At 48.7% G+C, this 115343-nt stretch carries 118 protein-coding genes, 1 other RNA gene, 1 pseudogene and 1 other annotated feature (2 of these 121 cut by a window edge); of the genes and pseudogenes, 20 read left to right on the forward strand and 100 right to left on the reverse strand.

From position 1 onward, the window contains the following. From NST20_RS09060 to NST20_RS09140, 17 genes are all read right to left on the reverse strand, one after another. Positions 1-33: the start of a hypothetical protein gene (locus NST20_RS09060; protein ID WP_035180437.1), read on the reverse strand. It extends 504 nt beyond the left edge of the window; only the first 33 of its 537 coding nucleotides appear in the window; its start codon is at positions 31-33; its stop codon lies off the left edge, out of view. 148 nt (positions 34-181) lie between these two features. Then, on the reverse strand, positions 182-1315 hold the full coding sequence (gene rpoD, locus NST20_RS09065) for an RNA polymerase sigma factor RpoD (RefSeq protein ID WP_019720565.1): 1134 nt from the start codon (positions 1313-1315) through the stop codon (positions 182-184). A gap of 77 nt (positions 1316-1392) precedes the next feature. Then, complete coding sequence (dnaG, locus tag NST20_RS09070; protein ID WP_237348211.1) at positions 1393-3198, reverse strand: DNA primase; 1806 nt, start codon at positions 3196-3198, stop codon at positions 1393-1395. Between the two features lie 462 nt (positions 3199-3660). Next, a complete protein-coding gene (locus tag NST20_RS09075; RefSeq protein WP_195850663.1) occupies positions 3661-4461 on the reverse strand; it encodes a pyruvate, water dikinase regulatory protein in 801 nt (266 codons plus the stop codon). Between the two features lie 17 nt (positions 4462-4478). Then, on the reverse strand, positions 4479-5120 hold the full coding sequence (locus NST20_RS09080; RefSeq protein ID WP_013859681.1) for a helix-turn-helix transcriptional regulator: 642 nt from the start codon (positions 5118-5120) through the stop codon (positions 4479-4481). A 241-nt stretch (positions 5121-5361) separates the two neighbouring features. Further along, positions 5362-6129 (reverse strand): DNA repair protein RecO, encoded by a 768-nt coding sequence (gene recO / locus NST20_RS09085; protein ID WP_207368159.1) that lies wholly within the window; start codon positions 6127-6129, stop codon positions 5362-5364. 39 nt (positions 6130-6168) lie between these two features. Then, complete coding sequence (locus tag NST20_RS09090; RefSeq protein ID WP_118498218.1) at positions 6169-6312, reverse strand: YqzL family protein; 144 nt, start codon at positions 6310-6312, stop codon at positions 6169-6171. Between the two features lie 118 nt (positions 6313-6430). After that, positions 6431-7339: a GTPase Era gene (era, locus tag NST20_RS09095; RefSeq protein ID WP_195850664.1), complete on the reverse strand. Its 909-nt coding sequence runs from the start codon at positions 7337-7339 to the stop codon at positions 6431-6433. Positions 7340-7699: 360 nt separating this feature from the next. Further along, positions 7700-8095: a diacylglycerol kinase family protein gene (locus tag NST20_RS09100; RefSeq protein ID WP_013859685.1), complete on the reverse strand. Its 396-nt coding sequence runs from the start codon at positions 8093-8095 to the stop codon at positions 7700-7702. Next, positions 8079-8549 carry an rRNA maturation RNase YbeY gene (ybeY, locus tag NST20_RS09105; protein WP_315958473.1) on the reverse strand — a complete coding sequence of 157 codons (471 nt, stop codon included), beginning with the start codon at positions 8547-8549 and terminating at the stop codon, positions 8079-8081. Before ybeY ends, NST20_RS09100 begins: the two co-directional genes overlap by 17 nt. A 37-nt stretch (positions 8550-8586) precedes the next feature. Then, a complete protein-coding gene (locus NST20_RS09110; protein WP_342399312.1) occupies positions 8587-10683 on the reverse strand; it encodes an HD family phosphohydrolase in 2097 nt (698 codons plus the stop codon). A 136-nt stretch (positions 10684-10819) separates the two neighbouring features. After that, positions 10820-11773, reverse strand: coding sequence for a PhoH family protein (locus NST20_RS09115; protein ID WP_013859688.1), 954 nt, complete (start codon positions 11771-11773; stop codon positions 10820-10822). Continuing rightward, positions 11770-12963 carry a sporulation protein YqfD gene (yqfD, locus tag NST20_RS09120; protein ID WP_342399313.1) on the reverse strand — a complete coding sequence of 398 codons (1194 nt, stop codon included), beginning with the start codon at positions 12961-12963 and terminating at the stop codon, positions 11770-11772. The genes NST20_RS09115 and yqfD overlap by 4 nt, the downstream gene beginning before the upstream one ends. Before the next feature lie 12 nt (positions 12964-12975). Next, positions 12976-13260 (reverse strand): sporulation protein YqfC, encoded by a 285-nt coding sequence (yqfC, locus tag NST20_RS09125; protein ID WP_013859690.1) that lies wholly within the window; start codon positions 13258-13260, stop codon positions 12976-12978. A 193-nt stretch (positions 13261-13453) separates the two neighbouring features. Continuing rightward, complete coding sequence (locus tag NST20_RS09130; RefSeq protein ID WP_029141283.1) at positions 13454-13900, reverse strand: GatB/YqeY domain-containing protein; 447 nt, start codon at positions 13898-13900, stop codon at positions 13454-13456. A gap of 14 nt (positions 13901-13914) precedes the next feature. Beyond that, complete coding sequence (gene rpsU / locus NST20_RS09135) at positions 13915-14088, reverse strand: 30S ribosomal protein S21 (RefSeq protein ID WP_017552614.1); 174 nt, start codon at positions 14086-14088, stop codon at positions 13915-13917. A gap of 405 nt (positions 14089-14493) precedes the next feature. After that, the gene (locus tag NST20_RS09140; protein ID WP_342399314.1) at positions 14494-15909 is read right to left on the reverse strand and encodes an ISLre2 family transposase; all 1416 of its coding nucleotides are present in this window, start codon (positions 15907-15909) and stop codon (positions 14494-14496) included. A 212-nt stretch (positions 15910-16121) separates the two neighbouring features. On the opposite strand from NST20_RS09140, the gene NST20_RS09145 reads away from it, so the two are divergent. Continuing rightward, entirely contained in the window at positions 16122-16406 is a 285-nt protein-coding gene (locus NST20_RS09145; protein ID WP_265115182.1) for an acylphosphatase, read from the forward strand. Positions 16407-16476: 70 nt separating this feature from the next. Next, the gene (locus NST20_RS09150; protein WP_019720554.1) at positions 16477-17400 is read left to right on the forward strand and encodes a Na/Pi symporter; all 924 of its coding nucleotides are present in this window, start codon (positions 16477-16479) and stop codon (positions 17398-17400) included. A gap of 174 nt (positions 17401-17574) precedes the next feature. On the opposite strand, the gene mtaB is transcribed toward NST20_RS09150, so the two are convergent. From mtaB to gpr, 11 genes are all read right to left on the reverse strand, one after another. After that, positions 17575-18927, reverse strand: a complete 1353-nt coding sequence (gene mtaB / locus NST20_RS09155; RefSeq protein ID WP_013859694.1) for a tRNA (N(6)-L-threonylcarbamoyladenosine(37)-C(2))-methylthiotransferase MtaB — start codon at positions 18925-18927, stop codon at positions 17575-17577. A gap of 5 nt (positions 18928-18932) precedes the next feature. Further along, complete coding sequence (locus tag NST20_RS09160; protein ID WP_013859695.1) at positions 18933-19685, reverse strand: 16S rRNA (uracil(1498)-N(3))-methyltransferase; 753 nt, start codon at positions 19683-19685, stop codon at positions 18933-18935. Between the two features lie 6 nt (positions 19686-19691). Then, a complete protein-coding gene (gene prmA, locus NST20_RS09165; protein ID WP_342399315.1) occupies positions 19692-20630 on the reverse strand; it encodes a 50S ribosomal protein L11 methyltransferase in 939 nt (312 codons plus the stop codon). A 22-nt stretch (positions 20631-20652) separates the two neighbouring features. Continuing rightward, on the reverse strand, positions 20653-21789 hold the full coding sequence (gene dnaJ / locus NST20_RS09170; RefSeq protein ID WP_342399316.1) for a molecular chaperone DnaJ: 1137 nt from the start codon (positions 21787-21789) through the stop codon (positions 20653-20655). 131 nt (positions 21790-21920) lie between these two features. Next, the gene (dnaK, locus tag NST20_RS09175; RefSeq protein ID WP_327076612.1) at positions 21921-23747 is read right to left on the reverse strand and encodes a molecular chaperone DnaK; all 1827 of its coding nucleotides are present in this window, start codon (positions 23745-23747) and stop codon (positions 21921-21923) included. 35 nt (positions 23748-23782) lie between these two features. After that, positions 23783-24445 carry a nucleotide exchange factor GrpE gene (gene grpE, locus NST20_RS09180; RefSeq protein WP_061574806.1) on the reverse strand — a complete coding sequence of 221 codons (663 nt, stop codon included), beginning with the start codon at positions 24443-24445 and terminating at the stop codon, positions 23783-23785. Between the two features lie 108 nt (positions 24446-24553). Then, on the reverse strand, positions 24554-25582 hold the full coding sequence (hrcA, locus tag NST20_RS09185) for a heat-inducible transcriptional repressor HrcA (protein ID WP_118498195.1): 1029 nt from the start codon (positions 25580-25582) through the stop codon (positions 24554-24556). 99 nt (positions 25583-25681) lie between these two features. Further along, entirely contained in the window at positions 25682-26815 is a 1134-nt protein-coding gene (hemW, locus tag NST20_RS09190; protein ID WP_118498193.1) for a radical SAM family heme chaperone HemW, read from the reverse strand. Between the two features lie 91 nt (positions 26816-26906). Then, the gene (gene lepA / locus NST20_RS09195) at positions 26907-28742 is read right to left on the reverse strand and encodes a translation elongation factor 4 (protein WP_342399317.1); all 1836 of its coding nucleotides are present in this window, start codon (positions 28740-28742) and stop codon (positions 26907-26909) included. A gap of 121 nt (positions 28743-28863) precedes the next feature. Beyond that, a complete protein-coding gene (locus NST20_RS09200) occupies positions 28864-30066 on the reverse strand; it encodes a stage II sporulation protein P (protein ID WP_061566448.1) in 1203 nt (400 codons plus the stop codon). 103 nt (positions 30067-30169) lie between these two features. Continuing rightward, positions 30170-31321, reverse strand: coding sequence for a GPR endopeptidase (gpr, locus tag NST20_RS09205; RefSeq protein WP_327076615.1), 1152 nt, complete (start codon positions 31319-31321; stop codon positions 30170-30172). 135 nt (positions 31322-31456) lie between these two features. Here gpr and rpsT point away from each other — a divergent pair, with 135 nt between their 5' ends. Continuing rightward, positions 31457-31717, forward strand: coding sequence for a 30S ribosomal protein S20 (gene rpsT / locus NST20_RS09210; RefSeq protein ID WP_017552603.1), 261 nt, complete (start codon positions 31457-31459; stop codon positions 31715-31717). Between the two features lie 38 nt (positions 31718-31755). Here rpsT and holA read toward each other — a convergent pair whose 3' ends face one another. Continuing rightward, positions 31756-32781, reverse strand: a complete 1026-nt coding sequence (gene holA / locus NST20_RS09215; protein WP_046720731.1) for a DNA polymerase III subunit delta — start codon at positions 32779-32781, stop codon at positions 31756-31758. Positions 32782-33049: 268 nt separating this feature from the next. On the opposite strand from holA, the gene NST20_RS09220 reads away from it, so the two are divergent. Continuing rightward, positions 33050-33184: a YqzM family protein gene (locus tag NST20_RS09220; protein WP_017552601.1), complete on the forward strand. Its 135-nt coding sequence runs from the start codon at positions 33050-33052 to the stop codon at positions 33182-33184. Between the two features lie 54 nt (positions 33185-33238). On the opposite strand, the gene NST20_RS09225 is transcribed toward NST20_RS09220, so the two are convergent. Genes NST20_RS09225 through NST20_RS09235 form a run of 3 tightly spaced genes read right to left on the reverse strand, consistent with a single transcriptional unit; the run spans position 33239 to position 36877 of the window. Continuing rightward, on the reverse strand, positions 33239-35524 hold the full coding sequence (locus tag NST20_RS09225) for a DNA internalization-related competence protein ComEC/Rec2 (protein WP_342399318.1): 2286 nt from the start codon (positions 35522-35524) through the stop codon (positions 33239-33241). A gap of 12 nt (positions 35525-35536) precedes the next feature. Then, positions 35537-36139, reverse strand: a complete 603-nt coding sequence (locus tag NST20_RS09230) for a ComE operon protein 2 (RefSeq protein ID WP_017552599.1) — start codon at positions 36137-36139, stop codon at positions 35537-35539. A gap of 24 nt (positions 36140-36163) precedes the next feature. Beyond that, positions 36164-36877: a helix-hairpin-helix domain-containing protein gene (locus NST20_RS09235; RefSeq protein WP_046720728.1), complete on the reverse strand. Its 714-nt coding sequence runs from the start codon at positions 36875-36877 to the stop codon at positions 36164-36166. Positions 36878-36982: 105 nt separating this feature from the next. Here NST20_RS09235 and comER point away from each other — a divergent pair, with 105 nt between their 5' ends. Further along, positions 36983-37804: a late competence protein ComER gene (gene comER / locus NST20_RS09240; protein WP_013859710.1), complete on the forward strand. Its 822-nt coding sequence runs from the start codon at positions 36983-36985 to the stop codon at positions 37802-37804. 80 nt (positions 37805-37884) lie between these two features. On the opposite strand, the gene NST20_RS09245 is transcribed toward comER, so the two are convergent. From NST20_RS09245 to glcD, 10 genes are all read right to left on the reverse strand, one after another. Beyond that, the gene (locus NST20_RS09245) at positions 37885-38631 is read right to left on the reverse strand and encodes a class I SAM-dependent methyltransferase (RefSeq protein WP_019720541.1); all 747 of its coding nucleotides are present in this window, start codon (positions 38629-38631) and stop codon (positions 37885-37887) included. After that, complete coding sequence (rsfS, locus tag NST20_RS09250; RefSeq protein WP_017552596.1) at positions 38628-38981, reverse strand: ribosome silencing factor; 354 nt, start codon at positions 38979-38981, stop codon at positions 38628-38630. The genes NST20_RS09245 and rsfS overlap by 4 nt, the downstream gene beginning before the upstream one ends. Continuing rightward, complete coding sequence (yqeK, locus tag NST20_RS09255; RefSeq protein WP_029141916.1) at positions 38982-39551, reverse strand: bis(5'-nucleosyl)-tetraphosphatase (symmetrical) YqeK; 570 nt, start codon at positions 39549-39551, stop codon at positions 38982-38984. Then, positions 39541-40110, reverse strand: coding sequence for a nicotinate-nucleotide adenylyltransferase (locus tag NST20_RS09260; RefSeq protein ID WP_013859714.1), 570 nt, complete (start codon positions 40108-40110; stop codon positions 39541-39543). The genes yqeK and NST20_RS09260 overlap by 11 nt, the downstream gene beginning before the upstream one ends. A gap of 11 nt (positions 40111-40121) precedes the next feature. After that, positions 40122-40412 carry a ribosome assembly RNA-binding protein YhbY gene (gene yhbY, locus NST20_RS09265; protein ID WP_017552593.1) on the reverse strand — a complete coding sequence of 97 codons (291 nt, stop codon included), beginning with the start codon at positions 40410-40412 and terminating at the stop codon, positions 40122-40124. After that, complete coding sequence (gene aroE / locus NST20_RS09270; RefSeq protein ID WP_342399319.1) at positions 40406-41248, reverse strand: shikimate dehydrogenase; 843 nt, start codon at positions 41246-41248, stop codon at positions 40406-40408. Before aroE ends, yhbY begins: the two co-directional genes overlap by 7 nt. Before the next feature lie 33 nt (positions 41249-41281). Further along, on the reverse strand, positions 41282-42388 hold the full coding sequence (gene yqeH, locus NST20_RS09275; RefSeq protein ID WP_342399320.1) for a ribosome biogenesis GTPase YqeH: 1107 nt from the start codon (positions 42386-42388) through the stop codon (positions 41282-41284). 2 nt (positions 42389-42390) lie between these two features. Further along, positions 42391-42909 (reverse strand): YqeG family HAD IIIA-type phosphatase, encoded by a 519-nt coding sequence (locus NST20_RS09280; RefSeq protein WP_017552590.1) that lies wholly within the window; start codon positions 42907-42909, stop codon positions 42391-42393. Between the two features lie 299 nt (positions 42910-43208). Further along, the gene (locus NST20_RS09285; protein WP_029141919.1) at positions 43209-44549 is read right to left on the reverse strand and encodes a (Fe-S)-binding protein; all 1341 of its coding nucleotides are present in this window, start codon (positions 44547-44549) and stop codon (positions 43209-43211) included. Beyond that, a complete protein-coding gene (glcD, locus tag NST20_RS09290) occupies positions 44546-45955 on the reverse strand; it encodes a glycolate oxidase subunit GlcD (RefSeq protein WP_342399321.1) in 1410 nt (469 codons plus the stop codon). Before glcD ends, NST20_RS09285 begins: the two co-directional genes overlap by 4 nt. A 162-nt stretch (positions 45956-46117) precedes the next feature. On the opposite strand from glcD, the gene NST20_RS09295 reads away from it, so the two are divergent. Next, the gene (locus tag NST20_RS09295; protein ID WP_342399322.1) at positions 46118-47227 is read left to right on the forward strand and encodes a sugar diacid recognition domain-containing protein; all 1110 of its coding nucleotides are present in this window, start codon (positions 46118-46120) and stop codon (positions 47225-47227) included. Positions 47228-47477: 250 nt separating this feature from the next. On the opposite strand, the gene NST20_RS09300 is transcribed toward NST20_RS09295, so the two are convergent. Beyond that, positions 47478-48902 carry a multicopper oxidase domain-containing protein gene (locus NST20_RS09300; protein ID WP_342399323.1) on the reverse strand — a complete coding sequence of 475 codons (1425 nt, stop codon included), beginning with the start codon at positions 48900-48902 and terminating at the stop codon, positions 47478-47480. A gap of 170 nt (positions 48903-49072) precedes the next feature. Between NST20_RS09300 and NST20_RS09305 the strand changes: the two genes are divergently transcribed. Beyond that, positions 49073-49510 (forward strand): Hsp20/alpha crystallin family protein, encoded by a 438-nt coding sequence (locus NST20_RS09305; protein WP_342399324.1) that lies wholly within the window; start codon positions 49073-49075, stop codon positions 49508-49510. A 66-nt stretch (positions 49511-49576) separates the two neighbouring features. Here the strand turns inward: NST20_RS09305 and NST20_RS09310 are convergent, their stop codons facing one another. Then, positions 49577-49810, reverse strand: a complete 234-nt coding sequence (locus NST20_RS09310; protein WP_017550577.1) for an SHOCT domain-containing protein — start codon at positions 49808-49810, stop codon at positions 49577-49579. A gap of 75 nt (positions 49811-49885) precedes the next feature. After that, a complete protein-coding gene (locus NST20_RS09315; protein WP_342399325.1) occupies positions 49886-50485 on the reverse strand; it encodes a TlpA disulfide reductase family protein in 600 nt (199 codons plus the stop codon). A 199-nt stretch (positions 50486-50684) separates the two neighbouring features. Between NST20_RS09315 and NST20_RS09320 the strand changes: the two genes are divergently transcribed. From NST20_RS09320 to NST20_RS09330, 3 genes and pseudogenes are all read left to right on the forward strand, one after another. Beyond that, entirely contained in the window at positions 50685-51977 is a 1293-nt protein-coding gene (locus NST20_RS09320; RefSeq protein WP_342399326.1) for an SH3 domain-containing protein, read from the forward strand. Between the two features lie 35 nt (positions 51978-52012). After that, entirely contained in the window at positions 52013-52678 is a 666-nt protein-coding gene (locus NST20_RS09325) for an SH3 domain-containing protein (protein WP_342399327.1), read from the forward strand. Positions 52679-53277: 599 nt separating this feature from the next. Continuing rightward, positions 53278-53697 (forward strand): annotated as a pseudogene (locus tag NST20_RS09330) (glucosaminidase domain-containing protein); the annotation flags it as partial. A 149-nt stretch (positions 53698-53846) separates the two neighbouring features. Here NST20_RS09330 and NST20_RS09335 read toward each other — a convergent pair. From NST20_RS09335 to NST20_RS09365, 7 genes are all read right to left on the reverse strand, one after another. Next, positions 53847-54389: a TPM domain-containing protein gene (locus tag NST20_RS09335; RefSeq protein WP_342399328.1), complete on the reverse strand. Its 543-nt coding sequence runs from the start codon at positions 54387-54389 to the stop codon at positions 53847-53849. A 22-nt stretch (positions 54390-54411) separates the two neighbouring features. Then, entirely contained in the window at positions 54412-54888 is a 477-nt protein-coding gene (locus tag NST20_RS09340) for a hypothetical protein (RefSeq protein WP_342399329.1), read from the reverse strand. Beyond that, on the reverse strand, positions 54881-55099 hold the full coding sequence (locus NST20_RS09345; RefSeq protein ID WP_342399330.1) for a hypothetical protein: 219 nt from the start codon (positions 55097-55099) through the stop codon (positions 54881-54883). Before NST20_RS09345 ends, NST20_RS09340 begins: the two co-directional genes overlap by 8 nt. Before the next feature lie 173 nt (positions 55100-55272). Next, positions 55273-56826, reverse strand: coding sequence for an IS5 family transposase (locus tag NST20_RS09350; protein WP_265114716.1), 1554 nt, complete (start codon positions 56824-56826; stop codon positions 55273-55275). Between the two features lie 247 nt (positions 56827-57073). Beyond that, positions 57074-57439: a fluoride efflux transporter CrcB gene (gene crcB / locus NST20_RS09355; protein WP_013859735.1), complete on the reverse strand. Its 366-nt coding sequence runs from the start codon at positions 57437-57439 to the stop codon at positions 57074-57076. Between the two features lie 13 nt (positions 57440-57452). After that, a complete protein-coding gene (gene crcB, locus NST20_RS09360) occupies positions 57453-57866 on the reverse strand; it encodes a fluoride efflux transporter CrcB (RefSeq protein WP_026683581.1) in 414 nt (137 codons plus the stop codon). A 91-nt stretch (positions 57867-57957) separates the two neighbouring features. After that, positions 57958-58656, reverse strand: coding sequence for a VIT1/CCC1 transporter family protein (locus tag NST20_RS09365; RefSeq protein WP_342399331.1), 699 nt, complete (start codon positions 58654-58656; stop codon positions 57958-57960). 202 nt (positions 58657-58858) lie between these two features. On the opposite strand from NST20_RS09365, the gene NST20_RS09370 reads away from it, so the two are divergent. The 3 genes from NST20_RS09370 (at position 58859) to pssA (ending at position 60940) form a co-directional block, all read left to right on the forward strand. Next, complete coding sequence (locus NST20_RS09370; RefSeq protein ID WP_342399332.1) at positions 58859-59770, forward strand: cation diffusion facilitator family transporter; 912 nt, start codon at positions 58859-58861, stop codon at positions 59768-59770. A 397-nt stretch (positions 59771-60167) separates the two neighbouring features. After that, positions 60168-60308, forward strand: coding sequence for a sporulation histidine kinase inhibitor Sda (locus NST20_RS09375; RefSeq protein WP_017553160.1), 141 nt, complete (start codon positions 60168-60170; stop codon positions 60306-60308). Positions 60309-60400: 92 nt separating this feature from the next. Then, complete coding sequence (gene pssA / locus NST20_RS09380; RefSeq protein WP_237348235.1) at positions 60401-60940, forward strand: CDP-diacylglycerol--serine O-phosphatidyltransferase; 540 nt, start codon at positions 60401-60403, stop codon at positions 60938-60940. 38 nt (positions 60941-60978) lie between these two features. On the opposite strand, the gene sigK is transcribed toward pssA, so the two are convergent. The 6 genes from sigK to mtnN form a co-directional block, all read right to left on the reverse strand. After that, on the reverse strand, positions 60979-61704 hold the full coding sequence (gene sigK / locus NST20_RS09385) for an RNA polymerase sporulation sigma factor SigK (RefSeq protein WP_013859739.1): 726 nt from the start codon (positions 61702-61704) through the stop codon (positions 60979-60981). A 164-nt stretch (positions 61705-61868) separates the two neighbouring features. Then, positions 61869-63425, reverse strand: coding sequence for an alkyl hydroperoxide reductase subunit F (ahpF, locus tag NST20_RS09390; RefSeq protein WP_013859740.1), 1557 nt, complete (start codon positions 63423-63425; stop codon positions 61869-61871). 14 nt (positions 63426-63439) lie between these two features. Further along, on the reverse strand, positions 63440-64003 hold the full coding sequence (ahpC, locus tag NST20_RS09395; protein WP_013859741.1) for an alkyl hydroperoxide reductase subunit C: 564 nt from the start codon (positions 64001-64003) through the stop codon (positions 63440-63442). A 524-nt stretch (positions 64004-64527) separates the two neighbouring features. Continuing rightward, a complete protein-coding gene (locus NST20_RS09400) occupies positions 64528-64671 on the reverse strand; it encodes a YrzI family small protein (protein WP_013859742.1) in 144 nt (47 codons plus the stop codon). Positions 64672-65043: 372 nt separating this feature from the next. Continuing rightward, positions 65044-65322: a YrhC family protein gene (locus NST20_RS09405; protein WP_230951705.1), complete on the reverse strand. Its 279-nt coding sequence runs from the start codon at positions 65320-65322 to the stop codon at positions 65044-65046. Positions 65323-65410: 88 nt separating this feature from the next. After that, positions 65411-66103 (reverse strand): 5'-methylthioadenosine/S-adenosylhomocysteine nucleosidase, encoded by a 693-nt coding sequence (gene mtnN, locus NST20_RS09410; protein ID WP_327077391.1) that lies wholly within the window; start codon positions 66101-66103, stop codon positions 65411-65413. A gap of 116 nt (positions 66104-66219) precedes the next feature. Between mtnN and NST20_RS09415 the strand changes: the two genes are divergently transcribed. Further along, positions 66220-66426 (forward strand): YrzA family protein, encoded by a 207-nt coding sequence (locus tag NST20_RS09415; RefSeq protein WP_017553154.1) that lies wholly within the window; start codon positions 66220-66222, stop codon positions 66424-66426. Between the two features lie 17 nt (positions 66427-66443). On the opposite strand, the gene NST20_RS09420 is transcribed toward NST20_RS09415, so the two are convergent. The 12 genes from NST20_RS09420 to NST20_RS09475 form a co-directional block, all read right to left on the reverse strand. Beyond that, the gene (locus tag NST20_RS09420; RefSeq protein WP_017553153.1) at positions 66444-67058 is read right to left on the reverse strand and encodes a DUF1510 family protein; all 615 of its coding nucleotides are present in this window, start codon (positions 67056-67058) and stop codon (positions 66444-66446) included. A gap of 172 nt (positions 67059-67230) precedes the next feature. Next, the gene (greA, locus tag NST20_RS09425) at positions 67231-67701 is read right to left on the reverse strand and encodes a transcription elongation factor GreA (RefSeq protein WP_013859748.1); all 471 of its coding nucleotides are present in this window, start codon (positions 67699-67701) and stop codon (positions 67231-67233) included. Between the two features lie 153 nt (positions 67702-67854). After that, positions 67855-68490, reverse strand: a complete 636-nt coding sequence (gene udk, locus NST20_RS09430) for a uridine kinase (protein WP_265115161.1) — start codon at positions 68488-68490, stop codon at positions 67855-67857. Positions 68491-68495: 5 nt separating this feature from the next. Further along, complete coding sequence (locus tag NST20_RS09435; RefSeq protein WP_342399333.1) at positions 68496-69137, reverse strand: O-methyltransferase; 642 nt, start codon at positions 69135-69137, stop codon at positions 68496-68498. Positions 69138-69238: 101 nt separating this feature from the next. Further along, positions 69239-70339, reverse strand: coding sequence for an endolytic transglycosylase MltG (gene mltG / locus NST20_RS09440; protein ID WP_342399334.1), 1101 nt, complete (start codon positions 70337-70339; stop codon positions 69239-69241). Between the two features lie 186 nt (positions 70340-70525). Beyond that, positions 70526-70831: a DUF1292 domain-containing protein gene (locus NST20_RS09445; protein ID WP_013859752.1), complete on the reverse strand. Its 306-nt coding sequence runs from the start codon at positions 70829-70831 to the stop codon at positions 70526-70528. 12 nt (positions 70832-70843) lie between these two features. Further along, a complete protein-coding gene (gene ruvX, locus NST20_RS09450; protein ID WP_013859753.1) occupies positions 70844-71260 on the reverse strand; it encodes a Holliday junction resolvase RuvX in 417 nt (138 codons plus the stop codon). Then, positions 71257-71529: an IreB family regulatory phosphoprotein gene (locus NST20_RS09455; RefSeq protein WP_019720823.1), complete on the reverse strand. Its 273-nt coding sequence runs from the start codon at positions 71527-71529 to the stop codon at positions 71257-71259. The genes ruvX and NST20_RS09455 overlap by 4 nt, the downstream gene beginning before the upstream one ends. 146 nt (positions 71530-71675) lie before the next feature. Beyond that, positions 71676-74321, reverse strand: coding sequence for an alanine--tRNA ligase (alaS, locus tag NST20_RS09460; protein ID WP_342399335.1), 2646 nt, complete (start codon positions 74319-74321; stop codon positions 71676-71678). A gap of 417 nt (positions 74322-74738) precedes the next feature. Continuing rightward, positions 74739-75830, reverse strand: coding sequence for an AI-2E family transporter (locus NST20_RS09465; protein ID WP_342399336.1), 1092 nt, complete (start codon positions 75828-75830; stop codon positions 74739-74741). Between the two features lie 238 nt (positions 75831-76068). Next, positions 76069-76200: a DUF3918 family protein gene (locus tag NST20_RS09470; protein WP_234969463.1), complete on the reverse strand. Its 132-nt coding sequence runs from the start codon at positions 76198-76200 to the stop codon at positions 76069-76071. A 17-nt stretch (positions 76201-76217) separates the two neighbouring features. Next, entirely contained in the window at positions 76218-76430 is a 213-nt protein-coding gene (locus NST20_RS09475) for a hypothetical protein (RefSeq protein ID WP_013859758.1), read from the reverse strand. A gap of 159 nt (positions 76431-76589) precedes the next feature. Between NST20_RS09475 and NST20_RS09480 the strand changes: the two genes are divergently transcribed. After that, complete coding sequence (locus NST20_RS09480; protein ID WP_013859759.1) at positions 76590-77030, forward strand: YndM family protein; 441 nt, start codon at positions 76590-76592, stop codon at positions 77028-77030. A 179-nt stretch (positions 77031-77209) separates the two neighbouring features. Here the strand turns inward: NST20_RS09480 and NST20_RS09485 are convergent, their stop codons facing one another. Then, entirely contained in the window at positions 77210-78328 is a 1119-nt protein-coding gene (locus tag NST20_RS09485) for an RNA-guided endonuclease TnpB family protein (protein ID WP_014095882.1), read from the reverse strand. Between the two features lie 87 nt (positions 78329-78415). Here NST20_RS09485 and NST20_RS09490 point away from each other — a divergent pair, with 87 nt between their 5' ends. Next, complete coding sequence (locus NST20_RS09490) at positions 78416-78556, forward strand: ribbon-helix-helix protein, CopG family (RefSeq protein WP_003352379.1); 141 nt, start codon at positions 78416-78418, stop codon at positions 78554-78556. Between the two features lie 465 nt (positions 78557-79021). On the opposite strand, the gene NST20_RS09495 is transcribed toward NST20_RS09490, so the two are convergent. The 6 genes from NST20_RS09495 to NST20_RS09520 all read right to left on the reverse strand — a co-directional run bounded on the left by NST20_RS09495 (position 79022) and on the right by NST20_RS09520 (position 86343). Continuing rightward, on the reverse strand, positions 79022-81445 hold the full coding sequence (locus tag NST20_RS09495; RefSeq protein ID WP_342400419.1) for an ATP-dependent RecD-like DNA helicase: 2424 nt from the start codon (positions 81443-81445) through the stop codon (positions 79022-79024). 10 nt (positions 81446-81455) lie between these two features. After that, positions 81456-82124, reverse strand: a complete 669-nt coding sequence (locus NST20_RS09500) for a tetratricopeptide repeat protein (protein ID WP_013859761.1) — start codon at positions 82122-82124, stop codon at positions 81456-81458. Positions 82125-82500: 376 nt separating this feature from the next. Then, the gene (gene mnmA, locus NST20_RS09505; protein ID WP_342399337.1) at positions 82501-83616 is read right to left on the reverse strand and encodes a tRNA 2-thiouridine(34) synthase MnmA; all 1116 of its coding nucleotides are present in this window, start codon (positions 83614-83616) and stop codon (positions 82501-82503) included. A 15-nt stretch (positions 83617-83631) separates the two neighbouring features. Continuing rightward, positions 83632-84777, reverse strand: coding sequence for a cysteine desulfurase family protein (locus tag NST20_RS09510; protein ID WP_017552629.1), 1146 nt, complete (start codon positions 84775-84777; stop codon positions 83632-83634). Positions 84778-84797: 20 nt separating this feature from the next. Further along, the gene (locus NST20_RS09515) at positions 84798-85217 is read right to left on the reverse strand and encodes an Rrf2 family transcriptional regulator (protein WP_013859764.1); all 420 of its coding nucleotides are present in this window, start codon (positions 85215-85217) and stop codon (positions 84798-84800) included. A gap of 382 nt (positions 85218-85599) precedes the next feature. After that, the gene (locus tag NST20_RS09520; protein ID WP_342399338.1) at positions 85600-86343 is read right to left on the reverse strand and encodes an SDR family oxidoreductase; all 744 of its coding nucleotides are present in this window, start codon (positions 86341-86343) and stop codon (positions 85600-85602) included. Positions 86344-86606: 263 nt separating this feature from the next. On the opposite strand from NST20_RS09520, the gene NST20_RS09525 reads away from it, so the two are divergent. Continuing rightward, the gene (locus tag NST20_RS09525; protein ID WP_342399339.1) at positions 86607-87884 is read left to right on the forward strand and encodes a replication-associated recombination protein A; all 1278 of its coding nucleotides are present in this window, start codon (positions 86607-86609) and stop codon (positions 87882-87884) included. Positions 87885-87916: 32 nt separating this feature from the next. Here the strand turns inward: NST20_RS09525 and NST20_RS09530 are convergent, their stop codons facing one another. From NST20_RS09530 to NST20_RS09555, 6 genes are all read right to left on the reverse strand, one after another. Continuing rightward, complete coding sequence (locus tag NST20_RS09530; RefSeq protein WP_017552633.1) at positions 87917-88684, reverse strand: tRNA threonylcarbamoyladenosine dehydratase; 768 nt, start codon at positions 88682-88684, stop codon at positions 87917-87919. 73 nt (positions 88685-88757) lie between these two features. Further along, positions 88758-89693 carry a bile acid:sodium symporter family protein gene (locus tag NST20_RS09535; protein ID WP_342400420.1) on the reverse strand — a complete coding sequence of 312 codons (936 nt, stop codon included), beginning with the start codon at positions 89691-89693 and terminating at the stop codon, positions 88758-88760. A 108-nt stretch (positions 89694-89801) separates the two neighbouring features. After that, a non-coding RNA gene (ssrS, locus tag NST20_RS09540) (6S RNA) lies at positions 89802-89986 on the reverse strand. Between the two features lie 162 nt (positions 89987-90148). Next, positions 90149-91921, reverse strand: coding sequence for an aspartate--tRNA ligase (gene aspS / locus NST20_RS09545; RefSeq protein ID WP_342399340.1), 1773 nt, complete (start codon positions 91919-91921; stop codon positions 90149-90151). Beyond that, the gene (gene hisS / locus NST20_RS09550) at positions 91918-93201 is read right to left on the reverse strand and encodes a histidine--tRNA ligase (RefSeq protein WP_342399341.1); all 1284 of its coding nucleotides are present in this window, start codon (positions 93199-93201) and stop codon (positions 91918-91920) included. Before hisS ends, aspS begins: the two co-directional genes overlap by 4 nt. A gap of 144 nt (positions 93202-93345) precedes the next feature. Beyond that, positions 93346-93568: a binding site (T-box leader), on the reverse strand. 127 nt (positions 93569-93695) lie between these two features. Beyond that, complete coding sequence (locus NST20_RS09555; RefSeq protein WP_342399342.1) at positions 93696-93872, reverse strand: hypothetical protein; 177 nt, start codon at positions 93870-93872, stop codon at positions 93696-93698. Positions 93873-94009: 137 nt separating this feature from the next. On the opposite strand from NST20_RS09555, the gene NST20_RS09560 reads away from it, so the two are divergent. Then, the gene (locus NST20_RS09560; RefSeq protein WP_342399343.1) at positions 94010-95473 is read left to right on the forward strand and encodes an N-acetylmuramoyl-L-alanine amidase; all 1464 of its coding nucleotides are present in this window, start codon (positions 94010-94012) and stop codon (positions 95471-95473) included. 28 nt (positions 95474-95501) lie between these two features. Here the strand turns inward: NST20_RS09560 and NST20_RS09565 are convergent, their stop codons facing one another. The 9 genes from NST20_RS09565 to NST20_RS09605 form a co-directional block, all read right to left on the reverse strand. After that, positions 95502-97325: a DHA2 family efflux MFS transporter permease subunit gene (locus NST20_RS09565; protein WP_342399344.1), complete on the reverse strand. Its 1824-nt coding sequence runs from the start codon at positions 97323-97325 to the stop codon at positions 95502-95504. Between the two features lie 9 nt (positions 97326-97334). Further along, on the reverse strand, positions 97335-97985 hold the full coding sequence (locus NST20_RS09570; RefSeq protein ID WP_342399345.1) for an HlyD family efflux transporter periplasmic adaptor subunit: 651 nt from the start codon (positions 97983-97985) through the stop codon (positions 97335-97337). A gap of 7 nt (positions 97986-97992) precedes the next feature. Further along, positions 97993-98433, reverse strand: a complete 441-nt coding sequence (locus NST20_RS09575) for a MarR family transcriptional regulator (RefSeq protein WP_342399346.1) — start codon at positions 98431-98433, stop codon at positions 97993-97995. A gap of 182 nt (positions 98434-98615) precedes the next feature. Continuing rightward, positions 98616-99056 carry a D-aminoacyl-tRNA deacylase gene (gene dtd / locus NST20_RS09580; protein WP_342399347.1) on the reverse strand — a complete coding sequence of 147 codons (441 nt, stop codon included), beginning with the start codon at positions 99054-99056 and terminating at the stop codon, positions 98616-98618. A 13-nt stretch (positions 99057-99069) separates the two neighbouring features. Then, a complete protein-coding gene (locus NST20_RS09585) occupies positions 99070-101259 on the reverse strand; it encodes a bifunctional (p)ppGpp synthetase/guanosine-3',5'-bis(diphosphate) 3'-pyrophosphohydrolase (protein ID WP_019720840.1) in 2190 nt (729 codons plus the stop codon). Between the two features lie 221 nt (positions 101260-101480). Continuing rightward, positions 101481-102002 carry an adenine phosphoribosyltransferase gene (locus tag NST20_RS09590; protein WP_013859780.1) on the reverse strand — a complete coding sequence of 174 codons (522 nt, stop codon included), beginning with the start codon at positions 102000-102002 and terminating at the stop codon, positions 101481-101483. Then, positions 101993-104356, reverse strand: a complete 2364-nt coding sequence (gene recJ, locus NST20_RS09595) for a single-stranded-DNA-specific exonuclease RecJ (protein ID WP_342399348.1) — start codon at positions 104354-104356, stop codon at positions 101993-101995. The genes NST20_RS09590 and recJ overlap by 10 nt, the downstream gene beginning before the upstream one ends. An 88-nt stretch (positions 104357-104444) precedes the next feature. Beyond that, positions 104445-106709, reverse strand: a complete 2265-nt coding sequence (secDF, locus tag NST20_RS09600) for a protein translocase subunit SecDF (RefSeq protein ID WP_342399349.1) — start codon at positions 106707-106709, stop codon at positions 104445-104447. 145 nt (positions 106710-106854) lie between these two features. Further along, positions 106855-107175, reverse strand: a complete 321-nt coding sequence (locus NST20_RS09605; protein WP_237348250.1) for a post-transcriptional regulator — start codon at positions 107173-107175, stop codon at positions 106855-106857. 102 nt (positions 107176-107277) lie between these two features. On the opposite strand from NST20_RS09605, the gene spoVB reads away from it, so the two are divergent. After that, entirely contained in the window at positions 107278-108822 is a 1545-nt protein-coding gene (gene spoVB / locus NST20_RS09610) for a stage V sporulation protein B (RefSeq protein WP_041819186.1), read from the forward strand. Between the two features lie 34 nt (positions 108823-108856). Here spoVB and NST20_RS09615 read toward each other — a convergent pair whose 3' ends face one another. Next, positions 108857-109510, reverse strand: a complete 654-nt coding sequence (locus tag NST20_RS09615) for a DUF421 domain-containing protein (protein ID WP_041819188.1) — start codon at positions 109508-109510, stop codon at positions 108857-108859. 143 nt (positions 109511-109653) lie between these two features. Here NST20_RS09615 and NST20_RS09620 point away from each other — a divergent pair, with 143 nt between their 5' ends. Then, positions 109654-110049, forward strand: a complete 396-nt coding sequence (locus tag NST20_RS09620) for a TIGR04086 family membrane protein (protein WP_342399350.1) — start codon at positions 109654-109656, stop codon at positions 110047-110049. A 30-nt stretch (positions 110050-110079) separates the two neighbouring features. Here the strand turns inward: NST20_RS09620 and yajC are convergent, their stop codons facing one another. The 7 genes from yajC to NST20_RS09655 form a co-directional block, all read right to left on the reverse strand. Continuing rightward, positions 110080-110415 (reverse strand): preprotein translocase subunit YajC, encoded by a 336-nt coding sequence (gene yajC, locus NST20_RS09625; RefSeq protein ID WP_342399351.1) that lies wholly within the window; start codon positions 110413-110415, stop codon positions 110080-110082. 29 nt (positions 110416-110444) lie between these two features. Beyond that, the gene (tgt, locus tag NST20_RS09630) at positions 110445-111584 is read right to left on the reverse strand and encodes a tRNA guanosine(34) transglycosylase Tgt (protein ID WP_013859788.1); all 1140 of its coding nucleotides are present in this window, start codon (positions 111582-111584) and stop codon (positions 110445-110447) included. A gap of 17 nt (positions 111585-111601) precedes the next feature. Then, positions 111602-112630 carry a tRNA preQ1(34) S-adenosylmethionine ribosyltransferase-isomerase QueA gene (queA, locus tag NST20_RS09635; RefSeq protein WP_342399352.1) on the reverse strand — a complete coding sequence of 343 codons (1029 nt, stop codon included), beginning with the start codon at positions 112628-112630 and terminating at the stop codon, positions 111602-111604. 35 nt (positions 112631-112665) lie between these two features. Beyond that, complete coding sequence (locus NST20_RS09640; protein WP_013859790.1) at positions 112666-112872, reverse strand: DUF2905 domain-containing protein; 207 nt, start codon at positions 112870-112872, stop codon at positions 112666-112668. Further along, the gene (gene ruvB, locus NST20_RS09645) at positions 112869-113867 is read right to left on the reverse strand and encodes a Holliday junction branch migration DNA helicase RuvB (protein WP_328194369.1); all 999 of its coding nucleotides are present in this window, start codon (positions 113865-113867) and stop codon (positions 112869-112871) included. Before ruvB ends, NST20_RS09640 begins: the two co-directional genes overlap by 4 nt. Before the next feature lie 16 nt (positions 113868-113883). Next, entirely contained in the window at positions 113884-114486 is a 603-nt protein-coding gene (ruvA, locus tag NST20_RS09650) for a Holliday junction branch migration protein RuvA (RefSeq protein WP_327076384.1), read from the reverse strand. A 399-nt stretch (positions 114487-114885) separates the two neighbouring features. Continuing rightward, positions 114886-115343: the 3' portion of a YebC/PmpR family DNA-binding transcriptional regulator gene (locus NST20_RS09655; RefSeq protein ID WP_017552656.1), read on the reverse strand. It continues 265 nt past the right edge of the window; 458 of the gene's 723 nt are visible here — the last part of the coding sequence; its start codon lies off the right edge, out of view — the gene reads right to left on this strand; its stop codon occupies positions 114886-114888.

The following is a 115343-nucleotide window of genomic DNA, read 5'->3' on the forward strand; positions in this document are numbered from 1 at the left end:
GTTGACAATGATTTGTTTTCTCTTATCGTCCATTTTTCAACACATCCTGTGTAACCTATTCGACAGGCGGGTGGAAAATCCTTTTTTTACAAGAAAAAAGTTTACTTCCCGAGGAAGTAAACCGAAAACAAGGCGCCTGTAAAAATAGATGCACAAGCGCCGTGCCTGTTTCTTTTCCGGCTTATTCAAGGAAATCTTTCAGGCGTTTGCTCCTGCTCGGATGGCGGAGTTTCCGCAAAGCCTTTGCTTCAATTTGCCGGATCCGTTCCCTTGTGACGCCAAATACTTTGCCGACTTCTTCAAGGGTCCGGGTGCGCCCGTCATCAAGCCCGAACCGGAGGCGGAGCACATTTTCTTCCCTGTCGGTCAATGTATCAAGCACATCTTCCAGCTGTTCTTTCAGCAGCTCATAAGCGGCATGGTCAGAAGGCGATGTGGCATCCTGGTCTTCAATAAAGTCTCCAAGATGCGAATCATCTTCTTCGCCAATCGGAGTTTCAAGTGAAACCGGTTCCTGGGCGATTTTAATGATTTCCCTGACTTTATCCGGAGAAATATCCATTTCTTCAGCAATTTCTTCCGGTGTTGGTTCCCTGCCTAAATCCTGAAGCAGTGACCGTTGCACGCGGATGAGTTTATTGATCGTTTCTACCATATGGACCGGAATCCGGATCGTCCGCGCCTGGTCTGCAATCGCGCGCGTGATGGCTTGGCGGATCCACCATGTGGCATAGGTGCTGAATTTGTAGCCTTTTCGGTAATCGAATTTTTCAACCGCCTTGATGAGGCCCATATTGCCTTCCTGGATCAAATCCAGAAACTGCATGCCGCGGCCGACATACCGTTTTGCAATGCTGACAACAAGGCGCAAGTTGGCTTCAGCGAGCCGGCGTTTTGCCTCTTCATCGCCCTGCTCGATTCTTTTGGCCAGTTCGATTTCTTCGTCTGCGGAAAGAAGGTCGACCCGCCCGATTTCTTTCAAATACATGCGTACCGGATCATTGATTTTCACACCCGGGGGAACACTCAAATCATTCAGGTCAAACTCTTCGTCATTCTCTTTTTCCAGTTCGAGATGGGAAGGTGCATCCTCGTCGCCGGCCTCATCTGTCACATCGATGCCCTGTTCGCCGAGCAATTCATAAAATTCATCCATCTGGTCGGATGTTAAATCAAAATGGCCGAGTTTTTCGGAAATGGCATCATAAGTGAGAACCCCCCGCTTTTTCCCGCGTTCAACGAGTTGCTCTTTTGCTTTTTCCACTGTAAACTCACTTTCTTCTACTTCTTTGGAACGTGCTGACTTTTCAGCCATATGTTCCCCTCCTTCCGACAATTTCAACACACTCAATGATCCAACAGCAGCTTGATCATTTATAAAAAGCAGAGATTTCAGGTCATGGACTTTCTCAGTGCCACGATTTCACCAGCCAATTGCAGCGCTTTTTGGAAATCATTTTGCCGTTCGGCATCTTTTTGTGCCCTCAGTTTTTCCTGAATGCGCAACAATTTCTGGTGTTTCAGCACATACTGCACATAATCTTCCAATTCCTCATCCGTCAGCTCCCCGCCTACCGTCATCATTTCGATTTCGGCAGCAATCCTCTGCAATTTTGAATCGGGCAAATAAGAAAGGAAAGCGCTCGTATCAGGCGGATTCCCTTCTTCGTACCAGCCAAGCAGGTAAGTAAAAATGGCCTGGTGTTCGTCCCCGTAAAAGCTGTTTTCGCCAAGGAAATCTTTCACTTTATAGGCAACTTCCCCGTCCCGCAGCATATGCCAAAGCAGCCTTCTCTCCGCGGTCATATTGGCAGGCAGCATCCGGGCTTCTTCATGCACAGGCGCCGGATTCCCTGCAGGCCGGCTTCTCTTCCGGTTTCCGGTTTCACGGGAACCGTATTGCCTTTCCTGCTCTTTCAGGGCATCCAAAGACAACGAAAATTCTTCGGACAGCTGGCGCAAGTAAAGATCTTTCTCCACCGGATTCTCCAGCTTGGCAATTTCCTGAATGACTTCTTCTATATACGCCAGCTTTTCTCCTTCATTTTGGAGATTTTTATTCATGCGGAAATATTGCATTTTAAAAGCCATAAAAGTCAGGCTGGCCCCTATTACATCCCTGCGGAATTTTTCTCCGCCATGCCGGTTTATGTAGTCATCAGGGTCCAGTCCGTCCGGCATTTGCGCAACCCGCACTTCACAGCCGTTTTCACTGAGCATTTTCCCTGCACGGAAAGCCGCAGTGAAGCCGGCCTGGTCCGAGTCGTAACAAATGACGACGCCGTCCGTGAGCCTTTTTATCATCCGGACGTGTTCCGCTGTAATCGATGTGCCCATTGTGGCAATGCCGTTTTCAACGCCAGCCCGGTCGGCGGAGATCACGTCTGCATAGCCTTCAAAAATGACCGCCTGCTGTTTTTTGCGGATCGGCCCTCTTGCCCGGTTCAGGTTAAAAAGCAGCTTGCTTTTGTTAAAAAGCGGCGTCTCAGGGCTGTTCAAATATTTCGGGTGTTCCTCTTTCCGGACAGCTCTTCCGGCAAATGCTACCATGTTTCCCTTTTCATCCATGATTGGAAACATGATCCGGTCTCTGAAACGGTCAAAATATTTGCCGTCCTTTTCATTGCGGATGACAAGCCCGCTTTCTTCCAGCACGGAAAGGGGAAAACCGCGCTTTTGCAGCATATTGGCGGCAAAATCCCAGGCAGGCAGCGCATACCCGATCCCGAACTTTTCGATTGCTTCGTCTGTAAACCCGCGCCCGCGAAGGTACTTTAGCGCAGGTTCCCCTTCTTTTGTATGCAAAAGCAAATGGTGGTATAATTTTTGCAACAGTTCGTGTGCTTCCAGCATCTGTCGGCGCTTCGGATCGATGCTTTTCTGCTCTTCGTGCCGTAAAACGACGCCAAGCTCGATATGCGCTTTTTGTGCCAGTTTTTCTGCCGCTTCCTGAAAAGAGATGCCTTCGATATCCATGAGAAAAGTAAACACATTGCCGCCTGCGCCGCATCCAAAGCAGTGAAAAATCTGCTTGTCGGGGGATACGGAAAATGACGGCGTATGCTCGCCGTGGAACGGGCACAGGCCGAAGTAATTGCGTCCCTGCTTTTTGAGCTGTACATAATCGCTCACGACCTCCACAATATCGGAAGACCGGCGGATTTCATCAATTTTTTCATTCGGAATCATCCCTGTCATCAAACAATCCCTTCTGCTCCACCTTTATTCAACCGCATTTCATCCGGGATACGGCAATGCTTATTCGTTTGCTGTTTTTCTTTTCATCCTAAAATATTCTACATCGCTCCACAGAATCCTGCATGTTTTGCGCTTCTTCCCATAATTTTTTTGGCCCTGTCGAAATTTATTTAAATTCAGACTTGACATTTACTATAAATAGTTTATTCCTTAATAGCCTACTCTAAACCCGTATCATACATTTTTATCACAATTTTTTATTATAGTATACTTGCTTCATTTTGACTATAAATAAATACTGAAAAGCAGAAAAAAATATGCCTCGTTTTTTCAAAAGAAAATTCTAAAAAAAACGGGCGGAAACAAAGACCGTTTTAGCCTGCTTCCCCCGTTTCAAATGGTTTATTTTCATCCGGCCGATGCCGCGAAAAAGGCGCGCGCTCCCCGCGCCTTTGGCCGCTTTTACTTTCTCATTTCATCCATAATAATATTTGCCGTTTCTTCAACCGCTTTGTTGGTAACATCAATCACTTTGCAGTCAAGCCGCTCCGCTATCTGATTAAAATAATCCAGTTCATATTTGATGCGCTCAATGGTCGCATAACTTGCCGAACCATCAAGCCCGAGTGTTTTCAGCCGTTCTTTCCGGATATGATTCAATGTGTCGGGATCAATTTTTAAACCGATACACTTTTTGGAAGGAATACGAAAAAGTTCTTCCGGCGGATCCACTTCCGGCACAATCGGCACATTCGCAACTTTATAGCGGTGATGCGCCAGGTATTGTGAAAGCGGCGTTTTGGATGTACGGGAAACACCGATCAGGACAATATCCGCCCGGACAATGCCGCGCGGATCCCGGCCGTCATCATATTTCACCGCAAATTCGATCGCTTCCACCTTTTTAAAATAAGCTTCGTCCAATTTTCTGACGAGCCCCGGTTCATAGAGCGGTTTGGATTCATACAATTCGAGCAGCCGGTCCATAAGAGGTCCCATTAAATCGACAGCAGCAAGGCCGTGTTTTACGGCTTGGTCATTCATGTATTTTCGCATTTCCGGCTTCACAAGCGTATAAACGATCATGCCGTAATTCATGGATGCAAGCGAAACCACTTCATCAATATGGATCGTATCTTCCACATACGGGAAGCGTTTTAATTCTGCGTCCTGGTTTTCAAACTGGCTGATGGCCGCCTTTGTGACGAGCTCCGCCGTCTCTCCGACCGAGTCTGAAACAATGTAAATATGGGGTTTTGCCAAAAGTGATCACTTCCTTTTTAATCGCCGTCTGCAAGCTCAACGAATGCTTTCGTGATATTCGTTTTCGTTATCCGTCCGGTCACTTCAAGCCCGGTTTCTGTTTCTTTCACAACCGGCACCGAGTCAATTTGTTTTTCAATCAGTTTTTTTGCCACATCAATCAGAAGATCATCTTTTTTGCAGCAGGTAATATTCGGCATTCTTGTCATAATGATATGCACCGGCAATGCGGATAAGTCTTTGTTTCCAAGGCTTGCCCGCAACAAATCTTTCCGCGACAGAACACCGGTCAGATGGGATGCATTGTCGACGACATAAAGCGTGCCGACATCTTCAAGAAAAACCGTTACGATGGCATCGTACACGGACATATTCTCGTTAACCACGACCGGCAGAGACTGGTAATCTTTTACGTAAATATGTTTTAAATTTTCCGTAAGAAGCTGCGTGCTCGTTTTTCCGGTATAAAAATAGCCGACGCGCGGGCGTGCATCCAAATAACCTGCCATTGTCAAAATAGCAAGATCCGGCCGGAGCGTTGCCCGCGTTAAATTCAGCTTTTCGGCGATGTGCTCGCCTGTAATCGGCCCGTTCGTTTTGACGATCTCGAGAATCTGTTCCTGCCTTTTCGTTAATTCGATCGTAATCACCGCCTTCATTCACACAACCATGCAAGACAATAATATAACACGTTTACAGGAATCTGTCCTTATCTGCCATCATTATACATCAAAATGCCATTGATATTTCGGAAGACAGCTGCGTATACTCAGGTAGCGGGTCATGCATTTTACGGCCAGGCAAAAACAGTTTGAAACCAAACCGCGGGCCGTGCATGATGCATCATCCAGCCCTGGGCAGAAAGGAGAGCCCTCCTTTTCCCTTCTATACGGGGAAACCTTATGCATTGTCCGGCCCAAGCTTTTTTTCAAGCGCCTCTATCTGGCTGAGAAACCGGCCGGCTTTCAATTGCAGGCCGGTATATTCATCATAATACATGGAAATGGCCGTTCTCAGTTCTTTTTTTGTCGAGTCTTTGACAGAAATGCTACCGAGCCGGTTGATGTCCAGAAAATAAAAAAGCCGGAGCAGGCGGATAACCGGCTGTGGCAACGGAAGCCGGTACGGGTCGCGCGCAAAACAGCGGTGGCAAAGAAGGCCATTTTCCCGGATGGAAAACGCAAAGGGCCCTTCCGTGTTTCCGCATACCGCACATCGGTCCATCGCCGGGTACATGCCGAGCACATTCAGCATCTTCATTTCAAAGATATCCCTGATAATTTCCGGGTCATAGCCTTCATCAATATATTCGAGTGTCCGGAGCAAAAGTTCGAACACAAACGGATTCTTTTTTCTATCTTCAACCGCCCGGCCTAAAAGTTCCACCACATAGGCAGCATACGCCGTTTTAAAAATATCTTCGCGGATATGGCGCATCGGTGAGACGGCCTCTCCCTGCTGAAGGGTGGCAAGGCCGCGCGATGGCTGAAAAAGGAAATTCCCATATGTAAAAACCTGGGAAACCGCAGCCAGCCGGCTGTTCGGCTTTTTGGCTCCGCGCGCCATAAAGCCCAGCTTCCCAAATTCTCTCGTGTAAATATGCAGGATTTTATTGGATTCGCCGTAGTCGGTATTTTTAATGACGATCCCTTCACATTTTTCAAACAACCTCTCCACCTCTTGCCCGGCAGGCAGTGCGGCATATCCTTAAGTAATGGAAAAATCCGCCTCTGCCGGATCTTCGTCACGTTCATACCGGTCCTGGCGCCGGTCCCTTTCCAGTTCCTTAAAAAGCAGGTACGTATCAATATTGCCGGTATCCGCAAAGACTTTCCAGGTAAATTCTAACATATTCACCACGCCTTTCATGTTGTAGGTCATGAAATTTCATTAAAAGCCTTTAATAGCTTCACCAGGGGACACGCAAACATTCGGGGTAAAAATTTACAACCAAAAGCGGGCGCCAAAATCAATATTCGTCTTCCCGGAAACCGAAATCGCGCAGCTGGCTGATTTTATTCCGCCAATCTTTCTGCACTTTTACCCATAATTCCAAATAAACTTGCGACCCGAGCAAATTTTCAATATCAGCCCTTGCTCTTTTGCCGATCTCTTTCAGCATACTTCCCTGCCTGCCGATGATAATCCCCTTTTGGGACGGCCGTTCGACAACGATCGTCGCCATCACGCGGATGACATCCTTGTTCTCCGCCTGCTCTATTTTCTCAATGACAACTGCAATCGAATGCGGCACTTCTTCTCTTGTAAGCTGCAATGCTTTTTCACGGATCAGTTCCGAAATGATGAACCGTTCCGGATGGTCCGTCACCTGGTCCGCCGGATAATACTGCGGCCCTTCCGGCAAATATTCCTTGATGGCACTGAGCAGCCGGTCGACGTTATTTCCTCTGAGCGCGGAAATCGGGACCACTTCACGGAACGGGTATAAATCTTTGTACTGTTCAATAAAGGCAAGCAAATCATCCGGATGGACGAGGTCAATTTTGTTGATGACCAAAAAAACAGGCGTGCGCACGTGTTTAAGCAGGTCGATAATGTACTCGTCGCCGCGGCCGCGTTTTTCTTCCGCATTGACCATAAATAAAATCAGGTCCACTTCTTTTAATGTGTCCGTGGCTGATTTTACCATGAAGTCGCCAAGCTTATGCTTCGGTTTATGGATGCCAGGTGTATCAATAAAAATCATCTGTGCATCATCAGCTGTGTAAACGCCCTGTATCTTATTCCTTGTGGTCTGCGGCTTATCGCTCATGATGGCGATTTTTTGCCCGACCACCTGGTTGATGAAAGTGGACTTCCCGACATTCGGGCGTCCAATGATAGAAATAAAGCCTGATTTATATGTTGGTTGTTCCATGCAAATCCTCCGTTGAATAAGCGCCCGAAAGCAGCTTTACCATTGTTTCCATATCTTTTCCCCTTACCTATATTTTACTACAAATATGCCCAAAAGTTAAAATGTATTTTTCATTACTTTTGAATATTTTAAAGGTTCGTGAAAATATTGTCGACTCGTGGCGTGTTTGCACTGATTTTAGCGTCACTTGCATGCCATGGCCGTTTTCAAGCAATGCCATTACCTTTATTTTAGCGCAACGGCCTGCGCCTTTCAAATTGCGGCAGATCCCGTTGGCGCCCCTAACTGTATGGCAGCCCGGCCGGATCCGCCATCTGCTTTTTCAGGCGGGGAGAAGCGGGCCATAAAAAAGAAGCCACATTAAAAAGCCGCTCCCTGGAATACATGCCATAATTTTGGAAGAAATACGATGCAGCCGATAATGGCCGCAAGCACGGCCCACATCAGGACCGCCGCCGCCGCTGCATCTTTCGCAAGCTTGGCAAGCGGGTGGTATTTATGCCCCACGGTAAGGTCAACCGCCCGCTCAATTGCTGTGTTCATCAGCTCCATTGCAATCACGCCGAAAATGGAAAATAAAATGGCGATCCACTCTGTTTTGGAAAGGGAGAAGAAAAATCCGAGCAGACAAGCGCATAACGCCGCCAGAAGATGAAAACGGAAATTCCGTTCCTGCCGGATGGTTGCAAACAGCCCCTCCACAGCCGGCCGGAAAGGGGTGCGGTATTTCGGGATTTTTTTATCGTTTAAGTCCATAGCGATCGAGGATCTCGTTTTGGCGCCCGAACATTTCCGTTTCATCTTCTTTTGTCATATGGTCATAGCCGAGCAGGTGAAGAAATCCGTGAACCGCCAAAAAGCCGAGTTCCCTTTCAAACGAATGCCCGTACTCTCCTGCCTGCTCCCTTGCCCGCGGCACGGAAATGATAATATCCCCGAGCACGCGTGGCATTTCTGCACCGGTAATTTCGATCTCCCCTTCCCCCATTTCTTCAAGCGCGAACGAAATGACATCGGTCGGCTGGTCTTTGCCGCGGTAATCGCGATTGATTTCGCGGATCCCATCATTATCCGTAAAAGTTACCGACAACTCGGTGCCGTCCTCCACCCCTTCCTGCCGGGCTGCATAATCGAGCAATGTCCGGACAAGCTCGAGATGCTCCGCTTTCAGCTCATTTGTTTCATCCATCATATCGAGTGATAATGTCATGTCAGCCATCCTTTTTCGTTATTTTTACGGGATACCCTTATTTCGGATACTGGATCCTTGAATGAAAGATGCCGTTAAGCGTCTCGCAAAGCGTGCGTTTAACGGTCTCCAGTTCTTTCAGGGTAATGTCACATTCATTAAATTGCCCATCCATAATGCGCCCTTGCACGATATTGCCGACTAAATTTTGAATGTCATCGGGCGTCGGATGGTTCATGGACCGGACAGCCGCTTCCACGCTGTCCGCAATGTTGATGACAGCCGCTTCTTTCGTCTGCGGCTTCGGGCCCGGGTAACGGAACGCTTCTTCTTTCACATCCGGGTTTTGCGCTTTTGCTTTATGGTAAAAATACTTCAGCAAAGTCGTGCCGTGATGCTGTTCGGCAATATCCGAAAAAGCTTTCGGCAGCTTATATTTTTTCAATGTTTCCGCCCCGTCTTTTGCATGGGCAATGATAATATCCCTGCTTGTTTCAGGCGAAAGGCGGTCATGCGGATTCGGGATATTCAGCTGATTTTCGATAAAAAAATGCGGCCGTTTTGTTTTCCCAATATCATGATAATAGCTGCCAACCCTGGCAAGGAGGCCATTCGCCCCGATCGCTTCACAAGCCGCTTCGGCAAGATTGGCAACCATCAGGCTATGGTGATACGTGCCCGGTGCTTCCGTCAAAATCTTCTTCAAAAGCGGGTGGTTCGGATTGGACAGCTCCACAAGGCGGATCGGCGACAAAATGCCGAACGCCGCTTCAAAAAACGGCTGCAGCCCCATCACAAGCACGGCGGACAAAATGCCGGAAAGAAACGCAAATGAAAGGGTATATAAAAAGTCCATCTTTACGATCTGGCCGGCATTCAAAAAATAGATGACACCTACCGCAAGCACATTCAATAGCGCTGCAAAAATCCCGGTTTTAAACAAACGCGCGCGCTCCGGCCGTTTCGGCAAAAGCAAAATGCCCCCTGTCCCTGTAATAAGCGCGTATACAACCATCTCGGCGTTAAATGTATCTGCAATGTCACCGTGAAATTCGATGCTCGCACAAGCGGCAAGCAGGGCTGAAAGCAAAAAGGCGGAACGGTCCCTGAGCAAAATCCGGGCGAGCAGCGGCGCCATTGCAGCCGGATAGGCGTACTCGATGCCCGGAATCTCAAGATGGGTCAAGATCCCTGCCAGCTTCATTAACGCAAGGGCAATGACAAGAATCAGGCCGGCCATGACAAGCCGGTTTTGCTTTTCTTCTTCCGTTGCGCGCATCCGGCTCGTATAGAGGTACAAAACGCCGGATGCAAAAACGGCAAATAAAGCCAATCCGATATACGGCTTAACCGATCCGCTGCTTTTTAACAGTCCGATCAGCTGGAGTTCGCGGTAAGTTTCCCGGTCGATCAGATGCCCTTCCTGGACGATGACCTGCCCCTGCAGGATTTTCACCGGTTCAACGTTATCCATCGCCTGCTGCCTTCTTTTTTCCGTCTGCTTTGCATCATACACATAATTGGGCACGATCGCATATTGGCCAAGCTCGGACGCAGCATTCCGGATGCTTGTCTTCAACCCTGACTTTTCGATTTGCGAGGCCACCCGGCTTTTGGCTTCTGCCGCATTGTTTTCTGTCACTTTTTGGCTGAGCGCCTCATTGACATTTGTTTCGACAATGTGCCTTGCCGCTTTCAATTCATCCGGGGAAGCGGACAAAAGCGCGCGAAAACTTGTGTCGGAAATAGAGCCGGTCACATTGCCGGACACATTTTCAGACAATATTTCCTTCAATTTTGCCAGCTTCTCTTCCTGCAGCCCGCTGCTGTTTTTTCCGCCATGTTTTTTATTTTTATATTCCGCGTTCACTTCTTCTGCGACATCAAAAATCGAATCCATTAGCGAAACTCGGTTTTGTGCCAGGCCGCTGTCAAACGTATAGACTTTCGCAACACTAGCGGCCGCCAGCTGTTTTTCTTCTTTTGTTTTTTCTTCGTCGATGACCGTTTTCGGAGAACGGATCGTATTGTTCGCAACTGAAAACAGTTTGATATCATACGTCTGGGGCCTAATGTTCGGATAAAAAATGCCGAATAAAATAAGGGACAGTAAAAACAGGATCACGAATGTAAACCATTTAAAGCTTAACATCATCCGCAACCTGCCCATTTGCCCGGGAATTTTCATTTGCTTTTCATACACCGCCTTTTGCAATCGCTCTTAACGGTTCCATCATATCAGTTTTCCGGCAAAAATGCATGGCAAAACAACCCGGGTGCCACGGCCCGGGTTATGCGTTTTGATAAGCTTCGATAATTTTCGCAACAAGCGGGTGGCGGACGACATCGCTTTCTTCCAGATAGACGAACGAAATGCCGCGGACTTTCTCCAGCACTCTTTCAGCTGTCAAAAGGCCGGATTCCGCGCCTTTTGGCAGGTCAATCTGCGTTCTGTCCCCTGTAATCACCATTTTGGAGTGAAAACCGAGGCGGGTCAGAAACATTTTCATTTGTGCCTGTGTCGTATTCTGCGCTTCATCGAGAATGACGAACGCATCATCAAGTGTGCGCCCGCGCATATAGGCAAGCGGGGCAATTTCGATTGTTTCCCTTTCAATCAGGCGCTGTGTATGCTCCGCGCCGAGCACATCGTTTAATGCATCATAGAGCGGGCGCAAATACGGATCGACTTTTTCCTTCAAATCCCCCGGCAAAAACCCGAGGCTTTCCCCGGCTTCAACAGCCGGGCGGGTTAAAATAATCCTTTTTACCTCGCCGCTTTTTAAAGCATTCACCGCCATTACAACGGCCAAATACGTTTTTCCCGTTCCGGCCGGGCCGATGCCGAACACAAGGTCATGATGGCGGATCGCCTGGATATAGTCGCGCTGCCCGAATGTCTTGATCCGGATCGCTTTCCCTTTCGCATTCCGGGCAATTTCTTCTTCGTACAGGCTTCCCAAATATTCAAGATGGCCCTTTTTTTCCATTTCGACAGCGTAAAGCACATCGCGCCCGCTGATGGTGATGCCTTTTTTAATCAAACCAAGCAGTTCGGACATGACGGCAATCACCCTTTCCGCCGCATCTTCTTTGCCGCTTGCCTGGATCGTTTCGCCGCGGGTGAGGATATGGACCCCGTAGGCATCCTCGAGCATTTTCAGATGATGGTCGGAAATGCCGAATAAAAGCACTGCTTCGTTTGTATTCTCCAATTGAAGTTTTGCCGTACTTTCTTCTGTCATTCTAAGTCTCCTTGAGCAATTGGTTTTGCGATTGCGATATTTTCTACTACTTCGTAATAAATCATCATTTTTAATGTACCATTGCGGACATGTTCTTGCAAAACATATTCATCCGTAACGGTTGCTTCTTTTGGCAGTTTTTTGCGCAAATCCTGCCTTGCTAATTTTTTTGCTTCTGCTTCAGCCTCTTTTTTGGTATAATTTCTGTCCCGCTCTTCTTTCTCGCGGACCGTTTCCCTGATAAAGCGGACCGGCAATGTCCATTTTAAAAACTTGACCTTTTCTGCTTCTTCCGATGTCCGGTACTGTTTAAAACGGGGGGTCCGGAAGCCCCATATGTGCAGCTTCATCGAGCCGATTCCAATATAATATTTTTGGGCTGCATTGCCGGTATACACTTGAAAACGGGAGGAAAGCGGAAGTTCAACCGCCGTTTTATACCACGTTTTTCCGTATACTTTCCCTTTGGCTGCCACAGGGTATTTTTCTTTATCATTCCCAATGACACCGGAAACAAGCAGCTGGCCTTTTTTGACATACTGGTTAATTTTTACAACCGGCTTGCCTTTTTCAACAAACATATTTTCCACCACCGCTTTCTGTGAAGCGACAAGATGCTGTGGGCCCGGATTTTTCACCGGTTCCGGCATGTTTTTCTCCACAACGGTAAAATGATAGGTTGTCCCGCGCAGCTCCACGCCGACCCATGTCACGTCCGGAAGATTGTTTGTCAGCTTGCACTGGATGGTTTCAATATCATCGAGAAAAAACTGTGAATGCCCTGTTTGAATGCCCAGTTTGTCCAATTGTTTGCGGATTTCGTGCTCGGTTTTTGGCGTTGCGCCTTTGATCTCCACGCCCCAAACCATGTTGGAAAGCACCGTGATCACGGCAAGAAAGAGAAAAAAGCCGAACAGGAATCCGGCGTTTTTCAGCGTCCTTTTCCATAAAAAAGGAACGCCGCGCCCCCTTAAAAAGCGGACATGCAAATCTTGTCCCCTTACTGCTTTTCTGAGCTGGTGAATGTCTGAAAGGCGCAATTCGAACGTGACGGCCATGGTGCCCTGCCGCCTGACATTCCAAACAGCGAGGCCGGCTCTTGTCAGCTGGTTGATAAAGCGTTCGATCCCTTTTCCCTCAATTTTTACAGCCACCGACCCCTGTAAAAAAGTTACCCAATGATTTTTCAACCAAAGCCACCCCTATCCGTTCAAATACAACACTTCATCTATTTTGCCTTCCAATAAAATTTCTTCGGGCAAGATCGTTTTGATGACAAAAGACCGGCCTTTGATTAAGAGCTGCCCGTTTTTTAAAAGCAGCCGGACTTCTTTATCGGAAAAAGTCAAAAGGCCGCGGTGGTTCTCAACATAAATATGAATTTGGCCGATCATCGTGATTCTCGGAAGGTCCATCATGACATCCTGCGGAAGGTCCATTTTTTGTGACATCCAGTTTTGCAAATGCTGCCGCCATTTTTTCGCCATAAAAAGAACCCCCTTTCATCTCATATTTATGAAATAAAAAAGGGGTTCATCACTTTATTTGCAGTTTTTTTGTCCGAAACGTCCGGGACCGTTTGGAAACCCGTGTTTCCGGTTCAAGGATACGGCAAAGGTGCGGTAAAAAGCACAACGAAAAGCCGGAAATCATATTGATTTCCGGCTTATATGAGAAAGGTCAGGATAATTGCTGCTGCACAATATTTCTCACAACCGTACCGTCAGCTTTGCCTTTTACTTTCGGCATGACGGCTCCCATAACTTTTCCGAAATCAGCTTTAGACCCGGCATGCACTTCTTCAATGGTCTGCCGGACAATTTCACGCACTTCGTCTTCAGAAAGCTGCTCCGGCAAATATGCGTTCACATATGCCAATTCTTTTTCCGCTTTTTCAACAAGGTCACTGCGACCTGCATTTTTAAATTCCTGGAGGGAGTCTTTCCGTTGCTTCACTTCGCGAGAAAGGACTGTCAACTCTTCATCATTCGTCAAACCGTCTTTTCCGAGCCTGATCGCTTCGTTTTGAACAGCTGCCTTAAGCATACGAATTACGGAGAGTCTTTCTTTATCTTTGTTCTTCATCGCTTGCTTCATATCGCTATTTAAACGCTCGAGAAGACTCATCATTCCACCCTCTCTTACCACTTACGTTTTCTAGCAGCTTCTGATTTCTTTTTGCGTCTTACGCTTGGTTTTTCATAAAATTCGCGCTTTCTGTATTCCTGTAAAGTTCCGGTTTTCGAAACAGTACGTTTAAAGCGGCGAAGCGCATCATCAAGCGACTCGTTTTTTCGAACGACAGTTTTAGACATTTCTTTCCCTCCCTCCGAACACAAACGGTTACATGTCAGGTTGAGCAACCCGTGCACATTATTATTATATAATATCCTCCATAACCGGTCAACATTTGCGCCTTGTCTGTATGTGTCAAGTTTTTCTCGACAAGGTTTAAATATCGGGTATTCCAAGACACTCTTTTTGTACACTTTCGGCTACCGTGCTTTACTTGCTCGGTGTAATTTTCGGAAAAGATGTAATATTTCCGTATAAAGATGGATAACGGGGATGTTGAGGCGCGCGAAATTCACTCGCTTTCCGCGGGCGGCCGGCGAGCCTCCTCGCTCGTACCTCGCTGCGGGGTCTCTCCTGGCTCGCTTTTCCCGCAGGAGTCTCGTAAATTTCGCGCGCCTCAACGATCAGTCCCCACTGAGCCAAGCTTAAAACGAAAGCTCTAATATTTTGCTTAAATGTCCCATTGCCGATGAACTGCTTGAATGCAGGGCAACTGATCCGTGCTTTACGCCCACTGACGGGCGTACAGGCTGCTTGAATAGTTGAGACATCCTGATGGATTGTTGCAAGCTCCGTTGCTTTCTCGCGCTTCTTGAACGGTGTTTCAGATAGGTTTCCTGCAATGTCCCGTTAAGCATGCCCTGTTTCACCTTTACCATGGCTTCGGCGCCAGCTTTACTCCAATGCATCCCCCTTTTCTTCATTCTGAATGAGATATGCCTTTGATTTGATTCCATTGCCCCCAGGCCTCTCGCACCTTCCGGTACGTTCTCTACCTTGTCCCTCCAGTCAAAAATGCGGTCCCAGTTTTTTAGGATGTACGAACGAAACTCCTTGACTTTCTTAAGGCTCTTTTCATCCGTCAATGTGCTTTCATGCGTATCCAAATACAATGTGAATTGGTCTAGGTCATGCGTTCTAATCGCTTTTCTAATTTGCTCTTTGATCTCGCTCTTTCCGCCCCCGAATGTCCTTACGATGGCTTGTGCAACGTGGTAGGTATCCAGCTGGTTGAGCACCGGAAATTCCGACTGTGAGAATGCTGTTTGAAACCGTTCAGCTGTGTACCCCGCACCTCCATCACTATTTGTAATGACACGAGCTTTTTCTAGGGAATAGGTGTTGGCTGCTACAGCTTGGACTTCATCCCAAAATGTCTGGATGGATTTCGTCGTCATGATAACAACGGGATGGTGTAGAGAGACTCTTTTGCCATTGGTTTCCCATCCTTCATAGAGAATGGCGTGGTGGACTTCCAAACCCTGTTTCTTTTCTAGTCCCCGGACGAATATACCATCAGCTTCGGAAAACAGGTAATCTACCTTCTTTCCCTCAGGTAGTGAATCAGCTATTTCTAGCTCTTCTACAAGTGCCTTGTCGGCTTCAGCTTGCGTTTTCCCTACGTGTTTCACCATGTTCCCTACAGTTGTGTGACTAAGGCTCACTGCTGTCCATTCTTTTAAAATATCAGCTACCTCCCGATAGGTGTTCTCACTTGCCAACTCTGCCACCTTTAACTCCACTAACGGGCTGTATCGTTGGTATGGTAAAAGCCCTAACCATTCATCCAGAGGATAATGTGAATTCCCTTTCTGGTCATGCATTAGTGAACGTTTAAAGGTCACATTTCCAAATAAAAACTGAATGCTTCTGTTATCACTCCGGCAGTACTCCCAGCCATCCTCCAGCTTTTTTTGCTTAATTGTTTTATCTAACGTCTCAAATATTTCCCCAACCCATTGCGTAAAGGCATTCTGGATCAGAATTTTAACTTGTTCTTCAAATTCAATAAGACTTTTTGTATCCTTTAATAATCCAGCAATTATTGATATAATATCCATAGGAAGACCTCTTTCTAAATGTATTCGCCCACAAGCGTACATTTAAATGATAGAGCGTCTTCCCATTTTTTTCCACCCATCTGCCCTTCGAGTAAAATTTTACACATACGCCTTGTCTTTCGTGATTTGGCTTTTGCCTTATTTGCCCCGCCTGTTCCTCCTTTTGGTATAATAGAGATCAAAGACGGCATGGAAACGATTGGAGGGAGACGATGGAACAACAGGAAACGGCACATATCATTGTTTCAGGAAGGGTACAGGGCGTCGGCTTCCGCTACTACACCCAATTTTTGGCAAAGCAATACAATATATGCGGGTGGGTCCGCAACAAAGACGATGGCACTGTCGAAGTGATGGCACAAGGCGGGAAAAAAGAGATGGAACAATTTATCCGCGGGCTGAAAAAAGGGCCGTCGCGCTTTGCAAAAGTAACCGGAATGGATATTGACTATTTACAGCAGCAAGAACAGTACCGTGATTTTCGTGTGTTGTATTAAATGGATTTTCCAAATAATAAAAAGGCATGTTCGATACCCCCTTTCCATATGATCATAAGGGGGGAAGGACATGCTTTATTTACTTTCATTTCTTTTGTTGACGGTGACATTTTTATTCGGCATTCACAGGCTGCGGGCCGGGCTGTTTGCCTTATCCGGCGGCCATGCCGGAAATGCGCTGAAAAAACTGGCAGGCAGGCCGCTGTCCGCCATGCTGTTCGGGATGGTTTTGACGGCGCTTTTGCAAAGCAGCTCCGCCGTGATGGTCATCACTGTCGGGCTCGTTTCTGCCGGAATGCTGACGTTTTCGCAATCGATCGGAATCATTTTGGGCACGAATATTGGCACGACTTTCACGCTCGAATTGCTGACTTTCGACTTCTCCTCTTTGAGCCTGCCTTTTTTGGGGGCAGGGGCAGTGTTCTATTTTTTCGGAAAAGGCCGCGTCAAAAGCGCCGGTATTATTCTGTTCGGCCTCTCGCTTGTGTTCGGGGCAATGCGCGGATTTGAGGAGCTTGCCGTGCCGGTATCAAAAACCGCTTTTGTCCAGCATTTGTTTACCGTTTTAAATACCCACCTCTTGTCCGCTTTCTTACTCGGAATCTTGCTTTCTGCAGCGATCCAGTCCAGCACCGTGACGATCGGGATGGCGATGGGTTTTCTTGCAGCCGGGGTATTCCCGCTTGAAACCGGAATTAGCATCATGCTCGGGGCCAATATCGGGACATGCATCACCGGGCTTCTGGCCAGCATCGGGGCCGGAGAGGAAGCAAGGCTGACGGCATTTACCCATGTCTGGCTGAATGCCGGAGGGGCGCTTGTTTTTTTGCCTTTCCTGCATGTGCTCGCGGACACTTGCCGAATGCTGTCGGCTAATCCGGAACAACAGCTTGCCCATGCAAGCCTATTGTTTAATCTTCTATCCTCACTGGCTGTTTTGCCATTTTCCGAAAGATTCGGCCGGTTTATCATCGCTTTGCACGGAAAAAAATAAAACAACCGGGCTAAAAGCCCGGTTGTTTTTGCCATGTGCTTCAAAGGGCGGGCATTTTATCCGGAAACTGCCCTGGCCTCTTCAATGCCATTATGCGGCACTTTTTTTCCTATTATGGGGCTGCCTTTTATCAGGCGCGCTTTTTCCGGGCAAACACACCATCCGGTTTTTGCGTTACATGGCTTCATTTACGGCCGGCATGACGTCGTCCATCACTCTGACGAACTGTGCTTCATTATATGGATACCCAGCTTTTGTGATTTTCACTTTGACGAGTTTTCCAACCATATCCGGGGTGGCCGGGAAAACGACTTTCAGGTAATTATCGGTATAGCCTTCGTACAGCCCGCTTTCCGGATCTTCTTTGAACGGCTCTTCCGGAATGACTTCAAGCACCTCGTTTTCAAATTGGGATGCGTATTCTTTTGCCAGCTGGTCGCTTAATGCGATCATGCGGTGGACACGTTCATTTTTGATTTCTTCATCAATCTGGTCCTTCATTCTGGCAGCAGGCGTACCTGTCCTGGGCGAGTACGGGAAAACATGGAGTTCCGCAAACCGGTGTTCTTTTATGAAATTGTATGTTTCCATAAACTCTTCTTCCGTTTCACCCGGGAAGCCGACGATGACATCAGAAGTCAGTGCAAGGCCCGGCAATGCTTCTTTCAACTTGGTAATCCGTTCCGCGAACTGGTCCATCGTATATTTCCGGCGCATTCTTTTCAGCACCGTATCGGAACCGGACTGGATCGGGACATGCATATGGCGGACAACGACTTTCGAATGTTTAATCACACCAATCACTTCATCCGTCAGCTGGCTGGCTTCAATAGACGAAATGCGGACGCGTTTCAGCCCCTGCACTTTTTCTTCCAGGTCCCGAAGCAGCATCGCAAGATTGTAATCTTTTAAATCCTGGCCGTATCCGCCTGTATGAATGCCGGTTAAAACCAGTTCTTTATAGCCTGCATCGACAAGCTGCTGGGCTTGTGCGATGACCTTTTCAGGATCCCTTGACCGCATCAGGCCGCGCGCCCACGGGATGATGCAAAACGTGCAGAAATTGTTGCAGCCTTCCTGGATTTTCAGGGAAGCCCGGTGCCGGTCGGTAAAATACGGCACTTCCATTTCTTCATACACACGGTTTTTCATAATATTTTTGACAGCATTGACCGGTTTGCGCTCTTTCAAATACTGTTCAATATACCCAAGCATTTTGGTGCGGTCCTGTGTGCCGACAACGACATCGACACCGGGAATTTCGAGGATCTCGCCCGGCGATGTCTGCGCATAACAGCCGGTCACACAAACTACGGCATCCGGGTTTTGCCGGACTGCCCGGCGGATGACCTGACGGCTCTTTTTGTCTCCTGTATTGGTGACCGTGCAAGTATTGATCACGTAGACATCGGCGTTCGTTTCAAAGTCGGTTCTTTCATAGCCCGCTTGTTTAAACAGCTGCCAAATGGCTTCAGTCTCATAATGGTTCACTTTGCATCCTAATGTATGGAATGCTACGGTTGACATCCTCTTCACCTCATTAATTCAAAATGGTAACTTATGGCAGAAAGTACATATAACGGCGCCGTCTCCGCCCGCAAAATGCGCGGGCCTAAGCTGCAGGATACGAATCCGGCTGCTTCAAGCCTGCGGATTTCATCAAGGGATAGGCCCCCTTCCGGCCCGAAAACGGCCAGTACATTGCCGCCTTCCGATATGTTCGACAATACTTCCGCAAACCGGTGCCGTTCCCCTTCTTTTGCATTTTCTTCAAAAGCAACCAGCTTATATTGATATGTATGGCTTTCTTCGATCAGCTGCTGGAAAGAAACAGGGGGGCTGATTTCGGGCAAGTGGCTGCGGTGCGACTGTTCTGCGGCTTCCCGGGCAATCTTTTGCCAGCGTTCGCGTTTTTTTGCTTCTTTCTTTGTGTCCCATTTTACAACGGATCTTTCCGCAATGAAAGGCAAAAAATGAAAGGCACCCAGCTCGGTTCCCTTTTGGATAATCCATTCCAGTTTATCCGCTTTCGGAAGGCCGCATGATACAGTAACATGGACCGGAAGCTCTTTTACGGCGGTTTCCCATCCGGTAATCCGGGCCATAACGGCATCGCCTGTGATTTCCCCGATTTCGCAAATGCACACTTTTTCATCTGAAAATACACCATAAAAGCGGCTTCCGGCGGACATTCTCATGACGCGCGCGATATGATGGTAATTTTCGCCGTCCAGGCGGATTTCCTGCTCCCCCCGATACGGCCGGTTTAAAAAATAACGCTGCATGGCCTCTCACCCGCGCTTTGCCATGAGCGCAACCCAGTCTTCCATGACCATCGTTTCTTCAATCGTGAAGCCGGCAGAAGTGAGCGCATCCACGACAAGGTCCTTTTTTTGCCGGATGATGCCGGAAGCAATAAAACGGCCGCCCGGTTTGACATGTCCGAATGCCTCTTCAGCAAAACGGGCGATCACTTCAGCAAGAATATTGGCCACCATCACATCGGCTTGCCCGCTTACGCCTTTCAACAAATCATTTTGTTTGACAGTTACCCGGTTTTGGACTTTATTGAGTTTCACATTGAGCGTAGCCGCACGGACCGCCACCTCGTCCAGATCAAGCGCAAGCACCCGCCCTGCTCCGAGCAGGGCGCTGGCAATGCTTAACACGCCGGAACCGGTGCCGACATCAATGACCGTGTCGCCCGGTTTTACCGTCCGTTCTAATGCCTGGATGCACATGACCGTGGTCGGATGGGTGCCGGTGCCGAACGCCATGCCGGGGTCCAATTCAATGATCAGCTCATCGCTTGATACCGGCTCATAGTTTTCCCACATCGGCACAATCGTAAATTTTTCGGATATTTTCACGGGATTGTAGTATTTTTTCCATGCCGTTGCCCATTCTTCTTCATGCACTTCGCTGATCGTCACCTTGTTCGGGCCGATATCAATATCAAAAGTGGCCAGATTGGTAATCGCCTGTTTGATTTCCTCGACGGTTTCACCTAAAAAGCTGTTTACGGGCAGGTACGCTTTAATGATGACCCCTTCTTCCGGAAAATCGTCCGGATCCAGTTCATAAATTTCACCGAACCGGTCGTCATGCTCTTTCAGCAGCTCATCCGAGTCCTCGATCACAATCCCGCCGGCGCCCGCTTCATACAAAATATTCGAAATCGGATCCACCGCTTCGTTCGTGGTGTGGATCATAATTTCCGACCATTTCATGAACGCCTCACTCCATTCCTGTTTAGTCCCCTTTAAATGCCCGTTTCATTTTGTCAAAAAAATTGCTGCTTTGTTCATCCGGGACCTCTCCACTCGCTTCGGCGAATTCGCGCAAAAGTTGTTTTTGCCGTTCGGTAAGCTTCCTTGGGGTGACAATTCTCGCGATGACATGCTGGTCGCCGGTGCCGTGCCCGTGGACATTCGGCACGCCTTTCCCGCGCAGCCTGAATTTTGTGCCGGATTGTGTGCCGGCCGGGATTTTCAATTTTACTTTCCCGTGCAACGTCGGCACTTCGATTTCATCGCCTAAAGCAGCCTGGGTAAAAGCAATCGGGATTTCGCAGTAGATGTCATCGCCGTCCCGTTCGAACAGTTCATGCGGCCGGACGTGGAAAATGATGTACAGGTCGCCGGCCGGTCCGCCGTTTATACCCGGTTCGCCCTGGCCTGCAACGCGGAGCTGCTGCCCGTCGTCGATGCCGGCCGGAATTTTGACATGAATTTTGCGGCGTTTTTTCACTCTTCCGGTACCGCCGCAAGTTTTGCATTTGTCTGTAATGATTTTGCCCGTACCGCCGCAGTAATGGCATACCCTGCGGTTCACAATCCGGCCGAACGGTGTCTGTTGCTCAGTATTGAGCTGTCCGGTTCCGTGGCAGTGCGGGCATTCTTTCGGATGCGTCCCCGGTTTTGCCCCGGTTCCGTGGCAGGTATCACAAGTTTCCTCGCGCGGAATATGGATGTCCGTCTCTTTCCCGAAAACCGCCTCCTCAAATTCAAGCGTCATCGTATATTGCAAATCAGCCCCCTGCCTTGGCGCATTCGGGTCATTTCTTCTGCCGCCGCCAAAAAATGTGCTGAAAATATCTTCGAAACCGAAACTGTCAAAATCCGAACTGCTGAATCCGCCAAAACCGTTTCCGCCCCCGAAGCCCTGGTTCGGCCCTGCATGCCCGAACTGGTCATATTGGGCGCGTTTCTGGTCATCGCTCAACACTTCGTACGCTTCCTGGATTTCCTTGAATTTTTCTGCAGCATCAGGCGCTTTGTTAATATCCGGGTGGTATTTTTTGGAAAGCTTGCGGTACGCTTTTTTTATCTCGTCTTTCGATGCATCTTTCGCGACGCCCAACACTTCATAGTAATCCCGTTTACTCATTTCTTCTCACTCCCGAAACGTTCACATAAAGGTAATTGTAGCATTCGCATAAGAAAAAAGTCAAAGCCGAGAATAGACCAGACTTTGACTTTTTTCCTGGCTCATTGAAAAATGGCCATATTGTTTTATCGTTATTTTTTATTATCATCGACTTCTTCAAAATCAGCGTCGACAACATTGTCATCCTTTTTTCCGTCTCCCCCGGCATCCGTGTTTTGCTGCTGTTGTGCTGCCTGCTGATACAGCTTGACGGACAAGTCCTGCACGATTTCCTGCAGCGCATCTTTTTTCTGCCTCATTTCATTGAGATCATTTTTCTCAATGGCCGCTTTTAATTCGTCCTTTGCTTTTTCGGCTTTGGAAATTTCAGATGCGTCCACTTTACCTTCCAGTTCTTTTAATGTTTTTTCAGCAGTGAATACAAGCATGTCGGCTTCATTGCGGAGTTCCGCTTCTTCTTTGCGTTTCTTGTCTTTTTCTGCGTTAGCTTCCGCTTCTTTTACCATCCGTTCGATTTCTTCATCGGACAAAGTGGTGGACGATTTGATCGTAATCTTTTGCTGTTTGCCGGTGCCAAGGTCTTTTGCGCTGACATTGACAATCCCGTTTTTATCAATATCAAACGTAACTTCAATTTGCGGAATGCCGCGCGGTGCCGGCGGAATATCGGTCAATTGGAAACGGCCGAGCGTTTTGTTGTCGGCAGCCATCGGGCGTTCGCCCTGCAGGACATGAATGTCAACGGCTGTCTGGTTATCCGCTGCAGTTGAAAAGATTTGCGATTTTGAAGTCGGGATCGTTGTATTGCGCTCAATCAATTTCGTGAACACGCCGCCCATTGTTTCAATTCCGAGCGACAGCGGCGTAACGTCGAGGAGCACGACGTCTTTCACATCCCCCGTCAATACCCCGCCCTGGATTGCGGCACCCATTGCTACAACTTCATCCGGGTTGACGCCTTTATGCGGTTCTTTCCCGATTTCTTTGCGGATCGCTTCCTGAACGGCCGGAATCCGGGTTGAGCCGCCGACTAGGATGACTTTATCGATGTCATTCGCTGTAAGCCCTGCATCCTGCAATGCCTGGCGTGTCGGGCCCATTGTCCGTTCAACAAGGTCTGCCGTCAGTTCGTCGAATTTCGCACGGGTTAACGTCATTTCCAGGTGGAGCGGGCCTGATTCCCCTGCCGTAATAAACGGCAGCGAGATTTGGGTGGAAGTGACCCCTGACAAGTCTTTTTTCGCTTTTTCAGCCGCATCTTTTAAACGCTGGAGCGCCATTTTGTCTTTCGACAGGTCGATGCCGTGTTCTTTCTTAAATTCACTGACAAGGTAATCGATGATCGCCTGGTCGAAGTCGTCGCCGCCGAGATGGTTGTCGCCGGCAGTTGCGTGCACTTCAAAGACGCCGTCGCCGAGTTCAAGGATGGAGACGTCAAACGTACCGCCACCAAGGTCAAATACAAGGATGGTCTGGTCCTCATCCGTTTTGTCAAGGCCGTATGCCAGCGCTGCAGCAGTCGGTTCGTTGATAATCCGTTCGACTTCAAGCCCGGCAATTTTCCCGGCGTCTTTTGTTGCCTGGCGCTGGGCATCATTGAAATAAGCAGGGACCGTAATGACCGCTTTTTCGACTTTTTCGCCCAGATAATCTTCCGCATATGATTTCAAGTATTGCAGAATCATGGCGGAAATTTCCTGCGGCGTATATTCTTTTCCTTCCGCTGTGACTTTGTGTGTCGTGCCCATATGGCGTTTGATCGAAATGATCGTATTCGGATTTGTGATCGCCTGGCGTTTTGCGACTTCCCCTACCAGGCGTTCCCCGTTTTTAAAAGCGACAACAGACGGCGTTGTCCTGCCTCCTTCCGGGTTCGGAATGACTTTCGGTTCGCCGCCTTCCAGAACTGCGACACATGAGTTCGTCGTACCTAAGTCAATGCCGATAATTTTGCTCATGATAATGCCTCCCTTAAAAATTTATGTAAAGCGCGTTACTCGTTCACTTTCACCATGGACGGGCGGATCACCCTGTCTTTTAACATGTACCCTTTTTGGAATTCCTCAATCACAACGTTGGACGCAGTGCCTTCTTCCTGCCCCTGCATGATCGCCTGGTGATAGTGCGGGTCGAATTCTTTCCCAATTGCTTCAATCGGTTCTGCGCCTTCTTTTTTCAGCGCCTCCAAAATGCTGCGGTAGACCATTTCCATCCCGTCCAGCAACTGGGCCGTATGTTCGTTTCTTTCAGCCATGGACAGTGCGCGTTCAAAATTGTCAAGCGCCGGCAGCAGGTTCACAATCAGATCCTGTGCTCTGTATTTCTCGGCTGCTTCACGGTCCAGATTCACGCGGCGCCTGTAATTATCAAAATCTGCGCGCAGGCGGAGATAGCGGTTTTCAGCCTGTTCGAGCTCATTCCGCAATTTCTCAATCTCCTCTTTTGCTTTTTCCAGTTCTTCAGCGGCATTTTCTGTTTCAGGCTTCTCCGCCGTTCCAGCTTCATTGCCTTCGCCCTCCGGCGCCGCCTGCGGATTTTCCGTATCTTTTTCTTCCGCAAAAATGGATTCAATTTGTCCTTCTTTCACTTCATCCGAAGCCCGCTTTTGTTCGTCTTTCACTTCTTCTGAAGCGCGTTTGTTTTGTTCTTCTGCCATGAGCGTTCACCCCCTTTAAAATGAGACGGGCATAAAAAAGCCCAGTAAGAAAGGACTTAAAGCATGTACCCACGCTTTAAGCCTCCCTACCCAATATGCCCGTATTGCCTATCTGTCATACAATTTCGTCAAGGCGTTGGTCATATCATGGCTCAAGAAATCCACTATGCTGATGACACGTGAATATTCCATGCGCGTAGGGCCCAAAATTGCAATTTTGCCGACCGGCTGGTCACCGATTGAATAGGTGGCTGTAATCATGCTACAATCTACCATCTCGGAAATCTGGTTTTCTCTCCCGATTTTTACGTGAATGCCACTCGGCACGCGTTTGACCAAGTCATAAAAACTGTCTTCCCGTTCTATCATATCAAGAAGGGGCCGGACTTTCTCGAGGTCATGGAACTCCGGCTGGTTCAAAATATTGGCTTTCCCACCGACAAAAAGTTTATCATGCCGGTTTTCGTTAAACATGCTGATCACGGTCTTCAGGATCGATTCATAGTTTTCAGTATGGCTGCGCAAAATGTCAGCGACTTCCTTATATATTTTATCCTCTAAATCCGGAATCGGCACATTGGCCAGCCGTTCGTTAAAAATATTGACCATTTTTTCCAGCTCGCCCGGGCGGAATCCTTCCGGCAGCGAAACCGTCTTGTTCTCCACGCGGCCGGTATCGGTAATCATAATGGCAACCGCCGTTTTTTCATTCAGCGGGACGATCTGCATATTTTTCAGTTTCGTATCTTTGACTTCCGGGCCAAGCAGAATCGCCGTGTAATTCGTCATTTCGGAAAGAATTTGGGCGGACTTTTTCACAAGCTCTTCCATTTCATCTATTTTTTCGGCAAAAATCGAATGAAGCTGCCAAATGTCTGCCGGTCCCAGTTTTTGTGGCGACAGAAGGTGATCGACATAATAACGGTACCCTTTTTCAGAAGGCACCCTGCCGGATGACGTATGTGTTTTTTCAATAAACCCGAGTTCCTCAAGATCCGCCATTTCATTCCGGATCGTAGCGGAACTGAAGGAAATGCCGTTTTTCTTGGAAAGCGTCCTGGAACCTACCGGCTGGGCGGAACGAATAAAGTCATCAATGATCACTTGCAAAATCAACAGCTGACGATCAGTTAACAACTTCCATCACCCCTGTTAGCACTCCACATAAACGAGTGCTAATTTATATAAATAAATTAACAAAATCCCCTGTTGTTGTCAATATATTTACTTTGCCCGTCAACTGAGGAGAAAAGCTTCAAAGACTTCATTGCCCAGAAAACGCCCTTCCCTTGTCAGCCGGAGAAAACCGCCCTTTTCTTCAAGAAGCCCGCGTTCTGTCATTTCTTTGATCGCGCCTGCAAAAACCTCCTTCATATCCGCCCCGAATTTTTCACGGAAATGGCGGAAACGGACGCCTTCGTTTTTTCTGAGCCCGAGAAACATTTCTTCTTCCATTTTTTCTTTTTTTGTCTCTGTATGTTTTTCCATGACAGGGAGGCACCCGTCCCGAAGCATGCCGATATATTTCTTCAATGCGCCGTAATTGGACAGACGGACACCCTTTTCATACCCATGTGCGCCGGCGCCGAAACCGAAATATTCTTCATTGTTCCAATAGACGAGATTGTGGCGGCTTTCATAGCCGGGTTTGGCAAAATTGCTGATCTCATACTGTTTCAAGCCGTGCTTTTCCATCTCGTCCATTAACATGCTGTACATATCCGCTTCCGCATCTTGTGACGGCAGGCGGAGTTTTCCTTTCCGCATCAGATTGTAAAAAATCGTCTTTGGCTCAATGATCAGCGAATAACTTGAATAATGCGGCAGCCCCATCGACAAGGCTTCGCCAAGCGTTTCACGGAAATCTTCAAGCGTCTGCCCAGGAAGCGCGAACATCAAATCCATGCTGATATTGGAAAAGCCGATCTTTCTCGCATGACTGATCGTCCGGTGCACATCTTCCCGGCGGTGGGTCCGCCCGATTTTCTCGAGCAGCCGGTCATTGAACGACTGGACGCCGAAACTCAGCCGGTTGACACCGTAATCATGCAGAAGGCGCAGCTTTTCTTCGGACGTTTCCCCAGGGTTGGCTTCAAACGTAAACTCCCCGTCCCCGTCATAAGGCAGAATCGTGCGGATGCCGGCAAGCAGTTTTTCAAGCTGCCGCTCATTCAGCGCTGTCGGGGTGCCGCCCCCGACAAAGACCGTGCTCAGCTTTTCACAAGGGGATTCAGCCGTTTTGATCCGCATTTCTTCCAGCAGCATCTCAATGTATTCATCCACCGGCTGGCCTTTTAATAAAAATTTATTGAAATCGCAGTAATAGCAAATATGTTCGCAAAATGGAACATGGATATATGCGGCTTTCATTCCATCACAACCTTATTTGTTTTCATCACGGGCATGTCCCGGGGAAAAGGAGCGCGCGGACAGCCGCCAATCCGCTCCCTGCCCGCCCCGGTTATTTTTTCGGGGTATCGTCCATCTTCAGCACAGCCATAAACGCTTCCTGCGGGATTTCAACAGAACCGACCTGCTTCATCCTTTTCTTGCCCTCTTTTTGCTTTTCAAGCAGTTTCCGTTTCCGGGAAATGTCCCCGCCGTAACATTTTGAAAGCACGTTTTTGCGCAATGCTTTAATATTGGAACGCGCAATAATTTTCTGGCCGACTGCCGCCTGTACAGGCACTTCAAACTGCTGGCGCGGGATGAGTTCTTTTAATCTTTCGACGATCGTCTTGCCGCGTTCGTACGCAAAGTCGCGGTGGACGATGAAACTGAGGGCGTCCACTTTTTCCCCGTTTAATAAAATATCCATTTTTACGAGATTGGACTGTTTGTAGCCGATCAATTCGTAATCAAAAGAAGCATACCCTTTTGTGCTTGATTTCAGCTGGTCAAAAAAGTCGTATACAATCTCGGAGAGCGGGATTTCATAAATGACATTAACGCGGATATCATCGAGGTACTGCATATCGATAAAATCGCCGCGCTTTGCCTGGGCAATTTCCATCACTGCGCCGACATAATCGTTCGGGACCATAATGGACGCGCGCACGTACGGCTCTTCGATATATTCGATTTTCTGCGGTTCCGGCAAATTCGCCGGGTTATCAACCGTCACTTCACTGCCGTCCGTCAGTTTGGCTTTATAAATGACGCTTGGCGCGGTGGTAATGAGATCAATGTTGAATTCGCGTTCCAGCCGCTCCTGGATGATTTCCATATGCAGGAGCCCGAGAAAACCGCAACGGAAACCGAAACCGAGCGCCTGCGACATTTCCGGCTCATATTGCAGCGACGAATCATTTAACTCCAGCTTTTCAAGGGCATCCCGCAAATCATTGAATTTCGCGCTGTCTACCGGATACAGGCCGCAGTAAACCATCGGATTCATCCGCCGGTAACCAGGAAGTGCTTCTTTTGCAGGGTTTTCGGCGCCCGTAATCGTATCGCCGACGCGCGTGTCTTTTACATTTTTAATTGATGCCGTTAGAAACCCGACATCACCGACGGTTAATTCGTCTATGTACAACGGTTTCGGGGTGCTTACGCCGAGCGCTGTCACTTCAAATTCCTTGCCGGTTGACATCATTTTAATCTTATCCCCGACTTTGACGGAGCCTTCCATTACACGGATATAGGCGATAACGCCGCGGTACGGATCATACAGCGAGTCAAAAATAAGCGCCTTCAGCGGGGCGTCCGGATCTCCTTCAGGCGCCGGCACTTTTTCGACAACTTGTTCAAGAATATCTTCAATCCCAATCCCGGCTTTAGCGGAAGCAAGAACGGCCTCCGACGCATCAAGGCCGATCACATCCTCTATTTCCTGCTGGACGCGTTCCGGATCGGCGGAAGGCAGGTCAATTTTATTGATGACCGGGATAATTTCAAGATTGTTATCCAGCGCAAGATAAACATTTGCAAGCGTCTGCGCCTCCACCCCCTGCGCGGCATCGACGACGAGTACCGCCCCTTCACAGGCGGCAAGGCTGCGTGACACTTCATATGTAAAGTCTACATGTCCCGGAGTATCAATCAAATGGAGAATGTATTCTTCCCCGTCATTTGCTTTATAGTTCAGCCGGACGGCATTTAATTTAATCGTAATTCCGCGTTCCCGTTCCAGTTCCATCGAATCGAGGAGCTGGTCCTTCATTTCGCGCTTGCTCAGCGCGTGGGTCTTTTCCAGAATGCGGTCGGCCAAAGTCGACTTGCCATGGTCGATATGTGCAATAATGGAAAAGTTGCGGATCCTCCTCTGCCTGTCTAATTTTTCTTCACGGTTCATCATTTACCTTCACTCCTGTATTCGGCACATGTACACTATTTCTGATTATATCAGCAGGAAAGCGCGACTTCAACGAAAAATGATCAGCCGCGCATCGCAAAAAAAGAACCGCCTGTCAAGACGGCTAACGGTTTCCTGATTGCCCGCTCCCGGCGCCGTTTACACTGTCCGCCTGCCAGTAATACCCGGCAAACACATCGGCAAAAACATCCATTGTCCGGTACATTTCTTCAAAAGTATTATCCACACCGCCGACTTCAATTAAAAAAGCATTTCCCGATAAGTCCTGGTTGAATTTTCCGTTGGTCGACGCCCCTTTTTTCAAAATGACCCCCCTTGACAGATTTTTATACTTCTTTTTGATCAAGTTGTGCAAATCCTCAGCCAGCTTTGCATTCTTTTCCCAGTTCGGGTTTTCCCCGCCGATTACAAAAGCGATTTTCGCATACGATTTTCCATTAATGGTAACGGTCGTATCTTTTTTTCTTCTCGAATCGCGGTGGATATCAATAAAATATTGAAGGTCGCGGTCGTTTCTCATCGCCGATTCGACGACGGTGCGCGATCCCTGGTAAGACTGGTAATACTGCATATGGTTTTTCTCAAGCAGCTTTAAAACATCGGTCGTATTTGCCTCTGCGCCAATTCCCTTGTCCTCGAGATCTTCAGCGAGCCTCTCCCCGACTTTTGTTACGTTGATCTTCGAATGCTGGGCAAGGTCGGGATTCGTGACGCCTTTTAAATACGGCAGATAGGACTCATGTGTATGGGTAAAATAAATCAACACCCGTTTCTTGCCGCCCGTTGTCCGCCCGGGCCGCCGTTTTGCATCGTCCGGACCGCCTTTTTCCTCGATTTTTTCCGTATTTTGTGTGGCCGGGTCTTTCGCTTGCAAGGCGCTGTCAGGCGGGACGGATTCAATCGGCATATTGGTATAGTCAGCGCCGTCTCCGGCAACAAGTATTTTGCTGTCAAAGATTTCAAATCCTGGCAGTTCACGCCCGAGAAAGCTGCGCGGATCTTCAAAGCGGATGTTGGTGAGCATTTCAAAAACAAGATTGCCGACCGGCCGCTCGTCCGTATCCGGAAAATGGTGCACAAGCAGCTGGCTGTCCGACAGCAGGTACTTGTACAATGTTTTGCTTGAAAGATGCTTTGCGGCTTCATTGACGGCTGAAGAGGAAACCCGGTAACCCGGCTTCAAAGACGTCAGCGTGCCAATTAAGATGACAACAAGCACAAGGGACAGGATGACTATGGAGATAAGGCGTATCACACTGGTCAGATTCAATATAAAAAAATGGCTGGAATGCCTGCCGCTTTTCATCGTCCCACCCTTTCCAATCGATTCTATTACATTCTATGAATCTCATGGAAGAATAGAACACCGAAAAGAAGAGGCACCCCCGGGTTATGGCGGCGCCTGCAACTTATCTCGTCTTAAAGCCGGTATTTTCCTGGTTCACATGGGGGTGGAGCGCCGCATTCAGTCCGCTCGCCAGAAGATTTGCCATATCTTCCATAAAAATGTCGACTTCTTTCGGCGTCACCATTAAGTTATGGCCGAGCGGCGCGAGCACTTCGTGAATCAATTTCCGCTTTTCCTGCTCATCCAGATTGCCGACAATCCCCATGAACATTTTCCGTGCTTCACTTCCCGGCAGATCGTCTTCCGTCAGCTTCCGCTTTTCCCCAAATGAAAGCCCTGCCGGTGCAAGCGCCCGTGAAGGCCGGCCTGATTCTTTCATTTCTTTGCCGAAATGTTTTAACAGAAAATCGATCGTGTCGCTTGTAATCGTCACGGCGTCCACCACTGTCGGAACGCCGATCGCAACAACCGGCACACCGAGCGTTTCTTTCGACAATTCTTTCCGCTTGTTGCCAACACCGGATCCCGGCTGAATGCCCGTATCCGAGATCTGGATCGTGGCATTCACCCTTTCCAGCGAACGGGATGCAAGCGCATCGACGACAATAATAAAATCCGGTTTCGATTTTTCACTGACGCCGAATATAATATCGCTCGTTTCGATTCCGGTCAGCCCCATGACCCCCGGGGCAATCGCGCTCACCGGCCTGTAGCGCGATTCAACGTTTTCCGGCTCGATTTTAAACAGATGGCGGGTGACGAGTACTTTTTCGCAAACAAGCGGGCCGAGCGCATCAGGCGTAACATTCCAGTTGCCGAGCCCGACAACAAGGCAGCTCGCTTCCTCTCCAATATTTATATGCTTCAAATATTGGTTAAACTCATCCGCGAACACTTCTTCCACCTTTTGCTGGATGTCCGTATCCCCGCTGCGGATGCCCTGCATTTCAATGGTCAAATAATTCCCGGCCTTTTTTCCGATGACTTTTTCCCCTTTTTTGGAAATTTGAACCGTCGTCACTTTCATATCGTTTACGGTCCGTTCTTCCACCGTTACGCCTTCCAATTCTTCGCTTTCCCGGTTCTTCACTTTCTCTTCCACTGCAAGATCGCGCGCTTCAATCGCTAAATCTGTGCGGACGGAATAAACACTAAGATCCATTTGTTCGTCTTCCTCCTTTTTGCCGTTTCCTTTATCCTTGTTTTTCCCCATTCCCGGCAGACCATTCGTTTTGTGCAAATTCCGGCCCAATGTATTGCAATCTCGTCTTCCATTTGTTACAATATCATTTGTTCTAAAGTGAATGTGGACGAGCCAAACAAGGTTTGCTCGTAGGAGGTGAAACGGGTGCCAAACATTAAATCTGCGATTAAACGCGTAAAAGTGAACGAAAAAAACCATGCTCAAAATAAAGCGGCAAAATCCGCCATGCGCACGGCAGTGAAAAAGTTTGAAGCAGCGGTTGAAAACAACGACGAAAACGCAAAAGAACTTTTAGTCGATGCGGTAAAACGCCTTGATAAAGCTGCATCTAAAGGCCTTATCCATAAAAATGCGGCAAGCCGCAAAAAATCACGCCTGATGAAAAAATTATCCGCACAGGCGTAACGCACCAAAATAAAAAAGACGCGCGATCCGCGTCTTTTTTATTTTGCCTTCATTTCATGCAGTTGAAACAAAAACATTTCAATGATCATTTCTTTTTTCAGCCCGCCCGATTTCATCCGGTAGTCGCTGTCGGCAAGCAGCGCCATGATCCGGTTCAGTTCATCCGCGGAAAAAAGCCCCGCCTGCCCCGCCGCCAGTTTTACCCTGTATGGATGCACTTTTAAATAAGATGCGATTTGCTGCTGGCCGTAGCCGAGCCTCGCCAGTTCTTTCGTCTGGTAGATGAGCCGGAACTGGCCGGCAAGGAGCGCCAATATTTTAATCGGCTCCTCATTAAGTTTTAAAAGGTCATAATAGATCCGGAGCGCCTCATCAATGCGGCGGTGAACCACTTTTTCAACGAGTTCAAATACATTTTGCTCCAGCGACCGCGCCGTCAGCATTTCCACCATTCCATCTGTTATTTCATTGCCGCTTCCGGCATACAGGGCTAGCTTATTTATTTCATGATCGAGCGCATTCATATTGGTGCCGGCAAGGGAAACCAAATGTTCCACTGCCTTCCTGCCAATCCGGCAGCCTTCTTCAGCGGCGCGGGAGACAAGCCACCCTTCAAGCTCCCTTTCATTTAATTTTTTTGCCTGGAAAGTTGCGGCCTGCTTTTTGATCAATTTCACCAGTTTTTTCCGTTCATCCAGTTTTTCATAAGGCGCAACCAGCACGAAAACCGTGTAAGGGGCGGGAGACTTCACGTATGCTTCCAGCTTGTCCAGCCGGTGTTCCACTTTCTGTTTCTGCTTTTCAGCAGTCAAAAAAAACGGGTGGTGCGCAATCACGAGCCGCCTCTCCCCCATAAAAGGGGATGTTTCCGCATCTTCGATCGCTGTCTCGACCGGCACCTCCTCCAGGTCATACGAAGCATAATTAAAATCCGCCTCTTCCGGAGTGAGCGCATAATCCAGCAATTTCTGTTTCGTTTTTTGAATGAAATAATCTTCTGCACCGTACAATAAATAAAGCGGGGAAAATTGCCCGCGCTCAATCTTTTTCCATAATTCATCCATTCTGTTCCGCTCCCAAACCTTTCTTACTCCCTATGTTAAGAGAACGGGCGCATTGTTGCAAGCAGAAAACAAATGGAAAAGGGGATCCGTAAAATCCCCTTTATCTATATAAACGTTAACGGAACAGTCCCGGGAAGCTTTTCCGTTAACGGTGGACCCGTACCCTTATTGTCACACGCAGCCGGATATCTATGAATGACAACTCCATCCAAAACGGTGGAAATCGTTCTGAAATTATCATATAATCAAAAAACAGGGAGGGGTTTGGATGAACGAATTCGAGCAAGATGTCCAGTCGAAAACGAATGATGTCGCCGATGCCGGAGCAGGTTTTCTCATCTCTTTTTTGTTTTTTGCGCTGATGTTTATCATTGCAACTGCAGCAGACATCATTGGCAGATAGCCTCGCTTCGGGCAGTGCCGGAGCCATTCCGGACGGTTTTTTAATTAATGTATATTATGGGAGGACGGTTGAAAAGGTTCCCTTTTCTTTGAAAAAGCGGTATTGCACCGCCCCGTCCTCATCCGTCCGGAAAATGAATACCCCGTTTTCGCTGAGCCGTTTGACCACTTCCGGAGACGGATGCCCGAAACGGTTATGCTTTCCGACAGAGATGACGGCGATCCGCGGATGATACTTCCGGATGAGCGTTTCGCTTGTCGAAGTTTTGCTGCCGTGATGCCCGGCTTTTAATACGTCAATACGGATATCCGGATAAGCCGCCACAAGTTTTTCTTCTCCTTCCTGCTCAAGGTCCCCGGTAAACAGCCACGTCTTTCCACCTGTTTTCGCATAAAGGACAAGCGAGTCATTATTCCCCTCATACGTTTCGTCAAACGGCGAAAGATATTGAAATACCCCCGATTTGTTTTGCCATCCGTCCCCATTTTTCATCTCATACACCGGGATTTTTTTCTGGCGGGCGCAAGCGAGCACCTTCTGCATGAGCGGTTTTTCCCATGAATGGGGCGAGATATGGATTTCTTTGACGTGGAGAGATGTGATCACAGCCGTTGCGCCGCCGATATGGTCCTCGTCGCTGTGCGTTAAAATCAGCTTATCAATCGTCGTAATCCCCTGGCTTTTTAGAAATGGCACCACAATATCTTTGCCGGTTTCAAACGGATGCTCCCTTCTTTTCCATGCCGGTTCCGGAAACCGGACGGTCCCACCTGTGTCAATTAAATACGCCCCCCTTGAAAGCGGTAGCCGGATTAAAATACTGTCCCCCTGCCCGACGTCGATAAAGGTGATTTTGCCGAAAAGCGAATACCTGTTTTCCGCAAGGAGGAGCATGAGAACACAAACAAGCGGCAGGACAGCCCGGATCGTTTTCTTGCCGTTTTCCATCGCCGCCAAACAATAAACTCCCGCACCTGCCATCAGGATCGATCCCCAGTATGGCGGCCTCCCGGTAACGAGCGTGGACCAGCGGCCGTCGATCGCTTCCCCCGTTTTTTCCGAAAGCCGAACGAGCCCGTCAAAGCACGCGGCAAAGACGGAAAACAGCGGCGGCGCCACCCATTCTGTAACAAAGGCAAGCGCAGCAAGCGGGAGCAGCACATACGTATAAAGCGGTACATAAAAAAGATTGGCAACAAGCCCCGCAATGGAAAACTCATAAAATGAATAAGATAGGATGGGAAGTGCCGCAAGCTGGGAAATGAACGAAATCGCGAGCCCTTTTTGCAACGGGCCCCGGAACCGCTCTAGAAGAGGACCTGAAAGAAGCAGCGCGGCGCAAACAGCAAAAGAGAGCTGGAATCCGATATTGTACACAATATTCGCATTTTTTAGTCCGTACAAAATGAAACAGATGGACAAAGCATCAAGCGGCCCGATCGGCAGTTTTTTTTGCCCGGCCAGCACAAGCAGCATCGTCATTGCTGCCGACCGGACAACCGGCGGGTTCATGCCGCATAATCCCGCATAAACCGGCATCACCCCCAGTAAGCAAACGGTGGCACGTTCCCTTGTCAGCCCGAGCCGGATGAGCAAATAGTAGCAAAACCCGGCAACAAGTTGTACGTGAAGCCCGGAAATGGCAAGCAGATGGACAACGCCAAGCCGCTGGTAAAGCTGGTACACATCGTCATCAAAGTCTGTTTGCTCGCCAAACAAAAGCGCTTCTGCGTACGGTACGGATTTTTCCGGAAATGTTTTTTGAATTTGAAGCAGGGAGCGGTGGCGGATTTTTTTCAAGAAACCGTGCAGATGCTGCGGCGGGCTGTTGCACGCGGAAAGCCGGTCCGCTTTTAAAATCCAGTGGATATGCTGATGGGCCAAATAGTTGCGGTAATGAAATGCGGACGGGTTGCGGTTTGGCTCAGGAGCTTCCAGTTCCCCTTGAGCCATGCAAACCGTTCCGGGGGATAAAGTTTGTTTCAAGGTTTCCAGTTCTGCCTCGCTCCCGGCGTAATACGTTAACATAAACGTTTCTTTTCCGGCTTCCGCCTTTCCCTTGACCGCGTTCCCGTCGATGCGCGGATAATCGCTGAAACGGACGGGCATCCGGGCACTGCCGGCATGAAATTTTGTATCATACGCAAATGCCTGGAAATAACCGCTAAAAATCCCCAACCCGTAAAAAACGGCGGACAACAGGAGCAAAGGCCGGTTCCGGGACAGGAAAATCCGGATCCAAATCAAATGGGCCGAAAGAACCAGAAGCGGCGGCGCGTGAAGGCCAACCAGGATGCCGCTTAATGCAGCGAGCGCGGCGAACAGCCAGTTGCCTTTCACACCATCACCCTGTTACGCTTTCGGAACGGATCCCGTTTCCGTTTCTTGATAAGCGCCTGCAAATAATGCCGCCGCCATTTGCTGCAATTCCTCCAGTTCTGCCGCTTCCGCCCCGTGGTCCTTTGCAATCATGAATAATTTCTCCACCAGTTTGGCTTTTTCGCTTGCCCGGATATCGAGTGTTTCCGGATGGAACGGGACATGCTCGACATGCACCCCCGCTTTTTCAAAAAGCTCTCTTGCATACGGATGCACCCGGTAATCCTGTGCATAGTACACGTTTTGAATCCCTGCCTGAATGATCGCTTTGGTACAGTGCAGGCACGGGTAATGGGTTACATAGAGGTCCGCGCCGTTTGTCGCCACCCCGAATTTTGCACATTGCAAAATGGCATTCATTTCAGCGTGGATCGTCCGCACGCAATGCCCGTCAATCACGTAGCAGCCCTTGTCAATACAGTGTTCGTCCCCCGCGATGGATCCATTGTAGCCGCCTGCGATAATTCTTTTATCCCTGACGATCGTCGCCCCAACTGCAAGCCTTGAACAGGTGCTCCGCCAGGATAATAAATGGCTTTGCGCCAAAAAATACTGGTTCCAGGAAATCCGGTCCATTTTTCTCTTCCTTTCTGCTCATCCTTACTGTAAAGTGATGGAATTTTCGATTTTGGCAAAAGTCTGGTCCCCAATCCCCGACACATTTTTCAAATCTTCCGGCTTTTGAAAAGGGCCGTTTTTCTCCCGGTATTCGATAATAGCCGCAGCTTTTGACGGCCCGATGCCCGGAAGCGTCTCAAGCTGGGTCTGGTCGGCCGTATTGATATTGACCTGTGCGGCCGCTTCACTGCTTGCCGCCGTCCCGGAAGAAGCGGAAGCGGGAGCTGAAATTCCGGCAGCCGCCGGGGCAGTTTGGGCAGAAGCCGCTTTTTCGCCTTTTTTCGGCACCTCGATTACCATTTCATCTTTTACCTTCTGCGCGAGATTGACCTGATTCCGGTCGGCGTTTTCGTTAAAACCCCCCGCTTCCTGAATGAGGTCATAGACCCGGTCATCCGCTTCCGCTTTGTAGATGCCGGGATGCTTCACCGCGCCTTTCACATCCACGTAAACTTCGGCAGCGTTCTGCGTTTGGGCCGAGGATTGCGTTTGTGCGGTGTTTTGGGTCGAGTGATTTTGCACATCCGTCCCGCCCCCCTCAGGCTGTCCGGACTGCACGGCCGTTTCGGGTTGCCGGTAAGCCCCGGACGCGGTGTCCATACCTCCATTTTGGCTAAAATAGTAAAAGATTGCAATCGTAATGGCTGCCACAGCTGCAGCAGCATGCCAGCGGTATTTGAGAAACAACGTTTTCAAAGACCTTCACCTCTGTTTTTCTTTTTTCAGATACATAATCGCCCGGATCTGCGCATATATTGTACCGGGCGCTGAAAGATCGGCGGCTTGAGGAGGGAAACCAGCATGGACATTGGCGTGATCGGAACGGGAAATATGGGCAGCATGTTAATTGAAGCTTTGATAGAAACAAAAGCCGTTACGCCTGCACAATTCCGGATCACAAATCGCACACCTGAAAAAGCCGCAAAACTTGCAAACAAGTATCCCGGGATTCAGGTTGAGAATATAGAAAATACCATTTTGGAGAGCGATTTAATTTTGCTGTGTGTTAAACCGCTTGAGATGCACGGCATTCTGGAGAAGGCCGGAGGCGCCTTCCGGAATGAACAGTGCCTTGTCAGCATTACAAGCCCCGTTACAGTCGGGCAGCTCGCCGCAATGGTCCCCTGCTCGTGCGCAAGGGCCATCCCGAGCATCACGAACAGGGCAGCTGCCGGTGCGGTTTTGCTGACATTTGGCAGCCAGTGCACAAGCGAGTGGCAGGAAAAAGTAAAAACACTGTTCTCCAAAATATCCACCCCGGTTGAAGTTGGCCAGCAAATCACGAGAGTGGCATCAGATCTGGTCAGCTGCGGCCCTGCTTTTTTCAGTTTTTTGGCGCAAAAAATGATAGAAGGAGCCGTCCGCAAAACAAAGATTGACAGCGACACCGCCTGCATATTAACGGCTGAGATGCTGATCGGCCTGGGGGAACTTTTGAAGCAGCAAATTTATACGCTGCCTGCCCTGCAGGAAAAAGTGACGGTAAAGGGCGGTATCACCGGCGAAGGATTAAAGGTGCTTGAAAAAGGGACGGATGGCTTATTCGAAAAACTGTTTGAAGCGACACACGAGAAATTTAAGGAGGACACGGACGCGGTGGCCGGGCAATTCGGCACACCATGATATTTCGACATCTTTCTGTTTATTCCTGCTTCTTTTTTAAAATTTTTTCAAAAAAAGCATTCTGCGCGGGCAGAATGCTTTTATCGTTTGATGCACGTAAAAAATATCCTTTCGCTTTTTGGGCCGGGCGCTTCTTCTGTAAAATCGGCAGCAGGCGGCATACAATCGAAGCCCGATTCCGTAAGCCAGTTTTCATAATCAGCAACCGGAAACGTCCGCTGTTTATGTAACTCGTCAAACCGTTCATACAAGCCGGATTTCTCATCATATACGAAAAAGCTGAGATCATGTTCAACGGCATGCGGGCCCTCACCTGGAAAGCAGTTCCAGATATAGGAAACCTCGTCCCCGTTATCGGCAAAAGTGTGATGCGGGAATAGCACATCTGTTTTATAAACGGAATGCACGTCAAACAAAAACATTCCCCCCGCCTTCAGGGCTGCATGCACATGCCGAAACGTTTCTTTCACATCCGTTTCCGTTTCCAAGTAGTTCAGGGAATCACAGAAAATCGCGACAATATCAAAATCATGCAGGCCGCAAAGCGCGCGCATATCCTGCTTGAGGAAAGTGATGCGGGCCCCTTCAGCCAGTGCTTTTCCGCTCGCGACTGTAAGCATGTCTTCCGATAAATCAACGCCCGTTACTTCAAAGCCTTCCCGTGCAAGCAGCAGTGACAGTTCACCGGTACCGCAGGCAAGATCAAGCATGCGCCTTCCTTTGACACCATTCCGCTCCCTTTGGCGCATCACCCACTGCAGCCATTGCGGATAGGGCGCCTCTTCCATCAACGCATCGTATACATAGGCGAAATTTTCGTAACTCATTGCAGAACGCTCTCCGCACTGACAGCCGGCGCGTCTCCCCAAAGCCTTTCCAAGTTATAGTAATTCCGTTCATCGCGGTTAAAAATATGGGCGACAATATCCCCAAGGTCAATCAGCACCCATTTCCCTTCTTCAAACCCTTCAATGCGCCGGACCGCAGTTCCTGCTTCTTCCGCTTTTTCTTTCACTTCGCGGGCGATCGCCTGAATTTGTTTATCGGAGTTCCCATTGCAAATCAGAAAATAATCCGCAATCAATGAAATCCCGCGCATATCCAAAACGACGATGTCTTCCGCACGTTTATCATCGCAAGCTTTTACGACTGTTTTTAATAACGTCTGATTGTCCATTTACGCCCCTTCTTCCTTCATCACTAAATCATTGTATAAAGCAATCGTATCCGGAAAAACAGGCTGATTCCGGCCAATTAAAAATGCAATGGTGTGCCCGGCTGCATACAACACCGCTTCATCGAGATCTTTGCCCGCAAGCCGCCTTGCTTCTTCGACACCCGGAAAATTCCGGCCCGGTTCAATATAATCAGCCAGATATACAATTTTCTCAAGCAGCGTCATCCCGGCCCTGCCCGATGTATGGTATTTAATGGCATCGAGCACTTCCCGGTCAGTGATGCCGGCTTCTTTTTCCACCAGATAAGCGCCAACAGGGGCATGCCATAATTCATGATGGAAAGAAAGCAGCCGTTCATCCATCTTTTGATCAATGATGATTTGCTTCATTTCCTCTTCCGGACGGAATTTTGCATAATCATGGAAAATCGCCGCAAGTTCCGCTTTTTTCCGGTCAGCATGATATTTTTCCGCCAGCCAGACGGCGCTTTCGGCAACGCCGAGCGTATGGATATAACGGCGCTCCGTCAGCTGGGCTTTCACAAGTTCCAATGCTTTCTCACGTTCCATATAAATGATGCTCCTTTATATATTCCCACACTGCATCCGGAATTAAATATTTTACCGACCGTTTTTTTTCCAGGCGTTCACGGATCAGCGAGGAGGAAATATGAATTTCCGGAATTTCAACAAATTGGACAGGATACTTTGTCTGGTGCGAATATGCCGGCCGGTTGACGCCGACAAAGCGGACAAGCCGGACGAGCTGGTCGATATTCCGCCATTTCGGCAAATATTCGATCATATCCGCGCCAATGATAAAATAAAAGTCCGTATCAGGTTCCCGCTTTTTAAGCAGCACCATTGTGTCATATGTGTAGGAGCGGCCGGGCCTCTCCATCTCTATGGCCTCAATCGTAAATGCCGGCTGCCCCGAAATGGCAAGCGTGAGCATTTTGATCCGGTCACATCCGGTGATGCCGGCCGTTTTTTCTTTATGGGGCGGATTTTGGTTCGGCATAAAACGGACTTCGTCAAGTTTCAGATCCTGCAAAATTTCGTTCGCTATAATCAAATGGCCGATATGCGGAGGGTCGAACGTCCCCCCTAAAATACCCACTTTTTTCATGCCGCCCACCCTTAAGGCAAAACAATCTCTTTGTGGTTTTTCGATTCTTTATAAAGGACAATCGTATTGCCGATGATTTGCACGAGTTCCGCATGCGCCCCTTCTGCAAGTGCTGCGGCAACAGAATCCTTATCTTCCTCGCAGTTTTTTAGGACGCTGATTTTTAACAGTTCCCGCGCTTCAAGCGCCTCCTGCACCTGTTTGACCATATTTTCATTGACCCCGCCTTTTCCAACCTGAAAAATCGGGCTCAAATGGTGGGCTTTTGCCCGCAAAAAACGTTTTTGTTTACCTGTTAACATGAACTTCCTCCTAAAATGCCTTCAACGATCTTTTTCATTTTCCCGGTATCCGGCTTTACGCCGGTCCATTTTTCAAACGCAATGGCCCCCTGGTAGATAAACATGCCGAGGCCGTTCTGCACCCGGGCGCCGCGTTTTTTTGCTTCTTTTAAAAATTTCGTTTCAAAAGGATTGTATATGATATCAGACACAAACGCACCAGGCTTTAAATGGCGGAGGGAAAGCGGCTGCGCGTCTGTATCCGGATGCATGCCGATCGACGTCGTCTGCACAATCAGCGTATAATTCCCCAGCTGTTCTTCCGCTTCTTTAAGCGTAAGCACCTTTGACGGGCACGGAAAAGGGCTTTCGTCCCGCATTTCTTCCGCTTTTTTTACCGTGCGGTTGCACAGATCAACGGTTACCGCCCCTTCCCGGCAAAGCGTATAATAAATCGCTCTTGCCGCACCGCCCGCGCCGATGACAAGCACTTTTTCCCCGGAAAGCACCCGGCCGCTTTCTTCTTTCAGCGCCTGCATAAACCCCGGGCCGTCCGTATTATACCCGGCCCATCCGTGTGGGGTGCGGATTACGGTATTAACGGCACCGATCGTTTCCGCAAGCGGATCAATGTCATCGAGATACGGCATGATCGCCTGCTTATGCGGAATGGTCACATTAAATCCGGCCACGCCGATTGCTTTCATGCCGTTTACGGCGGCTTCCAGATTTTCCGTTGTGACATGGAAAGCATGATAGTCTGCATCAAGCCCGAGTGCCCGGAATGCTTCATTGTGCATCGCAGGCGACAGCGAATGGGCAATCGGGTCACCAATCACCCCGTATAAATCGCGCATATTTCTCACTCCCCGTTAAAAACAGAACCTTTTTCAGATCAACGACCGGCGCAGCATGATGCGGACGCCCTTTGGCACATAGGCCGCGACAACGGCGCCCGGTTCGTTGACCGTCACCCAGCCAAGCCCGGAAAAAACAATATCCGTCTTTCCTTCTTTAATGGAAAATTCATGGCGAACGAGCGCCGGGAAATCCGCGGCTTCCGCTTTCCCCGGTGGCTGGAGCAATTCCCCGAGCTGGCGCGCATATAAATCATCCGCATTTTCAAGTTTTGTACGGTGAATATTTAAAGCATTTGAAACATAGCAGACAAATGACCGTCTGCCGCCTTTTATATAATCAAGCCGCGCAAGGCCGCCGAAAAACAGCGTCTGCCGTTCATTCAGCTGGAATACAGCCGGCTTGATTTCTTTTTTCGGTGTAATCACCTTTAATTCGTTTTTCCCGACGAAATGCGCCATCTGGTGGTGGTTGATGATCCCCGGCGTGTCATAAAGAGATGTGCCGTCATCAAGCGGGATGCCGATCATATCCAGCGTCGTCCCCGGAAAATAGGATGTGGTGATGACATCTTTTTCCCCTGTTGCCTGCCGTATAATGCGGTTGATAAAAGTGGATTTCCCAACATTCGTGCAGCCGGCAACATACACATCTTTCCCGTTCCGGTACTGTTCGATGGCAGCCATCGCTTCATCCATGCCGTGCCCCTTTGCCGCGCTCACAAGCAGCACATCGGCCGGACGGAGCCCGAGTTCTTTCGCCTGCTGCTTCATCCAGTTGGCCATTTTCGCTCTTTTCACCGATTTTGGCAGGAGATCCTCTTTATTGCCGATTAAAAGAACCGGGTTTTTGCCTGCGAAACGGTGGAATCCCGGCAGCCAGGACCCGTTGAAATCAAAAATATCGACAATTTTTACAACCAGCGCATCCACCTGCCCGAGCCGGTTTAAAATTTTTAAAAAATCATCGTCTGTAAGCGGCACGTCCTGCACTTCATTGTAATGTTTCAATCTGAAGCAGCGCTGGCAAATGACCTGCTCTTTTTCCAGCGCAGATTTTGGCGCGTAGCCTGCCTCATCCGGATCTTCCGTCTGGATGAGCGCCCCGCAGCCGATACAATGGACAGCTTCTTTTTCCAAATTCAATCCTCCCAAGTCAAATAACCTTTTTTCCTGAACCAGCCCATAATCCGGCGTTCAATCATCCGGTTGAGTTTCGTCGCAAAGCCATCTGATTGCGCAACCGGGACGACGAGAATCGTATAAAAACCGCTTCTGTTGCCGCCGAGCACATCGGTCAAAAGCTGGTCGCCGATCACGACGGTTTCTTCCTTTTTCACGTCCATGATAGCAAGCGCCTTGCGGAATGCTTTGCCAAGCGGTTTTCTCGCTCTGAAAAGAAACGGGATGCCAAGCGGGTCCGCAAATGTTTTGACCCGCATTTCATTATTATTGGAAACAATCGTGATTTTGATATGATGTTCCTGCATGTCCTGGAACCATTGGACCAGTTTTGGCGGCGCACTCGGCCTGTCCCACTCGACCAATGTATTGTCCAAATCGGTGATGATGGCTTTAATGCCATGCTTTTTTAATTCTTCCGGCCTGATTGACAGCACCGAGTTCACTTGCCGGTCCGGCAAAAAATTTTTCAAGATCAATCCGTGACACTCCATTCATTTTACCGTTCTGTCCACAAGATGCAAGCTTACCCGCCCGTTTATGAGTATATTGTCCCGAATATGCTTCATTCAAGTTTCTTTTATCATAACAATTTCTACAAATTATTCAACTGATAGCAATGCCCTGTTCCCCGGAAGCCGGAAACAGGAAAAACCGCCGGGCAGTGCGCGCTCAGCGGTTTTGATTGCTTTCCATTAGTCTTGTCCGTATCCATGGGTAAATCGCAAAGCTGCCATGCCTGCTGCTTGAAAATGTTGTGTTTTTCTTGCTTTGCGCTTTATACTTTCGCATTTTCCCCCATTGCTTCGATCAGCAGGTCGGCGATATGGACAGCGCGGACTTTTCCGCTTAAACCGGCTCGTTCGATCCCGAGTTTCATTTGCAGCAGGCAGCCCGGGTTGGCGGTCACAATGGTTGTGGCATGTGTCGCTTTTGCATTTTCCATTTTATGGTCCAAAATTTGCATGGACATCTCCGACTCGACAATATTGTAAATGCCGGCCGACCCGCAGCAGTGATCCGCTTCCTTCATTTCCCGGAATTCTACATTTTCGATGGCGCCAATGAGCAGGCGCGGCGCGGAAGAGGTCTTCATCACATTGCGCAAATGGCATGAATCCTGGTACGTGACCACCTGGTGCGGGAGGCTGAGTTTCCGTTTATGGAAGCCCAGCTCTACGAGAATAGCGGAAATATCTTTTATTTTGCTTGAAAATGCCGCGGCCCGTTCCGCCCATTCCGGATCGTCTTTTAACAAATGGCCGTAATCGATTAAATAAGCGCCGCAGCCGCCGGCATTCGTGATAATATAATCAGCGCGCAAATCTTCGAAAGCCTTGATATTGCGGCGGGCAAGGTCCTTTGCCATCTCTTTTTCGCCGCCATGGCCATGCAGCGCCCCGCAGCATGCCTGGTCCTGCGGGATGACAACCTCACAGCCGGCAAGCTGCAATAGTTTCAATGTCGCATCATTGGTTTCCATGAACATCGTGTCCATCAGGCAGCCGGTAAAAAAGGCAACGCGTTTTTTCACTTCCGCTTTTGGCATCAAATGTTCCGGGCGCTGTTTCATTTCCTTCCATTTTGGAATTTTTGGCAGCACTTTTTCCATGGACGATAAATTTTTCGGCAGAAGCTTTAAAGCGCCTGTCGCATGCGCCGCTTTTTGCAGGCCGCTCCGCTGGTAAAAACCGATCAGGCCTGTTAAAGCGCGCATCCGATTCTGGTGCGGGAACAATTCTTCAAAGACCGCTTTGCGGAGCACTTTTACCGGCAGGGACTGCTTCTTTTTCTTCGACTGCTGGATAATATCCCGCGCTTCTTCCAATAGATGCCCGTACTGGACGCCGGGCGGGCATACCGATTCGCAAGCCCGGCAGCCGAGGCACAAGTCCAAAGAGCGCTCCACATCTTCATCCGGTTCGATAATGCCGTCCACAACGGCTTTCATCAATGCAATCCGGCCGCGCGGCGAGTGCGATTCTTTGAACCCCGATTCAATATAGGTCGGACAGGATGGCAGGCAAAAGCCGCAGCGCATGCAGTTCAGCAGCTGGTCTTCGTCCATCCTTTCCCTGAATTTCTGCTGGATTTCTTTTTGTTGTTCTGCTGTAATCATTTTTCCATCACCACTCGATCCGTTTCTTTGGCAAAGACTTTGCCGGGATTTAAAATATGGTTCGGGTCCAGCGCATTTTTGATCGCATTCATGACGCCAATGCCCGTTTCCCCGAGTTTCCATTCAAGATACGGCGCTTTCGCCCTCCCGACGCCATGTTCGCCGGTAATCGTGCCGCCCAGTTCAATCGCTTTTTGAAAAATTTCCGCAAAGGCTTTTTCAACCCGCTCCATTTCGTCCTGATCCCGGATATCGGCAAGGCAGGTCGGGTGCAGATTCCCGTCCCCCGCATGGCCGAATGTCCCGATATGGAGCCCGTATTTTTCAGCAATTTCATTGATTGCCACCACCATCTTTGCGACTTCGGAACGCGGCACGGTCGCATCTTCCAAAATCGTTGTCGGCTTCAGGCGGGCGAGTGCGCTTAAAGCGCTCCTTCTTGCCGTCATGAGCGCTTCCGCATGTTCCGGGGAAGCTGCCACCTTTACATCGACTGCATGTTGCTTGCGGCAAATTTCCGCGATCTTTTCAATATCGCGTTCAACAACTTCTTCCGGCCCATCCTGCTCAATTAAAAGCACAGCTTTTACATTCGTAGGCAGCCCGATGTGCGCAAAAGCTTCCACCGCCTGCAGCGTCGGCTGGTCCAGAAATTCCAGTGTCGCCGGGATGATCCGGCTGGCGATAATATTAGATACCGTTTGCGCGCACGCTTCGATATCCTGATAGAGTGCAAGCATCGTCTTTTTCGTTTCCGGCATCGGCACAAGTTTCAAGGTCGCTTCCGTAAGAATGGCCAAAGTACCTTCCGAGCCGACCAAAAGCCGCGTCAAATCATAACCGGCCACATCTTTTGCCAGCTTGCCCCCGGTGCGGATGATCTCACCGTTTGCGAGCACGGCTTCAAGCGCCAGCACATAATCGCGCGTCACACCGTATTTCAAGCCGCGCAAGCCACCCGAATTTTCATTTATATTGCCGCCGATCGTCGAGATTTTCATGGAACTTGGGTCCGGCGGGTAAAACAGCCCCTTTTCTTCAACCGCTTTGATCATATCAAGCGTAATGACGCCGGGCTGCACCGTCACCGTCAGATTTTCTTCATCAATTTCCAAAATCTTGTTCATATGCTTAAACAACAGCACGATGCCGCCTTCTATCGGGCATGTGCCGGCACAAAGGTTGGAGCCCGACCCGCGCGGCACAATAGGAATCCGGTGTTTGTTGCAAATTTTTACGATTTTCTGCACTTCTTCTTTATTGCGCGGCGCCACGACCGCATCCGGCATCGCCTGGAACTGCGGGCTGGCGTCATAGGAATATACAAGCCGGCCCGCCTGCGTGTCATCGTAATTTTCCCGTCCGACGACTTGAATCAGTTTTTCTTTGGCCCCGCTTTCAATCATGAAACATTCCCCCGTTCTTTTTGATCATTGATACAGTCAAAAAATTGTTTTCTGTTTCTTTTTATGATAAATCTAAATCATGGGGAATGATATAGAGAAAGATACAAAGTTTACCGGTTTCTTTTGCTTGTTTTTTAGACTTTTATACAAAGGTGGGCCGAGATGCTATTATACCCGAAACTTGCTGAAAATATCGTAAATGAAGTGCAATCGGTGATGGATGAGGATATCATCGTCGTGGATGAAAGCGGGGTGATTATTGCCTCGACGCAAAAAGAACGGATCGGGCATATCCATGCAGGGGCGCGCAAAGTTTTTCAAACGGGCCGGAAGCTGTACATTGATGAAAAAATGACGGCGCAGATGGAAGGCGTGCGGTCGGGGATCAACATGCCAATCCGGTTTGAAGGCCGGACCATCGGGGTGATCGGGGTGACGGGAAACCCGGAAAAAGTTGAACATTATGCGGAATTGATCCGGCGGCTGACGGAATTGATCATTCAGGAAACCGTCCGGACTGAACAAATCCAGTCGAAAACAAGGGGGCTTGAGGCTTACTTTTACGAATGGGTGAATCTTGAGGCCTATGACCAGCATTTTGCCGAACGCGGGATGATGCTCGGGATTCCGGTGCAGGATCCGCATATTTGCTGCTTGTTAAAAGCGGAGATCCCGCAAGCGGTGGAAACGGATGCTTTTCGCTTGCTGCAGGCGGAATTTGAGAACAGCCGGGATCTAATCGTCCGCTGGGGGCCCGGGCTTTTTCTGCTGCTGATCAGTGCAGAAACACCGTTTGCCGCCCGCAGCCTCAGGAGCCGTTTCGAAGCCGTCCAGCATGAATTCGCTTGGAAATACGGCATCCCCTGTGCGGTCGGAGCCGGGAAAACAGCCGGCACAGTAGTCATTCGCCAATCATTTAAAGAAGCGCAAAAAGCCCTGGCATCCGCCGAAAAAACGGGCAGCATCGTCTTTTACGAAGACCTGCTGCTTGATCTTTTGGTCCAGGAAGTGCAGGACGATACACGGAATGCGTTTGTACAAAGAACGATCGGGAAACTGTACAGCCACGCCGGCCTGCTTGAAACATTGCAGGCCTTTCTCGCCCATGACCTGTCCCTGAAAAAAACGGCCGCTGCCCTGCATGTGCATATCAATACGCTCCATTACAGGCTGAAACAGATCCGCGATGTAACCGGCATTGACCCGAAAAAAGCGGACGGCATTGCCTTGTTTTCCTTGGCCCTTCACCTGGAAGGGCAGGAAAACTTGTAACCTGTTGCAGCGGGATGGGGGCAGGAATGTTGCTTTCAATGAACCAGACCCGCACAGAAAGCATCCGCAGGTTTTTACCACTGTGCAGGCGCCCTTTCCAGTATATCGGTTTCTTGCGAGGCACGGATTCCAAATAATCGGATACCGCTGCTTTTTTACATTTTTTATCCTGCTTGTGCAGTTTTCTTGCAGCTTCTAACCTGCTTCTTCCCATACCAAAAAGAGCGGGACACATTCCCGCCCTTTTTCGTTATTTCACTTCATACTGCCCCATCATGCCCAAGTCTTCATGTTCGAGGATATGGCAGTGGTACATGTAAATCCCTTTAAACGGGAACCGCATGATGACTTTCACTGTATCGCCCGGATGGACAAGCACCGTATCTTTCCAGCCCTGCTCATTGGCAGGCGGCGTTTTGCCGTTGATGCTCAAAATCTGGAACTGGACACCGTGAATATGGAACGGATGCACCATTTTTTTCGTGCCCATGGAAGTCGATTGATTTTGAATCTCCCATATTTCAACCGAGTGTAATTTAACCGTCTCATCTATCCGGTTCATGTTCATTTGCCTGCCGTTAATGCTGACGTTCGGGCCCATGCCGGACATGACAAATTTCCGCGTTTTCACCGCTTCTTGCACCGGCATTTTTTCGATCACAGCCAGTTTTTGCGGAACTTTGTAGGTCTGGTCGGCCTTTCCTTTTACTTTAAAATACATGAGCGTTTCTTTCCCATTTTGGAGCCGGAGCGTGCTGCCGTTTTTCATTTTTGAAAAATCAACCAAAATTTCTGCACGTTCCCCGGGAGAAAGCGTTAATTTTTTCATTTGCACAGGCGTCTTGAGAAATCCCCCGTCGGATGCAATTTGCACAAATGTCCTGTTGCCGCTCAGATGAAGATTGTACGTCCTGCCGTTTGCCCCGTTTAAAATCCGGAAACGGACGAGGCCGCGCCTGACCGTTAACTGCGGCTTCACCGCGCCGTTTACCAGTTCGGTTGTGCCCTGGAAGCCGTACATTTCATCTGTCATATTTAATTTGTACACGAGCTGGCCGTTTTTGTTAAAGCGGCGGTCCTGCAGCACAAGCGGAAAATCATTTTTGCCATAGTCTTTCGGAATATCAAGGCTTTCCGCATGTTTATCATCGACATAAATCAGACCGGCCAGGCCTTTGTATACCTGTTCGCCTGTTTTTCCCATCGGGTGGGGATGGTACCAGAGCGTGGCAGCCTGCTGGCTCACCGTAAACTTTGCTTTCCATGTTTTGCCCGGCTGGATGGCAGCATGCGGGCCGCCGTCAGCCGAACCCGGGACAATGAGGCCGTGCCAATGGACCGTCGTTGCTTCCGGCAATTTATTTTTTACGATGATATTCACTTTTTCGCCCGTTTTCAACCGGATGACCGGCCCCAAATAGTCGCCGTTATATCCGTACGTTGCTGTTGTTTTCCTGGAAATAAACGCCTTTTTCCCCTGCTGTGCGGTTAAAGTATACTCCGCCGCGTTGGGATCCGGGTTCGTATCTTTTAAAACGGCTGGAATGGGCAGATCCGGATGCTGTGCCGCTTTATGATTTGTGCTGATTTTCACATAGCCGTTATAAAAGAAAACACCGCCAATACCCACAATGACCACGATTAAAATCAGAGCCCCTAACTTTGTCTTGTTCATCCTACCCCTGCTTTTTCTTTTTTAATGTTCAGTACCATTGTAATGTTTTTTAACACCGGAAATCCATCGTTATAGATTGACAATTTTGTGAACATCTGTTGTGCATAGGCATCTTTGTTTTCAACTTTTTTACAGTGGGGTATAATAATAGTGAAAAGGAGGGATTGAATATGTTTGATTTAATTCCGTTCAGAAGAAACGACGATGTTTTCGAACGTATGATGAAGACTTTCAATGAGATGTTTGATGCGAATGCGTTGGCGCCTTTTGCGAACGCAAACTCGTTCCGTACCGACATTACGGAAAAAGAAGATGCTTATCTTGTGGAGGCCGAACTGCCGGGCTTCTCAAAAGAGGACATTACCATTGATGTCCGCAATAATGAGCTGACCATCCGTGCAAAACGCGACCAAATGGAAGAAAGCAAAGACGAAAAAAATAAAGTCATTCGGCAGGAACGCCGCTACGGCGAATTCGTCCGGAAGTTTTACGTGGATAATATTAATGAAGACGAAATCAGCGCCACCCTTGATAATGGCGTCCTGAAAATTCATATTCCGAAGAAAACGAAGGAAGGCCCATCCGGAAAACGGATTCAAATCCAGTAATCATGAAGCGGAGGCTTGTAATGCAAGCCCCCGCTTTTTTGTGTAAAAAAGAAGCCGGATAATCCCTTAATCCATCAAATCCTTCTTCATTTTTTTAAATTCTTCTTCCGTGATTTCCCCTTTTGCATACCGTTCCCGCAAAATGTCGAGGCTTTTGTCTTCCCTTTGATGCGGCCGGAATTCGCTCACTTTTTTGATGCCTGCCACTATCAAAAAAATCACGAGCACAAAGATGACAAGCTGGGCAATCATGCCGATTAGGCTGAATACGCCCATCATGCCATAGCCACCGTACATCATGATGGTCAGCACCTTTCCTTTTTACATTCCCTACTACTGTATACTGTACCACTTTTTTCTTAAAAAATCCTTGATCTATTCGGGCTTCCCTCCCCCCCCTTTTTTGCACTCTTGCGCAAATTCGGCCATCGTTTTCTCATCCATCGGGCCGATGATTTTACGGATGATGGTCCCTTCTGCATCAATAAAGTAAGTCGTCGGAATGGTAACCGTTTTGTAAAGGGTGCCGACGGAGCCGTCCATGTCAAACAGAATTTGAAAAGCAAGGCCGTTTTTCTTCACAAAGTCAAGCGGCGCATTCTCGTTTGTTTCGGTATTCGTTAAATTCACAGCAAGCACTGCGACATCCGGGTTTTTTTCATAGAAACGCTGCATATCCGGCATCTCCGCTTTACACTGCGGGCACCAGGAAGCCCAAAAATTCAGGATCACCGTTTTCCCTTTAAAATCAGACAGTTTGACTGTTTGCCCCGATAGATTTGTCAGTGCAAAATCCGGCGCCTTTTCCCCTTCTTTTGCTTCTGCACCGCCGGATAGCGGTTGTGCCTTCACCGCGGTTTCCTGCCTCTCCCCTGCTGTTTTATTTTTATCGGGATCGTCCGGTTTTTTTAAGGCCATAAGCAAAATGGCTGAGGCCAGAAGCACGGCGGCAGCCAGAAACACCCTTTTTTTCAACCGTTTCAACTCCTTTCCGGGTATTAAAGTGCTTTCTATCATTTTTATTCTTTTTTACGATGAAATAGAAGCAAACGCTATAATATTGTTAAAAACTTTTGAGAGATTCCGATATATAAGATGAAAGTTTTGCATTGGGCATTTTGGCATTTACGGCCCTTGGCACCATCATTTTTGAAAAGAGGATTGAGATGAAAAGATGAAAAAGCGAATTGTCATCCCAACATTATGTTTTGCCATGTTGTCTACCCCGGCATTTACGAAAACGGTCCAGACGACAGAAGACAATTTTCCGGGCAGGTTTCTCCACCCGGCAAACGTGGCTGCGGCATCGTCCGTTAAATATGTAAATGTGGATCCAGGCTCTTCATTAACACTGCGTTCGACAGCATCGAAAACCGGTGCCGTTTTGGCAAAACTGCCAGCAGGGACAAGCGTTACTGTCTATTCAACAGCGGACGGCTGGGCGAAGGTGAGGGCGCTTGGAAAAACAGGTTATGTCAGTGCAGAATATTTATCAGCCGGAAAAGTATCCACGGCTCCCGCCAAAACAGTAACAAAATATGTCAATGTCGATCCGGGATCCCATCTTTTGCTCCGCAAGTCTGCGGCAGATAACAGCGCGATTCTTGGCCGGCTTGAAAGAGGCACTAGCGTCAAAGTCCTATCCGTCTCCGGCGCTTGGGCAAAAGTGGCGGCAGGCAGCAAAACAGGATATGTCCGCGCTGCGTATTTATCAGCTTCAAAACCGGGCGGGGCTTCTTCCGGCACGCCTGCCTCCAAAACAGTAACAAAATATGTCAATGTTGACCCGGGATCCCATCTTTTGCTCCGCAAGTCTGCGGCAGATAACAGCGCGATTCTTGGCCGGCTTGAAAGAGGCACTAGCGTCAAAGTCCTATCCGTCTCCGGCGCTTGGGCAAAAGTGGCGGCAGGCAGCAAAACAGGATATGTCCGCGCTGCGTATTTATCAGCTTCAAAACCGGGCGGGGCTTCTTCCGGCACGCCTGCCTCCAAAACAGTAACAAAATATGTCAATGTTGACCCGGGATCCCATCTTTTGCTCCGCAAGTCTGCGGCAGATAACAGCGCGATTCTTGGCCGGCTTGAAAGAGGCACTAGCGTCAAAGTCCTATCCGTCTCCGGCGCTTGGGCAAAAGTGGCGGCAGGCAGCAAAACAGGATATGTCCGCGCTGCGTATTTATCAGCTTCAAAACCGGGCGGGGCTTCTTCCGGCACGCCTGCCTCCAAAACAGTAACAAAATATGTCAATGTTGACCCGGGATCCCATCTTTTGCTCCGCAAGTCTGCGGCAGATAACAGCGCGATTCTTGGCCGGCTTGAAAGAGGCACTAGCGTCAAAGTCCTATCCGTCTCCGGCGCTTGGGCAAAAGTGGCGGCAGGCAGCAAAACAGGATATGTCCGCGCTGCGTATTTATCAGCTTCAAAACCGGGCGGGGCTTCTTCCGGCAGCCTGCCTCCAAAACAGTAACAAAATATGTCAATGTTGACCCGGGATCCCATCTTTTGCTCCGCAAGTCTGCGGCAGATAACAGCGCGATTCTTGGCCGGCTTGAAAGAGGCACTAGCGTCAAAGTCCTATCCGTCTCCGGCGCTTGGGCAAAAGTGGCGGCAGGCAGCAAAACAGGATATGTCCGCGCTGCGTATTTATCAGCTTCAAAACCGGGCGGGGCTTCTTCCGGCACGCCTGCCTCCAAAACAGTAACAAAATATGTCAATGTTGACCCGGGATCCCATCTTTTGCTCCGCAAGTCTGCGGCAGATAACAGCGCGATTCTTGGCCGGCTTGAAAGAGGCACTAGCGTCAAAGTCCTATCCGTCTCCGGCGCTTGGGCAAAAGTGGCGGCAGGCAGCAAAACAGGATATGTCCGCGCTGCGTATTTATCAGCTTCAAAACCGGGCGGGGCTTCTTCCGGCACGCCTGCCCCCAAAACAGTAACAAAATATGTCAATGTTGACCCGGGATCCCATCTTTTGCTCCGCAAGTCTGCGGCAGATAACAGCGCGATTCTTGGCCGGCTTGAAAGAGGCACTAGCGTCAAAGTCCTATCCGTCTCCGGCGCTTGGGCAAAAGTGGCGGCAGGCAGCAAAACAGGATATGTCCGCGCTGCGTATTTATCAGCTTCAAAACCGGGCGGGGCTTCTTCCGGCAGCCTGCCCCCAAAACAGTAACAAAATATGTCAATGTTGACCCGGGATCCCATCTTTTGCTCCGCAAGTCTGCGGCAGATAACAGCGCGATTCTTGGCCGGCTTGAAAGAGGCACTAGCGTCAAAATCCTTTCCGTCTCCGGCGCTTGGGCAAAAGTGGCGGCAGGCAGCAAAATTATCCGGCGTAAACGAAATCTATTTAGGGCTTGCTGAACGAATCCGATTATGGCTTGTATCTGATTTGTCAGCAAGCTCTACCTCAATATCATAGGAGAATGCATCTGCGAAAATGCTTTATTCTGTCCTCTCTGTATGTTGAATCAGCTTTAGAGTGCAAAGTTTTTCCTGCATTTTTTATAAAACCCTTGCATTTAAAGTTCGGCCAAAGCTGTCAGTATCCTTACCAAGTCTAGGACTTTTGCTTATTCAGCAAGCCTATTTAATTTCCCACCGAATGGTAGAAAAAAATCATCTACAAAAGTTAATTGATGTTCGGTCTTTTTGTACATCGTAACAGCCTCCAAGTGCAAGGTTTTTTACGTGTTTCCTTTGAAATCCTTACACTTTATATTCGACAAAAGTAGCCAAAATCCTTGTCAAATCTGGAATTTTTGCTTATTCAGCAAGCCCTATTTAATCTCCCATGCGCTGCTGGAAACGTGGAATGGGACTTCCCAACTGGCCGAGGGAGTTCTATATAAAGGACGGACGGTGTACAACATGTATGGGGTCGGTGCGAATGACAGTTCGGCAGTGGAAAGCGGTGCTGCTTTTGCCTACAAAGCCGGATGGTTTACACCGGAAGCTGCCATTATCGGCGGGGCCAAATTTATTGAAAGCAATTATTTGCAAAGAGGGCAGGATACGCTTTATAAAATGAGATGGAACCCAGCCGGTGTTGCGAATACAAAGAACCGCTCTGCCACAAACCAGTATGCGACGGATATCGGCTGGGCATCCAAACAGGTTGTAACCATCTATAAGCTGTACAGCCTGCTCGATTCCCGCAAGGTCAAACTGGACATTCCGAAATATCAATAGCCATGCAAAGAAAGCAGCAGGACCTCTTATATCCTGCTGCTTTGTGCGTTTACCGTTTTCATTTCCCCAATAGCTGCCGGGCTTTTGCCAATGCGGGGAGCGGTTTAAAGCGGGCTTCCCGGCCGTTCAAAAAAGGAGAACCTTTGGCGTTACCATCCCCGGCTTGCGTCGCCGCCTCCGGAAGAACCGCCGCTGCCTTTGCTGCCTCCCCCGCCGCCGCTTCCGCCGCCACCGCCGCCGCGAAAGAACATCATCAGGATATTCAGCAGAAAATACGTCATGGTCCCGCCGAGAAACTTGAAATCAATGAAAATCAGGATAAGGATCCCAAGCCCGATCAAAATCTGTTTCCAGAACGAATAAGGGGAAGCCTGGGCGGAAGAGGGCCGCTCATACGCCTTTGGGTGGGCCTGAAGATTTACATTGTATTCCTTCGCCGTTTCGGCGGCAAGCTTCTTATACGTATTGATAACCGCCGCATCCGGCTTGTTTTCTTTCAAATACGGTATGGCATACTGATCAAGGATCCGCCCTACTTTTCCGTCCGGAAGCGCCCCCTCCAAGCCGTACCCGACTTCAATTCTAATTTTCCTGTCTTTTACTGCCACTACGAGCAATACCCCGTTGTTCATGGTTTTATTGCCGAGCCCGTACTGGCGGAAATATAGACCTCTTTTTACTACCTTTTTCAATAATACTTAATTATTTTAGTCTTTATTTTATTGGATACATAGTGGTGATTGAATAATCATGTTTTTTGGAACTAGAATTTCTATATACTACTCTTACAGTTTGTTTCAAACTCTTTACATATTTTTCTCTTACATGGTTTCCTGCTTTATTTACTTTTCCTTTTTTTCCATGATCTATTACTTCTTTAGCAACTTCAATAGTTCTTTTTTCTCCCATGAATTTTGAAAACTGGGACTTACCTTTGTATGTGCGAGATCCGACTTTTGCCATATGGTAAATTTGAATATGGCAATACCCATAATACTTATCTCCACCCGCCAGAAATAACTTTTTACCTGAATCAAGTTTAACTGTTTGGTCTACTCCCCAGCATCTAGTAGCACCTGCTCCACCGCTACTACCTCCGGAAGCACTTACATATCCAACATTTAAAAAAGTAGAGAATATTAAAATTATTGCCAATAAAACTCCCAGAAAAACAATACGTTTATTATTCATTTTTGTTTCCCCCCATTAAAAAATCTAAAAGTTTATCAATTTTTGAACCTATTTCATCAATAACCAAATCATTTCGTTCATCTCGAGCCATGATTTCTCCTCTAAGTTCATCGTTCTCTCGCTGAAGAATATCTATGGTTTCTTCTGCTTCTTCTAATTCTTTTTTTAAATTGTCTAATTGCTTTAAGAGTTCTTTCCTGTCTTCATTCAATCAGCATTCCTCCTTATGGAAATAATCAAAAGTTCAATCCATCTTTTATATTAACACATTAGAAACGGATTTTGAAAGAGATTAATGAAATATTTCCCACTTTTATGATTTCAAATAAATGATAAAAAAACTACCTGGCTCTATTTAGGGCTTGCTGAACGAATCAAATTTGGTCAGATACAAGCCAAATTCCGATTATCAAAATATAAAATAGTGTTATGTAAAAATTTCAAAAAAAGAACCCTGAGCTTGCGCTCCAGATTCAGTATGAGGAATTGAAGGGCTACTACTGTTTCGCTGGTCTCCTGAAGGCGTGCTCGAATAAGGCCCAGCCCATACTTGCGCTTGCCTTCGCCAAATTTGCCTTCAACGGCATTACGTTCAGAGGCATCCTGCCTTGCGACGCGTTCCAAGGTTTTGTCTTCCGTTCTGGATGGGCGTCCTAACCTTGGCCCACTCAGACGAATGCCAAGAGATTTGCAGTATGCCAGATTATTACGGTTTCGGTAAATTTTATCTGCCAAGATCGCTTCCGGATAAAATCCGAACCGGTTGTAGTAGTTTTCAACAGATTCCTTGAGAGTGGTCCCTTCATTGTAATTTTCCCAGTCGAGGTGCTCAATCAAGGCATAACCATCTACGACACTGATGGCGACTTTTGAACCGAACTCCACGTTCGCTTTTGCCTTGCCGCGCACAATTGGACGGACATGTGGCTGGGAAATGCTTACAATCCGGTGGTCAACCCGGTGTGTTTTCTTTTTGTACATTTCTGCCTGTTGGCGGTAAAGTTCATGAATCACGAGAAGTTGCCTGTATTCATCTTTGCTTAAAAGAGACAGAGAGCTTTGGGAAACAAGATTTTTAATGATCTCCAGATCTCGTTTCACATATCCGAGCTGTTTGCCTACAGCTTTCCGGATTTTCCGGGCGCCAGCTTTACGTTGCTTAGCGACAGAAAGATAGTCCTTGCGGGCTCTTTTTCTGTAGGTCCGTGGCTTACGTAATTTCCCTTTGTGTGGTTCATGCAGGACATCAATGATATGTTCCAATTTCTCACGGGCTTCGTTCAACAACCCGAGGTCTGTAGGGTAAGCAATATCAGCCGGTGCACAGGTTGCGTCCAAAATGAGCTTTCCTCTGTTCTTCGTTTTGGGAGAAGCCGATTCAGTTGAATGCTTTTCTGAATCGGAACCGGAAGGCTGAAGATCGCCACGATCATGATCATGATCATTACGATCTTCATCATCATGATCGTCATCGTCGTGATCCTGATCATCATTGTTGTCGTTTTCCTTAGATGCTTCTTCCAATTGGCGTTTTTGTTCTTCCAGAACGATCCATTCATTCAGTTCGTTGATGATATTTGCGCCCAAACGTTTTCTAAAACGAGTCATCAGAGAATGGTCGAATGGGGCTTTTTCCTGGAATTCAGGCAAGCCGATAAAATACTGAAGATACGGGTTTTCTGTGATCTGTTCGACTGTTTCCCGGTCAGACAGCCCAAGCCGTTCTTTGATATAAAGAGCCCCAAGAGCGATTCTGACAGAATAAGCCTTTTCGCCTTTGAATTTCTTCTTGAAGGACTTGGCATACTTTTCTTCGGCCATCCACCAAGGAATCATTTCAGCAAGACGGACCCAGCGATTTTCTTTATTTAATTTCCCACCGAATGGTAGAAAAAAATCATCTACAAAAGTTAATTGATGTTCGGTCTTTTTGTACATCGTAACAGCCTCCAAGTGCAAGGTTTTTTACGTGTTTCCTTTGAAATCCTTACACTTTATATTCGACAAAAGTAGCCAAAATCCTTGTCAAATCTGGAATTTTTGCTTATTCAGCAAGCCCTATTTATATGATTTTTTGCCTCATTTTCTCCTATACCGCGCTTTTGATGAGCCCGGCAAAAAAAAGAAAACATGTACCGGCCGTCTATCATTAAGATACGGAGTGCCTGCCCAAAAGTTTCATGCCTCATGTAAAATATTTCCCGAGCAGGATGCCTAAAAATGCCAGGGCAATGCCGAACAGATAGCTCAGCACAAGGTACGGAACAAGAATATGATATTTTTTGTCAGCCTGCAGCTGAATATTCTCAAGTTTAAAAGTGGAGAAAGTTGTAAAGGCGCCCAAAAAGCCGGTCCCGAGAAGTAGGCGCCACGAACTCCCGGCACCCGTGCCAAACAGAAGGCCGAGCATAAATGAGCCCGAAAGGTTAATGAAAAATGTGGCCAGCGGGAATTTTGCCGGAAACGCCCGGTTGATCCACCGCGAAAGAGAAAACCGGGAAACCGCCCCGAAAAAGGCGCCGATTGCGATAAAAATGCCGTTTAAAACCATGAATCCGCCTCCTTCATGACGCTGTATCTGAACCGCCTCTTCCCTTTAGCCGCGAATGCAGCATCCCGCCTAGTTTAAAGCCGGTCCATGACATGAACAGCCCGCCGGATAAACTGCAGAAAACATATAACAGCGCGGCAAACGCATGCGATTGCTGGATAAGCTGCACCGTCTCCACGCTGAAAGTCGAAAATGTTGTGAAGGAACCGACAAACCCGGTGCCAAGCGCGGTTACAATATACGGATGAATCTTATTGGATTTAAAAAGATGCATCGTAAGCCAGCCAAGCAGAAAGCAGCCGGCCAGATTGATCGCAAGTGTCGGATATGGAAAAACGGCATGCGTGTACATGCCGATCCATATGCCGAAATAATAGCGTGCCAAAGCGCCGAAAATACCGGCAACCCCGACCCAAATATATAGCATACAGCTCCCTCCAGTCCATTGCGGCATGGGATTTGCCCCCTGCGCTGCTTTTTTCGTGAAAAGAGTTCCCGTGCCGTGCCTAAGGGTTCGTTTATTTTGTCAAAAGCCTTGCCAGCCCAAATGCAGCGGCAGCGGCCAAACCGCCAATCACAACGGTCTCAAGCCCGCTCTTCCACACATTGGAACCGGTAAACCGCCCTTTCACCGCCCCGAAAATAAACAGCACAACGAGCGTCACCAGGACGGAAACAAGCAGGGCCTGTGATGCCCTGGTGACAAAAAAGTACGGGGAAAGCGGGATCAGCCCGCCCACAATATATGACAGGGCAATCGTTAACGCGCTTTTTAAGCTGCGCCCCTTTTCCGGCTTCTCAAGCCCCAGCTCGAATTTCATCATAAAATCCACCCATTTATCAGGGTTTTCTGCCATTTTATCGACGATTGCCTCGATTTGTTCCGGTTTCAGATCATATGCCTTAAATACATCCCGGACTTCGTCTTTTTCCCGTTCCGGCACTTCTTCTACTTCCCGGTATTCCCTTTTTAATTCGCTATAATAATGTTCGGCATCCGATTTTGCTGCGAGATATCCGCCAAGCCCCATGGCAATGGAACCGGCTGCAATTTCCGCCGCGCCGCCCGCGAGAACGAGCACCGGCGAATCCACTGCACCGGATAACCCTGCCGCCAGTGCAAACGGCACGGTCAGCCCGTCCGACATGCCAATTACGATATCACGGACGGTGTCGGATGCCTGGAAATGTTCCTCAACATGTTCATATTCTGGCATTCCTTCTCTTCCTTTCTGTCTTTATAGGTATTATTATAGCATGTCAAGCCGGAATTGGGCGAAAATGAACATAAAATTTACTTTCTTGTAAAAGTTTCTTTGCAAACTTTTGAGATACGCATATAATGAACTTAACAACTGACGTCCGTCCAAAAGCCAGTTTTCCGGCTTTTGGACAGCATGTGTAAAAGGAGCCAATAAAATGTCACACGGCCATGGACACCAACACCATCATCATGAGCCGGCACAATACGGAAAAGATTTCGCCGCCGGCATCGGGCTGAATATTCTTTTTGTTGCCGTTGAAGCCATTTACGGCTTCTTTTCCGATTCCCTTTCGCTGTTGGCGGATGCAGGCCACAATCTGAGCGATGTGCTCGGGCTCATTATTGCCTGGGCCGCTGTCTGGCTCGGCAAAAAATTGCCAACAAAAAAGCGCACATACGGCTATAAAAAATCATCCGTGATGGCTGCGCTTTTAAATGCGATTATTCTGCTGATTGCAATCGGCGCGATCTTTCTCGGAGCAATCCAGCGTTTTGCCCATCCGGAACCTGTCGCAGGCAAAACGGTCATGATCGTTGCCGTGATCGGGATCGTTATTAATACCATCACCGCTTTACTGTTTATGTCCGGGCGAAAAACTGACCTCAATATCCGCGGCGCTTTTTTGCATATGGCTGCCGATTCGCTTGTCTCACTCGGCGTTGTCATCGCAGGTGCGATTATCCTGTTCACAGGCTGGGAGTGGGTCGATCCGGTTACAAGCATCATCATTGCGGTTGTGATTTTTGCAGGGACATGGGGCCTGTTGCGGGAAGCGGCCGACCTTTCGCTTGATGCGGTGCCTGCAGGCGTTGATGCCGGTGCGATTAAAACCTATTTAGAACAAATTCCGACCGTGCTCAACGTCCATGATTTGCATATATGGGGAATGAGCACGACAGAAACGATACTGACGGTCCATATTGTCCGTTCCCAAATTGAAGACAACGACCAGCTGCTGGAAAAGCTGGAAAAAGAACTGCATGACAAATTCGGGATCGAGCACGCTACCATCCAGATTGAGAAAGGGACTTATGTTTGCGGGCTAGCGCCGGACAACAAAGTGTAAAAGCAGATAAACAAAACTTGCGGCAATGCAAGATTATAGCCGGGCCCCATGCAGGATCTCTTCCGGGCACAACACAGATTTTCCTCGTGTACCGGCAAAAGAAAAAAGGCTGCCACCGTGCAGCTTTTTTCTTTTGCTCCTTCAAAAGCAAAAACTTTTCGACAGATTTCTACATTTCTCCTTCGTTGTGGATATTCTTATACACATTTTGCACAAAGTAACACCAGTCCTTCGCGCGTTTATAAACAATTTACCCACAAGATATAAACATTCTACTGTGGATAAAAGAACGCTTGTTCCGCAAGACTAAATTTGATAAAGTAAGGGTACAAATACTCTATCTTTATGATACGCGGGCTGCTTTAAAAAAAGAACATGATTTTCGGAGGTGGTACAAATGTATAAGTTATCTGATGAACTATTGATCGAGTCCTATTTTAAAGCAAAAGAACTGAAATTAAGTTCCGAGTTTGTTAAGCTCATTGAAAAAGAGATTGAACGCCGGTCGCTGACGCATAAAATCAAAGCAACCTCCTAGCCACTTTTGCTTGATATGTGGCTTTTTTTGTGTGATAAATCCTATTTTTGTGAATATGTATAAAAATAAAGGCAGTTGGGAGGTTTACGGGGGTGGATTTTGATCATTGGTATAATGCTATCTTGAATTTTATCAAATCGCAAGCCGCCAATGGATTGACAGTGGCAAACGGATGCTGCGGGGCTGCAGCGCTTTTTTATTGCGACAATCACGAGCCGGCGGTTTCCGCAGCCCTGATCTTTGCCGCTGTATTGTTCGACCGTTATGACGGGAAACTGGCCAGGAAGCTAAAAACGGAATCCGCACTCGGCAAGCAGCTTGATTCCCTTTGCGATTTGCTCTCGTTTGGCGCCGCGCCTGCCATGCTGATCCATACAGCGCTGTTTTGTCTGTACGGCATTCCGGGTATGCTGGCCGCCATGTTTTATATGCTTTGCGGGATGATCCGGCTCGCCCGGTTTAATATCAGCAAGCAAAAAGGCTTTTTTTACGGGCTTCCGATCCCCGTAGCAGGCTTATGTGTAACAGCCGGTTTTTTTGCCGTTCCTTATGTCACCCACTTCTGGTTGTTCGTCTGGATGGTGCTGTTATCGGTCCTGATGGTGGCGCCGTTTAAGTTAAAAAAAATATGAAAAAGGCGCACTGCAAATTTTGCAATGTGCCTTTTTCATTATTCGCCGTTTTGTTCCTTTCTTTTTTCTTTCTCAAGCCGGTAAAATTCGTGGAACATTTTCATGAGGGCCCGCTTTTCAATACGGGAAACGTAGCTTCTTGAAATGCCGAGCTCCTTCGCAATTTCGCGCTGCGTTTTTTCCTTTTTTAAATTCAGGCCGAATCTGCCGATGATCACCTGTTTTTCGCGTTCATCCAATATGTCAAAGAATTGTTTCACTTTTTCCAGCTCCATATTCAGCTGGATCGTGTCAAATACGTCTTCCGCTTCAGACTGGAGAACATCAATTAACGAAATTTCATTTCCTTCCTTATCCTGGCCGATCGGGTCATGCAGCGAAACATCTTTTTTTGTTTTCTTTAAAGCTCTTAAATGCATAAGTATTTCATTTTCTATACACCTGGCCGCATATGTGGCAAGTTTTGTCCCTTTCCCTTCCGAGTAGCTTTCGATTGCCTTGATCAGGCCAATCGTCCCGATCGAGATGAGATCTTCTGTATCTTCACCGGTATTTTCAAATTTTTTGACAATGTGCGCTACAAGCCGCAGGTTATGTTCGATTAAAATATTCCGGGCATCCGCGTCGCCTTCCGCCATCCGCTTCAAATATTTCCGTTCTTCGCTTGCCGAAAGAGGTTGTGGAAAAGCATTGTTTTTCACATAGGAAACCAAAAAAACAAGCTCTTTCATCATATAGCTTACCGCAGTTAAGATCCCCGACATCCTTCCACCTCCATTAGGCTTGAGCCTATATAGTTCAAACATATGAACAAGGAGGCGGAATTGTGTCTGTCCCGAAGAAAAGACGGTCTGGTAAATATTGCACGGCATTTAAAAAAATCAAAAAACCGCATTACAGCGCGCTGTAATGCGGTTGAAAAGATTCCTTAATTGTGTACAGCTTCATCCGTTTTCGTTTCCCGGATGATGTAATCAAAAGCGGCGAGCGCAGCTGTCGCGCCGGACCCCATCGAAATAATGATTTGCTTATAAGCGCTGTCTGTGCAGTCTCCTGCGGCAAACACGCCCGGAACACTGGTCGCGCCGCGCTTATCCACCACAATTTCACCCCGCGGTGTCCGTTCCACTGTATCGCCAAGCCATTCGGTATTCGGGACAAGGCCGATTTGGACAAACACGCCCTCGAGTTCAATATGGTGTTCTTCCCCGGTTGCACGGTCAATATATGTGATTCCGTTCACTTTATCCGTGCCGGTAATTTCTTTCGTTTGCGCATTTTTTACAACCGTCACATTCGGAAGGCTGTAAAGGCGCTCGAGCAGCACACGGTCCGCCTTTAATTCAGGCATAAATTCAATGACGGTTACATGTTTGACCACACCAGCAAGGTCAATGGCCGCTTCAATGCCGGAGTTTCCCCCGCCGATTACGGCAACATGTTTACCGGCAAACAACGGCCCGTCACAGTGCGGGCAGTATGCCACACCTTTGTTTTTGAATTCTGCTTCGCCCGGCACGTTGATGTTGCGCCAGCGTGCACCGGTGGAGATGATCACGGTTTTACTCTTTAATACAGCCCCGTTTTCCAATTCCACCTCAACGAGATCTTTCTTTTCAACCCGTTTTGCACGCTGCAGATTCATAATATCAACATTATACTGTTTGACATGCTCTTCAAGGTTTGCAGCAAGTTGCGGGCCTTCCGTATACTTCGTGCCGATTAGGTTTTCAATGCCGACTGTATCGAGCACCTGCCCGCCAATGCGTTCAGTGACAATCCCTGTCCGGATGCCTTTGCGTGCCGCATAAATGGCTGCACTTGCGCCGGACGGTCCACCGCCGATGACGAGCACATCAAACGGGTCTTTCTTTTCAAACTCGGACGGATCCGCTGTGCTGCCAAGCTTGGCAAGAATTTCTTCCACTTCCATCCGGCCGCTTTCAAAGAATTCGCCGTTCAGATAAATGGAAGGGACGGCCATAATGCCTTTTCCTTCCGCTTCCTCTTTAAATGCAGCCCCGTCAATCATCGTGTGCGTAATATTCGGACTGAGCACACTCATGATGTTCAAGGCTTGTACCACAACAGGACAGTTCTGGCAAGTCAAGCTGACATAGGTTTCAAAATGGTATTCGCCTTTTATGCTTTGAATCTGGTCAATGACCTTCTGATCCACTTTAGGAGGGCGGCCGCTGACCTGCAGCAGGGCCAAAACGAGCGAGGTAAACTCATGCCCGAGCGGCACGCCCGCGAATATAATCCCGGTGTCTTCTCCCGGACGGTTTACACTGAAACTCGGGGTTCTTTCGAGTTTTGTGTTTTCCACTTTTATCCGGGGCGACATGGCGGCCAATTGGTCGACCAGTTCGAGCATATTCCGCGATGTTTCATCGGAACCCGCGCTCACTTTCAGCAGAACGTCGCCCTCCATCATTTGCAGATACTGGGCCAGTTGCGCTTTAATCTCTTCATCCAGTATCATATCGGTTCATCTCCTCAGATTTTGCCTACAAGATCAAGGCTTGGTTTCAGTGTTTCACCCGTTTCTTTCCATTTTGCCGGGCATACTTCGCCTGGATGCTGGCGTACATATTGTGCGGCTTTCACTTTGTCGATCCAAATGCTTGCGTCGCGGCCGATGCCGTCAGCGTTGATTTCAACCCCTTGGATGACGCCGTCCGGATCGATCAGGAAAGTGCCCCTGTCGGCAACGCCTTCTTCTTCGCGCAATACATCGAACATGCGGGTGAGTTTTTGTGTCGGGTCGCCGATCATGGTGTATTCGATTTTGCTGATCGCTTCAGAATGGTCATGCCATGCTTTGTGCACAAAATGGGAGTCTGTTGAAACCGAGTAGACTTCCACGCCGAGTTCTTTTAAAGCGGCATAATGTTCCTGGAGATCTTCCAGTTCAGTAGGGCAGACAAATGTAAAATCAGCAGGATAGAAGCAGACAATGCTCCATTTTCCTTTGAAATTTTCATCCGTTACTTCGACAAATTCGCCGTTGCGGTATGCTTGTGCTTTGAATGGTTCAATTTTTTTGCCAATAAGGGACATCGTGCAATTCCTCCTTAAAATCATTTGTGTGAATGATCACGGTTTGCCGGCCCGGCCAGCAAACAATAATCATTTTAATTCAATACCAATTATTATATGGAATTAATTTCTTGTCAAGCAATTACACCCGGATTTCTATTTTATCGTTTCCGGATTTTAAATGATATAGTCATAAAACCATGATATTTATGTTTTTTATGCTGTTTCCGCCTCTTTTTTGCACGCTTGTAATTGAAAATCAGGGCAGATAATTGAAATTTTTTGCGCCCAAAGACTGCCGCTCTCCCATTTCACTATTGAGAATGCTTTTCAATGAATCAATGTCAAAAAAGCCGGTGGCCGCAGCCATCAGCTTTTCCTTTTCCGCCTGTGGAAAACAGCGGTAAAAATCAAAATATGCAAAAACATAGCGCCATCCCCTGATCCGGTTTTGCTAGGTGGAATCTGTCTCCATAAAGATAAAGTCCAAACGTCTCTGATAACGGGCCATCGTCAACCGCTCCTTTCTCAAGATGTTTTTTTGCTTAAAAATGCCTTACTTGGAATGCTTCACGCTTCGCATTCATTTCATCGTACAGCCTGAAAACTTCTTCATCACGCTGCCTTTGTTCTGCTGTCTTTTTCAGCCGTTTAATCGTGACCGTAATAAAGATTAAATTTAATGTCATTTTTTCCACCTCCTTCAGGGCACAAAAAAGCCGCAGGACCGGCATGATCCCGCGGCTTTCCGGAAAAAACCGCACGGATCAGGCAAATGCATCCTGCGGCTTGTGCGTCAAATTAAAAAATCAGCGCAAATTCAAACCGATACGGAGCGGATGCAGAACATGTTCAGTTGCAACTGCTGAAAATAGGATTGTGTATGCCATGTTCTCCAACCTCCTTTGAATTTGCTTACATAGGAAAGTATATCCAATTCCGGCGGGTTTGTAAACCGCAAATTGGCAAAAAAATAAAAAAAGGCCGAAAACCTTGTATGCCGGACAACCGTGTGCTTCGTTACTGCACCGCCCGGGTTACAAAGGCCCCTGCCTTTTCCATTATGATTTGCGATTATTCCGCTGTAAAAGTTGTGCGCCTTCTTCGCTTTTTAAAAGCCGTTTATGGTAAGCGCGTGAAATCGAGAAAAACAAAACAGATACGGCAACAAACCCGCTTGACGCAACGAGTAAAATTTTTGTCCCCAGTTCGGATTTCCCTTCGATCGGCATCACCGCACCCAAATATAAAAAGCCCGTCACAGCAAGCAGCACGATGCCGTACATTTTAAAATCCACCATTTTCACGTACATCGATTTCGCTTTCTTCAACCGCCTCACCCTTTCTATCAATCTGCTAAACCTACTCTATCACAGATGAAACATAAAAAAGACAAGTAATTACAGGAAAGAAAGGAAAAAAATGGGTCTACAGATTTTCAACAATACCCGTGACAAGATGGGCAGAGTTCACGGCCGCCGTTTCAAGATATTCATCAAAAGAGATCCCGGACTCCTGCCCTGCAATATCGGAAAGGGAGCGGATGATCACAAACGGGATGCCAAATTGCCATGCCACTTGTGCGACGGCAACGGCTTCCATTTCCACCGCCTGCACTTCCGGGAAGTGCTCCTTTACAGCCGCCGTTTTCGCAGGATCATCCATAAACGAGTCCCCGGTAGCAATCAATCCTTTCACAACCTGAATGCCAGGCAATTTCCCTGCGCAGCTTTCCGCAATCCGGACAAGTTTCTCATCCGCCAAAAAAGCGGGCGGCATTTGCGGCACTTGCCCGTATTCATAGCCGAATACTGTCGCGTCGACATCATGGTGGCGCACTTCCGTTGAAATGACGACATCGCCGACGTGAAGGGCGGGGTTTGCGCCGCCTGCTGAACCGGTATTGATTAAGCAATCCGGCGCGTATGTTTGCAGCAAAAGGCCGGTAGAAAGCGCAGCATTCACTTTCCCGATCCCGGAACGGAGCAAAATGACATCTTTCCCTTTCATTTTTCCCGCCGTATATTCATAGCCGGCAATCGTTTCAACATGCGGATGCTCGATCTGCCCGCGCAAAATCGACACCTCTTCTTCCATTGCGCCGATGATTCCGATTTTCATATGACTCCCTCTTTCGTCCAAAAGTTCCAATCCCCATTATATAGCAAAAAAGCAGAAGTGGATACAGCTTGCCAAAAAAACAACGTCTGATACGATGTACATGGAGGTGAGCGAAAATGGCATTTGAACTCGACAGGATAGAGGATAAGATTGAATTTTTCGAAGCGGACCGGCTTGAGGCGCTCGAGAAAAAAATCAATGATCAAATCGAAGCCAATAAAACCTTGCTGCTCCGGGTGGCGTCCGTTTCACACCAAATGCAGTTTGACGCGGACGGCAGGCCCCATTATTCCGCCGTGGTCCATTTCGCGGCACAAAAATAAGCGGCACAGACGGCCGCTTATTTTTTATCGTTCTCGATCAATTCATACATCTTTGTCGGTTTCCAGCCTTTTCCGTCCACCCATGTCAAATAAACACGGTAGGTCGTATCGGAATTTTTCGCAGAAACCGTTCCGATCGCCTCATCGGTCGTTGCCCCGTGCTCCAAAAACCAGACCGTCATATTGTCTTCCGGTATGCCTGTTGCATAAGACAATGCCTTCAGCTTTTCCTTCCAGTCAAGCGAAGTGGATGAGGCGGAATAGACATGCCCGCCTGTTTGTCCGGTTCCGACCGGTTTCCAGCTGGAATCGGTAATGACTTCTTTCACATTCGGTTCATTGCTCTTTTCCACTTTACGGGTAGATTTTTTGTTGTCTTTGCCCGCCGTTTTTTTGGATGTATGAGATGATGTCGTTTCATGGCCGGACGAAGCAGTCTTTGTTACGGCCGCTTTCTTTTCCTTCGGTGCCGGTTTTGCGTTATCGTTCCCGGCGAAAAAAATGGAGTAAGCCACGATACAAATAAGCGCGATGACAATCACAATCAGTGTATTTAAAATGATGTTTGTTTTCCGCCGTTTTGACTGCTGCATGGCCTGTTTCCGTTCTTCACGGCTGTAAAATTCAGGCAAGGTCATCCCTCCATTTCCTGGCCTTATCATACCACGGTTTTGCCGGCTCGAAAAGGCGCACAAATGCGTTAGCGGCGGGCATGGCCCGCCGCAATCCGGATGTGATAAGCGTTTGCAGCAGGTCGTATCCTTTACAACATGCACCTTGGAACACCTGCGCACTCGCTCCGGATTATTGAATCGAGATGATTTTGACTCTCATATCCCCGCCCGGCGTCTGAACCGTGACTTCCTCTCCGACGCTTTTCCCGAGCAGGCTTTTTGCAATCGGGGAGTCGTTTGAAATTTTTCCTTCAAACGGATCGGCCTCGGCGCTTCCGACAATCGTGTACGTTTCTTCTTCCCCGTCCGGCAATTCCACAAACGTAACGGATTTTCCGAGCGATACCGTATCTGTCCCGTCATCTTCAATGATTTTCGCGTTGCGGATCATGTTTTCAATCGTCGTAATGCGGCCTTCCACAAAAGCCTGTTCTTCTTTCGCGGAGTCGTACTCGGAATTTTCGGAAAGGTCCCCGAAACTTCTGGCAATTTTAATCCGTTCGACGACTTCTTTCCGTTTGACCGTTTTTAAATATTCCAGTTCCTGTTCCAATTTTTCTTTCCCGTCCTGGGTCATCGGGTATACTTTTTCCTGAGCCAAATCCCTTCACTCCTATATCTCTTAGTTATCAAATGTGTATGCGTTTCAACATACAAGATGACGCTTTCTGCAAGCGGCTGTGTTTTTTCCGCCATGTTGTTTAGCGCGCCGAAAAGATTCCGGCGCGCTCACCATGTATTCTAAATAATCGTATTACAAAAAAGACTTTTGTTCAAGAATGGATTGCAATTTTGTCACGACTAAATCAATCGCCACCCGGTTCTGCCCGCCTTCCGGGATAATGACGTCCGCATATCTTTTAGTCGGCTCGATGAACTGGTTGTGCATCGGCCTGACCACCGTAATATACTGCTCGATGACCGACTGGAGCGTCCTGCCGCGCTCTTCGATGTCCCGTTCAAGCCGCCGGATGATCCGCAAATCGGCATCGGTATCGACATACAGCTTAATATCCATTAAGTTGCGCAATCTCTCATCTTCCAATACTAAAATGCCTTCCAAAATAATGACATCTTTCGGTTCCACATGGATGGTGCGGGCCGACCGCGTATGTTTGGAAAAATCGTAAACCGGTTTTTCAATTGCCTCATAAGAAAGCAGTTTATGCAGATGCTCAATGAACAGGTCATTGTCAAACGCAAACGGGTGGTCATAATTTGTTTTCAGCCTTTCTTCAAATGGAAGATGGCTTTGATCCTTGTAGTAAAAGTCCTGTTCAAGCACCAGAATGGAGTGTCCCTTCAAGCTTTCGTAAATCGCCCGGGTAACGCTTGTCTTCCCGGACCCGGAGCCCCCGGCCACGCCGATCACAGCCGGCTTTCGTTCCATTTCCTTCACCTCTTCATACTGACTGCCAGCCCATCTCCAACGGGGAAAATCGCGGTGATAAATTGCTCATGCTGCATTAACCACTCGTTGTAGCTTCTGATTTTCCGCACCAGATTGCTGACTTGCTTCTTTTCGATGAAGTCTTGTACCACAAGGCCTTTAAATAGCACATTATCCGTGTATACACATCCCTTTTCCCGCAGAAAAGGCGTAAATGAATCAAAAAATTTCCGGTACTGCCCCTTTGCCGCATCAATAAATATCGCATCGTACGGGCCGAGTTCCCGGGTCTTTTGGATGACGTCCCCGCAAAGCGCATCCCCTTTCAGCAGGCGGATCCGCCGGGATAAGGGAGTGCGGGCAAAATACGCATTTGCCTGGGCAACTCTTTCTTCTTCGCGTTCAATGGTGACAATTTTTACATCCGGAAGCGCATCTGCCATTTTCAGCGCCGAATACCCGATTGCCGTCCCGATTTCAAGCACGCTTTCCGGCTTCTGGATTCTTAACATCTGGCAGAGTGTTTCCATTCCGATCGAATCCATAATCGGAATATGCTCCGAGTTAGCAAAAGACGCCATTTCTTCAAATAGCGGATCATTCTTTCGCATCAACTGCTCTATATACGCTTCGACCGGGCCGTTCATCGGCAGGCCCTCCGGCATAAACACATTTCCATAACTTCTCCCTGCTTCTCAAAAAAATTCCGCTTATTATCGTAGCACATTTCAAACGGGAAAGCGAATGTTTACCGTTTCGCCTTCGCAATGTACTTTTCCTTTAAAGCATTATGTTCCTTCAATGTATTGGCAAAATAGACTTTCCCTGTATCCACATTTGCAAGAAAATAGAGGTAATCGGTTTTTTCAGGCTTGAGCGCAGCCTTGATCGATTGTTCTCCGGGACTTGCAATCGGGCCTGGCGGAAGGCCTTTATGTTTGTATGTGTTATAAGGGGAATTCACCCGCAAATCTTTATACGTCACTTTTTCTTTATGCCGGTTTAAAGCATACAGCACGGTCGGGTCCGTCTGCAGCGGCATGTTTTTCTTTAACCTGTTGTAAAAGACGCTTGAAATTTTCGCCCTGTCCGCTTTTTCAGTTGCTTCTTCCTCGATAAGCGAAGCCATCGTCAGCAGTTTGTGCGGCGTTAAACGGGCTTGTGTGCTTTGTCCGGCGTAAGCGGAAAAAACCGCATTTGTTTTAGCCACCATCGTTTCCAGTACGGCATCGAGCGGTACATGCCGGTCATAAAACGAATAGGTCGCCGGAAAAAAGTAGCCCTCGAGCGGATGCCGGATCTGCTGATTGAAAACTTCTTTTGTCACAAGGCGCGGGTATTTTTTCATCAAATGCTGTACAAAAGCGGGGTCATCTGCCCGCTTGAGCACCTCTTCTTTCCGGAAGGAGCTATGTTTCTGGATGATCTCCGCAATCTCCTCAAGGCCGGCTCCTTCCGGCACGGTAAAGCGGATCATGGCAATACCGCCTTTTTGCATGCTGCGGACGATCGTGCTTGTATCCATGGACGGTGACATTTGATAAGTGCCTGCCTTTAAACCGGACTGGCGGTGGGATTTCGCATAAATCGCAAAAGCCCAGGCATTTTGGATGATCCCGTTTTTTTGCAAAATATGCCCGATCTCCGTTACCCCGGAGCCGGGCGGAATCGTGACGAGTTTTGTCTTATGGTTGCCGGGCTCCGCCGGTTTCAGCGCCGACACGTAAAAAAAGGCTGCCCCTCCGAAAACAACAACAGCCAGCATGATAATGCATGCGGCTATCCATAATTTCGGTTTCTGCTTCATTTTTTGAAGCAACATTTGAAACGGATTTTCCTTTCCGGCCAAAACAGAATCTTCCTCTCAATAAGAAAAATCTTAAAACAAGTACAGAAAGCCATTTTCGGCTTTTTTCCTGTCCATTATACTACAAATTTCGCCAAGTTTTATTTCATTTTCTTTTCAAAAGGGAATATCCATTCCGGCAGACGGAAAATGCACACGGTTTGTCCCGTGTGCATGTTAAAGATCCGTTTATGCTTCTTCTTCATCGAGAAACGTATTCAGCATTTCCTCGATCATTTCCCACTCTTCATCGGTTTCAATCGGCTGGAGGTCCCCTTCTGTGCCGTCTTCATTTTCCACATAGGCGGAAGCATGGATTTCAATGCTTTCATCTTCGTCTTCTTCCGCGCCAATCGGATAGTACAGAACGTACGATTTTCCGAAATCTTCGGATTCAAACGTAAAAAGCACTTCATACAATTGTTCGTTTCCGTCTTCGTCCACTACGGTAATATGCTGGTGGTCTTCGTGGTCATGTTCATGGTTATGTGTCATTTCTTCACCCCATTAAGTTTGGCTGTCAAGGAATCCTTGCAAAATTACACTTGCCGCCATTTTATCGATTACTTTTTTTCTTTTTTTACGGCTGACATCGGCTTCCAGTAATATTCTTTCTGCCTGCGCCGTGCTTAAACGTTCGTCCCATAAAATAACGGGCAGATTGAGCCGTTTTTTTAATTCTTCAGCATAAACCTTTGAGGCCTCTGCCCGCGGGCCGATCGTGTTGTTCATATTTTTCGGGAAACCGACGACAATTTTTTCGACGCCGTGGATTTGTGCGAGCTCAGCGACCCTGTCGAAACCGAAATTGCCCTTTGCTTCATTGATGGCAATCGTTTCGATGCCTTGGGCAGTCCAGCCCAGGGCATCGCTGACCGCCACACCGACGGTTTTCGAACCGACATCAAGGCCCATAATTTTCAATTTAATCCCCCGCGATGTTGTTTCAAATACGATTTGACCAGTTCTTCGATAATTTCATCCCGCTCCAGTTTGCGAATCATATTCCGGGCATCCTGATGGCGCGGGATATAAGCCGGGTCGCCCGAGAGGAGGTATCCGACAATCTGGTTAATCGGATTATAGCCTTTTTCCTGCAGCGCGCTGTATACATGAAGCAAAGCTTCCTTGACCTCGTGTTCCGTCGGTTCTTCCGGAAAATTAAATCTCATCGTTTCATCGAATGAGCTCATTATCGCAGCACCTCTCTACTAAAGCTTGGCGTTTTTTAGATGTTCCGGTTTACACAAATTTTAAAGGTGCATTTTCCGTTTTCTGCCTGAAAATGATCCGTGTAAACAACCAGCTTTGTTTCATTGTACACTACTTTTTGCGCGAATCAAACGGATTTTACCCATTCTTCTACAATTTGTAATGCGGCATCAATTTGTTCAGGCTGTTTGCCGCCGGCCTGCGCCATGTCCGGACGGCCGCCGCCCCCGCCGCCGCAGCGCGATGCCACTTCTTTTACAAGCTTCCCAGCATGGTACCCTTTTTCGACAAGGTCTTTGGTGACGCCGGCAATGAAGCTGGCTTTCCCGCCTGTTGCCGCAGCGAGGACAATAATCCCGCTTCCGAGTTTTTGTTTTAAATTGTCCGCCATATTGCGCAGCTGGTTCATGTCGCCGGCTTCGACTTTCGCCGCGAGCACATTTATGCCGTCTACCACTTTTACGCGGTCCACAAGCGATCCGGCTTCGATATTGGCGAGTTTTGCAGCCAGGGATTCATTTTCACGCTGTGCTTCTTTCAATTCCTGCTGGAGGGCGTCGATACGGCCCGGCAATTCTGTTGGTTTTGCTTTTAATTTGGCGCTTGCCTCTTTTAAAAGGTGGAGCTGTTCCTGCATCAATCCGTAAGCATATTTTCCCGTCACCGCTTCAATCCGCCGGGTGCCGGCACCGATCCCGGATTCGGAGACAATTTTGAACAGGCCGATCTGGGCCGTGTTTGAAACATGGCAGCCGCCGCACAGTTCCAGGCTGTATCCGCCCATTTGAACGACGCGGACGATCTCCCCGTATTTCTCGCCAAACAGCGCCATCGCTCCCATTGCTTTCGCTTCGTCCAGTTTTTTCAAATCGGTTGTAACCGGCAGGCTTGCCCAAATTTTTTCATTGACAATCGTTTCAATTTTTTCGAGTTCTTCTTCTGTCACCTGCCCGAAATGCGAGAAGTCAAAACGGAGGCGCCCCGGTTCGACAAGCGATCCGGCCTGGTTAACATGAATTCCGAGCACATCTTTCAATGCCTGGTGTAACAGATGGGTGGCGGAGTGGTTCTTTTCCGTGTCGCGGCGTTTTGCCCCGTCCACCTGTGCAAATACTTCCTGGCCGGTTTTGATGGTGCCCGATACGACAACGCCCTGATGCAGATTTTGGCCGTTCGGTGCTTTCTGCACATTTGTGACCTCTACTTTCAGCCCTTCTGCTGTCAAAGTGCCGTTATCGGCAATCTGGCCGCCGCTTTCCGCGTAAAAAGGAGTTTTATCCAAAATGAACTGGATTTCATCTCCGCTTACAGCCGACTCTGTGATGTCGCCGTCTTTTAAAAGCACAACGACATGGGCCGTCCCCTCAAGACGGTCATAACCGATAAATTCGCTTTCCACTGTAATATTGCCGAGCACGCCGCCCTGGACGGACATCGATTCTGCCTGCTGGCGGGCGTTGCGCGCGCGTTCCCGCTGCCGCTCCATTTCTTTTTCAAAGCCTTCATGGTCGGCACGGAGCCCCTGGTCGTGCGCATACTCTTCTGTCAGTTCAACAGGGAAGCCGTACGTATCGTAAAGCATGAAAATATCTTCGCCCGGCAGCTGTTCCAGGCCGTTTTTCTTTGCCGCCCTGATTCGTTCTTCTAAAATGGAAAGCCCTTCGTTCAGCGTTTCCTGGAAACGTTCTTCTTCGGAACGGACCACTTTTTGCACAAAATCGGCATTTTTTTCCACTTCCGGATAATAGGAATTCATAATCCGGCCGACCGTCGGCACAAGCTTGTACATAAAAGCGCCGTGAATATCGAGCTGAATGGCGTATCGGACCGCCCGGCGCAAAAGCCTGCGTAAAACATAGCCGCGGCCTTCGTTTGACGGCAGCGCCCCGTCCGCAACCGCAAAGGCAACGGTGCGGATATGGTCGGCAATCACTTTAAATGCCGTATCCGCCTCTTTATTTCCGGCACGGTATTTTTTGCCGGAAATTTTTTCAACCTCTTCAATAATCGGCATGAACAGGTCGCTGTCATAGTTGGTATCGACCCCTTGCAGCACGCATGCCATCCGTTCGAGGCCCATCCCGGTATCAATGTTTTTCTTCGGCAGCTCCGGATACTCGCTGCGCGGAACCCCTGGTATCGCATTAAACTGGGACAGCACGATATTCCAGATTTCAATATAGCGGTCGTTTTCAATATCTTCCTGAAGGAGCCGGATGCCTAACCGTTCCGGGTCGTATTTTTCGCCGCGGTCGAAGAAAATTTCCGTATCCGGCCCGGATGGCCCTTCGCCGATTTCCCAGAAATTGCCCTCAAGCGGGATAATATGATCCGGGGACACCCCGGCTTTTTTCCAGCATGCAATCGAATCCAGGTCATCGGGATAAACGGTGACATACAATTTTTCTTTTGGCATGCCAAACCATTTGTCGGAAGTCAGGAGCTCCCATGCCCAGGCAATCGCTTCTTCACGGAAATAATCCCCGATTGAAAAGTTGCCGAGCATTTCAAAAAATGTATGGTGGCGCGCCGTTTTTCCGACATTCTCAATATCGTTTGTCCGGATTGCTTTTTGCGCGTTGACAATGCGCGGGTTTTCCGGAATGATCGTTCCGTCGAAATATTTTTTCAAAGTGGCCACACCGCTGTTAATCCAAAGCAGCGACGGGTCATTGACCGGGATCAGCGAAGCGCTCGGCTCGACTTTATGCCCTTTTTCCTTAAAAAAGTCCAAAAACATGCTGCGGATTTCCGCACTTGATCTTTTTTTCATGAGAAAACCTCCTCTGTGATTTATGAAAACCGGAACCCCTGGACGCAAAAAAGCCCCCATCCCGGACAGGGACGAGAGGCTTGCTCGCGGTACCACCCTGATTAAAGGCAAAAAACGCCTTTCTCTTTGGGTGCCGGTAACGGGGCAAAACGGCAGGGTTTGGCTGCACTCCGGATTAGCGTTCTGTTATCCTTCATTTTGGAATTTCTTTCAGCCGCGGAAATTCCTCTCTGGGCCGTGCATCACGGTTTAAAATGGGCGATAACATACTCGATCTTTCTTCGTTTTTTGATATGCAGTTCTGTCAATAGGAACGGCCTGTGCCACGCAATTTCTAAGCCATCCGGACAAATCCCTGTCCGAAAAGCCCGTTTTGCCAACAGGACACGTATGTTCATGGGTAAATTATAAAAAAGTTTACTCCGGTTTGTCAACTTGATTCGTGCGGCCTGAAAAGCGCAAAGTTTTGCGAGCATGGATGATGGCCACTTTCAGCACGGCAAGCGCCGGCACAGCGAGAATTAGCCCTGCGATCCCCGCGATTTCCTCCCCCGCGATCAATGCGATAATAATAAAGAGCGGGTGAAGATGCAAAGATTTTCCGACAATAAAAGGGGAAAGGATATTGCTTTCAATAAATTGCAGGACGAACACAATGATGACGACATAAAGGACAAATTTTAATGAGATGGTCGCCGCGATAACCGAAACGGGGATGGCGCCCAAAGCCGGGCCGAAATACGGAATGACATTGGTGACCCCGATGATGATGCCGAGTAAAATCGGGTATTTCATGCCAAGGATGGCAAATGCGACAAAAGAAAGAAAGCCGATCAACAGGCAGTCCAAAAGCTGGCCGCGGAGATAGCCGCCGATCGACCGGTCGACATCGCGAATAAATTCTGCTGCGGACGGCCGCCATTTTTCCGGCGTCAATGCCAGGGCCGCTTTTTTGACATGTTCAAAATCTTTCAGAAGGTAAAATGAAATAAACGGAATGACGGCAAGCGCAATGGCGTAATTGACGAGTTGCATCAGCATGTTGATTGAATTTGAAACATTTGCAGAGAGCCATAATTCAAAGCGTTCAATGCGCTCGTCAATCTGGTCCTGAAGCCCGTCCGGCCAGTGCTTCATCGATGTTTGCAAGTAAACAACGCCATCCCTGTACTGGTCGGCAAACTGCGGCAGATGTTCCGACAGATCGTTCATTTGGGCGATCACAAGCGGCAGCCCTCTGTAAATCCCGTAAGCGGTGCCGCCAAAAAACAAAATATAGATGATCAGGATGGCAAGCCCTCTCGGCAGCCCGTTTTTATAAAGAAATTCAACAAGCGGATGGAGGATGTAAGCGATAAAGCCGCCGATCAAAAGCGGCAGGCATACCGCCAATGCGACGTGCAATACGGGCGCCCAAAAAGGCTTGAGCAAAAGCAGCACATATAAAATAACCAGGATGAATAACAGCCAAAATAATTTATACAGCCATGTACCGCGAAACCGTTGCATAAAAAAACCTCCCTCCTTCAAGTGTTTGCGAAAGAGGGAAGTTTATGAGGATTTTTATCACCGATCCAATGCAGCAACCTTTGGGACAACTGAAATACGGAGGGCGCATACACCTTATGAACGAGCTGCCGGCGAACAGGGGTATCCGCCATTTGGCATGATGCATCCGTGCGTTCCATTTCGGCCGCTGGCGTCTGGCGAGGGAAACGGGGCCGGGGTTTTTACCGGGTATGCAGATTTAACGGAATGCCTTTCGCACCCGCTTTGCCATATTCCGCATCTGCCGCCTGTCCGCGAAGCCATTCTTCGCCATTTGGGCGGCGGCAATCCCCGCACCAAAACCGGCCGCAGCCATCAGCATTTTGTTCATTTTCCCCATTCCCTCCATCAGCTCAGTTTGCGCGCTTCTTCCTCAAACAAATCATCCAAAGAGCTCAATGTGCCGTCTTCTTCCACCTGATGGGTATGGATCGTATTTTTTGCAATCGACAGTTCAATAAAACAGTTCCAGCAGTAATACTGGTTCACGCCGATTTTTCCGATGTCCTTGCTCCGGCAATTCGGGCATTGCATGGTAAGCACCTCGCTTTCAAGCGCCATTTTTGCTTACCAATATGCCCAATTTTTCCAAAAAGCATACGTCAAACCGGCATGTATCGTTTGCCGGGGCGGACGGGCGGCATGCAAGGGAACGGTTCCCAGCGTATGATCGCCCATTCCGGAAAAAATATAGAAAACCAACAACAGGAAGTGACATGTATGCAAAACATTAAACCGCTTTTGATTAAAATCGCCGGGCATTTTATTTTGTTGTATTTGGTGCTCGGCCTCATTTACGGCATGTCTTTTTTCGGTGTGCTGTTTACAGCGCTGCTTCTTGGCGTCATTTCTTATTTTTTGGCTGATCTCGGCCTTCTTCCGCGCACAGCGGATTGGTTTGTGCTGATCTCAGACTTCGGGCTTGCATTTTCTGTCATCTGGGGGATGACCCGGTTTTTCGCCCACAACAATTTGCCGGGGCTTCCGGTTTCGCTCGGTGCTGCCGTCGTCATCAGCGTATTCGAATATTTTTATCACCAATATCTGGCCGACTATGTGCTACAAAAAGGGGTCCCGCGGCGGAGCAAAGCATCAAGCCTCCGGTATGGTACGGAAACAGCAGAGGAAATCCGCCCAGAAACGGGAAAGAAACAGCAATAAGGGCTTGCCTGGATGTTTTAAATGCCACATGAACTGCTATATCTATCTTTAAGTGTGAACTACCCTCCACTTATCAACCTTACGGTTTGATTGAAGTGGGGGCTTCTCGACTTATCGTTGCTTTTACTAGCCAACGAAAACTGACCGAGCTAACCCTCTTGTTCCAAGAGTTTTGTTACTTATGATAACGCTAATAAGCGTAATCCCTCATTTTTGATATTGATTGCTGAATTGTGATCGCGATCTAATACAAAGCCGCAAGAACATTTATATACACGTTCAGATAATGGCATTTCTTTTTCCTTGCCGCAACATGAACACTTCTTAGTGGAGGGAAACCACTTATCAATTTTCACAAGTTGTTTCCCTTGTTCTTTTAGCTTATACGCTAAGAAAGTAGTGAACATTCCCCAGCCGTTATCATGAACGCTTTTCCCAAAGTGAAGGGCTTGAGACATCCCTTTCATGTTCAAGTCCTCAATCACGACAGCATCAAAGTTAGAAGCTAATTCTTTTGACTTATGATGAAGAAAATTCATGCGTTGGTTCGCCACTTTCTCATGTAACTTAGCCACTACTAGTCGTTGCTTGTTCCAACGTGCAGAACCTTTCTTTCTTCGAGAAAGAATTCGTTGTGCTTTTGCTAATTTATCTAAGGCTTGCCGATAGTAACGTGGGTAATTGGCTTTCTTACCCTGTTCACTCTCGACATATAGACCATCCATAGCAAAATCCAAACCAACAACTTTCTGTATTTTAACTGGACGAATATCTTTCTCATATTCTGTCAAAATTGAAATGTAGTACTTGCCTGTCTTTGTTTTAGAAATAGTGCAAGATTTGATTTTATAATCAGCAGGTATCTCTCTATGCTGTTTCATTTTTATTGGCTTTTTGATTTTTGGCAGTTTGATATGACCATTTTCTAGCTTAATATTTCCGTTGACCATATTAGTTGTATAGGATTGTTTTGCTTTACGATTTTTGAACTTTGGAAAATCCGCATTTCCTTCAAAGAAATTCTTATAAGCAGTCTGTAAGTTCATTTGTGCATTTGCCAAAGCTAAAGAATCCACTTCTTTTAGGAATGGAAATTCACTTTTATATTTTGCAGGGGTCGGAAACTTTTGCTTTTTAAGCAATTCTTTATCATCCTTGAACTTTTCATACGTTTCTTTGCGTTCAGCTAACATCTTATTGTAGACAAAGCGAACACAACCAAATGTCTTAGCTAATAATGCGGATTGTTCTTTGTTTGGTAACAAACGAAACTTGAAAGCTTTGTTTTGCTTGGCCATATCCATTCACCTCACTTTGTGCGGAAAAATTTCGTATATATTGATTATATTGTAAAAAATCCGTACAATCAATATGAGGTGATAATCATGAGAGAAGAGAAAGAACGTGTAGAAATTCGTATGCCTAAGACGATATTAGAAAAATTGGAGCAATATCAAAAAGAAAATGGGATTCCAACTAGAACAGCCGCAATCTTAGAATTGTTGAGAAAAGGATTGGAAAAATAACTTTGGCTAAAGCCAACCGAAATTCATCTCCCACCTACTCATTGGTGCGATTCGCACCTTCACATTCCTTGAGGATGGGAGACTTCTTTCGGAAAGCCGTTAAAAATAATAAGGGCTTGCTGAACGAATCCGATTATGGCTTGTATCTGATTTGTCAGCAAGCTCTACCTCAATATCATAGGAGAATGCATCTGCGAAAATGCTTTATTCTGTCCTCTCTGTATGTTGAATCAGCTTTAGAGTGCAAAGTTTTTCCTGCATTTTTTATAAAACCCTTGCATTTAAAGTTCGGCCAAAGCTGTCAGTATCCTTACCAAGTCTAGGACTTTTGCTTATTCAGCAAGCCCTAATAAAGGATACGCCGGGGATAAAAATGTCCAAATCAGCCAGGCCCGGCCTGCCAGAAAGCTTGATTCCTGAGCCAAATCAAAAAGCAGCGGCCGGCCCCGCTGCTTTTTGATTTGCTTAATCCGCTTGGGGAGCCGTTTGCTTTTCTTCCGCGAAAGTGTACGGGGTAATGCCCTCCATGCCAATCATCGGGTCGACCTGGTCCCAATTTTCTTCTGTCAGGGACAGGAGTGTCTCCGTCCCTGCCTCTATTTGTTCCGTTTTTAATGCTTCAGCCAGTTTTTCACACAGTGTCGTCTTCCGTTTTTGGTCATCTTCCCTTTCCACACCCATCCGGAAAGCCGGTTCTTCGCCAAGCAGAATTAAAATTTTTTTGCTTCTTGTGATCGCAGTATACAGCAAGTTTCGGCGCAGCATCCGGTAATAGCTGCGGACAACCGGCAAAATCACTACCGGGAACTCGCTTCCTTGCGATTTATGGATCGAACAGCAATACGCAAGCGTAATCTGGTTGAAATCAGGCTTCGTATACGTCACTTCAATCCCGTCAAAAGAAACGATGAGCATATCTTGTTTTTCCGTATTTTCTTTTGCGGTAAAAAGGGAGACAATCTCGCCGATATCGCCGTTATACACTCCGTGTTCCGGCTGGTTGACAAGCTGCAGCACCTTATCGCCGATCCGGTAAACCGCGTCCCCCTGCTTCAGCTCTTTGCGGGCGCCGTTCTCATTCGGATTAAAAATATTTTGCAAAAGGCTGTTCAGGCGGTCAATGCCGGCCGGCCCCCTGTACATTGGCGCCAGCACCTGGATGTCTTTTGCCGTATAGCCTTTCCGTTTCGCGCTTTTCACCACTTTTTCCACCGCTTCTGCCACCTGCCCGGAAGAACAGCGGATAAACGAACGGTCCGCCTGCATTTGAAAAATATTTTCCGGAATACGCCCATTTTTGACATGGTGGGCCAGTTCAATAATCGAAGAACCATCTTTCTGCCTGTATATGTCTGTCAGCCTGACAACCGGGATGGCACCCGATTTCAATAAATCTTTCAGCACCTGGCCCGGACCGACGGACGGCAGCTGGTCTTCATCCCCGACCATAATGACCTGGATTTCATCCGGCAGCGCCTTTAACAGCTGGTTTGCAAGCCATGTATCGACCATCGACATTTCATCAATAATGACGAGCTTGCCTTCTACTTGCCGTTCCTCTGAATCGTCTAGGTCCTCCATGCCGGTCATGCCGAGCAGGCGGTGGATTGTCATTGCCGGCAGACCGGTTGACTCCGCCATTCTTTTCGCGGCCCTCCCTGTCGGCGCCGCGAGGACAATCGGAAATGCCTCATCTTTTTTATAGGTTTGCGGGTCAAGCGAAACGCCGTGCAATTCGCCGTACAGTTCCACAATCCCTTTAATGACCGTTGTTTTCCCTGTGCCGGGCCCGCCCGTTAAAATCATCATCGGGCTCATCAGCGCTTTTTGGATGGCTTCCTTTTGCGACGGGGCATACTCGACGCCGAGCCGTTCTTCAAGGCTGCCCAGGGCAAGCAGGAATTCCGACTCCGGGAACTGTTCCGCATACTCGGTTTGCGACATTATCCGCTCAATATTGGAAACGATTCCTTTTTCCGAAAAATAGAGGGACGGAAGATAGACTTTGTCTTCTTCCATGATCACTTTGCTCTCTTCCTGCAGTTTTACCAGCTCATTTTCAATCAGGCCGACCGGGATTTCAACATTCTGGTACTCTTCCAAAAGGGCTTTGACATCCTGCGCAAGTTCTTCTTTCAGGACGTACACATGGCCGTGCTGCATGCTTTCCATTTCCAGCATGTAACAGCAGCCGGCCTGGATGCGGTGCGGATGCGTCCCGCTGATGCCAAGCTGCCGGCCGAGTTCATCGGCCCGCCCGAAACCGATGCCTTTGATATCATCGACGAGCCGGTACGGATTTTGTGCGATCATTTCGAGCGCCTCATCCTCGTAAACCTGGTAAATGCGCATCGCAATCTGCGGCCCGAAACCGTATTGCGCAAGCCCGATCATGACACGTTCAAGCCCCTGGTGTTCAACCAACGTATCATGGATCAGCTGTGCTTTTTCCGGCGCCAGTTTTGGTACTTCGTCAAGGGCGGCGGGATTTTCCAATATTTTGCTGATCGCATTTTCACCGAGCACGCCAACGATCCGCTCCGCCGTTTTTTTGCCGATGCCGTTGAATAAATCACTGGAAAGATACTCAACAACACCCTGCTTTGTATTGGGAATGTCCTTCTGAAAGCGGTTTGCCTGGAATTGGGGGCCGAATTTCGGGTGTTCCTGCATTTTTCCAAAAAAGGTGTACGTTTCCTGCTCATGGATGCGCGGAAAATAGCCGGTAATGACCGTTTCCTTTTCTTCCATCCCGGTATTGGTCTCTTCAACCCGCACACGGATGACGGAATACAAATTTTGCTCGTTATGGAAAATGGTCGCGAGATGCTTTCCTTTTATAAAATTTTCCTGGTCCTGGAATAAATCCATCGCATGCTGTTTTTCCAATTTCATCACCTTACAGCGTTTCAATGTCTTTCAGTTTTTCAACCATTTTCAAGCCGTATCCCGAAAGCAGATGGCCCGGCTGAATCTCCACCGCTTTTTTGAAATAACGGGCCGCTTTCTCCAGGTCGCCAAGGAATTGCATATAAATCGCGCCTGCATTGTATAAAGCATCCGTATGTTTTGGGTCCTGTTCCAGCACTTTTTGAAATTGTTCCAGCGCTTCATCCGCGAAATTGGATTTGACGAGGGAGAGCGCATACTGGAACCTCGCTTCCGTATCCCCTTCGCCCAGTTCGACGCTCCTTTGCAAATACGGCATGGCAAAGCGCGGATTGCCGAGCATCATAAAACACATGCCGAGCATAAAATACGTATCTTTGTCCTTAAGCCCGAGCCGGATTGCTTTTTCAAAACAGCCGGCAGCCGCTTCATAGTGCCCCTCTTCGTATTGGATTGTGCCAAGGCTGTAAAAGGGGGCGGGAAGTTCTTTCAATTCCAGCGCTTTCCGGTAAAAATTCTGCGCTTTTTCCCGCTCGCCTGCAGCAAGCAGCACATCGCCGAAATGGATATAGCCGACCGGGTCGTCCGGATTGTCTTCGATCGCTTCATTAAACCATTTCAGCGCTTCATCATATTTTTTATCTTGCAAGGCCTTCATACCGCGTTCATGCTTGTTCATTTCGTACACTCCTGATTGATGATACGAGTATTATAACATAAAATGAATCCCTTCACTTTTTTAACGAACCCCGGCATTTTGTGAGGGCTTGCTTTTGCACCTCCCGCGCCCGGCCTGGATGATGGGCTTCTCAGGCTATATGAAGGGCGAGGCGCTTTTTACATCAGCGCGCGAGGTGGTCGTCTTTTCGGGCTGTATAAAGGAGAACAGCCCTTTTCCTGCTTGGTGCAAAAGCCTGTGCCGCGATCATGCCGGACTTTCCGTTTCCATGTTCATCCGGGAGTCAGTTTCCCCTGGCCAAAGGTTTAGAGCGGTGACCTGTTTGCCCATAAATAAAGCCATGCACACATCAATCGTGTGCATGGCTCCTGTAAGATCAGCCGACATACATGAGCTGTTCTTCGTTTTTATAAATTTTATCGATCGTGGCACCGCCGAGGCATTCTTCGCCGTTGTAAAAAACGACAGCCTGGCCGGGGGTGACGGCGCGGACCGGTTCATCGTAAATGACTTTGACTTCATCATCGCCAAGCAATTGGACCGTTACTTTCTGGTCCGGCTGGCGGTAGCGGAACTTCGCGGTGCACCTGAATTCTTCAGGCGGCTTCCGGTCCGATACCCAGTTTGCTTTCACGCCGGTCATATAATCGGAGTAGAGGGCCGGATGATGGAATCCCTGTTCCACATAAAGGACATTTTCTTTCAGGTCTTTGCCGACAGCAAACCATGGCTCGCCGGAACCGCCGATCCCGAGGCCGTGGCGCTGGCCGATCGTATAGTACATCAAGCCTTCGTGTTCGCCCATCACTTTTCCGTCGAGCGTTTTCATCAGCCCTTTTTGCGCAGGCAGATAATGGCTTAAAAATTCTTTGAAATTGCGTTCGCCGATAAAGCAGATGCCGGTCGAGTCTTTTTTATTTGCCGTGGCAAGCCCGGCTTCTTTCGCAATTTCGCGGACGCGCGGTTTTTCGAGCTCCCCGATCGGGAACATCACGCGCGAAAGCTGGTGCTGCCCGAGCTGATTGAGGAAATACGTCTGGTCTTTATTTCCATCCGCGCCACGCAGCATTTTATATTCGCCGTCCCGGTAAGCCACGCGTGCGTAATGGCCGGTCGCAAGATAATCGGCACCGAGGTTTAAAGCATGTTCAAGAAAAGCCTTGAACTTGATTTCCTTATTGCACATCACATCCGGGTTCGGCGTCCTTCCCGCGCGGTACTCATCAAGGAAATATGTGAACACTTTATCCCAATACTGTTTTTCAAAATTAACGGCATAGTACGGAATGCCAATCTGGTTGCAGACGCGGATGACGTCATTGTAGTCTTCCGTTGCCGTGCAGACGCCGTTTTCATCGGTATCATCCCAGTTTTTCATAAAAATGCCGATCACGTCATAGCCCTGCTGTTTAAGCAAATAGGCGGCAACAGAAGAGTCAACGCCGCCCGACATGCCAACAACCACTCTTGTATCTTCTGGTGCTTTTTGCATAATGCCTCCTCTTTTCTATTGTTGCTGGAACTTGCGGACAATTTCTGCCGTTTTGCGGGCGGCCGCTTCCACTTGCTCCATCGTATTGGCAATCCCGAAACTGAAACGGATGGAGGTGCGGAGCCGTTCCGAATCGCGCCCGAACATGGCAACAAGGACATGGGATGGCTCAATCGACCCGGCTGTGCAGGCAGAGCCGCTTGAAGCCGCAATCCCGGCAAGGTCCAGATTGACAAGCAGCGATTCCACGTCCGTTTTCGGAAAACTTAAGTTGAGCACATGCGGAAGTGCCGCCTCCGCGTTGCCGTTCAGCTGAAATTCCACCTTTTCCTGCTTTAAAATTTCCATAAATCTTTGTTTAAAAGTGCCGTATTGCTTTGGTTTATCAGCAAGCGCCTGCTGCGCCCATTTGACGGCCTCGGCAAAACCGGCAATGGACGCCGTATTTTCCGTCCCCGGGCGGCGTTTTAATTCCTGTGCGCCGCCGAAGTTGCGGTTTTTCAATTTTGTTCCGTTCCGAACGTATAAAAATCCGATCCCTTTTGGCCCGCCAATTTTATGGGCCGAAACGGAAAGCATGTCCACGTTCAGGGCATTTACGTCGAGCTTCACATTTCCGTAAGCCTGGACGGCGTCCGTATGGAAAACGGCCGGATGGTTTTTCAGCAGCCCGCCGATTTCGGCAATTGGCTGGATCGATCCGACTTCATTATTCCCATACATCACGCTGACAAGAATGGTATCATTCCGGAGCGCTTTTTGCACGTCTTCCGCCTTAATCCGCCCTGTTTCATCCGGCTGTAAATACGTGACGTCGTACCCTTTTGTTTCCAAATATTCCAGCGGATGCAAAACAGCATGATGCTCGATTGCCGTGGAAATAATATGTTTTCCCTTTTCAGCGGCTGCTTCTGCCGTACCGAGAATCGCGTAATTATCCGCTTCGGTTCCGCCGCTTGTAAAAATGATTTCATTAAACTGCGCGCCGATGCTGTCTGCAATCACCTGGCGCGCTTCGTCCAAAATGCGGCGCGCTTCCCTGCCGAATGCATGAATGCTCGACGGATTCCCGAAATGGCCGGTAAGCACTTGCATCATTTTTTCTGCAACTTGCGGAAGGACAGGGGAAGTGGCCGCATGGTCCAAATAAATTTTCTCCACTTTTCGCACCCCATATCAATTTAAATATAATACATGTAGGCATCCGGTTCTGTATCTTCCCGGTATTTGGCCAGATCTTCGATGGTTGTGCTGTCAAGAACGTCCTTGACCGCGTCCCGGATCCGGATCCAGAGCTGGCGTTTCACCGGTTCTTCGTCTTCAATGCCCTCTACCGGCGTAATCGGGCCCTCCAGCACGCGGATCACATCACCGGCTGTGATTTGCGAAGGTTTTTGCGTTAAAACATAGCCGCCGTAAGCGCCGCGGATGCTTTTGACAAACCCGGCATTGCGGAGCGGGGAAATCAGCTGCTCCAGATAATGTTCAGACAAATTCTGGCTCTGGGCGATGGATTTCAGGGAAGTCGGCCCCTTGCCGTACCGCTTTGCCAGTTCAATCATAATGGTCAGCCCGTAGCGGCCCTTCGTTGAGATTTTCATTTCATTCCACCTCTTTCCGATTATTCCCGAAAAAAATTGTTAAGCCAAAAACGGCAGATGAGCGCGTAAAAAAAGAAGCCCATTCATATAAATGAACGAACAGACTGGTCCCAAACTTAACATATTATAGCATATTTATCGGCATAATGCGAAACAAGAGCGGCCGGCCTGCGGCTTAGGGCACCGTCCCTGTTTGCTTATCTTCCCCATCTGTCGGCAGGCCCTGTTTATCGGATTTCCTTATCTCCCACCGGGCAGGCGGGGGATAAATATCGGCGGGCGACAATCGGTATGGATAAAGACGTCTCGAAGGGGCCCGGTTCTTTCAAAAAACCGGTTTCATCCAAAAAAACACCATCCGGTTTTCCCCGGATGGTGTTTTTTATTGTGCCGTATAGCCCCCGTCCACATGAAGGTCCGTGCCGGTAATAAACGATGCGTCATCGCTTACAAGGAACAAGACGGCTTTCGCCACTTCTTCCGGCTTGCCGAGTCTGCCCATCGGATTGTGGTCAATGGTTTCCTGAATTTGTTCTTTTGTGAAATATTTCAGCGCCGGGGATTCTGTCGTGCCAGGGGAGACACTGTTAACACGGATGCCCTGTTTGGCATACGTGACAGCTTCCGCCCGCGTCAAATTCACAACTGCGGCTTTGGCGGCGGAATAGGCCGCACTGTTGGTAATTCCGACATGGGCCATAAATGAGCCCATGTTGACAATCGCGCCTTTTCCATTTTTCAGCATATACGGGATCGCATATTTATTGGAGAGCATCACACCGGTTAAGTTAATGTCCAAAACTTTTTGCCAGTAATCCTGGTCGAGTTCATGGACAGGCCCGTGCTTTTCCGGTATTCCGGCACACGCAACCAGAATGTCAAGCTTCCCGTAAGTATCTGTCGCCTTCTCCATCAAATGTTTGACACTGTATTTATCGGAAACATCACAATGGACAAAAAGGGCTTCTCCCCCGGTTCCTTTGATTTTATCGGCAATTTCCATCTTGGATTCCGCTACATCCCCGATGACAATCTTCGCACCTTCGTTTGCAAAAAGCCAGGCCGTTGCTTCCCCGATTCCGGAAGCGCCGCCTGTAATGACAGCCACTTTATTTTTCAGTTTCACCCCGTTCACCTTCCTATGTCAAATCATACAAAAACCATGCACAGCCGGCATTTTCTCCGAGGCCGTCCACGGCACCTATTTCCAGTCTTACCATCATTATATCAAAAAAGCAACAATGTACAGCCGGGATCAACCGAAAAATATAAAAAGCCCCATCATTCCTATTCCCCTTTAAAACCCGTGCCCGGGAAAACTGATTGCTTTCCGCATGCCCGTGAAATCTGATAAGATAAGGATACGAAAACAGGTTTGGAGCGATTAAAATGAAAGACGAACCGCTTGCCTACCGGATGCGGCCGCGCACGATTGATGAAGTGATCGGGCAGGGGCATCTCGTCGGCAAAAATAAAATCATATACCGGATGGTAAAAGCTCGCCAGCTTTCTTCCATGATTTTGTACGGGCCGCCGGGTGTTGGGAAAACGTCGATTGCCAGTGCCATTGCGGGAAGCACAAAATATGCATTCCGTACATTAAATGCCGTGACGAACAATAAAAAAGATATGGAGATTGTCGCCGCCGAAGCAAAAATGAGCGGCAAAGTCATTTTGCTTCTCGATGAAGTCCACCAGCTCGACAAAGCAAAACAGGATTTTTTGCTGCCGTATCTTGAGTCCGGCATGATCGTCCTGATCGGGGCCACAACGAGCAACCCGTACCATGCCATTAACCCGGCGATCCGGAGCCGCTGCCAGATTTTTGAGCTTTTCCCTTTATCGCTTGATGAGATCAAGACGGCGCTTGCCCGTGCTCTTGATGATGCGGACAGGGGCCTTGGCAAATACAAAGTGAAAATAGAGGAAGCGGCTTTTAACCATTTTGCGCAAGGCTCGAACGGCGATGTGCGCAGCGCGTTAAATGCGCTGGAACTGGCCGTCATTTCAAGCGAACCGGACAATGACGGCGTGATCCACATTACACTTGCCATTGCCGAAGAATGCCTGCAGAAGAAAAGCCTTGCCCATGATAAGGACGGCGACGCGCACTATGACGTGCTGAGTGCTTTTCAAAAATCGATCCGCGGCAGCGATGCCAATGCCGCCCTCCATTATTTGGGCCGGCTGATCGAAGCCGGGGATCTGCCGAGCATTGCGCGCAGGCTCCTTGTGATTGCTTACGAAGACATCGGCCTTGCAAGCCCGCAGGCCGGCGCGCGCACCCTTGCCGCCATCGAAGCGGCAGAAAGGCTCGGCTTTCCGGAAGCGCGCATCCCGCTTGCAGCCGCGGTCATCGAATTATGCCTGTCGCCGAAATCGAATTCCGCGATGATGGCAATTGATGCCGCCCTTTCCGACATCCGTGCCGGAAAAAGCGGCGAAGTGCCCGCCCATCTGAAAGACGCCCATTATAAAAGCGCAAAACGGCTGGGGCGGGGCATCGGTTACAAATACCCGCATGATTTTGAAAACGGCTGGGTCAAACAGCAATATCTTCCGGACACCCTAAAATTTGCCCGCTATTATGACCCGAAAAAAACGGGCAAATTTGAGCAGGCACTCGCCCAAGTATATGAAAAAATTGAGTGGAACCGTCAGCCGTAAAAAAAAGAAAGCATCTGGGATGCTTTCTTTTTTCAATGTTCATCTTTTACCCTTTTTACCGGGATGTCTTTCAAAATGTCACGGACAACGAAACTGGCCATAAACAGCCCTGCGGTGGACGGAACAAACGCATTGGATGATGGCGGCATTTTCGCTTTGCGGATTTCGGCTTCCTCATTTCCGACCACTTTGCGGACATCTTCGCGGATGACGATCGGGCTTTCGTCGGAAAACACGACCGGAATGCCTTTTTTGATGCCTTCTTTTCGCAGCTTCAGGCGCACAACGCGGGCAATCGGATCGGTGTGCGTTTCGGAAATGTCTGCGATGCGGAGGCGCGTCGGGTCCATTTTATTGGCCGCCCCCATGCTGGATATAATTTTGATCTTCCGTTTCAGGCATTCTTTCATTACATGCACTTTGTAAATGATCGTATCACTCGCATCCACCACATAATCCGGCTTGTAAGAGAAAAACTGTTCAGCCGTTTCTTCCGTATAGAACATTTTTAAAGAAATCACGTCACAATCCGGATTGATATCGGCAATCCGTTTTTTCATCAAATCGGCTTTCGCCTGCCCGACGGTGGAAAGCAGCGCCGGAATCTGGCGGTTAATATTTGTAATGTCAACATCATCTTTGTCAACCAGGATTAACCTTCCGATTGCCGACCGGGCCAGAGCTTCAACCGCAAACGAGCCCACGCCGCCGACCCCGAGAACAGCAACGGTGCTGTTTTTCAGCTTTTGCAGCCCTTCCTGCCCGATCGCCAATTCATTCCGTGAAAACTGGTGCAGCAATTTTCTCATCTCCAAACATACTCATTTCTTCCCTAGATTATCCAAAAACGGCCCGGAAAGCAAACCTTTATGTTCAGCTGCTTGCCGCCGGCTTTTCCGTTTTTTTATCCCTGTATACGCTCGAAAGCAACGTTCCGAAAAAAGATGCCAGCACCTGCTGAAAAAGCATGCCGGAGATGACGGGCAGCACAACCTGGGCCGGGAAAAAGGTGACGGCGATGACAGATCCGGCACTGATATTGCGCATGCCGCCACTGTATGTCAATGTCACGATCATGCTGCGGTCAAGATGGAACAAAGCGCCGATCATCCAGCTTAATAAATAGCCGGAAGCCGAAATAAACAGCACGGTCAAAATAATAAACAGCACATGGGCATCCATTCCCCTGAGGTACGGCGATACGACCCCTCCGTTGATCATGACGACAAGAAACATGCCGATTTTGGAAAACGGGGAAAGCACTGAAGCGGCCTTCCGCTGGGTTTCAAGCTGTGTAAACTGGCTGAACAGGATGCCGAGCAAAGACGGGATGACGATCATCGTAAAAAGGTCCTGCATGAGCGGCCAAACCTCAATATGTACACTCTTGCCGACAAACAAGAGCAAAGTAAGCGGCACAACAACCGGCGACAGCAGGGTATCGATCAAAATGACGGTTAGAACAAGCGGAATATTCCCTTTTTGCATCATAACCCATACAAAACTTGTCACACCGGTCGGAATGGCAGCCGAAAGCAAAAACCCGGTTGTCGTCAGCGGGTGCCCGGAAAAAAGCAAATGCCCCGTTCCGTAAGCAAACAGGGGCATAAAAAGATGCAGCACCCCTAAAGCAAGCAAAACCGGAAATGGATGGCGGACAACCGCCCCGAGCTGCTTAAAGGTTGAGCCGATGCTCCCCGTAAAAGTCATAAAAGCAAACAGCCACGGCACTAAAAATAAAAGGCCCGTCAGCCGGTGCCCGAGCACCATCCCGATGATTAAGCTTCCCGGGATAAAAATCGGCATCATTTTGCCAAGGAAACGGTTTGCGCGATCAAAAAACGAGAAACACACAAAAATTCCTTCTTTTCCAAAAAATAAAAAACCCTCTTTTTCTAAAAGAGGGAAAAGAGTGGAATGAGCCCCGGACGTGCCGTTCTTGCAATCCTCTGTTTTGATCCCGCTCTCGAGCAGGTGGGTGCCCTGCACCAGGCTTTATGCGTCCCCGCAAAGGGCATGCACGCCGTCTGGCGACTCCGGACTCCCGATAATGAAGTGTTCGGTCAAAACGATAGGAACATATACGAACACCCCAGGACTCATTCAACTTGTTTATATCATAGCATTTTTTTCACCCGTTTTCAAACGAAAAAAGGCCCGCGGGCGGCCCGCATTTTTCCCGTCCGTACGGGATAGCGGCAGCGGGCGCGTTTTTTCGCCAAGTGGCTGGAAAAATTTCATGCCCTTTTTTCCGGGTTTTTACATCATTTTTTTGCGTTTAATTTCAATTGCAGTTCATCCAGCTGCGCCTCGCTGACCGCGCCCGGTGCATCCGTCAGCAGGCAGCTGGCGCTGGCTGTCTTCGGAAATGCAATCGTGTCGCGGAGGTTGCTGCGGCCGGCAAGGAGCATGACAATCCGGTCAAGGCCGAGTGCGATGCCCCCGTGCGGCGGCGTGCCGTAATCAAACGCATCGAGCAAAAAGCCGAACTGGGACTGTGCCTGCTCTTTTGAAAAGCCGAGCGCCTTGAACATTTTTTCCTGGATATCCCGTTTATAAATCCGGAGCGATCCGCCGCCGAGTTCATATCCGTTCAATACAATATCATAGGCCTGCGCCTTTACGCTTGCCGGATCGGTTTCCAGCTTCTCAATATCTTCTTCAAACGGCATCGTGAACGGATGGTGTGCCGCCGTATAACGCCCTGCTTCTTCGTCATATTCCAAAAGCGGCCAGTCCGTCACCCACAGGAAGTTGAATTTCGACTCGTCAATCAGGCCGAGTTCTTTGCCGAGCTTGTTCCTCAGCGCCCCGAGCGCATCGGCAACGACTGATTTTTTATCTGCCACAAACAGCAGCAAATCGCCCGTTTCTGCATTCGTCGCGGCCGCTATTTGCGATTGTTCCACTTCTGTGAAAAATTTTGCGACCGGGCCCTTTAGCCCTTCGTTTTCCGCTTTCAACCAGGCAAGGCCTTTCGCGCCGTAACGTGCGGCAAATTCGCCGAGCGCGTCGATGTCTTTTCTCGAATATTTGCTTGCCGCCCCTTTTGCATTGATCGCTTTTACCTGCCCGCCCGAGGTGACGGTAGACGCAAATACTTTAAAACCGGCGTTTTTGACGATTTCGGATACATCAACCAGTTCCATGCCGAAGCGGGTATCCGGTTTATCCGATCCGTACCGGTTCATTGCTTCTTCGTAGGTCAGCCTCGGCAGCGGCGTTTCGATGTCAACATTTTTCACTTCTTTCATCAGCCGTTTGATCATTCTTTCCGTCATGGCCAAAATGTCTTCCTGGCTCATGAAACTTGTTTCAATATCAATTTGCGTAAATTCCGGCTGCCTGTCTGCACGCAAGTCTTCATCACGGAAACAGCGGGCAATCTGGTAATAGCGGTCAAAACCGGATATCATCAAAAGCTGCTTAAACAATTGCGGCGACTGCGGCAAGGCGTAAAATTCGCCAGGGTGCACTCGGCTCGGCACGAGATAATCACGGGCGCCTTCCGGGGTGCTTTTTGTTAAAACCGGGGTTTCTACTTCGATAAACCCTTCTTCATCGAGAAAGCCTCTGATCGACTTTGTAATCGCATGGCGCATTTTCATGGTTTCAAACATGACAGGGCGCCGCAAGTCGAGGTAACGGTATTTCAGTCGCACGTCTTCCGCCACATCCGTCTCGTTTTCAATCATAAACGGCGGGGTTTTTGCATTGTTGATGATCGCAAGGCGGTCGGCCTGAATTTCAATTTTGCCCGTTTTTAAGTTCGGATTTACCGTATTTTCAGAACGGGCGACGACTTTTCCCTCTACTTCGAGCACATACTCGTTCCTGACTTTTTCCGCAAGTTTAAAAGCTTCTTCAGAGACCGCTGTATTAAATACAATTTGGACGATGCCGGCGCGGTCGCGCAAATCGATAAAAATGAGTCCGCCCAAGTCGCGCCTTCTCTGTACCCATCCTTTCAGCACCACTTTTTCGCCAATTTGTTGTTCCGTTACATCACCGCAATAGTAAGAACGTCCTTCCATCATGCTTCCCCCCTGTTTGCCATATCTTTAAAGGCTGTAATAAACCCTTCAAGCGGCAGTTCTTTTTGTTCGCCTGTCGCCATATTTCTGACGCTTGCTTTCCCGGCCTGCAGCTCCTCTTCGCCGATGACCGCAACAAACGCGGCTTTCACCCGGTCCGCCGCTTTAAACTGTGCTTTCACTTTGCGGCCCAAATAATCCTGGTCGGCCGAGAATCCGGCCCTTCTTAATGCCTGGAGCAATTTAAAAGCAGCCGGTTTCGTCTCCTCGCCGATCGCGACAACATAGCAGTCCGTCCTGTGGCCGGCAGGAAGTTCGATGCCTTCCGCGTCCAGTGCCGCAAGCAGCCGTTCAATGCTTAGGGCAAACCCGATCCCCGGTGTTTCCGGCCCGCCCATTTCCTGCACGAGGCCGTTGTAACGCCCGCCGCCGCAAAGGGTGGTGATCGCGCCAAATCCTTCCGCATTGCTCATAATTTCAAAGCACGTATGCACATAGTAATCGAGGCCGCGCACAAGCCCGGGGTCAATTTCATAAGGGATGCCGAGCGTGCCGAGAAACTGCAAAACTTTATCAAAATAGGCTTTTGACGCATCGTTTAAATAATCCAAAATAGACGGTGCTGTTTTCATGATCGGATGGTCATGGTCTTTTTTGCAGTCAAGAATGCGCAGCGGGTTTTGTTCAAGACGTTTTTGGCAGTCCGCGCAAAACTCCCCGATATGCGGTTTGAAATGATCAATCAGCGCTTCACGGTGCCTGAGCCGGCTTTCTTTATCGCCGAGGCTGTTGATCACAAGTTTGACATTTTTTAAACCAAGCTGTTTGTAAATGTCCATTGCGAGCGAAATGACTTCGGCATCGATGGCCGGGTCTTCGCTTCCGAGCGCTTCAACGCCGAACTGGACAAACTGACGGAAGCGCCCTGCTTGCGGCCGTTCATAACGGAACATCGGGCCGTTGTAATACAATTTGACCGGCTGGACCGCGTTTCCGAACATTTTATGCCCGATAAAGGAACGGACGACAGGCGCTGTGCCCTCCGGCCGCAGTGTCAGGCTGCGCCCGCCCCTGTCATTGAATGTGTACATTTCTTTTTGGACGATATCCGTCGTGTCCCCGACCCCTTTTTGGAAAAGCTCGGTATATTCGAAAATCGGTGTCCGTATTTCCCGGTACTGATAGTTTTCACATATTTTTTTTGCGGTGTTCTCAATATAATTCCATTTTTCCACCTCGCCGGGCAGGATGTCCTGCGTGCCGCGCGGAATTTGAACGGTCATGGCGTACTCCTCCTTCTATTGCTGAAAAATGATGGGGTTCCATTTTTATCCTCCATGTCTAAAAAAATTAATACGAAGACGAGTATCCTCCTTCTCAGCCAATGTTTATGTAAAATAAAAAACCCCCGGTCCCTTGTCTTGTAAACAAGGGACGAGAGTTAAATTCCCGTGGTGCCACCCTAATTGAAGCGTCTGCTTCCACTTTTACAGTTAACGCCTGTAACGCCCGTCCCTACTGGATTTCCGTTCAGGACAGAACCTACAAAGTGTTCGTTCATTAAGCCGTTGCGCAGAAATGTTTTCAGCCCGGGACATTTCCTCTCTTTTCACACGGATCTTAATTACTCTTCTTTGTCATCGGTTTTGCCAATTTTACCATCTATTTTTATTATGTTACGCGTGGCACCGGCTGTTGTCAAGGCTGCCGGCAAAGTTTTTCCCCGGTTTGCGTTCAGCGCCTGAAAATGCCCTTTTTTTTCGGATCGGATTTTTCATTATGAGCGCCCCAGCTTCTTTTTTAAAAGTTTCACGTCCCCTCTTGAAAGGCCGGGTTCGATTGCTGATTCAGCGTTGAACATTTCCTGTCCGGCAATTCCCGGATCCTGGAAATTGACGCCGTAAACTTGATTAAATACATTACCTGCTGTCATATTTTTATCCGCTGCTCTCAATGCCGTTCACTCCTTCTCGTTCCATCTTTTCTATTTTTCCCTTTTTTATTTTTTCTTACCCGAAAAAAGGAGTTTTTTTACGGAGCGCGAATAACAAATAGTGCATAATTTTCCGGACAGGGATGAGGGGTGGAGATGTGAAAAAACTTTTTTTCCGGCTGTTTTTCCTGGCACTCTTTTTTCAGATTGCACCCGGCGTGATCCATGCGAGGGCGGAAGAGGCCGGGACGGTGACGGTGACGCATGCGGCTGTCTACATCCGCAGCGGGCCCGGGGTGTCCTACCCGATCACAGGCAAAGCAGCTGAAAACGACACGTACACGGTTCTTCAAAAAGACGGGGATTGGTTTCAAATCCGCCTGCCGTCGGGAAATACGGGCTGGATTGCGGACTGGCTTGTGGAAACAGGCACCTCTTCCGCAAAACAAGCAGAACAAGGAAAAATCACCGCTGACCGCCTGCGCATCAGAAAAGCGCCGGACAAGTCCGCCGCAATCATTGGTACGCTTGAAAAAAACGCCGCTGTCACGGTTGCCAAGACGGAAGGCAGCTGGGTTTATATCGAAAGCGGCAATGTTTCAGGCTGGGCAGACAACCGGTATGTACAGACGGAAACAAACCGGGATGCCGGGAAAACGGCGGAAAACAATGTAAGCGCCGCGATTGTTGCCGCCTCCAGCCTGAATATCCGCCAGTCTCCTTCGCTTCAAAGCGAAACGGTGGCAACGGTGACATACGGGACGAGGCTGCAAATTACCGGAACCGACCACGGCTGGTATGAAGTCGAACTGGACGACGGCACGCACGGATGGGTCGCAGGCTTCTACGTGGCGCGCGAAAGCCAGGCAAAGCGCAGCAGTGAAGCAGAGGTGACCCTCCATTCCGGCACAAGCCTTTACAAAAGGCCCCAATCCAGCTCGGACACGGTGGGAACCGCCAAGGCAGGGGACCGTTTTCCCGTAGTTTCAGAAATGGACGGCTGGTATAAAATCAGGATGGAAAGCGGCATTTCAGCCTATATTCCGGCAAATGTCGCCCAAAAAAGCAATAAGACTGTAAAAAAAGGCATCAAGGGAAAGACGATTGTGCTTGATCCCGGGCACGGCGGAACGGATAACGGCACAACCGGCGCTTACGGCACGCTTGAAAAACTGGCGACGCTGAAAACGGCGAATGCCCTGTACGAAAAGCTGAAAAAAGCAGGCGCCCGCGTCATCCTTACCCGGAACAGCGATACGTACGTATCCTTGCCGGAAAGAACCGCCATCAGCAATACAAACCATGCCGATGCTTTTGTCAGCATTCATTTTGACAGCGCTGAAGATCCTCATACGCGCGGGCATACGACGTACTATTACCACGCGCAGGACTATAATTTCGCAAGGCTTGTCAATAACCAGATCACAAGCCGGCTCGGCACCGTTGACAGGGGCGTAAAATTCGGGGATTTCCATGTCATCCGTGAAAATACACAGCCAGCCATTTTGCTTGAACTCGGTTACTTGAGCAGCCCGGCTGAAGAAAAGCATATCGCGGAGAAATCTTTTCAAACGAAGGCGGTGGCCGGGATTTATAACGGGTTAAAAGCTTATTTTCAGTAAAAAAATGCCGGGGCATCCCCGGCATTTTTTATTTTTTAATGTTTGGCTGCGGCATTGCGCGTTTGATAAAGAACGACAAAATTAACGCAAACGCTGCGATCCCGGTCGCGACGAAAAAGGCATCGTTTATGCCGCTGATCGTCGCACTCACAACCGATTTTTTATATACAATATAGGAGCCAAGCACCTGTCCGTACTGGGAAGGCAGACCGGAAGCATGGGCCAGGCCCTGTCCGATGGCCGCAATTTTTTCAGACACATACGGGTTGAGGTTTGCATAGGCATTGACATAGTTTGCCGTATGGAAATCGGCACGAGTGGACATTACGGTTACGAGAAATGCCGTTCCGAGACTTCCGGCAACCGTACGGGCGGTGTTGGCCGCAGCCGTCCCATGGCTGGTCATATGAATTGGCAGCTGGTTCATCCCTTCTGTCATGATGGTCATCATAATGAAAGACATCCCAAAGCTGCGCAAAACATATAGGAACAACAAGTGGCCGTAGGAGGTCGTCATCGACAGCTTCGTAAATTCGTAAGTCGTCCAGACGGTGATAATCAAACCAAAGACAGCGAGCGGCCTTGCCCCCATCTTGTCAAACAGCCAGCCGGATATCGGCGACATAATCCCCATGATGATCGCCCCCGGCAGCATCAGCAAACCGGAATCAAGCGCTGTAAACCCGCGGATGTTTTGCAAATAAATCGGCAGCAAAATCATCCCGGCAAACATCGCCATATTCACCACCATGCTGACAATCGTCGTTAAAGTAAAGATATCATACTTGAATACACGCAAATCAAGCATCGGTTTTTCCGTCGTTAATTCCCGCCATACGAACAAAACAAGCGAGATAACGGCAATGATCAGGGAAATAACCACTTGTTTGCTGCTCCAGCCTTCATTTCCGGCTTCACTAAATCCGTACAGCAAAAATCCGAAACCGAGCGTGGAGAATATAATACCCGGAAAATCGATTTTCGGGTTTGTCGTTTTCATGACATCTTTCATCCATGCCAAAGTGACAAATATATCAATCACGCCGAACGGAATGACAATCCAGAACAAAATGTGCCAGTCGTAATGGCCGACCAGCCACCCTGACAATGTCGGGCCGATCGCCGGGGCGAAAATCATGGCAACTCCCATCATCCCCATCGCGCTGCCGCGTTTTTCCGGCGGGAAGATGGTTAAGAACACCGTCATCATCAGCGGCATGATGATCCCGGCACCGGAAGCCTGGACAATGCGCCCGAGCATCAGGATCGAGAAGTTTGTCGAAATGGCGCACAAAACCGATCCGGCCGTAAAGAGGGAAACGGCTGTAATCAGCATTTTCCGCGTGCCCCATTTACTGATCATAAATGCCGTAACCGGAACAAGGATCCCGTTTACAAGCATATATCCGGTTGACAGCCATTGCACCGTATTTGCCGTCACATTCAAGTCGTTCATAATATGCGGAATGGCGACATTCAAAAGCGTTTGGTTCAAAATCGCCACAAATGCCCCGAGCATCATGGCAGCAACAATTTTCCCCCTGCCGTGCCCTTCTTCCACTTCCCGAGGAACAGCTCGACTGGGCGCTTCCGCCGGACGTTTTTCGCCGTCCGTTCCGGTGCGGCGCGTTTCCATTTTTTCTGGCCGTGCCGCCAATCCTTCATCTGTTTTTGCCGACACCTGCGTTTCCGCTTTTTCAGGCGGTGCAGGCATTGTTTCCATTTCCGGCACCCGCTTGTCAAGAAGCGGGCTTTCCATCTTTTTCTTCCTTCCCCTGTTCCTTAATATGAGATTCAGGACAAGAAGGACAATGACCGATAAAAGAACATAACCTGCGATAAATTTTCCCATCGGATTCACCTACTTATGAATGCGCACAGTCACGTTCATGCCCGGAACCAGGTCCAGCCCGCCATAGCTGTCAAGTTTAACTTTAACAGGAATGACCTGTGTTTCTTTCGTATAATTGCCGGAGCTTCTGTCCGTCGGCATCAGGGAGAACGTGCTGGCAGCCGCTTTTCCGATTGAATCGACAGTTCCTGTCAGTCTGGTGTTCGGATAGGCATCCACGTACACGTCAACGTCCTGGCCGGTTTTCACGTCATTGAGATCCGTTTCTTTTACTTCAGCGGTGACAAACAAGCCGTCCAAATCATAGCTTTGTGCAAGCGTTGTGCCGGCTGCAACATACGTATTCGCAACCGCGGAATTTTTCACGATCGTGCCGTCCGCCGGCGCTTTAATATCCATTTTCACCGTATTGGCGCCGTTTTGTACTTCAACTGTGCCGATTTTGTCCCCCTTGGCAAATGCCTTGCCTTCCTTGCCGTCCCATGAAACAAGTTTGCCGGTTGCAGGGGAAGCGATGGTGACCGACTGGCCGTCAATATAGGCATTATCGGTTGTGACATAGCTGACCGAGCGGTTGTAAAAATAATATCCGGTAAAACCGCCGCCAACGAGAATAACAAGAATAATAATATTGATCAAAATCATCCGTCTTGCGCTCATAAAAAGTTTACTCCTCCTCAGATGTTAAAATGTCCAGCATTTCGTTGTGAAGCCTTAACAGATTTTCCAACTCCGCTCCATAACGTTCTGTGATCAGGTCCATTTTTTGTTTCAGCACTGTATTGCCGTCCATAAACGCTTTGAGCTTGCTTCTCCCTTTTTCGGTCAGGCAGAGGACAACGGCTCTCCGGTCATCCTTGGATGATAACCTGTTAACAAATTCCTGCTGCACAAGCCTGTCGACAATGCCGCTGACCGTGCTGTTCGTTAAATAAAGGCTGTCCGCCAGCTCATTTAATCGCATATTGGGATGAAGCGCGATGGCATTCAGCACAAACATTTGCATCGCGGTTAAACCGTGCTGTTCCGCGTCTTTCGCGGCCAAACGAAAAATGGCTTTATTCAGCCTGAAAAGCGATTTTAACAAATCATATGAACCGTTCTCCATGTATCCCCCTTCCTTTAACCCTTAAATGATTCTTTACGAAATAATTCGCATCCGAATTATTAACGCTATCTATCTTTGCATATCCAAAGTACAATTGTCAACTATATTACACTAAAACTTTTTTGGAAACGTTTTTATTTTGTGAAAAGAAAAAACCCCGGTTTTTTCGGGGTTTTGGCTGTTTATTTGCTTTCCAAAATGAGCGTAACCGGCCCGTCATTTGTCAGCCGGACATCCATCATCTCCCCGAATCTGCCGGTTTCGACATGGACACCTTTTTCTTCCAGCTTCTGATTAAACAGATGGTAAAGCTGTTCTGCCTGTCCGGGCTTTGCCGCCGCCATAAAATTCGGGCGCCGCCCTTTCCGGCAATCACCGTACAAAGTAAACTGGGAAACCGACAAGATTTCCCCTCCGGTATCCAAAAGCGACAAGTTCATTTTTCCCTGTTCATCTTCAAACACGCGGAGATGAACGATTTTTTCGGCGAGATAGGTTGCATCTTTTTCGGTATCTTCGTGCGTTACGCCGACGAGGAGAACAAAGCCTTTTGTAATGCTTCCTGCCACTTCCCCGCCAACAGTGACGCTTGCTTCCTTACTGCGCTGCAAAACAACCCGCATTTTTCTGGCTCCTTTAACTCATGATCCTTCTGACTGAATAAATATCCGGAATATGTTTAATTCTTTCCACGACCCGGTGCAGATGGCTAATGTTCTGAATGGAGATCGACATGATAATCGTAGCCATTTTGTTGCGGTCAGTGCGCCCGCTGACGGCTGAAATATTCGTTTTCGTTTCATTGACCACCTGCAGGACTTCATTGAGCAGGCCGCGGCGGTCGTACCCGGTAATTTCAATGTCGACATTATACTCTTTCCGGTCGGCCGCATCCGTTTCCCATTCGACCGGGATAAGCCGGTTTTGCGCCTCTTCGTTCTGCACGTTCGGGCAGTCGGCACGGTGGACGGAAACGCCTCTGCCTTTCGTGATAAAGCCGACAATTTCATCGCCCGGCACCGGGTTGCAACATTTCGAAAGGCGGATCAGTAAATTGTCGACGCCCTTCACGTGTACGCCTGCATCCTTTTTCCGGTGCTTTGCGGCCGGTTTCTGCTCGGAGACAATCTCCTTAATCGTTTCTTCGGAATCCCGCTGCTTCCGCCATTTTTCCGTCAGCCGGTTGGCGATTTGGCTTGCGGTGATCCCGTTGTACCCGACAGCAGCATACATATCATCTTCATTGGCAAAATTAAATTTTTCGGCAACTCTTTTGATATTGTCGGCTGCCATCACTTCTTTTACGTCGAATTCCATCGCCCGGATTTCTTTTTCCACCATCTCGCGGCCTTTTTCAATATTTTCTTCTTTCCGCTGGCGTTTGAAAAACTGGCGGATTTTGTTTTTCGCCTGCGATGTCTGGGCAAGGTTCACCCAGTCGAGGCTCGGCCCGTATGAGTGTTTTGAAGTGAGAATTTCGACAATATCGCCGGTTTTTAACTGGTAATCGAGCGTCACCATTTTGCCGTTGACTTTCGCGCCGATCGTCTTGTTGCCGATTTCCGAGTGGATCCGGTAGGCAAAATCAATTGGGACGGACCCGGACGGCAGTTCAATGACATCCCCTTTAGGCGTAAAGACAAACACCATGTCGGAAAACAGGTCGATTTTCAGCGATTCCATGAATTCTTCCGCATTATTGGTGTCATTTTGAAATTCTAGAATTTCGCGGAACCACGACAATTTTTTCTCAAAAGACGTTTTCTCATTGACCGTTTTTCCTTCTTTATATGCCCAGTGTGCGGCAACCCCGTATTCGGCAATGCGGTGCATTTCAAACGTCCGGATCTGCACTTCAAGCGGTTCGCCTTTTGGCCCGATCACCGTCGTATGGAGCGACTGGTACATGTTCGGCTTTGGCATTGCAATATAGTCTTTAAACCGGCCCGGCATCGGTTTCCAGCATGTATGGATCACACCGAGCACAGCATAACAGTCTTTGATGCTTTTCACAATAATCCTTACGGCAAGCAAGTCATAAATTTCGTTAAATTGCTTATGCTGCTGGACCATTTTCCGGTAAATTGAATAAATATGCTTCGGCCTGCCGGAAATTTCCGATTTGATGCGAATATCCGCAAGCCGTTCCTTCACTTCTTCAATGACATTTTGCAGGTACTGTTCACGCTCGGCGCGCTTCCGCTTCATCAAATTCACAATCCGGTAGTATTGCTGGGGATTTAAATAACGGAGCGAGGTGTCCTCAAGCTCCCATTTGATGGCGGAAATGCCGAGGCGGTGGGCGAGCGGCGCAAAAATTTCGAGCGTTTCATTCGCGATCCGCCGCTGTTTTTCGGGGGGAAGATGTTTCAATGTGCGCATATTGTGCAGCCGGTCTGCGAGTTTGATCAAAATGACGCGGATATCCTGCGCCATCGCGACAAACATTTTCCGGTGGTTTTCCGCCTGCTGCTCTTCGTGCGATTTATACTTAATCTTCCCGAGTTTCGTTACCCCGTCAACAAGCATCGCCACTTCATCGTTAAATTCTTCACGGAGTTCGTCAAGTGTCACATCTGTATCTTCCACAACGTCATGCAGAAAACCTGCTGCAACCGTTGAAGGATCCATCTCCAAATCCGCCAGTATCCCAGCAACCTGAATCGGGTGAATGATATACGGCTCCCCCGATTTGCGCTTCTGGCCTTCATGCGCTTTACTGGCGAACGCACAGGCATGCCGCACCATTTCAACATGTTCGTCGTTTAAATATTGTTTTGTCCTGTCAATGACGTCTTCGGCGGTCATTATTCGGTCATTCGCCATAAAAAAATCACCTTTAAACTGGAATATATGAATCGATGATTGCAATATCATATTGTCATTATTATCATGAAAAAAAAGAAGATTGTAAAGCAAATGACACAGAATGGAAGAAATTTGGCGAAAAAAGACGGTTTTTCCCGGTACAGACAAAACCATCCCGTCATTTCATCCGGATGAAGGATAAATAAAGAAACCGACAATTTTGCCGATTTCCTTACAGTTTATTCATTCTCGTATTCCATCAGGGTGAGGATATCATAGCCCTTCAATTTATCGCGGCCGTGCAAATAATTCAGTTCAATTAAAAAAGCAAGGCCGGCTACAACCCCGCCCAGTTCTTCAACAAGCCGGATGGTTGCTTCCATCGTGCCGCCTGTTGCCAAAAGATCGTCCGTAACCAAAACGCGCTGGCCTGGCCTGATCGCATCTTTATGGATCGTGAGCACCGCTTTCCCGTATTCGAGATCATATTCCGCACGGATCGTTTCCCGCGGCAGCTTGCCTTCTTTGCGGACCGGGGCAAAGCCGACGCCAAGTTCGTATGCGACCGGGCAGCCGATAATAAAGCCGCGCGCTTCAGGGCCGACGACGAGATCAATATGTTTGTCTTTCGCATACTGGACGATCTGGTCCGTTGCATATTTAAACGCCTCTCCATCATTCATCAAAGGCGTCACATCCTTAAACATCACGCCTTTCTTAGGCCAGTCGGGGACGAGTGCAATATATTGTTTTAAATCCATTTTGCTGTTTCCTCCTCATACTGTACAGCAGGCTTGATCATTTGGTCAAACCACATCTTCAGCTCATGGAAAGATGAGTACAGCAGGTCCTTTTCCATTTGATATTGTGCCAGTTTTTTCTGATACGTAAAAGATTCCTTTAAATCGCGTTTTTGTTTGGCTGCTTTCAGGGAAATAAATCCATCCTTTATTGTAACAAAATCAAGTTCAAAAAACACCTGCGAAATAAAATCGATCGTATTTCTCGACCAGCCGCGGTAAGCCGCCAGCTCATCCCCGTGCCGCTTCAGGTTGAACGTTTTCCTTTTTGCAAGAAAAGCGTAAAACCATTTAAAATGTTCGCGCGTCGGAAACGTGCTGAAAAAGTGGTTCCCGGCATGGTAAAAATACGCATAAATCCTGGCCGGCGCACCGCCTTCAAGCAGTACCGCCATCATCTTCGGGCCTGGCGGAAGATCAAGAAACACAATATTTTTATTTGCCGGGTCAAATGCCCTTGCCTCTTCCATTGTCTCCACCGGCACAAGGCGGACGGAAAAATCCGGCAGCGACAGTTTCCGCAATGTTTCTTTTTGGAACACAACAAAAGCCTGGCCATCTTCCGGGACGTGCCCGACCCATTGCTTTAAAGGCCTGTTGCCCCTGAAATCAAACAATTGCCAGTTTGTGATTTTGATGTCCTTGACCATCATTTGCGGCTTGCGGATATTATTCCATTCATTGATGGACAGTTCCCCGACAACCGATATGCAGGCAGAAGGGGAAATATGCGGGGCAAGATTTCCGAGCCCGAAGCCGACTCCATCGAGCGTTGTGCCGTTTTTGGAAAGCGCCAATTTCAAATGTTTCCCGTCTGCGCCGATCGCCCGGATTTGCGGGCAATAGGCCCCATCCAGCAACAGAAGCGGCTTCGGATTCGCCGTGCCAAACGGCGAGAGCAATGCCATTTCGCGGATCGCTTCCATCCCTGCTTCTTCTATGGAAATTTCAGCGCTGATGTTCGTAACCGGCACAAACATCTCATCCGGCAATGCCGCGGCCTGTTCGTTCAGCCGGCGCCGCAGTTCATCCACATCGGATAAAGAAAGCGTCATCCCCGCCGCCATCGGATGTCCGCCAAAATGCGGCAAAATATCCCTGCATTTCGATAATTCGTTAAACATATGGAAGCCGTCAATACTGCGCGCCGATCCTTTTGCCAGCCCTGTTTCCAGATCAAAGCTGAGCACAATCGCAGGCCGGTAAAAGCGTTCTGTAAGGCGCGAGGCGGCAATGCCGATTACGCCGGCATTCCATCCTTCTTTCCCGACAACAAGGACACGCGCCCCCTTTTCCACTTCTTCTTCCACCATTTCGATTGCTTCATTTGTCATCTCGTTTACGATTTTTTGCCGTTCTTTATTGAGCCCGTCAATCGTTTCAGCGAGCATCCCGGCTTCTTCTGCGTTTTCGGTCATCAGCAGTTCTGCTGCCGGTGCCGCATGTTGCAGGCGCCCGGCCGCATTTAAGCGGGGGGCGAGCACAAAGCCGATTGTTTCTTCGTTAATCTCTTCCTGGCGGATATCCGCACACCGGCACAGCGCCGCAAGCCCAGGCCGCTTTGTTGTTCTCAGCCGTTTGATGCCGTTTGCGGCAATCAGCCGGTTTTCATCCAGAAGCGGCACAAGATCCGCGACCGTCCCGATAGCGGCCAGTTCTTCAAGTTGTTCCGGCACTTTGCCGTACAGCGCATGGGCGACTTTAAAAGCGACGCCTGCGCCCGACAGTTCCCGGAACGGGTATGTACTTTCCGGATGCTTCGGATGGACGATGGCAAAAGCTTCCGGCAACACCGGCCCGGGTTCGTGATGGTCCGTAATAATGAGCGGGATCCCCAGTTCGCGGGCCACTTCCGCTTCGTGGACAGCGGCAATACCGGTGTCCACGGTAATGATCAGCTGGAATCCTTCTTCAGCCGCCCGCCGGAAAGCCGCCTCATTTGGCCCGTACCCCTCTTTAAACCGGTCCGGGATATAAAATTCCGCACGGGCGCCAAGATCGTTTAAAACGGCCATCATGATCACGGTGCTCGTTACGCCGTCCGCATCGTAATCGCCGAAGACGAGAACCGGCTCTTCCCTTTTAATCGCTTCGCGGATACGGGCGGCTGCTTTTTCCATATCATGCAGCAAAAACGGATCATGGTATTCTGCCCCTTCATGGAATAAAAAAGACCGCGCTTCTTCAACATCCGTTATGCCGCGGTTTACAAGCAATTTTGAAACAAGTGGCGAAACGTTCAATTGTTGCGAGATCGTTGCGGCTGCCTCCGGATCGGTTTCCGGCACCCGCCACCTTGTTCTTGACTGCAGCATATCCCCACCTCTTTCACAATACTTTATTATAACGTTTCGGAGGAAAACTGTCATTACAAAAAATGCAGGCTTTTCGCCTGCATTTTTCTTATACTTGCGGTTCATCCGCGCGGGTGCGCCGCGCTTTTTGAATGAGAATGGAGCCGTGTTTTTTCAGCTGCCGTTTTTTCAGTACAAACCAGATTTGTGCGGCAATGAAAACAGACGAGTATGTCCCGGTAATTAACCCGACAATCAGCGCGATCGAGAAATTTCGGATCGATTCGCTGCCGAAAATGGCGAGAGCCACGGACGTCATCAGCACGGTCAAAACGGTATTGACCGACCGGGCCAGTGTCTGGCGGATCCCGGCATTGACAATATCATGGATTTCCTTCGCCGTTTTAATTTTCCGCCGCCGGTTTAAATTGTCGCGGATCCGGTCGAATGTGACAATCGTGTCGTTGATGGAATAACCGACAATCGTCAGGACCGCCGCAATGAAGGTGACGTCGACCTCGAGCCTTGTGATGCTGAAAAAGGCGATCATGAAAAAGGCGTCATGGAAGAGCGCCACGATGGAGGCAACCCCCATTCTCCATTCAAACCGGAAGGCCACGTAAATAATGATGCCGACTGCCGCCAACAGCAAAGAATACACGGCGCTTAAGGCCAGCTCTTTTCCGACTGTCGGTGAAACGGAGCTGATGCTCGGGCTCTTTCCGTATTTCTCTGTAAAATACTGGTTGATTTTTGTGCTCTTCTCTTTGTCGCTGAACGAGCCTTTCACCCGGATCACGGCATGATGCCGGTTGGCCCCCTGCATCACAATATCTTCTGATTTCAAATGCAAATGGTCGAGGTCGCGCTGAATCTCCTGCTGGCTGAGCGCATGGTTTGAACTGACTTCAATGCGCGTCCCGCTCGAAAAATCAATGCTCAGATTCAGTTTGAAAATCGAAAGGAGAATAAACCCGCCGATGATCAGCACAGCTGAAATCGCAAAGAAAATATTGCGGTGCTTGACAAAGTCGTACCAGTCAAACTTTGTTTTCAAATCATGCGTATCAACGTTTTCAGCAATATCGTGGATCGCCGATTTTTTCACGCCGAACCAGTGCGGCCGTTTTTTCAGGAAATTGCTGTTTACCCAGAGGCCGAGCAGCCATCTGGAACCGTAAACAGCCGTCAGAAAGCTCAGCAGAATACTGATAATTAATGTTGTCGCAAATCCCCTGATTGAACTTGTCCCGAAATAAAAGAGAATGATGGCCGCAAGAATGGTCGTGATGTTGGAATCAAAAATGGCCACGAACGATGACTTGTTCCCCGACCGGAACGCCGATTTCACACTTTTGCCGACGCGCAGTTCTTCTTTGATCCGCTCATAGGTGATAATATTGGCGTCGACCGCCATCCCGACCCCGAGGACAAGCGCAGCAATCCCGGGAAGCGTCAGTACCGCGCCCATTAAACGGTAAACGAGCAAAATCAGGAAAATATAAACGGACAGCGTAATGCATGCGATAAAACCCGGAAAACGGTAGTAGCCGATCATAAAGAGAAAAATGGCTGCAACGCCGATTATTCCGGCAAGAATTGTATCATGCAGCGCTTCCTGGCCGAAAGACGCGCCGACAGATGTCGAATAGATTTCGTGCAGCTTCACCGGAAGCGCCCCTGCATTCAGCAGGTCTGCAAGATTGGACGCCTCTTTTACCGTAAAGTTCCCGGTAATTTCAACCTGGTCTGTATTTAAAACAGAATTTACAGTCGGGTTTGACAAAAATTTCGGATTTTTCTTTGCCACTTCTTTTTTATAGGAATCGCCTTTTTGAAAGTCCATCCAAATGACAAGCTGGTTGTTCGGCGCCATCGCCAGGATTTTTTTCGTGACATTGGCAAACTTTTTCCGGCTCTTTAACTGCAGGACAACATCCGGTTTGCCGTTCTGGTCAAATGACTGTTTCGCTTTACCCTGTACAAGGTCCGTCCCGTCCATCATCACTTTGTCATTGACGTCACGGAAAGTTAGGTTCGCGGTTGTCGAAAGCATCTTTCTCGCTTCGTTCTGGTCTTTCACCCCGGCAAGCTGGACGCGGATCCGGTTGTTGCCTTCGACTGAGATCTGCGGTTCGCTGACGCCAAGGGCATTCACGCGCCGGTCCAAAGCGGCTGCCGTATCCGCAAGCGCGGCTTTATCAATCTTCTGCCCTTTTTTGACCGGTTCCACTTTGTAAAGCACTTCAAACCCGCCCCGTAAATCAAGGCCAAGGTTAATTTTTTTCACAACTTTATCCGTCGTTCCCCCTATTAATCCCGCAAACAGCAGGACAATGAGAAAGAAGGCAACGATGCGGCTCCTTTTCACCATTATGTACAGCCTCCTAGCGAATCAAAACATATCACATGCCAAAAAATGCATGCGCCCGTGAATCATTTCTATTATGATGCAGGGCAAAAAGCGTGTCAATTTTTCTTATTATTCCGCATGCAGCCGGTTTTGCTTATTTGCCCGCTTATTCTTCCGTCTTGTCCCCGTTAAAAAGCGCATCCAACTCCTTTTCGTCCAGCTCGGCAAACCAGTTTGGCGAACGGTAAGCTTCCACGGTTTTAAAACTCATCAAATCGCCGGGCTTAACCGTTAAAACGTCGGAAACAAGCGCATACATGCGGACATGCGCCGGATCCGGATTTTTCCACACTTTCCGGATTAAATATTCCCAGACATCCCTTGCTTCAAAAGACCCGTAGCCGAAGACGGCCAGTTCTTCCGCCTTGCTTTTAACCGCAGGTTCAAGTTTTTTATAGTATTTTTCATACGGATGGCGGTCCTTCACACGTTCTGCCCCTTTCCTGAGCATTGATGTATTCTTGTCCATTACCGTGCATATACATCATTGTATAGGAAAATTGCAGATTTGAGAAGGCAGGTTAACAGAATGTCCAAGTTTTTAAGGGGAACGATTATATTGCTCGCCGCAGGTTTTGTAACAAGGGTGCTTGGATTTATCAACCGGATTGTCATTGCCCGGTCGCTCGGGGAAACGGGCGTCGGGCTCCATCAGATGGCTTTCCCGACCTTAATGCTCGTCATTACGGTAACCCAGCTCGGGCTGCCGGTCGCGATCTCGAAATGCATTGCCGAAGCAGACGCGGTCGGAGACAGGGTAAAAATCAAGAAGATCCTTGTCATTTCCTTAACGGTTACCATTTCGCTGTCGGCCGTTTTTACGCCCGGGCTGATTTTACTGGCGCCGTATCTGGCTGACCATTTATTCACAGATCCGCGCGTCTATTACCCGCTTGCCGCCATCACGCCAATTATCCCGATTGTAGCGGTTTCCGCTGTATTGCGCGGCTATTTCCAGGGGAAGCAAAACATGAAGCCTTTTGCCGTCTCACAGGTCATCGAGCAAAGTGTGCGGATTATGCTGATTGCGTTTTTTGCCAATTTGCTTCTGCCGTACGGGATTGAATATGCGGCAGCCGGCGTAATGTTTGCATCCATATTGGGCGAACTGTCATCCCTTCTTTATATGTTTACGATGTTTAAATTGAAAAAGCAGATCCGCGTCCGCAAACATTTTTTCAAAGCCGTAAAATCAGGGAAAGACACGTTTTACGAACTGATGCGCGTGGCGGTTCCGACCGTCTGGAGCCGGCTGATCGGCAATTTCTCCTGGTTCCTCGAGCCGATTGTCGTCTCCCACTGCCTTGCCCTTGCCGGTGTCGCTTCACATCTTGCGACAAAACAGTACGGTTCTTTAACCGGCTTTGCCATGCCGCTGTTGATGCTGCCGTCTTTTGTGACGGTTTCCTTGTCAACCGCCCTTGTGCCTGCGATCAGCGAAGCCAATTCAAGGAAAAATGCCAGGCTTGTTGAACACAGGCTCCAGCAGGCATTGCGTTTTTCCCTTTTAACCGGCGGCATCTCGGTTGTCATCCTGTATGTCTTTGCGGAACCGCTCATGCAGGCGATGTACGGGACGGCAAACGGGGCACAGTTTATCAAAATCATGGCGCCGTTTTTTATTTTTCAAGCATGCCAGGCACCGCTCCAGGCCGCACTGCAGGCAATGGATCTGGCAAAAGCGGCGATGATCAACAGCATCATCGGGGCAGTCGTGAAATTGGGCACCATTTTTGTCCTTGCTTCCCGACCGGAGTTCGGGATCAACGGCGCCGCGATCGGCATCATGGCGGGAATGGTGCTTGTGACCTTTCTTCATTTTGCAACCGTTTTGAAAAAAATCCAGTTTACCCTGTATGTCCATGACTGGGCCAAGCTTCTGGCTGTTTCGGTCGTTTCCGGCGCATTCGGGCACTGGTGGTTCACCGGTATAATGGCGCAAGACGCATCTTTCCTGCGGCTTTTAGCGGGCATTTGTTTGACCGTGGCTGTTTATGCTCTGCTGCTTGTGATGACAAAATTGATCCGCCGGTCCGATCTCATGTATGTTCCGATCCTGAATAAATGGCTATAAAAAGAGCAATAGGCCCTGCATGTTCCGGCCGGGCTTATTGCACATCATCCAGATCAATATAAAACTCGCCATCCTGATAACTGCAAAACGAAATCCGGCTGATATCCCCGTACCCTCTTTTTTGCAGCTCGCTGCGCAGCCATGCTTCGGTCTTGTTGCTTTTCTTTAAATTGTTTTGCTGGATTTTCCCTCCGACAATGAGCGGTTCCGTATAGGATGCCGGTTTGTTTTTGTTTTTGCTTTTTTTCACCACTGACAGCTGCCCGGAAGTTTCCAGAATCGCAAATTCCACATCCGCAATATTGTCAATATCTTTTGAACGGAGCTGCATCAAAAGGTCGTCAAAATTGTAACGCTGCTTGCGCATTTCTTTTTCATCGATTTTTCCTTTATTGATGAGAATGCTCGGCTTGCCGTCAATCAGCTTGCGGATCCGGTTGCTGCGGAGCGAGAAAAGCGCCAGCGCGATTTGGATGCCGAGCAGGACAACCATCGGCAAAAGGGTATTTACAACGGGCTCACTGTGGTTTTCAATGGCAACGACCGCCATCTCCCCGATCATGATAAACACAACAAGATCCAAAACGCTCAGTTCGCCGATTTCCCTTTTTCCCATCAACCGGAAAATAATAAGAATGGCAAAATACATCAGCAGTGTCCGAAAAAAAATAATCAATAAATTTTCCAACGCCAATCCCCCCGTTCGGTCAAAATCATGTATTTAGTATGCGCAGCATGCTTAAAAAACTCTCAAAAATCTTTTGCCCGGTTCTTTTTGCTGTTTCCAGGCATATGCTTGTACTGAGGAAAAAAGCTTGCCAAAGGGGGAGAATGAAAATCGGAGCGCAAAAATATAGCATCGGCCTTGTTTACGGGCTGGGCGCCATTTTTGTCCTGCTTGCCATATCAAGCCTCGTGATTTCACTGATTCTGCGGTTTTCAGATATGACGGAGCATGCTTTGCATATGGCGGTCACGATGATTTCTTTTTTCAGTTTATTTCTCGGGGGGCTCGTCGGGGGCGGAAAAGGGAAAAAGAAAGGGTGGCTTCTCGGCAGTTTGACGGGGGTCCTCTACACAGCGATTGTTTTTCTCGTCCAGTACCTTGGTTATGATGAACTCTTTACGGTGAAACAAGCCATTTACCATGCTTGCTATATTGTTGTCGCCGCAATGGGGGGCATTTTAGGGGTCAACCTCTTCTCAGGAAGGTCACGGGAATCCTGAAAAAAAGCGCCGCATCGCGCGGCGCTTTTTTTATTTCGTTTCTCCGGCATTTTTTTCTGCCACTGTTTTGTCTGCTTTCTGGCTTTCGGCTTTTGCTTTTTTCGCTGCAACGGATTCCGTCACTTCACGGATCGCCGAGCGGTCAAACGTCAACCGCGTGCCATCGCCGCATCTTAAGACGACTTTATTTTCATCAATCGAATCCACAGTTGCATGCAAGCCGCCGATAGTGACAATTTTGTCCCCTTTCGCCAGATTGCTCTGCATCTGCTGGATGTTTTTCTGCCTTTTTTGCTGTGGCCTGATGAGCAGGAAATAAAACAGCACAAACAGAATCACCAAAGGCAGTAACTGGGCCCACGCCATCTGAATCCTCCCTTCTTAAGTTGCTTGTATTAGAAATTTTTTGCATCCGGACGGTTAAATCCGTATTGCTCAAAAAATTCTTCCTTGAAATCAAGCAGCCGGTCTTCGCGGATCGCCTGCCTTACATTTTCCATTAATTTTAACAAAAAATATAAATTATGGTAAGTGGTCAGACGAATTCCGAAAGTTTCGCCACATTTAATCAAATGCCGGATGTAAGCGCGTGAGTAGTGCCGGCATGTATAACAGTCGCAATGCTCATCAAGCGGGCGGAAATCGCGGGCGTACTGTGCGTTTTTGACAACAAGCCGGCCGGTTGATGTCATCACCGTGCCGTTCCTTGCAATCCGGGTTGGCAGCACGCAGTCGAACATGTCAATGCCGCGGATGGCGCCGTCAATCAAAGAATCGGGCGAACCGACCCCCATTAAATAACGCGGCTTGTCCGACGGAAGCAGCGGTGTTGTAAATGCGAGCATCCGGTTCATCACGTCCTTCGGCTCGCCGACGGACAGGCCGCCGATCGCATAGCCCGGGAAGCCGAGCGACACAAGGGCATTTGCGCTTTCAAGCCGCAAATCTTCATACGCGCCACCCTGTACGATCCCGAACAAGCCCTGCACACCGGGGCGCGCATGCGCACGGAGACAGCGTTCCGCCCAGCGCGCTGTCCTTTCCACCGACTGTTTCATATATTCATAAGAAGCAGGGTACGGCGGGCACTCATCGAATGCCATCATGATATCGGAACCGAGCGCATTCTGGATTTCCATTGATTTTTCCGGAGACAAAAACAGCTTGTCCCCGTTTAAATGGTTCCGGAAATGGACGCCTTCTTCCGTAATGTCCCGGATCTTGCTCAAGCTGAAGACCTGGAACCCGCCTGAATCGGTCAGGATCGCCTGGTCCCAGTTCATAAATTTGTGCAGCCCGCCTGCCTCTTTAACAATATCATGCCCGGGGCGCAGCCACAAATGATATGTATTGCTCAAAATGGTGCCGGCCCCCATTGTTTTCAATTCTTCCGGCGACATCGTCTTCACCGTGGCGAGCGTTCCGACCGGCATGAACATCGGGGTATCATAGGTGCCATGCGGCGTATGGAGTTTTCCGAGGCGGGCGCCTGTATGTTTTTCCGTTTTGATCAGTTCATAAGTAATGGCAGCCAAGTGATGCGCTCCTTCCACTATTTAATCAGCATCGCATCCCCGAAACTGAAGAAACGGTATTTTTCTTTTACCGCCGTCTCGTAGGCATGCAAAATATTTTCCCTCCCTGCCAATGCGCTTACCATCATAATAAGCGTCGACTTCGGCAGGTGGAAATTGGTGATCAGGGCATCAATTGCTTTATATTGATAACCCGGATAAATAAAAATATCCGTCCATCCGCTTGAGGCGGCAATTTTTCCACCATGGGCGCTTGCCACCGTTTCAAGTGTGCGGGTGGAGGTGGTGCCGACAGAGACCACACGGCCGCCGTTTTCTTTTACTTCCATAATCGTGCGGGCCGCTTCTTCTGATACCTGGTAAAATTCCGCATGCATATCATGGTTTTCAATATTTTCCTCATTGACGGGACGGAAGGTGCCAAGGCCGACATGGAGCGTAATATAGACTATTTTCACGCCCATTGCTTCAATTTTTTTCAATAACGCTTCCGTGAAATGGAGCCCGGCCGTCGGCGCAGCGGCAGAACCCGGTTCTTTTGCATACACGGTCTGATAGCGGTCCTGGTCCTCGAGCTGTTCTTTAATATAGGGCGGCAGCGGCATTTTTCCGAGTTCATTCAGCACTTCGTAAAAAATCCCTTCGTACTGGAATTTCATTACCCGGCCGCCATGGTCCAGCTCCTCCGCACAAACGGCGGAAAGCTTTCCGTCGCCAAACCGGACAACCGTCCCTGTTTTCACACGTTTTGCCGGTTTGACAAGGGTTTCCCACCGGTCTCCTTCGAGCTGTTTTAAAAGCAGTACCTCAATTTTTGCGCCTGTTTCGTCTTTTATGCCGAAAAGCCTTGCCGGCAATACTTTTGTATTGTTCAGGACAAGGCAGTCCCCCGGGCGCAGGTATTGCGTAATGTTTTTAAATACGCTGTGTTCAATTTCCCCTGTTTTTTTATCCAGCACCATCAGCCGGCTGTCCGAACGGTTTTTTAAAGGCGTTTGGGCAATCAGCTCTTCCGGCAGGTTATAATCAAATAAATCGAGTTTCATTGTTGCTTCCCCTTCGTTTTGAATTCCATTTGCGGCTACTTGAACCGTCCAATGATATATAATAACACACTTAAGATCACGCTTAAAAGGATCGATGTTGCGATTGGAAAATAAAAGGTTGTGTTCCCTTTTTTAATGAGGATATCGCCGGGCAGCCGGCCGATTTTCGTAAACTGCAACAACAGGCCGAGAGCAAAAAGAATCACGGCGATGGTCATCAGCACTTTTCCAAATCCGCTCATTCCGGCACCTCCATATGAAAATGCGCATAGCAAAGCGGGGTCGCTACCCTGCCGCGCGGCGTTCGCTGCAAAAAGCCAATTTGCAGCAAATACGGCTCATATACATCTTCAATCGTTTCCCTTTCTTCCCCGATGCTGGCCGCAATCGTGTCGAGCCCGACAGGACCGCCCCGGAAGCGCTCTATGATCGCTTTTAACAGCTTATGATCAATATGGTCAAGCCCGCGTTTGTCAACTTGCAAAAGTTCAAGGGCATAATTGGCGATCTCAAGGGTTACCTTTCCGTCTCCTTTGACCTGGGCAAAGTCGCGCACCCTTCTTAACAACCGGTTCGCAATCCGCGGCGTGCCCCGCGAACGCCTTGCAATTTCCGCCGCCCCCTCAGGCTCAATCGCCGTCTCAAGGATGCCGGCTGTCCGCAGCACAATTTCCGCCAGTTGCGCTTCGTTATAATATTCGAGCCGGCTGATCACCCCGAACCGGTCGCGCAGCGGTGCTGAAACCGAACCAGCCCTTGTCGTCGCCCCGATCAAAGTAAACGGGGGCAAATCAAGGCGGATGGAGCGGGCACCCGATCCTTTGCCGATTACGATATCAAGGCAAAAGTCTTCCATTGCCGGGTACAGCACTTCTTCAATCGCTTTCGGCAGGCGGTGGATTTCGTCAATAAACAGCACTTCCCCCGGTTCAAGCGCGGTTAACACGCTGGCAAGATCGCCCGGCCGCTCGATGGCAGGCCCTGAAGTCGTCCGGATGTTCGTGCCCATTTCGTTTGCGATCACGGCGGCAAGCGTCGTTTTGCCAAGCCCCGGCGGACCGTAAAGCAGCACATGATCGAGTGTTTCGCCCCGTCCTTTTGCCGCTTCAATAAACACGGCTAAATTATGCTTCACTTCATCCTGGCCGATATATTGCGCAAGGGTTTGCGGCCTGAGGCTCATTTCAAAGGAAACTTCCTGTTCGTTTGCCTCGCCGGAAACTACGCGGTCTTCCATGCTCTCCCCTCCTCCATTATTTTACCATTGCTTTTAAAGCGAGTTTAATATATTCATCCGCAGAAAGCACTTCTTCCGGAAGTTCAGGCACCACTTTCGCGATTTCTTTTTCCGAGTAGCCGAGCGCCGCCAGAGCGAGCACCGCTTCTTCGAGGTTTTGGTTGCCGGAAGCAGGCGCCGCTTTTTCCCCGCCCACATCATCCGGCATCTCCGGCACGAGGCCTTGCAGCTTTCCTTTCAGATCAAGAATCATCTGCCTTGCCGTTTTTTTGCCGACACCGGGGAATTTGACAAGGAAAGATTCATTTTCATTCTCAATGGCGTCAACGACCTGCTGCGGCTGCCCGTACGCTAGAATGGCAAGCGCCCCTTTTGGCCCGATGCCGGAAACATTAAGCAGCTTTTGAAACAGCGCCCGTTCTTCCGCCGTTTCAAAACCGTAAAGCGCGATCAAATCTTCGCGCACATGCTGGTATGTAAAAATTTTTCGTTCTTGTCCGATGCTTTTTGAAAAAATATACGGGTTCGGCACCAGCAGCCGATAGCCGATCCCCCCGTTTTCCACGACAACGTAATCCGGGCTCACGGAATCAATGATGCCTTTAATATATTCGTACAACCTTCCCACACGCTCCTCAAAAACTTGCTATCCCATATTGTACCACAGAACGCAACCGTTTTGGGAACGAATGTCCGGTCTTGCCCTTTTTTCCGACCGGATGGTTCCTAAAGATGAGGCGCTTTTCCTGTTTCCATGGCGGAAGGAAACCGGCATCCGGAGACAGATGAGTGTCCGTCCGGCATACCGGGCCGCCGCTGCCTCCGGACGGGCTTCCCCGGATTTTCAGCTGGAACAATCCCCCGGGTTTAAATGGCACGATTAGCCGCAGTGCATCGGTTTAAAACAGCACGGGCCACACTCCACAGTGTAGCCGGTTTGATACAGGCCTAACCGGCTTTGCCGCAAAAAAGCACTTTCTGCACCCGGACGGGCCGGGTGCAGAAAGTGCCTGGGACATTATAATTCGGCGTTATGGTAAATTTCCTTTACATCGTCATCGTCTTCCAGCCTGTCCAGCAATCGCTCCATCTTTTCTTTTTGCGCTTCATCCAAAGCAATTGTGTTTTGCGGCACCATGGTGATTTCTGCCCGGGCAAATGTAAAGCCTTTTTCCTCCAGATTCTTCTTCACATCCATGAATTGCTCCGGGTCTGTATAAATTTCAAACACTTCATCGCTCGTTTCCATTTCCTCGGCGCCTGCTTCAATCACGGCAAGCAGCATTCCGTCTTCATCTATCTCGAGCCCTTCCCGCTCGATGACAAGATAGCCTTTGCGGTCAAACAGGAAAGACACGCATCCGTTTTCGCCGAGATTTCCGCCGTTGCGCGAAAAAGCAACACGGACATTCGAAGCGGTCCGGTTTTTATTATCGGTTAAAGCCGTGACCATGACGGCAACGCCGCCCGGCCCGT

Source organism: Weizmannia sp. FSL W8-0676 (genome assembly GCF_038593015.1).
Classification (GTDB): Bacteria; Bacillota; Bacilli; order Bacillales; family Bacillaceae_C; genus Weizmannia; species Weizmannia coagulans.

Coding starts and splice junctions, on each gene's coding strand:
- rpoD (WP_019720565.1), bottom strand. CDS start 1,315: ATGGCTGAAAAGTCAGCACGTTCCAAAGAAGTAGAAGAAAGTGAGTTT.
- dnaG (WP_237348211.1), bottom strand. CDS start 3,198: ATGACAGGGATGATTCCGAATGAAAAAATTGATGAAATCCGCCGGTCT.
- NST20_RS09080 (WP_013859681.1), bottom strand. CDS start 5,120: ATGAAGGCGGTGATTACGATCGAATTAACGAAAAGGCAGGAACAGATT.
- NST20_RS09090 (WP_118498218.1), bottom strand. CDS start 6,312: ATGTTAGAATTTACCTGGAAAGTCTTTGCGGATACCGGCAATATTGAT.
- era (WP_195850664.1), bottom strand. CDS start 7,339: ATGGAACAACCAACATATAAATCAGGCTTTATTTCTATCATTGGACGC.
- NST20_RS09100 (WP_013859685.1), bottom strand. CDS start 8,095: ATGGACTTAAACGATAAAAAAATCCCGAAATACCGCACCCCTTTCCGG.
- ybeY (WP_315958473.1), bottom strand. CDS start 8,549: ATGACATTATCACTCGATATGATGGATGAAACAAATGAGCTGAAAGCG.
- NST20_RS09110 (WP_342399312.1), bottom strand. CDS start 10,683: ATGATGTTAAGCTTTAAATGGTTTACATTCGTGATCCTGTTTTTACTG.
- NST20_RS09115 (WP_013859688.1), bottom strand. CDS start 11,773: ATGACAGAAGAAAGTACGGCAAAACTTCAATTGGAGAATACAAACGAA.
- yqfC (WP_013859690.1), bottom strand. CDS start 13,260: ATGGCGAAAAAATGGCGGCAGCATTTGCAAAACTGGATGTCACAAAAA.
- NST20_RS09130 (WP_029141283.1), bottom strand. CDS start 13,900: ATGAGTCTTCTCGAGCGTTTAAATAGCGATATGAAGCAAGCGATGAAG.
- rpsU (WP_017552614.1), bottom strand. CDS start 14,088: ATGTCTAAAACTGTCGTTCGAAAAAACGAGTCGCTTGATGATGCGCTT.
- NST20_RS09140 (WP_342399314.1), bottom strand. CDS start 15,909: ATGGATATTATATCAATAATTGCTGGATTATTAAAGGATACAAAAAGT.
- NST20_RS09145 (WP_265115182.1), top strand. CDS start 16,122: ATGGAACAACAGGAAACGGCACATATCATTGTTTCAGGAAGGGTACAG.
- NST20_RS09150 (WP_019720554.1), top strand. CDS start 16,477: ATGCTTTATTTACTTTCATTTCTTTTGTTGACGGTGACATTTTTATTC.
- mtaB (WP_013859694.1), bottom strand. CDS start 18,927: ATGTCAACCGTAGCATTCCATACATTAGGATGCAAAGTGAACCATTAT.
- NST20_RS09160 (WP_013859695.1), bottom strand. CDS start 19,685: ATGCAGCGTTATTTTTTAAACCGGCCGTATCGGGGGGAGCAGGAAATC.
- prmA (WP_342399315.1), bottom strand. CDS start 20,630: ATGAAATGGTCGGAAATTATGATCCACACCACGAACGAAGCGGTGGAT.
- dnaJ (WP_342399316.1), bottom strand. CDS start 21,789: ATGAGTAAACGGGATTACTATGAAGTGTTGGGCGTCGCGAAAGATGCA.
- dnaK (WP_327076612.1), bottom strand. CDS start 23,747: ATGAGCAAAATTATCGGCATTGACTTAGGTACGACGAACTCATGTGTC.
- grpE (WP_061574806.1), bottom strand. CDS start 24,445: ATGGCAGAAGAACAAAACAAACGCGCTTCAGAAGAAGTGAAAGACGAA.
- hemW (WP_118498193.1), bottom strand. CDS start 26,815: ATGAAAGCCGCATATATCCATGTTCCATTTTGCGAACATATTTGCTAT.
- lepA (WP_342399317.1), bottom strand. CDS start 28,742: ATGATGAACCGTGAAGAAAAATTAGACAGGCAGAGGAGGATCCGCAAC.
- NST20_RS09200 (WP_061566448.1), bottom strand. CDS start 30,066: ATGAAAAGCGGCAGGCATTCCAGCCATTTTTTTATATTGAATCTGACC.
- gpr (WP_327076615.1), bottom strand. CDS start 31,321: ATGGGGAAAAACAAGGATAAAGGAAACGGCAAAAAGGAGGAAGACGAA.
- holA (WP_046720731.1), bottom strand. CDS start 32,781: ATGGATGAATTATGGAAAAAGATTGAGCGCGGGCAATTTTCCCCGCTT.
- NST20_RS09220 (WP_017552601.1), top strand. CDS start 33,050: ATGAACGAATTCGAGCAAGATGTCCAGTCGAAAACGAATGATGTCGCC.
- NST20_RS09230 (WP_017552599.1), bottom strand. CDS start 36,139: ATGGACCGGATTTCCTGGAACCAGTATTTTTTGGCGCAAAGCCATTTA.
- comER (WP_013859710.1), top strand. CDS start 36,983: ATGGACATTGGCGTGATCGGAACGGGAAATATGGGCAGCATGTTAATT.
- NST20_RS09245 (WP_019720541.1), bottom strand. CDS start 38,631: ATGAGTTACGAAAATTTCGCCTATGTATACGATGCGTTGATGGAAGAG.
- rsfS (WP_017552596.1), bottom strand. CDS start 38,981: ATGGACAATCAGACGTTATTAAAAACAGTCGTAAAAGCTTGCGATGAT.
- yqeK (WP_029141916.1), bottom strand. CDS start 39,551: ATGGAACGTGAGAAAGCATTGGAACTTGTGAAAGCCCAGCTGACGGAG.
- NST20_RS09260 (WP_013859714.1), bottom strand. CDS start 40,110: ATGAAAAAAGTGGGTATTTTAGGGGGGACGTTCGACCCTCCGCATATC.
- yhbY (WP_017552593.1), bottom strand. CDS start 40,412: ATGTTAACAGGTAAACAAAAACGTTTTTTGCGGGCAAAAGCCCACCAT.
- aroE (WP_342399319.1), bottom strand. CDS start 41,248: ATGCGCGATTTATACGGGGTGATTGGTGACCCGATTGCCCATTCGCTG.
- NST20_RS09285 (WP_029141919.1), bottom strand. CDS start 44,549: ATGATTACAGCAGAACAACAAAAAGAAATCCAGCAGAAATTCAGGGAA.
- glcD (WP_342399321.1), bottom strand. CDS start 45,955: ATGATTGAAAGCGGGGCCAAAGAAAAACTGATTCAAGTCGTCGGACGG.
- NST20_RS09295 (WP_342399322.1), top strand. CDS start 46,118: ATGCTATTATACCCGAAACTTGCTGAAAATATCGTAAATGAAGTGCAA.
- NST20_RS09300 (WP_342399323.1), bottom strand. CDS start 48,902: ATGAACAAGACAAAGTTAGGGGCTCTGATTTTAATCGTGGTCATTGTG.
- NST20_RS09305 (WP_342399324.1), top strand. CDS start 49,073: ATGTTTGATTTAATTCCGTTCAGAAGAAACGACGATGTTTTCGAACGT.
- NST20_RS09310 (WP_017550577.1), bottom strand. CDS start 49,810: ATGATGTACGGTGGCTATGGCATGATGGGCGTATTCAGCCTAATCGGC.
- NST20_RS09320 (WP_342399326.1), top strand. CDS start 50,685: ATGAAAAAGCGAATTGTCATCCCAACATTATGTTTTGCCATGTTGTCT.
- NST20_RS09340 (WP_342399329.1), bottom strand. CDS start 54,888: ATGAATAATAAACGTATTGTTTTTCTGGGAGTTTTATTGGCAATAATT.
- NST20_RS09350 (WP_265114716.1), bottom strand. CDS start 56,826: ATGTACAAAAAGACCGAACATCAATTAACTTTTGTAGATGATTTTTTT.
- crcB (WP_013859735.1), bottom strand. CDS start 57,439: ATGGTTTTAAACGGCATTTTTATCGCAATCGGCGCCTTTTTCGGGGCG.
- crcB (WP_026683581.1), bottom strand. CDS start 57,866: ATGCTATATATTTGGGTCGGGGTTGCCGGTATTTTCGGCGCTTTGGCA.
- NST20_RS09365 (WP_342399331.1), bottom strand. CDS start 58,656: ATGCCAGAATATGAACATGTTGAGGAACATTTCCAGGCATCCGACACC.
- NST20_RS09370 (WP_342399332.1), top strand. CDS start 58,859: ATGTCACACGGCCATGGACACCAACACCATCATCATGAGCCGGCACAA.
- NST20_RS09375 (WP_017553160.1), top strand. CDS start 60,168: ATGTATAAGTTATCTGATGAACTATTGATCGAGTCCTATTTTAAAGCA.
- sigK (WP_013859739.1), bottom strand. CDS start 61,704: ATGTCGGGGATCTTAACTGCGGTAAGCTATATGATGAAAGAGCTTGTT.
- ahpF (WP_013859740.1), bottom strand. CDS start 63,425: ATGATACTGGATGAAGAGATTAAAGCGCAACTGGCCCAGTATCTGCAA.
- ahpC (WP_013859741.1), bottom strand. CDS start 64,003: ATGTCCCTTATTGGCAAAAAAATTGAACCATTCAAAGCACAAGCATAC.
- NST20_RS09400 (WP_013859742.1), bottom strand. CDS start 64,671: ATGACATTAAATTTAATCTTTATTACGGTCACGATTAAACGGCTGAAA.
- mtnN (WP_327077391.1), bottom strand. CDS start 66,103: ATGAAAATCGGAATCATCGGCGCAATGGAAGAAGAGGTGTCGATTTTG.
- NST20_RS09415 (WP_017553154.1), top strand. CDS start 66,220: ATGGCATTTGAACTCGACAGGATAGAGGATAAGATTGAATTTTTCGAA.
- udk (WP_265115161.1), bottom strand. CDS start 68,490: ATGGAACGAAAGCCGGCTGTGATCGGCGTGGCCGGGGGCTCCGGGTCC.
- NST20_RS09435 (WP_342399333.1), bottom strand. CDS start 69,137: ATGAACGGCCCGGTCGAAGCGTATATAGAGCAGTTGATGCGAAAGAAT.
- NST20_RS09445 (WP_013859752.1), bottom strand. CDS start 70,831: ATGACACATAACCATGAACATGACCACGAAGACCACCAGCATATTACC.
- NST20_RS09455 (WP_019720823.1), bottom strand. CDS start 71,529: ATGAGCTCATTCGATGAAACGATGAGATTTAATTTTCCGGAAGAACCG.
- alaS (WP_342399335.1), bottom strand. CDS start 74,321: ATGAAAAAAAGATCAAGTGCGGAAATCCGCAGCATGTTTTTGGACTTT.
- NST20_RS09465 (WP_342399336.1), bottom strand. CDS start 75,830: ATGCAACGGTTTCGCGGTACATGGCTGTATAAATTATTTTGGCTGTTA.
- NST20_RS09470 (WP_234969463.1), bottom strand. CDS start 76,200: ATGAACAAAATGCTGATGGCTGCGGCCGGTTTTGGTGCGGGGATTGCC.
- NST20_RS09475 (WP_013859758.1), bottom strand. CDS start 76,430: ATGGCGCTTGAAAGCGAGGTGCTTACCATGCAATGCCCGAATTGCCGG.
- NST20_RS09480 (WP_013859759.1), top strand. CDS start 76,590: ATGCAAAACATTAAACCGCTTTTGATTAAAATCGCCGGGCATTTTATT.
- NST20_RS09485 (WP_014095882.1), bottom strand. CDS start 78,328: ATGGCCAAGCAAAACAAAGCTTTCAAGTTTCGTTTGTTACCAAACAAA.
- NST20_RS09490 (WP_003352379.1), top strand. CDS start 78,416: ATGAGAGAAGAGAAAGAACGTGTAGAAATTCGTATGCCTAAGACGATA.
- NST20_RS09500 (WP_013859761.1), bottom strand. CDS start 82,124: ATGAACAAGCATGAACGCGGTATGAAGGCCTTGCAAGATAAAAAATAT.
- mnmA (WP_342399337.1), bottom strand. CDS start 83,616: ATGCAAAAAGCACCAGAAGATACAAGAGTGGTTGTTGGCATGTCGGGC.
- NST20_RS09515 (WP_013859764.1), bottom strand. CDS start 85,217: ATGAAAATCTCAACGAAGGGCCGCTACGGGCTGACCATTATGATTGAA.
- NST20_RS09525 (WP_342399339.1), top strand. CDS start 86,607: ATGAAAGACGAACCGCTTGCCTACCGGATGCGGCCGCGCACGATTGAT.
- NST20_RS09535 (WP_342400420.1), bottom strand. CDS start 89,693: ATGATGCCGATTTTTATCCCGGGAAGCTTAATCATCGGGATGGTGCTC.
- aspS (WP_342399340.1), bottom strand. CDS start 91,921: ATGATGGAAGGACGTTCTTACTATTGCGGTGATGTAACGGAACAACAA.
- hisS (WP_342399341.1), bottom strand. CDS start 93,201: ATGACCGTTCAAATTCCGCGCGGCACGCAGGACATCCTGCCCGGCGAG.
- NST20_RS09565 (WP_342399344.1), bottom strand. CDS start 97,325: ATGGGAAAATTTATCGCAGGTTATGTTCTTTTATCGGTCATTGTCCTT.
- NST20_RS09570 (WP_342399345.1), bottom strand. CDS start 97,985: ATGAGCGCAAGACGGATGATTTTGATCAATATTATTATTCTTGTTATT.
- NST20_RS09575 (WP_342399346.1), bottom strand. CDS start 98,433: ATGGAGAACGGTTCATATGATTTGTTAAAATCGCTTTTCAGGCTGAAT.
- dtd (WP_342399347.1), bottom strand. CDS start 99,056: ATGCGGGTTGTTTTGCAGCGCAGTAAGGAAGCAAGCGTCACTGTTGGC.
- NST20_RS09585 (WP_019720840.1), bottom strand. CDS start 101,259: ATGGCGAATGACCGAATAATGACCGCCGAAGACGTCATTGACAGGACA.
- NST20_RS09590 (WP_013859780.1), bottom strand. CDS start 102,002: ATGGATTTAAAACAATATATTGCACTCGTCCCCGACTGGCCTAAGAAA.
- recJ (WP_342399348.1), bottom strand. CDS start 104,356: ATGCTGCAGTCAAGAACAAGGTGGCGGGTGCCGGAAACCGATCCGGAG.
- secDF (WP_342399349.1), bottom strand. CDS start 106,709: ATGGTGAAAAGGAGCCGCATCGTTGCCTTCTTTCTCATTGTCCTGCTG.
- spoVB (WP_041819186.1), top strand. CDS start 107,278: ATGTCCAAGTTTTTAAGGGGAACGATTATATTGCTCGCCGCAGGTTTT.
- NST20_RS09620 (WP_342399350.1), top strand. CDS start 109,654: ATGAAAATCGGAGCGCAAAAATATAGCATCGGCCTTGTTTACGGGCTG.
- yajC (WP_342399351.1), bottom strand. CDS start 110,415: ATGGCGTGGGCCCAGTTACTGCCTTTGGTGATTCTGTTTGTGCTGTTT.
- queA (WP_342399352.1), bottom strand. CDS start 112,630: ATGAAACTCGATTTATTTGATTATAACCTGCCGGAAGAGCTGATTGCC.
- NST20_RS09640 (WP_013859790.1), bottom strand. CDS start 112,872: ATGAGCGGATTTGGAAAAGTGCTGATGACCATCGCCGTGATTCTTTTT.
- ruvB (WP_328194369.1), bottom strand. CDS start 113,867: ATGGAAGACCGCGTAGTTTCCGGCGAGGCAAACGAACAGGAAGTTTCC.